Annotated in this window: 101 protein-coding genes and 3 tRNA genes (2 of these 104 cut by a window edge); 43 read left to right on the forward strand and 61 right to left on the reverse strand. The window is 49.6% G+C overall.

What is annotated here, in order from left to right; all coding sequences use genetic code 11:
* The 8 genes from P8J86_03370 to purU all read right to left on the reverse strand — a co-directional run.
* Positions 1-1,850: the 5' portion of a UvrD-helicase domain-containing protein gene (locus P8J86_03370; GenBank protein MDG2053727.1), read on the reverse strand. Its footprint begins 1,393 nt before the window's first position; the window shows 1,850 of its 3,243 coding nt (coding positions 1-1,850); its start codon is at positions 1,848-1,850; its stop codon lies beyond the left edge, outside the window.
* Positions 1,847-4,768, reverse strand: coding sequence for a PD-(D/E)XK nuclease family protein (locus P8J86_03375; protein ID MDG2053728.1), 2,922 nt, complete (start codon positions 4,766-4,768; stop codon positions 1,847-1,849). Before P8J86_03375 ends, P8J86_03370 begins: the two co-directional genes overlap by 4 nt.
* 50 nt (positions 4,769-4,818) lie before the next feature.
* Positions 4,819-5,424 carry a hypothetical protein gene (locus P8J86_03380; protein MDG2053729.1) on the reverse strand — a complete coding sequence of 202 codons (606 nt, stop codon included), beginning with the start codon at positions 5,422-5,424 and terminating at the stop codon, positions 4,819-4,821.
* Positions 5,425-5,622: 198 nt separating this feature from the next.
* The gene (locus tag P8J86_03385) at positions 5,623-6,252 is read right to left on the reverse strand and encodes a hypothetical protein (GenBank protein MDG2053730.1); all 630 of its coding nucleotides are present in this window, start codon (positions 6,250-6,252) and stop codon (positions 5,623-5,625) included.
* A 133-nt stretch (positions 6,253-6,385) separates the two neighbouring features.
* Positions 6,386-6,730 carry a YbjQ family protein gene (locus P8J86_03390; GenBank protein MDG2053731.1) on the reverse strand — a complete coding sequence of 115 codons (345 nt, stop codon included), beginning with the start codon at positions 6,728-6,730 and terminating at the stop codon, positions 6,386-6,388.
* Positions 6,731-6,797: 67 nt separating this feature from the next.
* Positions 6,798-8,135, reverse strand: coding sequence for a tryptophan 7-halogenase (locus P8J86_03395; protein ID MDG2053732.1), 1,338 nt, complete (start codon positions 8,133-8,135; stop codon positions 6,798-6,800).
* Positions 8,136-8,251: 116 nt separating this feature from the next.
* Entirely contained in the window at positions 8,252-9,088 is an 837-nt protein-coding gene (locus P8J86_03400; protein MDG2053733.1) for a VOC family protein, read from the reverse strand.
* 132 nt (positions 9,089-9,220) lie between these two features.
* A complete protein-coding gene (purU, locus tag P8J86_03405; protein MDG2053734.1) occupies positions 9,221-10,090 on the reverse strand; it encodes a formyltetrahydrofolate deformylase in 870 nt (289 codons plus the stop codon).
* 119 nt (positions 10,091-10,209) lie between these two features.
* Between purU and P8J86_03410 the strand changes: the two genes are divergently transcribed.
* Entirely contained in the window at positions 10,210-10,494 is a 285-nt protein-coding gene (locus P8J86_03410) for a nitrile hydratase subunit alpha (GenBank protein ID MDG2053735.1), read from the forward strand.
* 9 nt (positions 10,495-10,503) lie between these two features.
* Here P8J86_03410 and P8J86_03415 read toward each other — a convergent pair whose 3' ends face one another.
* The 3 genes from P8J86_03415 to P8J86_03425 are packed head-to-tail and all read right to left on the reverse strand — an operon-like array spanning position 10,504 to position 13,885.
* Positions 10,504-11,259, reverse strand: coding sequence for a succinate dehydrogenase/fumarate reductase iron-sulfur subunit (locus P8J86_03415; GenBank protein MDG2053736.1), 756 nt, complete (start codon positions 11,257-11,259; stop codon positions 10,504-10,506).
* Positions 11,259-13,067 carry a fumarate reductase/succinate dehydrogenase flavoprotein subunit gene (locus P8J86_03420; GenBank protein ID MDG2053737.1) on the reverse strand — a complete coding sequence of 603 codons (1,809 nt, stop codon included), beginning with the start codon at positions 13,065-13,067 and terminating at the stop codon, positions 11,259-11,261. Before P8J86_03420 ends, P8J86_03415 begins: the two co-directional genes overlap by 1 nt.
* Positions 13,067-13,885 (reverse strand): hypothetical protein, encoded by an 819-nt coding sequence (locus P8J86_03425; GenBank protein MDG2053738.1) that lies wholly within the window; start codon positions 13,883-13,885, stop codon positions 13,067-13,069. The genes P8J86_03420 and P8J86_03425 overlap by 1 nt, the downstream gene beginning before the upstream one ends.
* A 397-nt stretch (positions 13,886-14,282) precedes the next feature.
* Between P8J86_03425 and P8J86_03430 the strand changes: the two genes are divergently transcribed.
* Positions 14,283-14,356: transfer RNA gene (locus P8J86_03430), tRNA-Arg, on the forward strand.
* A gap of 66 nt (positions 14,357-14,422) precedes the next feature.
* On the opposite strand, the gene P8J86_03435 is transcribed toward P8J86_03430, so the two are convergent.
* Together P8J86_03435 and P8J86_03440 are read right to left on the reverse strand one after the other, a co-directional pair.
* Positions 14,423-15,376, reverse strand: coding sequence for a hypothetical protein (locus P8J86_03435; protein ID MDG2053739.1), 954 nt, complete (start codon positions 15,374-15,376; stop codon positions 14,423-14,425).
* A gap of 18 nt (positions 15,377-15,394) precedes the next feature.
* Complete coding sequence (locus P8J86_03440; protein MDG2053740.1) at positions 15,395-15,772, reverse strand: cupin domain-containing protein; 378 nt, start codon at positions 15,770-15,772, stop codon at positions 15,395-15,397.
* 141 nt (positions 15,773-15,913) lie between these two features.
* On the opposite strand from P8J86_03440, the gene P8J86_03445 reads away from it, so the two are divergent.
* The gene (locus tag P8J86_03445; GenBank protein ID MDG2053741.1) at positions 15,914-17,314 is read left to right on the forward strand and encodes an HNH endonuclease; all 1,401 of its coding nucleotides are present in this window, start codon (positions 15,914-15,916) and stop codon (positions 17,312-17,314) included.
* A gap of 51 nt (positions 17,315-17,365) precedes the next feature.
* Here P8J86_03445 and P8J86_03450 read toward each other — a convergent pair whose 3' ends face one another.
* Together P8J86_03450 and P8J86_03455 are read right to left on the reverse strand one after the other, a co-directional pair.
* Positions 17,366-18,328 (reverse strand): hypothetical protein, encoded by a 963-nt coding sequence (locus tag P8J86_03450; protein MDG2053742.1) that lies wholly within the window; start codon positions 18,326-18,328, stop codon positions 17,366-17,368.
* A gap of 92 nt (positions 18,329-18,420) precedes the next feature.
* Positions 18,421-19,260, reverse strand: a complete 840-nt coding sequence (locus P8J86_03455; GenBank protein MDG2053743.1) for a hypothetical protein — start codon at positions 19,258-19,260, stop codon at positions 18,421-18,423.
* A 143-nt stretch (positions 19,261-19,403) separates the two neighbouring features.
* On the opposite strand from P8J86_03455, the gene P8J86_03460 reads away from it, so the two are divergent.
* Positions 19,404-19,476, forward strand: a tRNA-Ile gene (locus tag P8J86_03460).
* 63 nt (positions 19,477-19,539) lie between these two features.
* Here P8J86_03460 and P8J86_03465 read toward each other — a convergent pair.
* The 3 genes from P8J86_03465 to P8J86_03475 are packed head-to-tail and all read right to left on the reverse strand — an operon-like array spanning position 19,540 to position 21,575.
* Positions 19,540-20,385: a hypothetical protein gene (locus tag P8J86_03465; GenBank protein ID MDG2053744.1), complete on the reverse strand. Its 846-nt coding sequence runs from the start codon at positions 20,383-20,385 to the stop codon at positions 19,540-19,542.
* A 3-nt stretch (positions 20,386-20,388) separates the two neighbouring features.
* Positions 20,389-20,973, reverse strand: a complete 585-nt coding sequence (locus tag P8J86_03470) for a hypothetical protein (GenBank protein MDG2053745.1) — start codon at positions 20,971-20,973, stop codon at positions 20,389-20,391.
* A 5-nt stretch (positions 20,974-20,978) separates the two neighbouring features.
* Entirely contained in the window at positions 20,979-21,575 is a 597-nt protein-coding gene (locus P8J86_03475; GenBank protein MDG2053746.1) for a hypothetical protein, read from the reverse strand.
* Positions 21,576-21,754: 179 nt separating this feature from the next.
* Here P8J86_03475 and pheT point away from each other — a divergent pair, with 179 nt between their 5' ends.
* From pheT to P8J86_03490, 3 genes are all read left to right on the forward strand, one after another.
* Positions 21,755-23,803, forward strand: a complete 2,049-nt coding sequence (gene pheT / locus P8J86_03480; protein ID MDG2053747.1) for a phenylalanine--tRNA ligase subunit beta — start codon at positions 21,755-21,757, stop codon at positions 23,801-23,803.
* Between the two features lie 14 nt (positions 23,804-23,817).
* The gene (locus P8J86_03485) at positions 23,818-24,432 is read left to right on the forward strand and encodes a cyclodeaminase/cyclohydrolase family protein (protein ID MDG2053748.1); all 615 of its coding nucleotides are present in this window, start codon (positions 23,818-23,820) and stop codon (positions 24,430-24,432) included.
* 279 nt (positions 24,433-24,711) lie between these two features.
* A complete protein-coding gene (locus P8J86_03490; protein ID MDG2053749.1) occupies positions 24,712-26,118 on the forward strand; it encodes a radical SAM protein in 1,407 nt (468 codons plus the stop codon).
* On the opposite strand, the gene P8J86_03495 is transcribed toward P8J86_03490, so the two are convergent.
* Genes P8J86_03495 through P8J86_03515 form a run of 5 tightly spaced genes read right to left on the reverse strand, consistent with a single transcriptional unit; the run spans position 26,115 to position 31,205 of the window.
* On the reverse strand, positions 26,115-26,969 hold the full coding sequence (locus P8J86_03495; protein MDG2053750.1) for a hypothetical protein: 855 nt from the start codon (positions 26,967-26,969) through the stop codon (positions 26,115-26,117). The genes P8J86_03490 and P8J86_03495 overlap by 4 nt on opposite strands.
* A gap of 33 nt (positions 26,970-27,002) precedes the next feature.
* Positions 27,003-27,962 carry a branched-chain-amino-acid transaminase gene (gene ilvE, locus P8J86_03500; GenBank protein ID MDG2053751.1) on the reverse strand — a complete coding sequence of 320 codons (960 nt, stop codon included), beginning with the start codon at positions 27,960-27,962 and terminating at the stop codon, positions 27,003-27,005.
* The gene (locus P8J86_03505) at positions 27,943-29,754 is read right to left on the reverse strand and encodes a TIGR01777 family oxidoreductase (protein MDG2053752.1); all 1,812 of its coding nucleotides are present in this window, start codon (positions 29,752-29,754) and stop codon (positions 27,943-27,945) included. The genes ilvE and P8J86_03505 overlap by 20 nt, the downstream gene beginning before the upstream one ends.
* 43 nt (positions 29,755-29,797) lie before the next feature.
* Positions 29,798-30,496, reverse strand: a complete 699-nt coding sequence (locus P8J86_03510; protein MDG2053753.1) for a uracil-DNA glycosylase — start codon at positions 30,494-30,496, stop codon at positions 29,798-29,800.
* On the reverse strand, positions 30,489-31,205 hold the full coding sequence (locus tag P8J86_03515; protein MDG2053754.1) for a hypothetical protein: 717 nt from the start codon (positions 31,203-31,205) through the stop codon (positions 30,489-30,491). Before P8J86_03515 ends, P8J86_03510 begins: the two co-directional genes overlap by 8 nt.
* Positions 31,206-31,333: 128 nt before the next feature.
* Between P8J86_03515 and P8J86_03520 the strand changes: the two genes are divergently transcribed.
* Genes P8J86_03520 through P8J86_03545 form a run of 6 tightly spaced genes read left to right on the forward strand, consistent with a single transcriptional unit; the run spans position 31,334 to position 41,276 of the window.
* Positions 31,334-34,060 carry a hypothetical protein gene (locus tag P8J86_03520; GenBank protein ID MDG2053755.1) on the forward strand — a complete coding sequence of 909 codons (2,727 nt, stop codon included), beginning with the start codon at positions 31,334-31,336 and terminating at the stop codon, positions 34,058-34,060.
* A gap of 40 nt (positions 34,061-34,100) precedes the next feature.
* A complete protein-coding gene (locus P8J86_03525) occupies positions 34,101-37,619 on the forward strand; it encodes a DUF115 domain-containing protein (protein ID MDG2053756.1) in 3,519 nt (1,172 codons plus the stop codon).
* Positions 37,620-37,628: 9 nt separating this feature from the next.
* Positions 37,629-38,360, forward strand: coding sequence for an acylneuraminate cytidylyltransferase family protein (locus P8J86_03530; protein MDG2053757.1), 732 nt, complete (start codon positions 37,629-37,631; stop codon positions 38,358-38,360).
* Positions 38,357-39,382: an N-acetylneuraminate synthase family protein gene (locus tag P8J86_03535; GenBank protein ID MDG2053758.1), complete on the forward strand. Its 1,026-nt coding sequence runs from the start codon at positions 38,357-38,359 to the stop codon at positions 39,380-39,382. The genes P8J86_03530 and P8J86_03535 overlap by 4 nt, the downstream gene beginning before the upstream one ends.
* The gene (neuC, locus tag P8J86_03540) at positions 39,379-40,491 is read left to right on the forward strand and encodes a UDP-N-acetylglucosamine 2-epimerase (GenBank protein MDG2053759.1); all 1,113 of its coding nucleotides are present in this window, start codon (positions 39,379-39,381) and stop codon (positions 40,489-40,491) included. Before P8J86_03535 ends, neuC begins: the two co-directional genes overlap by 4 nt.
* A 17-nt stretch (positions 40,492-40,508) precedes the next feature.
* Positions 40,509-41,276 (forward strand): LON peptidase substrate-binding domain-containing protein, encoded by a 768-nt coding sequence (locus P8J86_03545; GenBank protein ID MDG2053760.1) that lies wholly within the window; start codon positions 40,509-40,511, stop codon positions 41,274-41,276.
* 54 nt (positions 41,277-41,330) lie between these two features.
* Here P8J86_03545 and P8J86_03550 read toward each other — a convergent pair whose 3' ends face one another.
* The gene (locus tag P8J86_03550) at positions 41,331-42,056 is read right to left on the reverse strand and encodes a peptidoglycan recognition family protein (GenBank protein ID MDG2053761.1); all 726 of its coding nucleotides are present in this window, start codon (positions 42,054-42,056) and stop codon (positions 41,331-41,333) included.
* A 293-nt stretch (positions 42,057-42,349) separates the two neighbouring features.
* On the opposite strand from P8J86_03550, the gene P8J86_03555 reads away from it, so the two are divergent.
* Positions 42,350-44,902, forward strand: a complete 2,553-nt coding sequence (locus P8J86_03555; protein ID MDG2053762.1) for a DNA gyrase subunit B — start codon at positions 42,350-42,352, stop codon at positions 44,900-44,902.
* Between the two features lie 4 nt (positions 44,903-44,906).
* Here the strand turns inward: P8J86_03555 and queC are convergent, their stop codons facing one another.
* The 3 genes from queC to P8J86_03570 form a co-directional block, all read right to left on the reverse strand.
* Positions 44,907-45,638, reverse strand: coding sequence for a 7-cyano-7-deazaguanine synthase QueC (gene queC, locus P8J86_03560; GenBank protein ID MDG2053763.1), 732 nt, complete (start codon positions 45,636-45,638; stop codon positions 44,907-44,909).
* Positions 45,635-47,083: an undecaprenyl-phosphate glucose phosphotransferase gene (locus tag P8J86_03565; GenBank protein ID MDG2053764.1), complete on the reverse strand. Its 1,449-nt coding sequence runs from the start codon at positions 47,081-47,083 to the stop codon at positions 45,635-45,637. The genes queC and P8J86_03565 overlap by 4 nt, the downstream gene beginning before the upstream one ends.
* Before the next feature lie 100 nt (positions 47,084-47,183).
* Positions 47,184-48,143, reverse strand: coding sequence for a DnaJ C-terminal domain-containing protein (locus P8J86_03570; GenBank protein ID MDG2053765.1), 960 nt, complete (start codon positions 48,141-48,143; stop codon positions 47,184-47,186).
* Positions 48,144-48,259: 116 nt separating this feature from the next.
* Here P8J86_03570 and P8J86_03575 point away from each other — a divergent pair, with 116 nt between their 5' ends.
* Together P8J86_03575 and P8J86_03580 are read left to right on the forward strand one after the other, a co-directional pair.
* Positions 48,260-49,357: a twin-arginine translocase subunit TatC gene (locus tag P8J86_03575; protein ID MDG2053766.1), complete on the forward strand. Its 1,098-nt coding sequence runs from the start codon at positions 48,260-48,262 to the stop codon at positions 49,355-49,357.
* Positions 49,347-49,820, forward strand: a complete 474-nt coding sequence (locus tag P8J86_03580) for a nucleoside deaminase (protein MDG2053767.1) — start codon at positions 49,347-49,349, stop codon at positions 49,818-49,820. Before P8J86_03575 ends, P8J86_03580 begins: the two co-directional genes overlap by 11 nt.
* Here the strand turns inward: P8J86_03580 and P8J86_03585 are convergent.
* Both P8J86_03585 and P8J86_03590 read right to left on the reverse strand, forming a co-directional pair.
* Positions 49,765-50,982, reverse strand: coding sequence for a tRNA pseudouridine(13) synthase TruD (locus P8J86_03585; protein MDG2053768.1), 1,218 nt, complete (start codon positions 50,980-50,982; stop codon positions 49,765-49,767). The two genes, P8J86_03580 and P8J86_03585, sit on opposite strands and share 56 nt — an antisense overlap.
* Before the next feature lie 13 nt (positions 50,983-50,995).
* Positions 50,996-51,448, reverse strand: coding sequence for a bifunctional nuclease family protein (locus P8J86_03590; protein MDG2053769.1), 453 nt, complete (start codon positions 51,446-51,448; stop codon positions 50,996-50,998).
* Between the two features lie 385 nt (positions 51,449-51,833).
* Between P8J86_03590 and metK the strand changes: the two genes are divergently transcribed.
* The 4 genes from metK to P8J86_03610 all read left to right on the forward strand — a co-directional run bounded on the left by metK (position 51,834) and on the right by P8J86_03610 (position 55,955).
* Positions 51,834-53,048, forward strand: coding sequence for a methionine adenosyltransferase (gene metK, locus P8J86_03595; protein MDG2053770.1), 1,215 nt, complete (start codon positions 51,834-51,836; stop codon positions 53,046-53,048).
* Entirely contained in the window at positions 53,035-54,405 is a 1,371-nt protein-coding gene (locus P8J86_03600; GenBank protein MDG2053771.1) for a transcription antitermination factor NusB, read from the forward strand. The genes metK and P8J86_03600 overlap by 14 nt, the downstream gene beginning before the upstream one ends.
* 92 nt (positions 54,406-54,497) lie before the next feature.
* Positions 54,498-54,956 carry a PTS sugar transporter subunit IIA gene (locus P8J86_03605; GenBank protein MDG2053772.1) on the forward strand — a complete coding sequence of 153 codons (459 nt, stop codon included), beginning with the start codon at positions 54,498-54,500 and terminating at the stop codon, positions 54,954-54,956.
* 36 nt (positions 54,957-54,992) lie between these two features.
* Complete coding sequence (locus P8J86_03610; GenBank protein ID MDG2053773.1) at positions 54,993-55,955, forward strand: class I SAM-dependent methyltransferase; 963 nt, start codon at positions 54,993-54,995, stop codon at positions 55,953-55,955.
* A 60-nt stretch (positions 55,956-56,015) separates the two neighbouring features.
* Here P8J86_03610 and P8J86_03615 read toward each other — a convergent pair whose 3' ends face one another.
* The 3 genes from P8J86_03615 to ndk form a co-directional block, all read right to left on the reverse strand.
* The gene (locus tag P8J86_03615; GenBank protein ID MDG2053774.1) at positions 56,016-58,211 is read right to left on the reverse strand and encodes a 4Fe-4S binding protein; all 2,196 of its coding nucleotides are present in this window, start codon (positions 58,209-58,211) and stop codon (positions 56,016-56,018) included.
* A 79-nt stretch (positions 58,212-58,290) separates the two neighbouring features.
* Positions 58,291-59,343, reverse strand: coding sequence for a sigma-70 family RNA polymerase sigma factor (locus tag P8J86_03620; GenBank protein MDG2053775.1), 1,053 nt, complete (start codon positions 59,341-59,343; stop codon positions 58,291-58,293).
* Between the two features lie 481 nt (positions 59,344-59,824).
* Positions 59,825-60,295: a nucleoside-diphosphate kinase gene (ndk, locus tag P8J86_03625; GenBank protein ID MDG2053776.1), complete on the reverse strand. Its 471-nt coding sequence runs from the start codon at positions 60,293-60,295 to the stop codon at positions 59,825-59,827.
* Positions 60,296-60,526: 231 nt separating this feature from the next.
* Here ndk and P8J86_03630 point away from each other — a divergent pair, with 231 nt between their 5' ends.
* Positions 60,527-62,536: a DNA topoisomerase VI subunit B gene (locus tag P8J86_03630; protein ID MDG2053777.1), complete on the forward strand. Its 2,010-nt coding sequence runs from the start codon at positions 60,527-60,529 to the stop codon at positions 62,534-62,536.
* Between the two features lie 27 nt (positions 62,537-62,563).
* Entirely contained in the window at positions 62,564-63,757 is a 1,194-nt protein-coding gene (locus tag P8J86_03635) for a DNA topoisomerase IV subunit A (GenBank protein MDG2053778.1), read from the forward strand.
* A 12-nt stretch (positions 63,758-63,769) separates the two neighbouring features.
* Here the strand turns inward: P8J86_03635 and P8J86_03640 are convergent, their stop codons facing one another.
* The 4 genes from P8J86_03640 to P8J86_03655 all read right to left on the reverse strand — a co-directional run bounded on the left by P8J86_03640 (position 63,770) and on the right by P8J86_03655 (position 68,843).
* Entirely contained in the window at positions 63,770-64,597 is an 828-nt protein-coding gene (locus P8J86_03640) for an ATP-binding protein (GenBank protein ID MDG2053779.1), read from the reverse strand.
* Positions 64,598-64,661: 64 nt separating this feature from the next.
* Entirely contained in the window at positions 64,662-66,818 is a 2,157-nt protein-coding gene (gene pnp, locus P8J86_03645; protein MDG2053780.1) for a polyribonucleotide nucleotidyltransferase, read from the reverse strand.
* A 212-nt stretch (positions 66,819-67,030) separates the two neighbouring features.
* Positions 67,031-67,300 (reverse strand): 30S ribosomal protein S15, encoded by a 270-nt coding sequence (gene rpsO / locus P8J86_03650; protein ID MDG2053781.1) that lies wholly within the window; start codon positions 67,298-67,300, stop codon positions 67,031-67,033.
* 211 nt (positions 67,301-67,511) lie between these two features.
* A complete protein-coding gene (locus P8J86_03655) occupies positions 67,512-68,843 on the reverse strand; it encodes a pyridoxal phosphate-dependent aminotransferase (protein ID MDG2053782.1) in 1,332 nt (443 codons plus the stop codon).
* Positions 68,844-68,936: 93 nt separating this feature from the next.
* On the opposite strand from P8J86_03655, the gene prfB reads away from it, so the two are divergent.
* Positions 68,937-70,019, forward strand: a complete 1,083-nt coding sequence (gene prfB, locus P8J86_03660) for a peptide chain release factor 2 (GenBank protein ID MDG2053783.1) — start codon at positions 68,937-68,939, stop codon at positions 70,017-70,019.
* A gap of 30 nt (positions 70,020-70,049) precedes the next feature.
* Here prfB and P8J86_03665 read toward each other — a convergent pair whose 3' ends face one another.
* From P8J86_03665 to P8J86_03695, 7 genes are all read right to left on the reverse strand, one after another.
* Positions 70,050-71,024, reverse strand: coding sequence for a pyridoxal-phosphate dependent enzyme (locus tag P8J86_03665; GenBank protein MDG2053784.1), 975 nt, complete (start codon positions 71,022-71,024; stop codon positions 70,050-70,052).
* Positions 71,021-72,268: an LL-diaminopimelate aminotransferase gene (locus P8J86_03670; protein MDG2053785.1), complete on the reverse strand. Its 1,248-nt coding sequence runs from the start codon at positions 72,266-72,268 to the stop codon at positions 71,021-71,023. Before P8J86_03670 ends, P8J86_03665 begins: the two co-directional genes overlap by 4 nt.
* Positions 72,269-72,343: 75 nt before the next feature.
* A complete protein-coding gene (locus P8J86_03675) occupies positions 72,344-73,000 on the reverse strand; it encodes a methyltransferase domain-containing protein (protein MDG2053786.1) in 657 nt (218 codons plus the stop codon).
* Between the two features lie 99 nt (positions 73,001-73,099).
* Positions 73,100-73,462, reverse strand: coding sequence for a 50S ribosomal protein L20 (rplT, locus tag P8J86_03680; GenBank protein ID MDG2053787.1), 363 nt, complete (start codon positions 73,460-73,462; stop codon positions 73,100-73,102).
* A 144-nt stretch (positions 73,463-73,606) separates the two neighbouring features.
* Positions 73,607-73,867: a 50S ribosomal protein L35 gene (locus P8J86_03685; protein ID MDG2053788.1), complete on the reverse strand. Its 261-nt coding sequence runs from the start codon at positions 73,865-73,867 to the stop codon at positions 73,607-73,609.
* Positions 73,868-74,008: 141 nt separating this feature from the next.
* Positions 74,009-74,965 carry a hypothetical protein gene (locus P8J86_03690; protein ID MDG2053789.1) on the reverse strand — a complete coding sequence of 319 codons (957 nt, stop codon included), beginning with the start codon at positions 74,963-74,965 and terminating at the stop codon, positions 74,009-74,011.
* The gene (locus P8J86_03695) at positions 74,962-75,597 is read right to left on the reverse strand and encodes an RNA polymerase sigma factor (protein MDG2053790.1); all 636 of its coding nucleotides are present in this window, start codon (positions 75,595-75,597) and stop codon (positions 74,962-74,964) included. The genes P8J86_03690 and P8J86_03695 overlap by 4 nt, the downstream gene beginning before the upstream one ends.
* Positions 75,598-75,865: 268 nt before the next feature.
* Here P8J86_03695 and hpnH point away from each other — a divergent pair, with 268 nt between their 5' ends.
* From hpnH to rplS, 6 genes are all read left to right on the forward strand, one after another.
* Positions 75,866-77,038: an adenosyl-hopene transferase HpnH gene (hpnH, locus tag P8J86_03700; GenBank protein ID MDG2053791.1), complete on the forward strand. Its 1,173-nt coding sequence runs from the start codon at positions 75,866-75,868 to the stop codon at positions 77,036-77,038.
* Positions 77,035-77,469 (forward strand): hypothetical protein, encoded by a 435-nt coding sequence (locus P8J86_03705; protein MDG2053792.1) that lies wholly within the window; start codon positions 77,035-77,037, stop codon positions 77,467-77,469. The genes hpnH and P8J86_03705 overlap by 4 nt, the downstream gene beginning before the upstream one ends.
* An 83-nt stretch (positions 77,470-77,552) precedes the next feature.
* Positions 77,553-78,236: a site-2 protease family protein gene (locus P8J86_03710; GenBank protein MDG2053793.1), complete on the forward strand. Its 684-nt coding sequence runs from the start codon at positions 77,553-77,555 to the stop codon at positions 78,234-78,236.
* 223 nt (positions 78,237-78,459) lie between these two features.
* Positions 78,460-78,744 carry a 30S ribosomal protein S16 gene (gene rpsP / locus P8J86_03715; GenBank protein MDG2053794.1) on the forward strand — a complete coding sequence of 95 codons (285 nt, stop codon included), beginning with the start codon at positions 78,460-78,462 and terminating at the stop codon, positions 78,742-78,744.
* A gap of 32 nt (positions 78,745-78,776) precedes the next feature.
* Positions 78,777-79,505 carry a tRNA (guanosine(37)-N1)-methyltransferase TrmD gene (gene trmD / locus P8J86_03720; GenBank protein MDG2053795.1) on the forward strand — a complete coding sequence of 243 codons (729 nt, stop codon included), beginning with the start codon at positions 78,777-78,779 and terminating at the stop codon, positions 79,503-79,505.
* Positions 79,506-79,558: 53 nt separating this feature from the next.
* Entirely contained in the window at positions 79,559-79,948 is a 390-nt protein-coding gene (gene rplS, locus P8J86_03725; GenBank protein ID MDG2053796.1) for a 50S ribosomal protein L19, read from the forward strand.
* Between the two features lie 54 nt (positions 79,949-80,002).
* Here the strand turns inward: rplS and P8J86_03730 are convergent, their stop codons facing one another.
* From P8J86_03730 to P8J86_03750, 5 genes are all read right to left on the reverse strand, one after another.
* Positions 80,003-80,434 carry a hypothetical protein gene (locus P8J86_03730; protein MDG2053797.1) on the reverse strand — a complete coding sequence of 144 codons (432 nt, stop codon included), beginning with the start codon at positions 80,432-80,434 and terminating at the stop codon, positions 80,003-80,005.
* Positions 80,435-80,489: 55 nt separating this feature from the next.
* On the reverse strand, positions 80,490-80,729 hold the full coding sequence (locus P8J86_03735) for a hypothetical protein (protein MDG2053798.1): 240 nt from the start codon (positions 80,727-80,729) through the stop codon (positions 80,490-80,492).
* A 146-nt stretch (positions 80,730-80,875) separates the two neighbouring features.
* Positions 80,876-81,763: a hypothetical protein gene (locus P8J86_03740; GenBank protein ID MDG2053799.1), complete on the reverse strand. Its 888-nt coding sequence runs from the start codon at positions 81,761-81,763 to the stop codon at positions 80,876-80,878.
* Entirely contained in the window at positions 81,763-84,861 is a 3,099-nt protein-coding gene (locus P8J86_03745; GenBank protein ID MDG2053800.1) for a DEAD/DEAH box helicase, read from the reverse strand. Before P8J86_03745 ends, P8J86_03740 begins: the two co-directional genes overlap by 1 nt.
* Positions 84,862-85,096: 235 nt before the next feature.
* Positions 85,097-85,169: transfer RNA gene (locus P8J86_03750), tRNA-Lys, on the reverse strand.
* Positions 85,170-85,482: 313 nt separating this feature from the next.
* On the opposite strand from P8J86_03750, the gene P8J86_03755 reads away from it, so the two are divergent.
* The 4 genes from P8J86_03755 to P8J86_03770 are packed head-to-tail and all read left to right on the forward strand — an operon-like array spanning position 85,483 to position 88,905.
* Positions 85,483-86,700 (forward strand): DPP IV N-terminal domain-containing protein, encoded by a 1,218-nt coding sequence (locus P8J86_03755; protein MDG2053801.1) that lies wholly within the window; start codon positions 85,483-85,485, stop codon positions 86,698-86,700.
* Positions 86,701-86,760: 60 nt separating this feature from the next.
* On the forward strand, positions 86,761-87,510 hold the full coding sequence (locus tag P8J86_03760) for a hypothetical protein (GenBank protein MDG2053802.1): 750 nt from the start codon (positions 86,761-86,763) through the stop codon (positions 87,508-87,510).
* Positions 87,494-87,820 (forward strand): hypothetical protein, encoded by a 327-nt coding sequence (locus tag P8J86_03765; GenBank protein ID MDG2053803.1) that lies wholly within the window; start codon positions 87,494-87,496, stop codon positions 87,818-87,820. Before P8J86_03760 ends, P8J86_03765 begins: the two co-directional genes overlap by 17 nt.
* A gap of 53 nt (positions 87,821-87,873) precedes the next feature.
* Positions 87,874-88,905 (forward strand): tyrosine recombinase XerC, encoded by a 1,032-nt coding sequence (locus P8J86_03770; GenBank protein ID MDG2053804.1) that lies wholly within the window; start codon positions 87,874-87,876, stop codon positions 88,903-88,905.
* A 96-nt stretch (positions 88,906-89,001) separates the two neighbouring features.
* Here the strand turns inward: P8J86_03770 and P8J86_03775 are convergent, their stop codons facing one another.
* The 11 genes from P8J86_03775 to fliM all read right to left on the reverse strand — a co-directional run bounded on the left by P8J86_03775 (position 89,002) and on the right by fliM (position 103,085).
* Complete coding sequence (locus P8J86_03775; protein ID MDG2053805.1) at positions 89,002-91,146, reverse strand: SpoIIE family protein phosphatase; 2,145 nt, start codon at positions 91,144-91,146, stop codon at positions 89,002-89,004.
* Between the two features lie 73 nt (positions 91,147-91,219).
* Entirely contained in the window at positions 91,220-93,298 is a 2,079-nt protein-coding gene (locus tag P8J86_03780; protein ID MDG2053806.1) for a SpoIIE family protein phosphatase, read from the reverse strand.
* An 87-nt stretch (positions 93,299-93,385) separates the two neighbouring features.
* The gene (locus tag P8J86_03785) at positions 93,386-94,102 is read right to left on the reverse strand and encodes an SDR family oxidoreductase (protein ID MDG2053807.1); all 717 of its coding nucleotides are present in this window, start codon (positions 94,100-94,102) and stop codon (positions 93,386-93,388) included.
* A 53-nt stretch (positions 94,103-94,155) separates the two neighbouring features.
* On the reverse strand, positions 94,156-94,692 hold the full coding sequence (locus P8J86_03790) for a hypothetical protein (protein ID MDG2053808.1): 537 nt from the start codon (positions 94,690-94,692) through the stop codon (positions 94,156-94,158).
* A gap of 16 nt (positions 94,693-94,708) precedes the next feature.
* On the reverse strand, positions 94,709-94,987 hold the full coding sequence (locus tag P8J86_03795; protein MDG2053809.1) for an acylphosphatase: 279 nt from the start codon (positions 94,985-94,987) through the stop codon (positions 94,709-94,711).
* Positions 94,988-95,060: 73 nt separating this feature from the next.
* Entirely contained in the window at positions 95,061-95,810 is a 750-nt protein-coding gene (locus P8J86_03800; protein MDG2053810.1) for a YebC/PmpR family DNA-binding transcriptional regulator, read from the reverse strand.
* A 53-nt stretch (positions 95,811-95,863) separates the two neighbouring features.
* A complete protein-coding gene (locus P8J86_03805) occupies positions 95,864-96,682 on the reverse strand; it encodes a hypothetical protein (GenBank protein ID MDG2053811.1) in 819 nt (272 codons plus the stop codon).
* A complete protein-coding gene (gene rbfA, locus P8J86_03810; GenBank protein MDG2053812.1) occupies positions 96,679-97,071 on the reverse strand; it encodes a 30S ribosome-binding factor RbfA in 393 nt (130 codons plus the stop codon). Before rbfA ends, P8J86_03805 begins: the two co-directional genes overlap by 4 nt.
* 10 nt (positions 97,072-97,081) lie before the next feature.
* The gene (gene infB, locus P8J86_03815; protein ID MDG2053813.1) at positions 97,082-99,937 is read right to left on the reverse strand and encodes a translation initiation factor IF-2; all 2,856 of its coding nucleotides are present in this window, start codon (positions 99,935-99,937) and stop codon (positions 97,082-97,084) included.
* 24 nt (positions 99,938-99,961) lie between these two features.
* Positions 99,962-101,404, reverse strand: a complete 1,443-nt coding sequence (gene nusA / locus P8J86_03820) for a transcription termination factor NusA (GenBank protein MDG2053814.1) — start codon at positions 101,402-101,404, stop codon at positions 99,962-99,964.
* Positions 101,405-102,062: 658 nt separating this feature from the next.
* On the reverse strand, positions 102,063-103,085 hold the full coding sequence (gene fliM / locus P8J86_03825; protein MDG2053815.1) for a flagellar motor switch protein FliM: 1,023 nt from the start codon (positions 103,083-103,085) through the stop codon (positions 102,063-102,065).
* 151 nt (positions 103,086-103,236) lie between these two features.
* Here fliM and P8J86_03830 point away from each other — a divergent pair, with 151 nt between their 5' ends.
* From P8J86_03830 to P8J86_03865, 8 genes are all read left to right on the forward strand, one after another.
* Complete coding sequence (locus tag P8J86_03830) at positions 103,237-105,261, forward strand: cytochrome c biogenesis protein CcdA (protein MDG2053816.1); 2,025 nt, start codon at positions 103,237-103,239, stop codon at positions 105,259-105,261.
* Positions 105,262-105,284: 23 nt separating this feature from the next.
* On the forward strand, positions 105,285-105,884 hold the full coding sequence (locus tag P8J86_03835; protein ID MDG2053817.1) for a TIGR00730 family Rossman fold protein: 600 nt from the start codon (positions 105,285-105,287) through the stop codon (positions 105,882-105,884).
* 35 nt (positions 105,885-105,919) lie between these two features.
* A complete protein-coding gene (gene lpxI / locus P8J86_03840; protein MDG2053818.1) occupies positions 105,920-106,777 on the forward strand; it encodes a UDP-2,3-diacylglucosamine diphosphatase LpxI in 858 nt (285 codons plus the stop codon).
* Complete coding sequence (locus tag P8J86_03845) at positions 106,777-107,409, forward strand: SAM-dependent methyltransferase (GenBank protein ID MDG2053819.1); 633 nt, start codon at positions 106,777-106,779, stop codon at positions 107,407-107,409. Before lpxI ends, P8J86_03845 begins: the two co-directional genes overlap by 1 nt.
* 122 nt (positions 107,410-107,531) lie before the next feature.
* Entirely contained in the window at positions 107,532-110,171 is a 2,640-nt protein-coding gene (gyrA, locus tag P8J86_03850; protein ID MDG2053820.1) for a DNA gyrase subunit A, read from the forward strand.
* 85 nt (positions 110,172-110,256) lie between these two features.
* On the forward strand, positions 110,257-110,598 hold the full coding sequence (locus tag P8J86_03855) for an STAS domain-containing protein (GenBank protein ID MDG2053821.1): 342 nt from the start codon (positions 110,257-110,259) through the stop codon (positions 110,596-110,598).
* A 33-nt stretch (positions 110,599-110,631) separates the two neighbouring features.
* A complete protein-coding gene (locus P8J86_03860; protein MDG2053822.1) occupies positions 110,632-111,066 on the forward strand; it encodes a biopolymer transporter ExbD in 435 nt (144 codons plus the stop codon).
* A complete protein-coding gene (locus P8J86_03865; GenBank protein MDG2053823.1) occupies positions 111,063-112,136 on the forward strand; it encodes a hypothetical protein in 1,074 nt (357 codons plus the stop codon). The genes P8J86_03860 and P8J86_03865 overlap by 4 nt, the downstream gene beginning before the upstream one ends.
* Here P8J86_03865 and surE read toward each other — a convergent pair.
* Both surE and P8J86_03875 read right to left on the reverse strand, forming a co-directional pair.
* Positions 112,133-112,936: a 5'/3'-nucleotidase SurE gene (gene surE, locus P8J86_03870; protein ID MDG2053824.1), complete on the reverse strand. Its 804-nt coding sequence runs from the start codon at positions 112,934-112,936 to the stop codon at positions 112,133-112,135. The two genes, P8J86_03865 and surE, sit on opposite strands and share 4 nt — an antisense overlap.
* Positions 112,937-112,976: 40 nt before the next feature.
* Positions 112,977-114,185 carry a glycosyltransferase family 2 protein gene (locus tag P8J86_03875; protein MDG2053825.1) on the reverse strand — a complete coding sequence of 403 codons (1,209 nt, stop codon included), beginning with the start codon at positions 114,183-114,185 and terminating at the stop codon, positions 112,977-112,979.
* 87 nt (positions 114,186-114,272) lie between these two features.
* Between P8J86_03875 and P8J86_03880 the strand changes: the two genes are divergently transcribed.
* Together P8J86_03880 and P8J86_03885 are read left to right on the forward strand one after the other, a co-directional pair.
* On the forward strand, positions 114,273-115,013 hold the full coding sequence (locus P8J86_03880) for an NAD(P)H-hydrate epimerase (GenBank protein ID MDG2053826.1): 741 nt from the start codon (positions 114,273-114,275) through the stop codon (positions 115,011-115,013).
* Between the two features lie 102 nt (positions 115,014-115,115).
* Positions 115,116-115,343, forward strand: partial view of an ABC transporter permease gene (locus tag P8J86_03885; protein MDG2053827.1) — the 5' portion only. Its footprint extends 1,665 nt past the window's final position; the window shows 228 of its 1,893 coding nt (coding positions 1-228); it begins with the start codon at positions 115,116-115,118; the stop codon falls past the right edge of the window.

Raw genomic sequence — 115,343 nt, forward strand, 5'->3', positions numbered from 1 at the left:
TCTTCAGCGAGTGTCGATCGTGCTTTTGCAATCCAACCAGAAAGCGCCTGCTCCTCATCTGCTACATCGCCAATCACTTCTTTGTGCAATGGTGAATTCAGTACGTGGAAACGCGCTGTGGTCGAACCTGGCTGATCAATCATGCTCAGCAGCGATGTAACAAGTGTCACGGCCACCGAGTCGGTTAAAGGATTGCCGCCCCGCTCACTTGCTGCAATGGGCTGATCTCCAGTCCATAGATCATCGATAAACGAAGCAATTTCGCCCTTGGAATTACTTCGAAAGAGCACACCAATTGTTGCTGATGGCGCCGCTTTTACTGCTTGGCGTACAAGATCTGCCGCTTTTTCTGCTGTTGTTTGCTCTTGGGCAGATGTCACCAACTGAACCAAACCACGCTGATCGCGAAGTGAAGGCGCACTTGTATGTTGCGAGAAATGCTGCTCTTGCCATTTCTTGGCTGCTGCTATTGCAGCATCAACACTCGCGAGCGCTGGATTACGTGCAATATCTTCGAACACTTGGTTCACAACATCAAGTACGACTGGACAGGATCGATAACTAATGTCCATCGATTCCACCGCGTCAGCAAGTGCGGGCAACTCATCTGGAAGTACCTCTAGTAATTCAGAACGCCCACCGCGAAACGAGTACAAGCTCTGCTTCGGATCACCGACACACATAAAGCTTCGATCCGATCCCTGACTTGATGCTGCGACTTCTCTTGCTAAAGGACGCAGCACCAACCACTGCTGCAGTGATGTATCTTGGAACTCATCAATCAGAAGATGATCAATAGCGCCATCTAGTTTGAAATACATCGCCTCGAGTCGCCCTAAGACGTTCGCCACCCGTAAACGAAAGGTAATGTCGTCAAATCCATAGCAAGGATTCGTTAACCGAAGCGCCGCCAGTTGCAGCGCATATCGCTCGGTGAGTTGACGATACTGATGTGTTGATGATGCCGTTTCTAAAAGAATCGTCTGCCCTGCATGCTCTATGAGCGGTGCATAGAGATCAATAATCTCATCGGTAATCAGATTGTTCTTTGAACTATACGTCGGTTCCCCATTAAACACTTTTGTTGCCACGCCCGCTTTTAGAAAAGCACGCCAATCTTGTGATTTCGCTTTTTCGGCGTCTTTAAGTCGAGCCTTGTCGAACGAAGCGGTGCCATGAAACGGTGTTCTTTCAAGCGCTGCAATAGCATCTTGCAGCTGACTGCTGGTGAGCAACCGAGGTCTTGGAAACCAAGTCCACGCCTCCCGATCTGTTTCACGCACCAATCCATACGCTTCTTTCACAACTTCGACGATTGCCTTCGTTAAATCAGAACGATTAGCTCGCCGGTGAAGTTCAAAGAGCATGGTCTTGATATCACTGAGATGCTCTGCATCCCATAAACTTGCTACAGCTCGCTCTGTCAGTTCTTCTAACTCGACTTCATTTGCAATCGACCAATCGAGTGGCATATCAAGATCAAATGAAAAGGCTTGCGCCAATTGAATAAAAAAGCTATCCAGCGTTGACACACGTATACGACCAAGCCTTGCCAAGAGATCGAGCAATACCTGCTCTAAGTGCTTTTGGGTTATATGGTCTGGTAGATCTGACTTGAGAGATTCAAAAGCCTTCTTATCAAGCACTGCTTCTGCCAAGGTCTGCAACAGCCGATCGCGAATCTCTCCTGCTGCTGCGCGTGTAAATGTCATTGCGCAGATTCGCTCGGGATGCTGGGCTAAATCTCCAGTGCAAAGCAGTCGCACAAAGTGGCGCGTCAAACGATACGTTTTTCCGGTACCTGCCGAAGCCCGAATAATGCGATGCGGAGATGCCATTAATGAGCTCATGCCATGTCTCCAATTGGACTGGCATTAAGAACTGCATCCTGACAAATAGCCGAAAATTCACTTGTGTATGGCGGTGCAGGCTCTGTCGGAGGCCAAAAGATGCCCTGATGAATGTCCTTGGCAATCCGAACCGCAACTAAATCTGCTTCACTGAGTGCTTGCTCATCCCATTGTGCGACTACAAAACCAGATTTGTCTGGATCTGGCGGCAGCATTGCGTATCCCAACTCAAGCGTTTTCCAATTCACATCCAAGCGATGAGCTAAATGGCGGTACAACGGAAGCTGAAGATCAATCCATTGTTTTGCGTTCGCTAAACCACGACGATGAGCCGCCTCCGGCAATGTACTGCCGGTCTTGTAGTCAAAGATGCCAAGCGCACCTGTTGCTTCGTGATAGTCAATGCGATCAATTCGACCGTGGATATGGACCACATCACTACCAACTTCCATTGCTACTGGATGGTCTCGGCCACTGACCCGAAATTCTGCGTGTAGAATTCGCCAGCCCGCTTGAAATCGATCAACTTGTTTCTGCGCAAATGTGTGCAAACGTGATCGTGCTTGCTCTATCTGAACGTAAATTGAAGCTTGGGCATGATCACCAAACATATTTATGGCACGTTCGTCGAGCAGCTTATTAAATGCGTCAATAACGAGTTCGGTGTTGTCAAGATCACGCAGCTTGGTATCTGTTCCATAATCTTGTAGCACACCGTGTACTAATGACCCAAAGGAAGCAGCATTCATTTCCTGATCAGAATCGTCTAATTGCTGAATCCCTTGGACATACTGCAACCAATACCGATAAGGACACGCCATATATTTTCGAAATGCGGTCACACTGATACTTTTTTTAGACTGCGGATTACCTTTTGGTTGAACGCGCTCTATACCCGCTCCCACTGACCCCGCAAACGAAGGATGCAGTGCGACACCCTGGGCTAAATGGTCCTTGCCTGCTCCAGTAAGCCAACCAACCCGCCTGGCTGCAAATTTGGCGTCTGAAGTTTGAAACAGAAACCGACTTGGCGAAAGTGGATCGCCATTGGCTGCTCGCCTGGGCACCACAAAACGAACACTTGCTCCGTCTTTTCGAGATTGCAAGAGCGCCTGTATTGCATGCGCATCTCTTGCAGCTCGGCTGGCATTGTGCTCCAGACCAAGAGCGCCTCGAAGTGTATCGGGCAAAAACGGATGAGCCGCTTCGGACCGTGGCACACTTCCTTCATTAAGACCAACAAGTATCAGAGCGGGCGCCTCATCAAGCGAGAGCTCCAACCAATCAGTCAGTTCAATTGCTTCACTATCAGGAACCTCAGGGACTTTGACTTGCTCAATGGCCAGAATGAGTGTTTCAATATGCTTGAATATTGGCATCACACCTAACGCTTCTTGGACGGCATCAGGTGCTTGAAGCAGCAAATCAATGGCGCTATTAAGTTGGTTGAGCATGGAGAGGTGCATACGATCGTTGGGTTTGGCTTGATCAAATGACCGTTCACCATAAACACGACAAAGAAACGCTCGCACACACGTCATGCCCTGAGCGATTGGCAAAGGAGTGTCTGACGAGATATCAACAAGAACCTCAGTCAAGCGAGCGTTCATCTCTGTCAATCGTGATGCTCTTTCTTGCCCACTTCCACAGGGACCACCCCATTCAGTCTCTTCCCAAAGCCAATCACCCACTTCAGAACCAGGTACACGAAGTGGCAGATGATTGGTGTGATAGGCATCTGCTGCGGCTAAATCGAGCTGATCGATTTCAGCAACTTGAGCGATATCGGGGTGTCGAATGAGTGACGCAAATGCATCAAATTCTCTTGATTCGCAATAAGAGCCAGCTCGCTCCAACACGGTGATAACGGCTGACTGTCTGAGTGGCTTTCCCCCTGCATAACGTACTGGAGCACCAGCCGCGGCCAATGTTTCACGCACTGTTCCTAAGAGTGATCCCTCAGCAACACCAACAGTAATTTCACTACCACTATATGCTCCATCCCAATCACTTATGATACGAAGCAGAGATTGACCAACCTCTGCTACATCATCTGCAACTGTGATTACATCGTCGTTGATCTCAAGATCGCATTGAGACCACCACTGCGCATCAACAGCACCTAAATCGTCAAAGCTACCTTGCGCTGCCTGGCTTTCTGGTGCGCAAATCAGTGAGTAAACCTGGTTGTTCTCTGAGACTATTTCGATCATACGACGCAGCAACATAGGCGGATCAGTCACACCAATTAACACGATGTCATTGTCATCTAGATTCAGTGTTCCAGAACGCAGTGCTTGAAGTCGCAACTGAGCAGGATCTACCAGATCGAGCTGAGACAAAGAGGCGTCGTAGGCCACCATTATTTTACGTATAACATCCCATCGCTTTGCTTCTTGGCCTTCAGCTATCAAACGGCGAGCATCATCTGACCACAATTCATGGTCAACATCCCAGCCGCCGCCCGCAAGTTCATCGCGCAGTTGCAACAGTGTTGCTCCAAGCTGTGTCCAGTTGCGAGAAGCATCCAGTTCTGGCACCTGAAGCATTAAATCACGAAGGCTTTCAGGATCTTCCCGCACCATCGAGGCTGCGGCCTGACCAACCAATATTTCACGATGGAGCTGAGGTAGCGCTGTAGCATGTGCTCCACAAGCAAGATCAGCGAAGCCACCTGGGGTAAGAATGCGGGGCTGAATAAGACCTTGGTCCCGATCATCACAGGCAAGCATCAACGCCTCGCGCAGACGCGTTCCAAATCGACGGCCAGGAACAACCAGCAGTAAATTGCTGAAGTCAACTTGGTCTTTGAAAGCAGCTTCAGCTCGTGATCTCAGTTGATATTGATCGAGCAACCACGAAACAGCTGTGGTCAAAAGCGGTTCATCCCAGCCTAAATAGACCGGTAGGACACCCATATTGCCCTCCTTAACATCCTTGTCGGGCATCGCGAGCGAAGGGAAAGACTTTACCTAAGCCAGAGTGTAGAGATCCAGAGTTGCCGACCATTCATCGGACCATCAAGAACTTCAATGCGTGCGAGATCGCCAATGCGTTCTAGCTCTATTGCTCTGGTGAACTTTGGCAACATTACAACACGGTTTGATTCAAGCATGCCCCGAATTTCATGACGGCTACCATCACGAACCGCACTTTTAAAAGCATTGAAGTCTTCTGTTGAAGTAGTCGTTGGCACAGTGCTTCCCTCTGGAAGACCCACAACAATCCGCACAGGTATCTTGACTTCGATCACCTCAACAAGCTCTACTTCTTGAGCAGGATTTTCATCAATGAGTGTGACCTCTGGCTCTGGTTCACTCTTGACTTCGATCACCTCAACAAGCTCTACTTCTTGAGCAGGGTTTTCATCGATGAGTGTGACCTCTGGCTCAGGCTCACCCTTGACTTCCTCACCCATCACTTCAGTGATCGCCAACTGCACGATTTCATCTAATGAACGTGTTGACGCATTCACATCATTACTTTGTTTCGGTTGCGAATGACACCCCGCCACCAGGCTTACAACGCCTACCAGAAGCAACAATCGTGATATCGTCTGAAATCGCTTCGACATGCTCAACTCCCAAAGAGATCCACTATGCGCAGATCATCCTGCCCTGCATACTCCGTCCGCTCAAGAGCTACCAGGACCATCTGCGACATGATAACACCTGACGCAAGAGGCCCAAGCCCAGCATAGTTTTCGGGCCAAATACAAAGAAGACGGGCCAGAGAGCCCGTCTTCTTTGAAATATCATCATTGAGAAGGTAATTATTTTCCGCCGCCTGGTGCCGGACTACGTAGTGGCCCAGAACCGCTGCCACCAGGACTACGCGTCCAGATCTTGCCATCTGACCAGAAGACCGTGTTGGCAGCATTGTTGATATGACCAGTGATATTCTTTGATGGAATTACTAACGAGTGAGCTCCACCAGCATGGCCCTTGATTGTGTTGCCATTTTTTAGTGTCGCCATGAAGTGATAGCCATTGTCATAAACTTTTACTTCGATTGGCTGCTTGCCGTTGTACCAAGTGCCAGAAATGTGGGTTTTTCCATCTGGGTATCGTGTCCACATACCACCGTCACTCCACTTAAGACGACGTCCGCCATCTTGGATTGTGCCGGTTCTTTTTTGACCCTTGACCTTAATCATCCAGGGACCTTGAAATTCTGCATTGTAATTCTTGCCATTCCCATCCTTAAGAATCACATCATTATTACCTTTGACAATGATGTAGACGGGCTTGTCATTCATGTTGTACCACTCACCTTCCATACCGGTGTAGTGATTAAAAGGTGCTGGCGGACGATGCTCTAATTGAGTTGCTGCAAAGAAGACTGCAGCACCTAACGCAATAACGACACCAACAATAAAAGACTTGACGTGAAAATGGCTCATCTACATTCCTTTCGACATTTCGGGAGCAATGTCCTCCCGGCGGTCAACGCATCCCAGCCCCAGAGGAATAAGTCAGTATCGTAACCTGAACCGATTCCTGTGTCACTGATGACTCATAGCAGCATTTTCAAAGTCAGCCTGCTGGTTGCAAAACAACCGCTGTGCCATAACAAAGCACTTCGGTGGCACTTGATTGCCCCATATCCGATGCGTCATAGCGAACCCCAAGAATAGCATTCGCGCCCATCTGCTGAGCATGTTCAATCATATGCTCAAGCGCATCTTGGCGAGCTTCCTCACATACCTTTGTAAAACCGGAAACGCGACCGCCAGTAATTGACTTCAAGCCTGCGACAACGCCTTGAGCAATGTTAGGTGTGCGCACTGTGATACCCCTGACAAGGCCCTTGTACTCAACAATATCATGACCTTCAACATTAAATGTCGTAACAATAATCATCTCTCTTGTTGCTTCCATTCTTGGATCCTTTTTGAGCTGCTAATGCTCGCTTCGTAAAAGTAACAGCATGCTCTTTTAATATTTCTTATGAATCTATGACCAACGCGCTATACTCGATGAGTGGTTTTGTTTTATTCATTTGCAGTAACTGTGGACTCGCCTCAAGAAGCGAACATCTTTCTTGTCGAGGCACAAGAGGCACATGACGATTCAGGTGTACACACAAACGAAAAAGTGCATAACGCCAACGAACATTAAGACTTGGCCGTGGCGATACATATCCAGCAAGAAGTTCAATCAGCGCTCGATGCATTGCCAATGGCCCATGGCCCGCCACAAGCAGTTCTCTAAATGAGTGACTATAGAAGTCCTTGATTAATCGAAACAGCAAGGAAGTGACCTGGTCGTGATGCCGTACAAATTGGCGTCGAACACGGGCTGCACTTTGACCTTGACTCATCGCCGTGACTGCCGCCGCCGCCGCAAGGCCGCCATCCATTCCTAACATGACACCGGTTGAAAACACTGGGTCTACAAATGCCGCAGCATCGCCAATCAGGAAGTAACCAGGCCCAGCCACTGGTTTACACTGGTAAGAAAAATCAGCCACTACTTCATTGTGATCTGGGCCACTCGCACCGATCATTCGCTCCGTCATCAATGGACAACGCTCCAGGGCCCAATTCAGCCTTTGATTTGGTGGCACTGGTAGAGAACGAGCCACCTTGTCACTAAAGACAACACCCACACTGGTACGGTCCTGATCAATCGGAATAATCCAAAACCAACCCTCATCACACATGATTACTGAGGGATCACCAATGCGATCACCACTCAATCGCTGCACACCTTCAAAATGACTGAAGTATGAAACAGATCGAAAGTCCGGATGTATCTTGCGAATGCCCAAGTGCCGACCTAAGACTGTTGCCTGACCACTGGCATCAATTAGAAATTGACCTTCAACCTGCTCACCATTGCCATTAGTCACGATGACATGCTGATCTTCAAGACGCGTGATTTCTTTAACATGAAAATCATTGCGGACATGCACGCCCTCTTTTTTTGCAGCTTCTAAGAGTAGGCCATCCAGTGAACCACGCTCCGTGTTAAACGCACGTGGTACATCTTTGCGGAGTGAGTTTGCAAACGCGACGTCTAATTGCTCACCCAATTGATTACCAAACCCAATCTCGACGCCCCGCTTGGGCACATGCACGACCTCACTCATTAGATCAGTGAGACCAAGCTTCATAAGCATCTCAACAACTTTGGGCACCAGCGACTCCCCAATACGAAAACGGGGAAATTCACTGCGATCAAGCACGGTCACATGATGACCAGCCTGAGCCATGGCAATCGCTGCTGTTGCGCCAGCAGGGCCACCACCAATAATAATTGCGTCGTATTTTTCTTGACCCATCAGCGATGCCCTACCAGCAAGTCTTCGTGCGTTACTGGTCTCTCAAAACAAGAACGATCCATTAGTAGATCATGATAGGCATTTTTGATAAAACCTCCGTCAAGAATTCTGCTCGCTCATTCAAACCGGAGAAACTCACCGAGCTGATGCGCCGCAAGACCAGCTCTGGCCCCGCGAATGGTGATTTCGAGTGGGCCTTCACCATTTTTGAGCAACTGCCGACCAAGCCGAGTCTGTCGCCCCTTAGGTTGAGTAAGCACCAGTGAGCACTCACCCAGTGAGAATTCTACACAGCCTGCATCTTGGAAGACCTCTACATCTCGCCCTCTCTGCTCAAGCAATACTTCATATTGCTTGCGACTTTTCTTCAGATTGGCAACCAGTACAACCAAACGCGAGATTGACTGTGCGCCGTTTTTATGTTCATCCACACTTACCGCCGGAACACGCAAGCAGCGATCAGTTTCATCAATGCATAAAAACGGTAATTCGCTTGCCGTCGGCATGCCGCATTGCCAACGAATGACGTTTCCATCCTTTTGTTTGCGTGTCCCCTTTGCTGGACCCAGATATTTAATATCAGCAGCACGCAAACGTGTCAGAATCGTGATAATTGATTGACCAGACACTGCAAAATCAACCAACCCTGGTTCTTTGAGACCAAGTTTTATGAAATGCTGCTCAAATGGATTCCACTCTTTGATTGCACGTTTCAGCAAACCCAACTTCTGCATGAGTTTCAGCCGCATTCTCCGCGACCTTGAGAGAATCTGAATTAACTCGATATAGGTGCCGTCATGCAAAACAATCAGTGCATTTCGAGAACCAATACGATGTTGCCCACCAGCACGGACCCTGAAACCAGCTGCTTGCCATTTCACAGCAGCTGCCTTCAGATTTGAAACAAGAACCACCAGATGGTCCATGGTCACTGGTTGAGCTTCGGTTGGCATAACGCTATCCCCATCAGTCCTAGACTGACATCGAATTACATCATCGGTTGCTAATGCCGCTAAGAGAAGCGCCAAACCTCAGAATCTGCATGATCCAAACCTGTTAACCAGCTCAACCTGATCTTATCCAGCTTATCCAAGCACCAAGGCCCGATTCCGGTACACCAAAATTCGGTCGTCTAGGTGGTATCGCAGTGCCTGTGCCAGCGCCGCACGCTCTACATCGCGACCCTTCCTGGTGAGATCTTCAACCGAATCGCGGTGAGAACACTGAACAACATCTTGTGCAATGATTGGCCCCGCGTCTAACTCACTGGTCGCGTAATGAGCCGTTGCTCCAATTAACTTTACACCACGATCGTGCGCTTGGTGGTATGGACGCCCCCCACTAAACGCTGGCAAGAACGAGTGATGAATGTTTATAACTCGGTGAAGATAACGATCAATCAATGCCGGCGAGAGTACCTGCATATAACGCGCTAATACAACCACATCTATCTGGTGCTGTTCTAGTAGCGTAAGCAGTTCTTTCTCTTGCTTAGGTTTATTGTTTTCTTGAATTGGCAAATGAAAGAATGGAATCCCAAACTGCTCCGCAACTTGATGCAAGTCTGAGTGATTACTTGCAACAAATGCAATATCACCATTTAGTTCACCTGCACGATGCCGAAGCATCAAGTCAAAAAGGCAGTGATCATATTTGGACACGAGAATCGCCATCCGCTTAACGTCACTTGAAAGAGAGAGCTTCCAAGTCATATCAAAAGTGACCGCAAGCTCTTTAATGGCCGACTCAAGTTTCTTTTTATGGTCGCTCAGTCCGGGCATCTCAAAGAAAATGCGCTGGAAGAACTGACCAGAATCTGTATCACTATGCTGATCAGCATCAAGGATATTGCCATCATGACCCTGCAGGAATACTGCTAAAGCGGCCACAATCCCACGTTGATCTGGGCAAGAGACCAGAAGCGAAGCTGTGTTTTCGGATTTATTTGGTGCCATACTGTTTAGAAGTGTAGGTCACCTTGCTACGCTGGTGAAGGGCTCATCGAGCCACCATTGCTCGCAGTCTCTTCCACAGTGACTTACACTCTCCTTGAGAGCTGTACTGGAGGCACATCATGGACAACTATTCGCTGGCCCAGTCATTTGCCCACCTTTTTTCGCATGTCTGGAAGAACCCGTCTCTTAAGAATCGCCTTGAGGAAAATCCTCGAGAAACATTGCTTGAGTACGGTATTACGGTGCCAAAAGACGTTGAGGTCGAGATCGTAGAAAACACTGCAAAGAAGCTCTATGTCGTTTTGCCCGCACCTGGCGAGCAACCGATACGAGCATCTCGGCGTCAGCCAATCCCTGAAGAAGATGATTCCCACGGACAGCCGTCGGTTCACCTGCTTGAGTAGGCGAGCCTGTTAGCTCTTCTTCTTCGGCTTAAACATCTTAAAGAGCTTTTTGATTGGGTCGTAGTATTCATCCACCACTCTTTCTTTGAGTGGAATGATTGCGTTGTCGGTAATCGTGATGTGCTCCGGACATACCTTTGTACAACACTTCGTGATGTTGCAGTAACCAACCCCTTGCGTCTCCTTGAGATCTTCTAGGCGGTTTTCAACATCAAGTGGATGCATTTCTAATGCTGCCGTATAGATCAGGAATCGCGGACCAATAAACTCATCATGCTTATGGTGATCTCGAAGGACGTGACAGACATCCTGACAAAGAAAACACTCTATGCACTTTCGGAATTCCTGAGGTCGCTCGACATCGATTTGGTCCATACGCCAAGTTCCATCTGCATGGTCTGGCTTGCGTGGCTTGAAAGGCTTGATCTTCTTTTTGACCCGGTAATTCCAAGAGACATCGGTCACTAAATCGCGTATGAGTGGGAACGCTTGCATCGGCTCAATGACGACGTCTTTATCGAGGTCCAAATCACCAACACGCGTCATGCACATTAGTTTCGGTTTACCATTCACTTCTGCAGAGCACGAACCACATTTACCTGCCTTGCAATTCCAGCGGCAAGCAAGATCCGGTGCCTGCTCGGCTTGAATGTCATGCACCACATCCAACACCACCATGCCGTCTTCAACATCGACTTGATAATCGACAAAGGCACCTTTGCTGTTGTCTCCTCGCCAGATCTTGAATGTTGCCTTGGTGGCCATTAGCCCATCTCCTTGACCAGTTGTCCAAGTTCATCTGTCTTGCCAACAACGGCTCTTTGCTCAACTGACATACTGCCGTCACCACTTCGAGAGATAATCGTGTTGACGTTGCCTAGTTGCTCATCTTTATCTGGATGATCGAGCCTTGAATGGGCCCCGCGACTTTCTCTTCGACCATGTGCTGATCGTGCGACCATTTCTGAGACCGTTAGCAGATTTTCTAAATCAAGAGCCGTATGCCAGCCGGGGTTGTATTCACGGTTTCCAGGTGCTGCGACTGTTTCCGCTTGTTTGGTCAGTTGAGCAATCTTTTCAACCGCCTCAGTCATCTCTTGATCCTGGCGTGCAATACCAACGAGATCCTGCATGACATCCTGAAGAGCATGTTGTATTGCATAAGGGTTTTCCCCAGACTGCCGCTCAATAGGCGCTAATGCATGCTTCTCAATATCGGCGCCCTGCTCTTCTCCAACGGTCACTGGCGTTTGAGTTTTTGCAAAATCAGCTGCATGCTGACCGGCAATCTGTCCAAACACCAATAAATCTGAAAGCGAATTGCCTCCCAGACGATTGGCGCCATGCAATCCACCGCCACACTCGCCGCAAGCAAAGAGTCCCGGTACCCGTGACATCTGTGTATCGGCTTCAACTTTAATACCACCCATGACATAGTGCGTCGTTGGCCCAACTTCCATGGGCTCTTTGGTGATATCAACGCCAGCAAGCTCTTTGAACTGATGGTACATGCTGGGCAGTTTCTTTTTGATGTGCTGCTCAGCATTTTTGATGTTCTCTTTGATCCAGGCAATATCAAGGAACGCGCCACCGTGAGGACTACCACGGCCTTCTTTGACTTCCTTGACGATCTTGCGAGCCACATGGTCGCGAGTCAAAAGTTCGGGTGGGCGATGAGCCTCTCTATCACCAATGACAAACCGCCACCCCTCTTCAGCCGTACTTGCTGTTTGTTTGACATAGAGATCAGGAATGTCATCAAACATGAAGCGATGACCTTCACTGTTCTTGAGTACGCCGCCTTCACCACGCACTCCCTCGGTCACAAGAATGCCACGTACGCTTGGCGGCCAGACCATGCCCGTGGGATGAAACTGCACAAACTCCATATCAACAAGTTCAGCGCCTGCTCGATATGCCAAAGCGTGTCCATCACCTGTGTATTCCCAACTGTTACTTGTCACACGATAGGCTCGGCCAATACCGCCTGTTGCCAGTATGACTGCGTTGGCTTTCACCAGATGGAAGCGGCCTCGCTCACGATCGTAAGCAAAAGCACCCGCAATGCGATCACCGTCTTTGAGCAAATCGATCACGGTGGTCTCCATCAAGAAATCAATGCCCTGATGAATGCCGTGGTCTTGGAGTGTGCGAATCATTTCGAGCCCGGTTCGATCTCCAACATGAGCCAGGCGTGGATAGCGATGGCCACCAAAGTTTCGCTGAAGAATGCGACCGTCTTTGGTGCGATCAAACAAGGCGCCCCAAGACTCCAGTTCACGCACACAGTTTGGTGCGTTCTGAGCATGCAGTTGGGCCATTCTCCAGTTATTGAGGTACTGCCCACCGCGCATCGTGTCGGTGAAGTGAACTTTCCAGTTATCTCGCTCATCAACATGGCCCATCGAAGCGGCCATGCCACCTTCAGCCATCACGGTGTGTGCCTTACCGAGTAGTGATTTACTCAGTACCGTCACACGACAGCCACTACCAGATGCTTCGATCGCTGCTCGGAGTCCAGCGCCACCCGCACCGATGACTAGAACGTCACATTCATGTGTCTTCCAGCCCACTAGAGAATCCTCCAGTCAGTCCAGTAGCCGCTTGCGCACATTCGGACATAAAAATCCGTAAAGCCAACCCAGAACAAACTCATCCATGCCCAGAGCATGTGTTTACGATTGAGACAACTCACGCAATCCCACGCCTTACGACGAATTGGCTTGCGAGACAGACGATCAAGGCACCCACCAACGATATGACGCAGTGAGTGGCAACCCAAGGTGTAGCCACCTAAAAAGATCACATTGGCGGTCAGGATCAACGAGCCAAGGCCAATACCAAATTGATTACCACCCGTTTCTGGATTGGTAAACATAAACGCCCATACCGCGTCATAGGCCAGCACCAAAATGAACAGCAGTGCAAAGAACAGAAAGTACCTATGAATATTCTGCAGGATCAGCGGCATCGAGTGTTCACCGCGATAGCACTTGCGCGGCTCACCAACACCACAGTTCAGTGGATCAGCCCAGAAGGATTTGTAATAGGCACCGCGGTAGTAGTAACACGTTAGTCGGAATCCACCTGGTGCCCAGAGAATGAAAAACGCTGGTGACCATGGCAACCACTCGGGATACCAACCCGGCTTGGGTCCAAACCAGGCATGACCCGAGTCGCCGTAAATTTCCGGACTGTAGAAGGGGCTCAGATAGTGAGCGCCTCCACCACCATAGAAGTAGTTAATTCCCTGGAAGGCCGCCCAAGTCGAGTAAACAACAAATGCGCCCAGTCCAAGAAAAACCACCAGTGGTTGCAACCACCACCAATCGGGGCGACTGGTTTGGCCGAAGCGGCGCTGTTGAGGTAGAGACAAGTCCTGGCGGGACATAAGAGGCTTTCTATGACTAAATGGGTCCTCCCAGGATAGCGAACGGCGGGAATCGTGGCTATACAAGTTTTGATCATCAGCAACGTCCAGTCAGTCTTATTTTTCGAGTTTGCCCTGTGACGCGCATCTTGGGCCTGTTCTGGAACACCCAAGCACAATGAGACCCATTCTCAACAGCCAATTACGGCGATACCTCGTGATCTTGGGCCATGGCACTTTCCAATCTACGCCAAGGCTGCACACCCCTATTTCACCGCCCATCACCACCAGTGATGCTGAGGGCTAGACTCAAGAAGCTGTGCAACCGTTGTATGAGGCACTGAACCAATAGAGCGAAACAGCATGATCGACTGATCGGTAGAATGCTGACCATTGTGGTGCGGCCATCGCACCCACAGCCCCGGTAGCTCAGCTGGATAGAGCAGCGGTCTTCTAAACCGCAGGTCGCACGTTCGAGTCGTGCTCGGGGCGCTTTCCAGTGGCCAATCAGAGACGGTTTAACATCAATGCTAGGCGCTACTGCTTAGAAAGCCATTCTTACTTTCGCCATTGGCGGTGGCAGTTGATGCACGACTGTTCAACACGGAGCAGGTGTTGATTGAGATCCATGATCTTTCGATTCTTGTCATTCAGCGCCGTTTCTAAAGTCGAAGCACTTTGCAACGCCTCACGTACTTGGTTCATGAACGACTCTTCTTTTTGAAAAGACGCGTCTTGATCGAACTGCATTGCACGAAATGTTTCTGCAATCATGCCCGCATCAGCGGCAGGCGCGAGGTCGGGATGTGTGTCAGGAACCTCCCAGTTCGATTCCTGAATAAGCAAGAGCCGATCAAGGGCTTCATCAATCTGAACCATCTGAGCGGTCATCCCTTCTGGCCGGACGACTGAAGGAAGGTCTCTGCTTTGGGCCATCAAGGCACTCTGATCAAGTGCCTGTTGCTGCTCAACTGCATCCCACAAACCTGTGTACTGCCGTGACGTCTCAGACACCTGCATTCTTTGTTGCATTGCATCTGCTTCTGATAAGTTCAGTGCAATCAACGCCAGTGCTGCTGCGGCTGCTGAACGATGTCGACCGTGATGACAGTGAATGTAGACATTGCCTCGCTCTCTGTTGATCGCCACTGCGGCTGCAAGATCTGCAATCTGCGCCTGACTTGGCGCGTGATACTTCAGTGGTATGTGAATAGTCTCAATACCAAGTTTGCGTGCTTGTTCGACATCTGGTGCCACACCGTCAACACAGACAATCGTGGTAACCTCTAATTGTGCCAAGGAACGCATTCCTGCGACTCCTTGAGGCCGGGCGCCTGACAGAACACCATCTTGAAAAGCCACAATCTGTTCAAGCCCTGGCAAGCAAACTGGGCTTGTCGATTCTGTCGAAACCACCACGGTGCTATTGCCTTGAACCAAAGCGGAGTGCTCCCTGGCGTGACAACCAGCGATCAAAGACCCCAAGACAAGAAGTGTGCAAAATCGAATCACAGTGGTTCTATTCTATTTTTACGGCTCTTGATTCTCACCGATCCAAGTTCCCGTCGTACTTCGTTCGGTCTTCTCACCGTCACCGGTATTGACGACACCGGCTGGCTCAAACAAAAGCACAGAGCACTCCTGTTCGGCGACTGGTCGATGCTCAACACCGCGCGGCACCACGATCATTTGCCCTTCGTTGAGTTCGACGCTGCGATCACGGAACTCCATCGTAAAAGACCCGCTCAACACCAAGAACATTTCATCTTCATCTGCGTGCTGATGCCACTGAAAGGCGCCAATGAACTTGGCTAGCTTCACTTCTTGCCCATTGAGCTGGGCCACAATCCGCGGTGACCAGTGATCACTGAACAAGGCTAATTTTTCTTGGAGATCAATCTTGTCCATACTCAAACTCACGGAAGGTGAAAAAATGCGGTTTTCAGGCTAACCTCGCGATCGACGGTTATGCTGCTGACTAACAGGCACTTATTATGCCTGTTAGATGAGGCATGGCAACTTACTGTACCAAGAGTAAGGAATAGTCTGATGAAACAGAAGAAACCTGGAGTACTCAAAAACCTAAAACAAACATTTAATAGTCTCGTTGACCTCAAGAGTGATCCGGGAATCAATGCAGGGGCATCAACTATTGAATCTTTTATTCGACAGCAACAACATTCCTTTGACTGGAATGCCGCATGCAAACAGTTAGGGGCCCGCAAGGCAGAACACACCGTACTTGCACATATTGTCTACGAGCGTGCAGTCGATCGAGTTTGGAAAGATGGCGTATTAGCCTCAAATGAAAGAGACTACCTATCATGGCTAGAGTCGCGCATACCAATACCTGCCGAAGATTGTCGATTGATTAGGGAAGAAAAACTAACAAGTTTATTTACATTTGTACTGCGTAAAACACTTGAAGATGGTCAAGTCAGCCTCAAAGAAAGAAACCTTTTAGCTGGCATTTCTTCCGCTATGAATCAAGATCTTGGCGCACTGGTCAAAAAACATCTACAAACAAATGGAGCTGATGTTTTTGAGCACCCACTTGACAAACTAATTCAACAATCATCAAATCGCATTGTTGACTTAGAACAAAGTTGGCGAGAAATAGAGAACACCGCAATCTCGCTCGGAATTGATTCTGCTTCTCTTAGGTCTATTGCAGAGCCTTATGGCGAAAAGTTACTAGAACACATCATTATTGATGCGAAAGCCGACGATAAACTTTCGATGCATGAAGAAGATTGCATCAATTGGGTTCTTGATACATTTTCACTTAGCTCCACCATGCGCGGTTATGCGACTACAGCTATCGATGAGCTAACGACTATATCTCAGATAGTAGATGGAATACTGCCCTCAATACCGCGGGAAGATATAACTGAAGATGAGGATATTGAATTCAATCCTTCGGAAGTCGTTCATGCCCACTTTGAGTGCACGATGCATCACCATAGAAAGCTTAAGTCCGGACCTCGAACCAATGAATACAACGGCTCAGCGTTTGTCACCGACAGGCGTTTGATCTTTTACTCTTGGGAGGACGACATCCAAAAAGTTATTTCGTTGAGAAGCGTTCTGCGATTCTCTAAGCACCAAAATGGTTTCACATTTGGAGAGAATCATGGCTCTAGAAGGTTCTATATTCACGAGCAAATCGAGATATTAAAGCAAGTAGTTCAAATGGCCATCCATCTAGCTAAAGGCCGAGTACCTCAGGCTATTCAAGATGATCTAGTAACGAGACCCACACGCCACATCTCCAATGATGTAAGGCAACGTATATGGACAGACTATGGTGGAAAGTGTGCCGATTGCTCCTCTACACACTACCTGGAATTTGATCACATCATTCCTTTTTCCAAAGGGGGCAGCAGTGAATTGCAGAATATTCAGTTGTTATGCAGAGGATGCAACCTAAAAAAATCTAACAACATCTAATACTTACACTGATATTCTTACCGCCTGCTCTCGGAAAAATTTTCTTGGAGATCAATCTTGTCCATACTCAAACTCACGGAAGGTGATGACCTCTTCCTGCCCAATCTGATTTGAAACATCACTTTTGTCTGTGATCTGTGTCAGTGCTGTTCGCTTGACCCAGTTACCTGCTTCATCCAGTTCGTAGGTATAGGCCGTGTGCGTCGCTTTCTCACCTTCATCTCGATGATACGTCTGAGGTCGCCCCAGCTGATCGTAGGTCCACGTTTCCGAACGGAGCAATTTGTCTGAACCGTCAAGCACCTTAAGCATCAGCATACGTCCATCATCGTCGTACATTGCTTGTGAACGGCCCGTCACTTCTTGCGCCGCGTCATACCAAATTGATGCCAGAGCTTGGCCATCTTGATTCATTCGCTCGACTTTAATCAACACCGGTTCATCTGCATCACTTACAAAAGACATGACCCGCCAGCCACCGTCTTCCTCTGGCATCATTCGTTTTGCGATCGCAACCTCTTCATCACGATTACGCATCAACACCATTTCTGTATCACCGCTTGAGCTGTATTGTGTGCGACGTGTCTGGCGCTGCCCTTCAATATTCGTATAGACCTGACGGACAAGTCGGCCTTCTTTGTCATATTGAAATTCGGCTCTTTGTGGAGGCGTGTCTTCCTGCTCAAAAGACAGGTATTCAATCATTCGTCCTTCATCGTCATAGCCATAGACGTACGAATCATTAACTTTGTTAAAGGTATACGTGGTCACCATTGCAAGCCGCCCCTGATCATCGAAGCGCAAGATGCGCTCCACATGTGGCCTTGCGAATCGAGCAGGCAACGGCAGCGATGAACTGGAGATCGCAACACTCTCACGCATCGTTAAGACTGGGCCCAAAATGTGCAACGCCTCTCTTGTTTGAGCCGTTGGTGACAAATCGAATACAGGAGACACCTGCGCCAAAAGCGGTGCGATGCTGAGGGTCATAATGGCGGCTGTGAGTTGAATCATATTTTGTTCAATCCAAAGTCAATGGTGGCGGTTGGCTAACGCGACAAATCACGAATGCTTGCATCAAACTAAAAAACATGCTGAACAGGTTATCAAAGCACTTCGTCCGTTTTTTCTCTGGCAACCGCTGCTTCAAAGGCCACCTGACAGTGGCGTGTGGGGCCGCGAATCAGACTGATACAACCCAGGAGCCAAATTGCAGCCCACCCCAAACCCAGCAAGAGAGGCGCCCATGTACGGACCTCTCCCTTGACTTTGTATTTGGTAATGCGACCGGGCCAGTCCGCTGTCTGTTCTTTGCCGGCAAGATCCAGATCGATCTGCTTAATAAGTAACTTTATTTCAACAGTGACACCCTTGGTTTTTAGATCGACCCCATGCCCTGACATCCACTTCGAAAGCAAAGCATCAGTTATCTGACCAGTGTGCTTGGTTATTTTTCCATCTGCAGCAAAGGTCTCGTACATCTTATTGTCAGGTCGAATATCCAGGTGCTGTGAAATGCCCTGCTTATTGACCAGCGTCAGACGTACTTTCATTTCACCGTCGTCACGTGAGACAACTGGGTTCAATGTAATTGACTCAAAGGCGCCAGAGTTCGGTACGAACTGCGTTGCAGTCACTTCTAGCTCATCGATGATCCGAACCAAAATTTCCGAGGCCACCGCTGCTGGTAAAGGAAGCAAGCAGGTCCACAACACCACTTTCGACCAAATCGGAAATGGCTTAGGAGATCTCTTATGGATAACAAAATGACGCTCAAGCGTCTTGCCGCATAAAGGGCACTTTTCTGCGAGGTGATCGGGGATGGGACCATTGCAGTGTCGGCACCAATGCCCAGTCGTCCCATCACGTACGATCACTGTGATCATGACCACAATGAGGCCGATCAAGAATAGACCAAGGCAGATGGCAAATATGGTGGGTACCACGCGCGGTTGGCTCGATAAAGACAGCTTTAGGAGTCGGGAATACGACAGGAACACCGGACAATCGGCAGTGTACGTCAGATTCTGCTCCCGCTCCCGCCGGGGCCGCTCGGTACGCACGCAGTCGCTGCTAGAATACTGACACCGGGCTGGTAGCTCAGCGGTTAGAGCTAACGACTCATAATCGTTCGGTCCTCGGTTCGAATCCGAGCCAGCCCATTGCTAGATGTCCAGAAATGCAGCCAAATAGACCTTTTTACGATGCGGCGCGAAAAGCGCTCGCTAGTCGTGCTGAATCTCTAGGTCGTCCTCAGAGATTGACTTGGTGAAGGTCAAAATTGCATCCCCGCCATAGATGCCTTCTTCCATCGCATAGATATTGTCGCTACCCGGCCCGTTCATGCCTGAATAGCCAACACTGGGCGGCGAGAAACTGGAGATGTGTTGAATTGAGCCATCGGCCATCACCACCCAACCAGCCCAAGTGCCATCAGCGCCATACGTATAACTGTCTGGATTAGGCCGACCATCAAGTGGGCCTCGTGTGCCAAACAATGGAAAACGCTGCGCCCGTTTGTTATTCCATCGCTGATCAAATCGATCACCAATCAAAGGCATGTGGGCGTAGGACGTATTTGACTCCCGCGAAAGATCTGCCTTGAAAGCAGTGCTCCAAGGTACGTTTGAGTCACCTCGTTGAGGATTACTGTATTCAGCCATACCGTTATAAAGCTCGACATTTCCGTAGTCATTTGGTGATATGAGATGCTCAGCTGCAATCCATCGCTGGTGTATCAACATTGCGTACAGATTTGCAGTTGTGTTGAGTGACCAATCTCGACTACGAGCAACTTTACTGGGAATCAGATAGTCGCCATCATTACCCAGCGCGGCCATGGTCATACCTTTATGAATCGTGTTGAGATTCATTTGGTCTTGGAATGAGTTGATGGTCCCCTCGCGCGTGTTCCCTTCACCAGTCACACGCTTGTTGATTGAAGAAGCAAGAATCACAAAGAGACCAATGATGCAGGCCATCGTTATTAAGAGGCCCAGCATCGTAAAGCCGTGGCGAACCGCTGAAGTCATCTGCCCCGCTGCTTTTTTATTAACCATGCGCTCTAACACAATCTATGGCTCCGTTTTTGTGGCTCCCTCAGCACCCTGCCGAGCAATCTCTTCCATGTGCTCATCAAGGCTGGGCTTTGGCAATCGATCAACATAACTATCAAAGCGCTTCCGAGAGACTTGGTCAAGAACAACATACACAGGCCTTACATAGGGGCTGTCACCCGTGATTGTCCAAGATGCCGTCTGTTTGGGGCTCTCCAAATCGATGGTGTAGACATATTCATCGCTGTCCGGCATGGATGCAGGCTTCACCTCTAACCAACCAACGCTCTGAATTGTGTCCAACACTTTTCCGATTTCATCATCAGAGAGGTCTCCCGTCCAAGTAACCTGACCGAGGACCATGTCACGACCACCAGAGAAGCTCAGGACGCCCTCTTCTTGTAGTACGTACTGAGCTCGTTCACCATCGGGCCCACGCACTGTCAATTCAAGATTAAGGCCACCTGTTCGCGTTCCACTTGTAGCACCCGACCCTGAACCAGATCCTGCGCAACCAAAAAGTAAGCCAAAAGTTAAAAACAATCCAACCACGGCACCGCTAAGACTACGTCGCTTATCGACTACAAACTCTGTCATTCTCATTGTTATTACTCGCGATACTGAGCGTAAGGATCAGGTCCGTGATCGTACCGCTTGGGTATGGTGATCAATTCATCTTCTGCCAAATCAGAGGCCCAAGAAAGTGCCGCAAGATCTCGCACCAGTTGATAGATCGCAGGATTCAATTCATCAACATTTTTGACTGGCTCAATAAACTGCCACGTTCTTCCATCGGCATTGATTTCGACCATATACAACCAACCTTTTTTAGGTGGTGTCTGAAGATGCATATTCACCGGGGGCGCGCCATTGTCTGGGTTGCCCAGTCCCGTGTTCACAAGGTCATTCCAAATCGCCGCCATTTGAACCCTAGAAAGACGACGCACTAATGGAGGCATCCAACGGACCGGGAAGTCATCATGGCCACCGTATCGAAGTGATCCATCAGGAAAGACGATAAATCGCCCACGCTGTAGATGGGCCTTGGGACTGACGGGCGCATCAGGGCCAGGCACCACGGCAATATTCACTGTGAGATCGCCAGGCACCACGGCAAGTGGGTCATTCGAGATGTCCTGACTTGCGGCGCACCCACAGAGCGTGGCTTTCAGGGTCAGGCAAATCAGTATCCCAAGTACTCTCATGGCCTGAGTGTACGGGATTCTCTGAAATCCAGCGGGCCAGAAGATGCTCATCCACATCGTAAAGTGGCCATCATGGCCCCCAATGCAGGCACTCTTAATGTCCCAAAGCCTCTTGGGACCACTCCTGATCGGCATAAAATTTTGTCTGCATGCCCACTGGCGGTTAGGCTGCGCAACCCATGTACGCAACAACCCATTGGCTCAATGACTATCTCGACCCTGCTGCCACCTCCGAGGAGCAGGCTGATCTCATGACACGGGCGGGCTTTCCTCATGAAGGTTCAGAACCAGTGCTTCATGATGATGTACGCCATGATTTTGAAATGACTTCAAATCGAGGCGACGTGAACTGTCATATTGGTATGGCCCGAGAGATTGCGGCCTTGTCTCAACGCCAGCTGGTTTTACCAAAAGTAGATTTTCAAACCAAGGGCGGTCCCGTCGCCAAAGCGATCTCTATTCGCAATGATCAGCCAGAAGGCTGTCCACTGTACACCGCTCGCGTCATCACCGGCGTCAAGGTTGCCCCATCACCCGATTGGCTTGCCAAGCGATTAGAAGCTCGAGGTGATATTCCACGAAACAATATTGTTGATGCCACAAACTTCGTGCTCTTTGAGTTAGGTCAGCCTACGCATGTCTTCGATCTAAAAAAACTGACCGATTCGAAGATCATCATCAGACAAGCCACTCAGAATGAATCGTTCCTACCAATTGGCGAAGGTGCGATGCCTGTCAAGCTAACGACCGACGATCTTGTCATTGCAGATGCGAAGCGCGCTGTTGCGATGGCTGGTGTCAAAGGCGGCGCAGAGACGGCTGTCACCGAAACCACTACTGATATTCTGATCGAAGCTGCAACATTCGATCCCATTGCTGTTCGTAATACCAGCCGACGGCATAACATCGCCAGCGACTCTAGTTATCGCTTTGAACGCGGTGTTCCAGCGGCCACCATTCAGTTCGCAGCTGATCGCCTCACACAACTCATACTTGAAATCGCTGGCGGCACTTTGCTCAAAGGTGTTGTTGCTGAGGGGCTACCAATTACTGATCAGCCAACAGCCACGATGAACTGCGGTCATTGTCGACATGTTATTGGCGTTGAAATTTCTGATCAGGAGATGTGCGAATCGCTCGATCGCTTAGGTTTCTTGCCCCAACTTCAGGATGGCGTGATCTCTGTCACTGCTCCAAGCCACCGACTTGATGTGAACTGTGAAATTGACTTGATTGAAGAAGTGGCCCGTATGCACGGTTTCGACAAGATCCCAGTCACCGACACCATCGCACTGCGACCAGCGCCACCAGTCAGCCGAGAGTCTGGGCGTACTGCGGTGCATAATGCGCTTGTGGGCATGGACTTTCTCGAAATCATTACGCATACCTTGTTACCTCGCGATGCTGGCACACCGTTTTTGAGTGCCGGTGCAACGCTTATGGAAGTCGAGGACGAAAGAGCCAAGGCAGCCTCAGCATTAAGACCATCAATGCTGCCGAGCCTGCTTCGAGTGCGCGCAACGAATCAAGATGCTGGTGTCAGTGAGTTGCGACTCTTTGAGAGTGGCTCTGTATTTTGGCGTGACAGCGAGCAACACCACGAACGTCAGTGCCTGAGCCTGCTCTTTGACATGACTGATCCCAATCAAAGTCCACGTGAGCTGCGTGGCGTCATTGATCACCTTGCTCACACGCTTCTTGGCGCTGCGGGATGCGTAGAGATTCAAGTGCTTGATCAACCGGCTGCTGAAGTCCCCTACTTAAATCCTGCAAGTAAGGTCCTCATTAATGGACAAGAAATGGGGCACCTCGGCCTCCTTAATCAGCAGTTGACCAAAAGCACGTGGGGTATTGATACACCGCTGCTTGCCGCCGAGTTGGAATTACCCCGTCTGTATGACCAGTTTCCACCTGTTGATCAGGTGATACCACTGCCTCATTTTCCTGCCATTGAACGAGATATCTCTGCGATCGTTGCAGAGAACACACCATGGCTGTCAATTCACAATGCGATCACAAGCCTCGGGCTGGCTGATCTGGAAGTCATTGATTTTGTAGAGGTCTTCCGAGGCAAACCCATTGATCAGGGCATGAAGTCGGTCACGATGAGATTGCGTTTCCGCGCCGCCGACCGAACCCTGACGCACAATGAGATAGAACCGCTTGCCCAGCAGGCTACCGAGACACTCCAATCACAGCTAAACGCTGAGATTAGAGCTGGTTCATAACAAGGCCATTTCCTGTGAATGCAGAAACGCAAACGATCGAATCGCTACTTGACTCCATCGCTGAGCGATCTCCAACACCAGGAGGTGGCGCTGTCGCTGGTTATACCAGTGCGTTGGCGGCCAGCTTGGCATCAATGGTGGTCGCTTATTCAAAGCCTGCTGACTCACCACATGCATCTGATTCAGAGCTTGAACGCTCTCATCACCGATTTATCAGAGCGCGGCGCCGAAGCCTGGACTTGGCGGAAGAAGATCAACGGGCCTACAGCCAGCTCAACGAATTGTGGAAAAAGCCAAAAAATGATCCCAGTCGTATCGAAGGGTGGGACAACGCGGTTGCCGCTGCAATTGAAGCCCCCTGCCAATTAATTGATCTTACTCTGGAAATACTGGTCTCACTCGAAGCATTGCTTCCAGAAGCGAATAGGCACATGATGAGTGATCTCGCAATTGCTGCGGCAATGGCAGAGACGGCCATTCGATCGGCCGCATGGAACGTTCGAATCAATTTGCCACTCATGAGTGACCCTAAGCAAGCACAACAACACACAACGTCGCTCCATTCCAGACTGGAGCAAGCAAGCACACGGTTACTTTTGATCGAAAGCGCCTGTCGAGCGACAAGCTGAAGCTTGTTCTTGGTTTCGTCCGATACAGGAACCATGCCTCCGCTGCCAAATCACAAGGTGCCAAAAGCCAATATGGCTCCACGAGCCCATCTGATGATCCACTTTCGATGTTGCCACGCGTACGCGCGAATCTACCGCAATCATGAACAAAGCGCTTATGTTGGACACTGCCCAAGATGCTGCAGCTCTGTCAGGGTCCCGATTGGCCCCGGTGGCTCTACACAGCGTATCTTCGAGACCAAATAGGTGGCTCGCCGTGGGGTGCTATCATGATACGACATGACTCCGGGAACCTTACCCCAAGCTGATCCTTTCGACACCGGCTTCCTCAATGAGGTAGTGGCAGGTCAAGTGCGTCTAACGCCAGAGCAAGGCCTGACGCTGTTTACACAGATGCCATTGGATGAACTAGGCGCTTGGGCAGATGCTCGCTGTCGGCACCTCCATGGCCCAACGCTGCGATCTTATGTCATCGATCGGAATATCAATTACACCAATGTTTGTACAGCAAAATGTACCTTCTGCGCCTTTCGCCGAGACGGAACAGAAGACGACGCATACACACTCGATCAAGAGGCACTCTTTGCGAAAGTCGATGAGCTTGTCGATATCGGTGGCACACAAGTACTTATGCAAGGTGGGATGAACCCAGATCTGTCACTGAGTTGGTACATCGATCTCTTGCAGCAATTCAAAGAACGCTACCCTCAAGTTCATGTGCACGCTTTTAGCCCACCAGAATTTATCGAATTCGTACACTTTTTTGATCCGCCTGGTGCCACACTCAAAGACAAATTAATGCACGTCATGTCACAGCTTCGTGAAGCCGGACTTGACTCTTTGCCTGGTGGTGGCGGTGAGATCTTTGCAGACCCTGTGCGACGTAAAATTGGTTTAGGCAAATGCGATGCCGAAGCTTGGCTCACCACGATGCGCGTGGCCCACGAACTGGGCATGAATACCTCAGCCACAATGATGTTTGGGCATATCGAAGGCCATGCGGATCGGATCCACCACATGGAACTGGTGCGATCCTGGCAAGACGATGCCATCGGTGATCTGGGACTTTCTGGCGGTGGGCGCTATATGGCTTTCATCTCATGGCCATTCCAACGTGAAAATACCCCACTGGGCCGCTGCAAAGAATGGGGTGATGGTGAGAAAGATGATCTCGATACACCATTTCCCGGCGATATCGTTGCTCGACTCGATGGGAATGGGAATAAAAAAGATCATCCCGAGTTTGGCCGTCGCGTACGTACGGCAGGTTCAACCGCGTATTTACGAACCCAGGCGATCAGCCGCCTCTACCTCGACAACATCTATTCGATCGGCTCCAGCTGGGTCACGATGGGCCCACTGGTTGGTCAAATCGCTCTCAACTTTGGCGCCAACGACATGGGCTCAGTCATGATGGAAGAGAACGTTGTCAGTGCTGCGGGCACAACCTACTGCCTCAATGAACCGCTGTTATGCAGGTTGATTCGTGATTCTGGCTTCACGCCAGTGCAACGCAACAATGCCTACCAACTACTCAAAGTGCATGACGGGGAAAGCTCACCAGATCTCTCTGTGAAAGACTGGTCGAAGTTCCGCGCTCAGAGCCTACACAAACAGTCTAAAAGCACAGACATCCCACAAAATGCAGATGTTGATTTGACGATTGAATCTCAGACTGTTTCTTAAGCCTGTATTTGAGGTGCTATATCGGCCAGATCTGGAAACCAACGGTCTCCTGGCGGTATTGCTCTACCGCACTCTGGGCAGCGATCACTTGCCAGTCGATAAACCGAGTAGCCGCAGCTACAACGTGGCTCTTCAATTTCAACACGAATACGAAGTGAGCATTTGGAACACTTGCCGGTTCCTCTTTTGAGTTTGTTGCTCGTATCACAGCGTGGGCAAACAATTTCCACGATGAATCGTTCTGACATCGTGTCGCGATTTGTTTTCTCCCGAGCCCGAACAACAAATGTCAACACAACCGTCACAATCGTCAGGCCAAATCCCGCAATACCAATAATGCCTAACACACGACTCAATACTTCAAACCACTCAGAACTAAAGCGAGAAAGGCCCAACACATAGAGAATGATAAGTATGCAAGCGAAACTTGATGCCAAACTCAAAGTCACCCTTCGTAATGATCTTAACGATCCAGTGGTGACTGGCAGCCAATACATAAGACCGAAGTAGGTTGACCATGCGGCAAGTGTGTTCACGATCCCAACAACCAGGAGATAGTCACCCACTTCACCACGTGAGAACAGTTGCTCCGCAAACCAGATAAAGAACAGCCATAAGAGAGCGGAAAGCCAACAGGCGCCGATACCGAGCCACATCAAGCTCGACAAAATGCCTCGATCGAGCACTAAAACACAGAGAAAAGCCAGGCTAGCGGCAATGAAGATCGTCACACACGAGCCTATGAGTTGTAGGCCCGCACTAGACCAATCACCCGCAAGAATACCCACAATGCCAATCGCCGCGCCAGCAATAGCGGATCCAACAACAATCCATAACGTCACGTTGCGCATCTCAACACCTAATCTTTTAAGAAGTTGACCGAGCTAATCTTCAGGGGCGTTATTTTCTACACGCTTACGAAACTCGGCTTCGAGTGATTTCGTAATAGGGCCAACTTGACCTGCCCCAATTTCTTGATCATCAAGATGTGTTACCCCAATGATCTCACATGCGGTGCCGGTGAGAAAAACCTCATCGGCTTCAAGAATGTGTTGTGGGTACATCATCCGTTCTTCCACCTCAAAACCGATTGCTGGTGCAAGTTCTTCCATGACATACTGTCGCGTAATGCCATGAAGGATTCCCGCTTCAGTGGATGGCGTAAGAATTGCTTTATCTTTTACAATGAAAATATTATCGCCGGTGCCCTCAGAAATATGCCCATCATTATTGAGCATGATTGCCTCTAAAACACCTTGATCGATTGCCTCCACCTTGGCCATGATATTGTTCAAGTAGTTGAGGCTCTTAATAGATGGATCTAAGCAATTGATTGGAAATCGACGACGCTCCGCCATGACAACTCGCAAGCCGGTCTCATACATCTCAGCTGGATAGAGCTGAATACTGTCAGAAATGATGAAGACGGTCGGCTTATCACAAAGAAATGGATTGAGGCCAAGTCCACCAACGCCACGTGTAAAGACCAGTCGGATATAGCCGTTGGCAATTTCGTTCACCACAACCGATTCACGACAGGCTGCTTCAATTTCATCGATCGTATAAGGCGATTTTAGTCGCAGAAGCTCTGCTGAACGAAACATACGCTCCAGGTGTGTGCGCAGTTTAAAAATTCGACCGTTATAAATCCGAATACCCTCGAAGCAGCCATCGCCATACAGCAGTCCATGATCAAAGACAGAAACCACTGCCTTCTCATGGTCTAAAAACTCGCCATCAAGCCAGATCTTCAAGCTTGACTTTGCGTTGTGCCCTTTTGACAAGGTCGCGGCTGGAGATTCTGAGCCAGCATTGTTCATGGTGTTATCGCTGTGAGAGGACATAGTCGTGGATCGCCTTAACAACTCCGTGGTGTGCTCTAGATGGTACCTCAGCATTCGCAAGAACGCGCACCGCATGTATTCCATCAGCCATAGCGACGCTGAAACCTGCCCAATCCATCATGCCTTGGTCGTTGGCATGACCGCCAATTGCCATCACCTCATCTCGGTGTAAACCCAGCCTGCCAGCGATACGTTGGAGTGCAATTCCCTTATCTGCGAGCGGATGAACCATCTGAATCGTTGTGGGATCATCAAGAAACATACCGACCATTCGAGTCTTCCAAAATCGTTCTGAAATAATCTCTGCTAGATGCTGCATTCGCCCTTCAGCTCCGAGCACCGTGAGCCGTGTAATTGGGCTCTTGAAAATCGTCTCAAAAGAACTGACATGTTCTGGCAGCACCGCTAAACGGCCGGGTGAAAGCATTTCGGCATCAATAAGATCGGCGTAACTGCGATTAAGCACATCCACGCATGCAATTACACCACGATCTTCTTTGCGAACATCTTCGAGAATTTGAGCCGCAATGTGGCCATGGAGTGGTTCATGATATTGCGGCTCATCGCGCTTCATGCTCCAGATGACTGCCCCGTTGCAAGCGATGACAACTGATTGCAGTCCAGCTGACTCAAGCACCCAACGTGCTGCTTGTGGTGATCGCGAGGTGGCTGCTACCACCAGACAACCGGCATATTCCGCTTCTCGCAGTGCTGCGATGGTCTCCTTCGACACCGTTCCATCTTCACCAAGTAGACCCACATTGAGCGGTATAGCCAATAACTTAATAGGCCGTGTGGGCATGGTTGAGCTGGTGGGGTACCCCGAACCATCTGGTGAGGAAACAGAAATTCCTACTCTTTTCTCCTCAGGTAGCTTTCGAGCTGCATTAACCACTGCTTCCTTGAGATGAGGAAAAACAAATTGATACCCACTACGCTCCGCACGTGCTGGAAAAACCCGCTGGCTTTCAAAGACATGATTCGCAACCTCACCCATCAGAACACGAAGAACAATTCGTGGCATTGGGAAGAGCGCGGGGCGGTGAAGCGCCTTCGCCAAGCACTGGGTAAAATACTTATTGGTCGCAGGATTTGGCGCGGTTGCATTAATAGCGCCATACAGTGTGCTATCACTGAGCGCCATATCAAAGAGACCGACAAGATCTTTATGATGAATCCATGACATGAACTGCCTACCAAGGCCGAGTGTTCCGCCCAGGCCAAGTTTAAACGGCAGTAGCATTTTTCCAAGCACGCCACCCTTGCGATCAAGAACAGGTCCAATTCTCAAGAGAACAACACGTGTTGCTGCATCTGTGCGGGTTGCCTCACGCTCCCAACTGGAGGTGAGCTCTGGTAGAAAACCTTTTCCAACAGGCGCACGCTCATCAATAATGGCATCGCCCGTTGGTCCGTAATAACCGATCGCAGATGCGCTCACGAGAACACTGGGGCGAGAAGATGCTGATTCAATCGCATCAACAATTGCTGCTGTGGAATCTATACGCGAACGAAAAAGTTCACTCTTGTATTTCTTTGTCCAACGCCCCGTAATGTTGGCACCAGCAAGATGAATAACGGCATCACAACCTGAAACCAACTCTTTCCAGGCACCACTGTTGGTCACAGACCCTTCAATGAGGGTAAGCGCTGAAGCATTATCGACTTGCAGGGCTTTTCGCGCACGACCCTCATTACGCGTCAGCGCCAAGATCTGATCGCCTCGTTCAAGACGATCACGAATCACACGCTGCCCAATGAGCCCAGTTCCACCAGTAATGAATATTCGCATCACGTTGCATCATACTCCTCTAGACGGAGGAGTCACATAATCTTTATGCAAAGGCAAGGCTCTTGGCCTGCTCCAAGACCTGATCGAGCATGGCAGGGGTTAGCCGGCCTGTAAATGTATTCTGCTGACTTACGTGGTAGCACCCCAGGAGCGTGAGATCCCCCACTGAGACCTCAACGCCATGACCGAATTTGGGCGATGGCTTGGGAACATCAAATTCCTGACTTCGGCACCACCGGAGCATGGTGTTGAATGCAATTCCCCCGAGACAAAGGACCACCCGCGGCGCCAGAATTGAAATCTCTTCTGATAAATAATCTTGACAAGCAACCAGTTGGTTTTTGGTTGGCTTATTGCCCGGCGGCGCACAGCGAAGAGCAACACCAATGTAAACATCCTTAAGAATGAGACCATCATCGATATCAACACTGTGGGCTTGATTGGCTAATCCCACCCGGTGTAGGCCGTCAAAAAGAAAGTCTCCTGATCGATCACCTGTAAAGACGCGTCCAGTTCGGTTGGCGCCATGCGCACCAGGCGCTAGACCAACGATCAGAAGGTTGGCTCTTGGATCTCCAAAACCAGGAACAGGCCGAGACCAATATGAACAATCAGCATATGCTCGACGCTTCGTGTGACCAATCTCTGTGCAGTAAGACCGGAGCTCAGGGCACCGTTTGCATTCAATGATCACATCATTGAGTACTTGAAGCCTTTTGTCGGGTGAGATGCCTTTACTCATCTGCATGAGTCAGTGCCGGCTCGTCAAGCATTGGCACTAAGTTGATGCCACCATCCGCATCAACAGACAACTGGTACTCCTGGCCCGCCCGTACGCGCTTATAAGCAGCCTCGCCTTGAGCAACACGTACCCCCATCGCAGCAGCAATACGAGCATCTGTGGCCAATTGCCAAAAGTGCGACCAAATATCCTGCTGATAGGTGCCCAATTCACTCACTGAATATGCAGGAGGAATACCACCGGGCGTATCAATGCTGAGTCCCTCAATCGGTGCCATCTGGTCCGAGAAAACACGCCGCAGCAAGATCAGGGTGCGCCCCTGTAGAGGATGGCCGGTTGCAACCGCTTCCTCGGCAAATTTGACCGTCCATGTATCGATGTAGATCACATCGCTTGGAACAGTAAATTCCTGCCGAGCCAATTCGCTGCCATCTTCATCAAGCTCGATAAAGCGGAATGTGGTGCTATCGACTTGATCGAACTCGTCATAGGTCTGAGAGAGAATCTGTACCACACCGCACCGCTCATGCCGGCTGAGTCTTTCGATCATTTCGATCCGTAGATCAAGCTCTCTACTCAGCGATTGGTTCTGTTGGTTGAGTGCCTCGATCTGCTTCATCTGAGCGTCATAACGGAACCACCAGATACCGAATCCAATAATGATGCAGGCAATAATAATGGTTGAAGTACATCGAATAAGCGCAGACATGAGTCACCTTCCTGATAATGGGCTGTCCATTGCTGGTTCATAACGCGCCAAAAAGCCAGATTGACTTCTCTGATAGCGTTGCTCCAGCACAGCCCAGCTAAGTCTCATCGGCAAACATGTAGCGAGCTGTGCAATCGACCGATAATCATGGTGTGTATGCCCTTTGCCTCAATTCTCTGCTCGTCGCCCTGGTGGCCACCACAGCCCTGAACCCTGATCTATCAGCCCAGACTGGAATCGGGGTCGATTCAACGGCCCAGCCAGCCATCCGCCGCAGCCGAACCTTTGATTTTGAGGAAGCTGCCCAGCGGCCGGTGGCCTTCCCCGATTTCTTCTTCCGCCCTGGTCCAGACCAAGGCGCTGGCGCTCAGGGGTTCCCTCTCTTTGGAAGTATTGAGATCACTGAACAGACCAGCCACCTCGGGCACCATGCGCTGGCCTTTAGCCCTGATGGTCACTCAATGGCGGCACGACTCATGACTGGTGCCTGCCCGGTATTGCCAGGCACCGACTACCACGTCAGTGCTCACATACGCACAGAAGGTCTCAAACGTTCCAGAGCTCGAGTCGTTGCATGGCTACTTGATGAAAAAGGCACCGCCATCCCTGGCACACACCAAGAGAGTGAGCTGATCATCACCAAGGGAAATTGGGAAATTGCCTCGATCATTGTCCCGACCGATCATCCAGCCGCAATCGACCTGGTTCTAGAATTACAAGTCCTGCAACCTGCTCAATTGCTTCGCGACGACTCAGGCTTTGAAGAACCTGTTCTCGCTGACATTGGTGGGCAGGTTTGGTTTGACGATGTGGTTGTTGAACAGAAACCTCGCGTCTCAATATCAACATTAACACCCACCGGAATCTCGCTCGCCCCTGAGCAGCCACAACTGGTGATCCAAGTCGAAGATATGTCGGCCACACCACTTCATGGCGTGCTTCGTATCGCTGATCATCAAGGCCAGATTTTAGCGGCCATTGAACTAGAGAATCTTGGCAATGCGCCTGCACGCACACTCGCATTGCCGCTCTCTCGGTTTGGGTGGTTTCAGGCAACGCTTGAGCTCCATGAGCATGGCCGGATTCTCACGCAGAAGACTGTTAACCTGGCATGGTTACCTTCGATAAGTGACCACGAAAAGAACAATCGCCTCGGCGTGTCATGGTCTTCAACATTTACAGATACTCAAGAACGGTCGTATCTACAGTCAGCTATTTCGCTTATCAATGAGCTACCGGTTAAGACTGTGCAGATCCCAATTTGGCCATCAATTGCTCCATCTGAACAAGGCTCCATTCTGTTAGTGGACACTTTGATCGAGCGGCAACACACGCTCTTGCTAGTACTCGCTGAATTACCAGACGCATTAGCGCGCTCCCTTCAATTGAAAACAGATCAAGTTTTTGAAGCAATCACCGAGCGGTTTGCAGCATCTGAACCATTTCTCATCGATCTGATGATTAGTGCTGGCATTGAAAGCACTCGTTGGCAGGTCGGGGCATCAGATAGCCCGCGGGCAACAATGGCCTATATCGATAACGGCGCATTGCCAGATATGCCAACAGGACTGGATCGGTTGATACCCAATGCAACGATGTACTTACCATGGCCGGCAACATTGGCCCTACCTGATTTACCAGAGCAGGTCTCTTTAACCTTGACGTTAGATTCAAGTGTCAATCCCAATGACATTGGTAAAATTGCCGCACAGTGGAAAGAAAAAGCACCCGATGCGGTGGTTCTTATTGAAACAACGACACCCGGCGTGCGAGCAAACAATGGAATTCAGCAGCCCGCACAGATTGCACAACTGACCATGAACCTGTGGAGGTTTGGCCCCGCGACAATTCTGCTCGATCAGCCTTGGACAAAAGCAGCACCAAATCTGCGTCAAATGTCTCAACCTGATGCCACGTTCTGTGTTTGGCGCACGCTGGCTACTCAACTTACAAATCGCATCTTCGCCGGTCAGTTAGATCTCGCTGATGGTATTCACGCATGGGTTCTACAGGGACAGACACCAGCCGATGCGTGTTTAGTTTTATGGACAGACACGCATGACCCATGGTCCAGACAGACGGTCTCATTGTTATTAGGCATGGGCGATATGACCAGCACCGATCTCTTTGGCAACCGTTTTTCGGTACCGATGATCGATGGCGCTCATCTTGTAGAGATTGGACCAGAGCCGATCTTTATCGAAGGTATCGATGCATCGTTGCTGGATTTTGTGGCAACGATGGCTCTTACACCGAGTTTTGTGCCGGCAATTCATCGGGCCACTGAGATGGAATTAACCATTCGCAACCCTTGGAAAACAGCACTCATTGCCTCAATTGAATTGGAAGCTCCTGCAGGATGGCGTATCACTCCGAGAACAAGCTTTGTTAACCTGTCTCCAGCACAAGAAATCACGATTCCGATCGAAGCCGTCATCCCTGTCAATGTCACCTCTGGAACACATCTCATAGAGGCGCGTGCCGACCTGACAACCGATCGACATTATGAACTAAAACGATTGCTACCTATCCGAACAGGTCTTCCTGATGTCAGTGTCGCTGCCGCCACGCATACTGTGATTGGCCAAATGAACGATGTGGCTGTGCAGTTATCACTCGACAACCAATCTTCAAGCCTTAGAACTGTTCGAATTTCTACTGCCGGGCCTGGACTAAGACAGATCGCCCCAACGTCTCTCCAACTTGAACCCCACGGCATCACACACCATCGTCTTTTGGTTCCGGGTGGTTTTACTCCTGCAAACGATGGCACACTCTGGCTTATTCTCGAAGATGCTGATTCCAATGCTCGTCTCACAAAACCATTGGACTTGATCACTGCAGTGCAACCGTAACTTATGCGACTCGTTACCTAGACATCAGAAAGTCGTCAAAGTGCCCCCGCCTACGATCAATGACACGCTCGCTGCCAACCTTGCTTGTCTTGGTGACCGGAATGCCGACATCGCCAAGGCTATTGCACAGTCGCCTCCTTGTGAACACCTCGTCTTTGATGAATCTAAACAAGGCGATTTAACGGCCACGCGACAGGGACACCTTCTTGCCAGTCAACATCATCCAGTCAAGGAAGGGACCCAGTTCGTTGAAGATGTTGATTTAGCGGAACACGCCGCCTTCGTCATATGTGGTTTTGGATTGGGATACCATGTCCAAGCGCTCGCAAAACGACTTGGTCGAAAAGGTCTCATTATTGTATTTGAAAATGACCTTTCACTCTTGAGGGATGTCTTCTCTCGAATTGATCATTCTCAATGGCTTAAAGATTCACTCGTACTATTTGCCAACAATGCAAAAGATCGCGGCGAACTAGGCCGCCTTTTACATGGTGCTGATGGCATACTCGGACAAGGCGTGAATTTTATTGAGCACCCCTCAAGTCGTGCCCATCTTGGCACTGACACACTCCACTTCACTTCGATGATGACACAATATATTGGCACTGTTCGAACCACCCTTATGACCACGATGGTTAAAAGTGTTGATACAACCAGAAACCTACTTGGCAACATTGCTTGTTATGCCAATGCAAACAGTATCGAAGATCTTGCTGATGTAGCCAACGGAACCCTGGGCATTGTCGTATCTGCTGGCCCCAGCCTTCGCAAAAATATTGAGCTCTTACAAAACAAAGAGGTGCGCAGCCGTTTGGTCATCACAGCAGTCCAAACAGCGCTCAAGCCGTTACTCACTGCTGGTATCCGACCTGATTTTGTCACTGCACTGGATTACCATGAAATCTCCCGTCGGTTTTACGAAGATCTGCCTGCAGAGGACCTCGAGGATGTCACGCTCATCATTGATCCAAAAGTGCATCCCGGTGTAGCCGAGGCTTATCCAGGTCCAATCACATCACTCAAGAGCAACTTCCTTGAAGCAATCCTTCAAGAAGACGCACCAGGGCACCGCTCTTTGCCAGCAAGTGCGACGGTTGCACATCTGGCTTTTCTTGTAACCAAGTTTCTTGGATGTAATCCAATTGCGATGATTGGGCAGGATTTGGGATTTACGGATGGGCTCTACTACGCACCCGGTACTGCGATACATGATGTGTGGGCACCTGAGCTCAACACGTTCAACACCATTGAAATGATGGAGTGGGAGCGAATTGCCCGTCATCGCCAACACCTCAGCCAGATACCAAGTATCGATGGAGGCTCGCTTTACACAGATGGCCAAATGCTGGCCTACTTACATCAATTTGAACGGCTTTTCGAGGATGCAGAGCGCCAAGGCATTACCGTTATTGATGCAACTGAAGGTGGTGCACTCAAACAACACACAACCATCAAGCCACTGCAACAGGTTTTAGATGAACACGCCAATCTCGATCATCCACCACGACCAAAGCCAACGCCTGTATTGCAGCCCATTGACAACGCCAAAATAGTTGACCGACTCAAGTCACTCAGCGTCGATCTTATAACAATACGAGATACCGCAGATTCAACTCACACACTCGTTGAACAAATGCTTAACGATCAAGATGACTCCGCGCGTATGAAAGTGCATTTCTCACAACTCAACAAACTTCGCAAGACAATTGAGACACAAAAGCATGCTTTCGATCTACTCAGCCACCTTAATCAGTTAGGTGCGATGCAGCGCATGCGCGCAGATCGAAAAATTTCGCTTATGGAACAAAGCTCGCCATTACAATGCCAGCGAGCTCAGCTACTACGAGACCAGGCTAACGTCGCGTTGCTTCGTGAAGCTGCCCAGACACTCTGGACATTTATACAAAATACAATCGCTTGTATTAAGAGTGATCTGCCCTATACAGACAATGCTTGCCCAGCCATGCAGACCAACAATACCGAGGACACTGACCACACTTCTGTGGCAGCGCTAATACCAATCATAGATCAGGCAGATCTTGACCAGGCGATTAACGGCCAACCCGTACTTCAATTGACACTGGAACGCTTGGGACGTTCAAGCGAGCTTGATAAAATTATTGTGATCTCTAATCCCGGCTTGCCTATTCATGAAACCATTTCAACTCAGAACATTGACGTTCCAGTTGTGGTTGAACATGTCACAACCCCAATGCAAATCGATGCGGGCACTAAGTCAGCTCGTGTCTTTGCCAACTGGTGCTGGCGAGGCGGGCTTGGTGGAAATACCATCTACGACGAACTATTGCATGTCGATGCGATGTCCATGACACTGAAGAAACATGCTCTTCATGCTGGCGTTTTGGTGAATTACAGTTGGCCACTTGTAGACGTATCAAAGACATCTGGGATTGATGCTGTCGTGAACCGCTTTCGATCCAATGCTACAGAAAATCCTTTGGTCTTTACACAAGCACCTCCTGGCCTTGGGAATGCGCTTATCACAACTCATTTGTTAGACCAATATGCCAATCGTACGGGGGTTGGAATTGGCTCACTATTAGCGTATCGGCCAGCTGCTCCTCGACATGATCCAATTACTTCAGCAGCAAACGTACAAATAGATCACCGTCTCAGGCGCCCATTGCTTCGCGCTAGTTATGACACGGCACGAGGCAAAGCACTTATTGAACATGCACTATCACAACCGATCGATATTGATGATCCACTTCAAGTCGTAACAGCACTCACTGAGGCAGATCAGATGGTCGTTCACTGTCAGCCACAGCATGTCATTCTTGAGCTCACGACGCGCCGAGCTACTCAGATTCCGCATGATCCTGATACTTCTGCACTTCAACTCCAGCCAGATCTCACACTGGCTCTCGCTGAGCGGATTTTTGCTCAATTGGAGTCACCAGCTGATACTCAACTGACACTTGATGGGCGGGGCGACCCTCTCTTATTCGAAGATCTTGAAGCAGTCATTGCCATGGCTGTTGCGGCCGGTGTTGGTGGCATTCATATATGCACTGATCTACTCGATCCACCAGGCGCATCCAAGCGGCTACTCGCAGCTGATGTCGATGTCATTTCTATCAATCTCAATGCCAACACAAAAGTTGGTTACCGGAAAGCAATGGGTGTTGATCGTTTTGAAGAAGTGCTCGCCAATATTGATGAGCTTCTTTCTGGCCAAACATCGGTGGGACGGTGGCCAACACCTTGGGTCGTACCACGAATACGCCGCGATTCGTTCACTGTAGATCACATTGACGCTTTTTACGATACATGGATGACCCGATGTGGTGCCGCAATCATCGATCCAACCCCAACTCAGGTGAAAGATACTGCTCGAGTTCTTCTCACAACAACCCCCCCGCCATCCGTTCTCACTCATCGCGCTAAGCGAGAGATGACCATTCTCTGCGATGGGAGTGCTTATAAACGCGATGCAGCTGGCCAACTGCACTGCCTCGGATCAATTTTGACGGACTCACTGGCTTGGCTGCACCAACTGAATTCCATCAAGACTGATTCTAAACAGACCGTGTGGTAAAATCTGATCATGGATGAGAAAGATAGTGAGATTCTGGCAGTCATCATCGGGCGATCTGGCAGTAAGGGTGTTGCTTCTAAAAACACTCGCCTTGTCGCCGGCCTCCCCATGATTACACATACCATTGTCGATGCCCAACAAGCGCGACATATTGATCGCGTTATTGTCTCTACGGATGGCCCAGACATTGCAAGTGCTGCCAGAGATATGGGGATTGAAGTTATCACTCGACCCGCTGACCTCGCCACTGATGTGGCGACCGTCGCTGATACTGTTCGGCATGCCGTACAAGCCTCTGGACAAATGAGCCAGATCATCGTCATTTTGTACGCTAATGTGCCAGTGCGTCCAGATGATCTTATAGATCGAGCGGTGCACACACTCATTAACAGCGGCGCCGATTCAGTGCAGTCATACTCCGATGTTGGCAAGCATCATCCTTGGTGGATGGTTCAGCTAGACAGCGAAGGGCGCGTACAGGTCGAGTCCACAAAACCAATTGATAGACGACAAGACCTTCCACCACGTTTTCTACCTGATGGTGGTGTCATCGTTGTTACCAGACACAGCCTAATGACCCCAAAAAACGATCATCCGCATGCCTTTCTTGGGAATGATCGCCGTGGCATTATCTCACCACCTTCTTCGGTCTTAGATGTCGATAATGAAATTGATCTCGCTGTTGCAGAGGCGCTCCTTGCTCGCAAGCCACACAAAGACACTACTGAGGCGCTCTCGTGAAAATAGCTGATCGCACTATTGATCGTGACAGCAAGCCTTACATCATTGCTGAAATAGGCGTCAATCATGATGGCTGTTTGGAAGTTGCCCAAACACTCATAGAGAAAGCCGCACTTGCTGGCGCAGATGCCGTTAAGTTCCAAATCTTCGATGCTCAAACATTACTTTCATCAGCCGCGGGGTTAACAGAGGGGCAGATTCAAAGTGGAGAGCAAAATGCTCAAGAGATGTTACAACGACTCTCGCTTTCTTTTTCTGATCTTGATAAGGCAATTCAAACCGCACATGATCTCAACGTACATGCCATTGCCTCAGTTTTTTCAATGCAACTCGTTGATCTTTCTGCGCAACAAAATTGGGATGCCTTCAAGATTGCATCACCAGATCTCATCAACCACCCGCTGATCACTTCACTGACTCTCACCGGACGTCCTTTGTTTGTCAGCACTGGCGCATCAACGATGAAAGAGGTCCAAGCAGCTGCAAAGTTGATTGATATGCATCCTTACATTTTCATGCACTGCGTGAGCGCCTATCCCACACCTGACGAGCAAGCGCACTTGGGCGGCATCATCGCACTCGCTGAATACAATGATCAAGCCATTGGATATTCTGACCACACCACCAGCGTTGATACTGGTGGGTTAGCAATTGCGGCTGGCGCCTCAGTTCTCGAAAAGCACTTGACGCACGACCGACTCGCTGATGGACCAGATCATGCGATGAGCCTCGATTCATCCGCGTTACAAACGTACGTCTCTTTAGCACACAGAGCATATGACATGCTCGGCAATCGCATTAAAGAACCAGGGACTGTTGAGCTGGAGGTTCGCTCCCTTACTCGGCAATCATTAACATCAACCAGATCACTTTTGCAAGGAACCATCCTTCAAGCCGATGATGTCACACTCAAGCGGCCAGGAACTGGATTGCCACCTTCGGCGCTCAATCAAACAATTGGACGCCAACTCGCTGTCGATCTAAAGGCAGATGTCCCTATACAGGCGAGCGATCTCGCATGAGTACAAAACGATCGATTGTAGTGGTGACAGGCAGTCGAGCTGACTTTGCATTACTTCGTCCAGTCATGCATGCCATCAAAGATCACCAAGACTTATCGCTGCATGTCTTTGTTGTTGGTTCCCATTTGCTTGGGTCAAAACCAACGCTCAAAGAAGTTGAGGCCTGCTTCGATGTAGAACAGACCATCGAGATGCAAAAACCTGGTCCTGCGAACCGATTTCGAGATGCGGAAGCACTCGGCCGCGGCATCACCCAACTTGCCCGCGCCTTCCATCATTCATGCCCAGAGGTCGTCGTGGTGCTTGGCGATCGAATCGAAGCATTCGCAGCTGCCAGCAGTGCGGCCATCGCTGGCATTCGAGTCGCACACCTGCATGGTGGCGACCGTGCTGAGGGCGTTGCAGATGAGTCGATGCGTCATGCCATTTCAAAACTCGCTCATATTCACCTGACCGCTACCAAAAAATCTGCTCAGCGATTACAAGCCATGGGTGAAGATACAGATCGTATTCATGTGATTGGCTCACCGGCTATTGATGATCTACAGCATTTTCCCGCACTTAGTGATGATGACTTTGAACGGATAGGTGCACCAGAATTAATTTTTCTTTATCACCCAACGGGCCAGCCAGATTCGACTGAACGTGCCCGCGCCGCCTCAATACTCCAGACTGCAATGCGACATGGGCGAGTTTTGGCACTAGAGCCAAATTATGATGCCGGCCGTGATGGTGTCATGCAGGCTGCAACAGATTCGGACTGTCGGCTCATTGCCCATCTGCCTCGCCACGAATTCGTAGGGCTACTCAAGCGTGCACGTTGTCTCATCGGAAACTCGAGCGCCGGACTCATTGAATGCGCGGCCCTGGGTGTTTCCTGCATTAACGTAGGCCAACGTCAAAGTGGCCGAGAACGATCAACGAATGTAATCGATCTACCGGAAGCCGATGACGCAATGATGGATGCAGCCTTGCATTCTGTGAAGCAGGGTCCAACAAACAACCCAGAGCACCCTTTCGGGGCTGGCGAGGCTGGTAAACAGGCGGCTTCCATCTTGGCTTCATTTGATCTCATTAAGCACGCAGTCACAAAACGAAACACCTATTGACTCTGCTTTGATGGTTAATGATTGAATTGAAACAATTGCATAAATCAGTGGTTGCCAGGGGCAATAACCGGTCTATTATTCTGATAGTGACTAAGTCCATCAACATTAATTTCTCGCAGGGCTTCCCCGTGTTCCCACTCCCGGGCACGATTTTGCTGCCACATGCGATACAGCATTTGCATGTATCAGAACCCGCCCACTGTGACCTGATTGATTCCTGTTTCGAAACTGATGGGCAACTTGCTATCGCGTGTTTTTCGCCCGATCCCATTTCGATGTATGCAGAGACACCCAACATTCGACCAGCAGTCTGTATTGGGCAGATTATTCAACATCAAACAACAGACGAGGGAACGAGAGATGTTTTGCTTCATGGCATATGTCGCGCTCAGATCAATACCTTAATGGAGCCTAGTGCAAACCGTACCTTCTGCACTGCCGACCTTTCACCACTCGAAGAAATTGACAGCTTCCCCTCTCCGATGAGCGACGTGCGAGATCGGCTTCGCGAACTCCTCACAAGACATGGCCTGAGCCAACTAAAAAGTACGCAAGCTATTGTCGATTGGTTTGATAAAGAAGAGGTTACAACGCATGCGTTGCTTGAGCTGATTGGTTTTTCAATGATTCGTGACTTGGAAGTGCGATACGAGCTACTCGCAGAGGCCTCTCCGAAGCGCCGCGCCAATTTGATTTCAACAGAACTGTTACATCTCGATCAGCTCATCGCCGGCGCCCTTAATCAGCCATGGAAACAGTGGCCTAAGGGAATTTCCTGGAACTAAGGCGACAATACACGACAACGGAATTTACGATTGGGCTTACGAATAAGCTATTTATCAACTGCGCATCGAACTCATACAAGCTTGCAAAGAAGTACCGGGGCAACGTGTTGCAGCCCACTCTTGATGTGTCCGAACCTGCACCATCGACATTCGATAGTTTCTCAATATCTCGCCTAAGAACTGGCTAAGCCTTGCTCTCTGCGCTGAGTTAACCTGCTGTAAGTCATAGTTACCTAAAACAACAATTCCAATATTCCCAGGATTGTGGTTCTTCACATGCGCGCCCTGATAAGAAAGTGGGCGACAAGACCAAACACGACCAGCGGGATCAATGGCAAAGTGATATCCAATATCACCCCAGCCACGGCCTCGGTGGGCACGCCGAATGGTCTCTAGTCTACTTTGTGCACTGGCCGAATCGGAGGCATGAAATGCATCCATGCCATCATGATGAATGGTCACATACCTTGGAGGCGTCATGTTATTCATAAGACCCGGGACCGGATTCCCTTTGGCCCAATGCCCACGATTGATCATGCCATTAACACGGCCACTTGCCAGATTGGATTTGGCAGGCTGCGCCGGGCGTGGTTTATTTAATGCCCAGTCTGGCGAAGGTACTGCTTGAGCCAGTGGTTTACTCTTTGCGCAGCCAGCAAGTGTCGCCAAGCCAAGAAGTGCCACGAATGCGCGTCGAGAGGTCCCTGGTTGGAATCCTGGAAAATGCTCATTTCCCGTCGATGGATCCGAAAGACCCTTTGGCTGATCTGCATGTGGCATGTGGTACTCCGTTACGCTCCACTTCCTGGCCTTAAGGGCTCCTTAGGAGCCCTTTGTCAGAATATCCAGGTGATTGAAATAGCCGCTGCTTACGTCCGATCAACCCGTGTATCGACTTGCGAACAACCAGTACTCCAGTATACCCCTGGCCTGGCTTTTCGCCGGTCAAAAATCACCTCCAAAATAGGTCCTCTTTGATGGTCTCAGAAGACCCTGTTTCACACACTTTCAGCCCCCTCGCACCTATAATGGGAGGTCTCGAAACTTCTATTATTTCGGGCCTGGAATTCTTCATGACGAACGCTGAAAACAAATCATCCAATACAATTACTGAGCTGTCGGGCGAATACACCGCTGATTCGATCCAAGTACTTGAAGGTCTTGAAGCTATTCGCAAAAGACCTGGTATGTATGTGGGTGGATCTGGGTTACCCGCTTTGCATCATCTCGTCTACGAGTGTGTTGACAACGCTATTGACGAAGTGATGGCTGGGCACGCCACTCTTATTAATGTGCGTTTAGGCGTCGATGGTTCGTGCACTGTGATTGATGATGGCCGGGGCATGCCACTTGATCCAATGAAGCACGAGAACCCCACTATTAATGGTCGACCTGCCGTCGAGGTCATCTTGACTGAAGTGCATGCTGGTGGGAAGTTTGATGACAATGCCTACAAGGTATCGGGTGGCCTGCATGGTGTTGGCGTTAAGTGCGTCAATGCTTTATCCGAATGGACCGAAGTTGAGGTCATTAAAGACGGAAAAATTAACCTCATTTCGTTTGCTCGTGGTGACCTTATCAAACCACTTCATGTGGTTGAAAATTCTGATACAGCAATAGTAGAAGATTCGAAGACAACGGGAACACGCATCAGTTTCCTACCCGACTCAACAATTTTTGATGATTCAGTCTTCCGCTACGAGATGTTACAACACCGCCTGCGTGAACTCGCGTTCTTGAATCCTGGTGTGCGCATTGTGCTTACTGACGAACGAGTCGATCAAGACGGTGAAACACGTACAGATGATTTCCACTATGAGAACGGTTTGCTTGGTTATGTTGAGTATCTGAATCGCTCCAAAACAACAGTTGGATCGATTATTCGGATCGCTCGAATCGATGAAAAAAACGGCGTCACCGCAGAAGTTGCGATGCAATACACAGACGCAACCAATGAAGTTTTATTAGCCTTTGGCAACAACATTATCAATCCAGATGGCGGCACACATGTGGCTGGCTTCAAGACATCTTTAACACGCGTCATCAATAATTATGCCAAGCGTAACAATCTACTCAAGAATCTAACTCCAACAGGCGAAGATCTCCGCGAAGGCCTCACCGCTATCGTGTCGGTAAAACTACCTAATCCACAGTTCAACAATCAAACAAAAGAGAAGTTGCTGAATCCAGAGGTCGAAGGATTTGTCAGTGCTGCATTGACAGAACAATTTGGGGCATGGCTAGAAGAGAATCCAACAGAAGCCAGAAAACTATGCAACAAAGCAATTATTGCCGCAGAAGCGAGAGAAGCAGCCCGTCGAGCACGTGAGTTAATTAAGCGTAAAGGCGCACTTGAATCTGGGGGACTTCCACAGAAGCTTGCTGATTGTGTCACGAATGACGTAGACCGCTCTGAGCTGTTCATTGTGGAAGGCGATTCTGCTGGCGGCTCTGCCAAGGGCGGACGAGATCATGACACGCAGGCCATTTTGCCGCTGAAAGGCAAAATTCTTAACGTCGAGAAGGCACGCCTTGACCGTGTTTTAGCCTTTGACGAAATTCGAATACTGATCCAAGCATTACAGTGCGGCATTGGCGAAGACTTCGACATCTCTAAGCTTCGGTATGGACGCGTCATTATCATGACAGATGCTGATGTTGACGGCTCACATATTCGTACGCTTCTTTTGACCTTCTTTTTCCGTCAAATGAACGAACTGATACGGCAAGGCAAGGTTTACATTGCACAGCCACCTCTTTATCAGGTTTCACGAAAAAATAAAGCTGAATACGTTCTCAACGAATCTGAAATGATGCGGTTTGTCACCGAAAAAGCTATTTCTCAAGCCTCTCTTATCATTCGTGATAGCGACGATCTTGATGCACACAAACTTGAGGGCGACGATCTCCGGAAAGTCGTACAGGATATAACACGACTCATCGAACTGGTCACTGTGGCGGAAAGACGCGGCATGCACTTCGCTGACTTGCTCTCGTCGAGAGATGATGACCCTGATAGTCAAAATCGACTACCTCGGTACAGATTGGCTTGGTCAGATGGATCAGCTCTCTGCTGGAATGATGCCCAGGCCAAGGAAATCATGGACCGCTCTAATCTGGTACTTGAAGACTTGTCACAAGAAGCAACAGACGCACCAACCGATAGCAAATTAGCCATCCTTCGGGAACTTCATGAAAACCGAGAACTCGATGTCATCTTCGAGCGACTTGCAGCGTTCAACATTGAAATCTCTGACTACCACCTTGTTCAAGAAGAATCGGTCACTGGCGAACGCTTGCCCACACGCTATGCATGGGCGATCAAAGGCTCTGGCGATGAAGTCGACATGCTCGAGGCGGCCAATATTCCAGACATACTTGAGACACTTCGAAAAGTTGCCAGCCGCGGCGTAGATGTCAAAAGGTTCAAGGGTCTTGGTGAAATGAATCCTGAAGAGCTTTGGGACACCACTATGGATCCAGCATCGCGCACCCTGCTTCGTGTGACATGGGACTCTGCGTCCGAAGCCGAGCAGTTGTTTACCACACTCATGGGCGAACATGTAGAAAGCCGAAGGCAGTACATCGAAGACCATGCGCTAGAAGTCAAGAATCTTGACATTTAGTAAATCATGCATGGAAACGTAGTAGAGCCGGATCATTGATACCGAGCTCTCTAAAACCCTGTGCTCTCAAGAGACAAGCATCACAACTTCCGCAAGGCCGACCGTCTTTTTCTGGATCGTAGCAACTGATGGTGATTCCATAATCAACACCATGCTCAAGCCCCAAAGCGATGATTTCGCTCTTCTTAAGATCAAGTAACGGCGCATGAACTTGAATTGGCTTGCCACCTACGCCAGCTCTCGTTGCCACTGCTGCAAGTTCATTAAAAGCCTTAACAAAGGCTGGACGGCAATCTGGATAGCCCGAAAAGTCAATCGCATTGACACCTATGAATATATCGCTGGCACCCATTGTCTCGGCAAAGGCCATCGCAAGGCTCAGTAGCACTGTATTTCGAGCAGGGACATATGTCACTGGAATCGTGTCATCAATTTCATCTGTTGAATTGTGCTTAGGAACATCGATTGCCGCAGTTAATGCTGAACCACCAAAGCGGTCGAGCTCTACGCCAACACGAACAAGCTCTACAGCGCCCTGCTTATCTACAACGCGTGCCGCGGCTTCAAGTTCGATTTGATGTCGCTGGCCATATTCCACAGATAGCGCGTGGCATACGAACCCCATTTTCATCGCTATTGCAAGCACTGTTGCAGAATCAAGCCCGCCAGAAAGCAGCACAACTGCATGCCGATTATTCGCTATTTCATCTTCACTGCTTGGAATAATATTATTCATATCGCATTGGAATTTATGAAGCCGCGGAAGACGGTCATCCAAAGAATCCGAACATCAAACAGAGGCGTCCAGTTTGCGACGTAGTAGAGGTCATACTGCAGACGTTTACGTAGGCTGGAGTTACCTCGTAGGCCATTGACTTGTGCCCAGCCGGTCATCCCGCTCTTAACATGGTGACGAAGCATGTAGCCCTGCCAGTCATCACGAAATCCGAGTATTAACTCAGGGCGCTCAGGCCGGGGGCCAACAAGCGACATATGTCCGCTAAGAACATTGAATAGCTGGGGAAGCTCGTCGAGACTGGTCTTTCGAAGCAACTTGCCAATCGTCGTAATGCGATCATCATTCGCTCGTGTCCATGCCAATTCTCCGCGCCCAGCATCTCGACTCGACTGACTACTCGCGTCTGTCTCATTCATCGTTCTGAATTTGAGAATATTAAATCGCTTCCCATTCATGCTCATTCGCTCTTGGCGGAAGAAGATTGGGCCGCCCGAAAAGCGGATGCATGCTGCGATAACCAACATTGGCAAAGCAAATATAGCTAATGCTAAAACGCCGCCAACCAGATCAATCACTCGTTTCGTAATAGCACCCCAGCCAGCCAACGGTGACTCTCGCACAGACAGAATCGGCATGCCGTCAAGATCACTAATCGACATATTCAAAGGCATATGCTTTGGATTAACGTCCGGCACCACCCGAACGTCGAAGGAATAGCGGCTCAGGCTGGAAAGCAGCTCAGGAATATCAGCCCCTTGCTTTGCCGGGACCGCGATGAGAATGCCTGAGATTGTGGCATCACCGAGGACCTCATCGAGTGACTTAATCGAACCCATGACAGGCAAACCCATACATTGTGTTCGCAGATTTTCTTCTTGATGACTAATGAAGAACAGTGGCGTAAGTCCGGTCCAAGTGTTTTGTCGAAGATTGTAGCACACAGATTGACCCAAACGTCCTGTGCCAATAATCGCCACATGCCGCAGATTCCAACCCCGCCGGCGTAAGTAACGTAGAGAAACACGAAAGACATAACGCCAGGAAAGCAGTAATAACCAAACAGCCAATCCAAAGATCAACCACTGAACACGGCTGGGATCAATTGACCCAAAGAGCACTTTGCTAAAGAAACTGATGAATGCAATAGAAAGAGCAACGCCAATAACACACGCTCTCGTGACGCTCGCCGCTTCTCGGTAGAATGCCTGGTCGCGGCGTGGGCGGTACAAACCAGCCCAAACCATCGCAATGAACATCATGGGGATAGCGCCTACGACTGGAATCGCGTCGGTGCCGTAGGACCAATTTGCCCCCGTCGGAGGCACAGCGCTCGCGAGTAAGTCAAAACGAATAAAGTAGGTACTCACAGCTGCAACGGCCACGACACAAAGATCAATAGCCATTAAGACATTCCGGAATAACGTATTGTGTCGCTGCAGCATTTTTTATTCGTTGACCAGTTGGTCTTGGCATCCCTGAGGTTTTGGATCACTGCTGAAAAATTGAACAGACTGCCAAACGCTCATAAAAGAGTGCAGCGAACTAAGCAGATTGCCCCCATAGTGTCGATTCCCGCGGATTTTGCAACTCTTTACCAAGCTGCTCAAGCCCTAGACGCGCCTCATCACTAAGTGATTTGGGAGCCACAATCTGTATTACCGCGTAGAAATCCCCTGAAGTACCTTTAGGCGATTTTATGCCTTGTCCCTTCACACGCAACTTCTGACCGCTTGTAGAGCCTGCTGGAACTTTCAAATCAACCGACCCTTGCAATAGTGGCACTGTTACTGAACATCCCAATGCCGCCTCACTAATGCTAATCGGTACATCCAAAAGAATGTCCAGCCCATTACGCCGAAAGTAGGGATGAGCACCAATAGTAATTGCTAGGAGCAAATCTCCTGCATCACCACCAGATTGACCCGGGTTACCGTGCCCCCGCAATCGAAGTTTCCCATTGGATTCAATACCCGCAGGAATCGTGACCGTAATCGTCTGTCGCTGCCCATCGGCTTGCTCCAGTGCAATCTCTTCCTTGCCTCCCAGTACCGCTGTCTGAAAACTAATGTTCATTGGCAGTTTAAGATCACTACCTCTTACTGGCCCTTGTTGCGCCCGGCGACCTTGAGGTGCACCTGCACCAAAACCACCGACACCAGAACCGCCGCCAAACATCTCTGAGAAAATACTCTCTAGATCTTCTGAACTTACATTCGAGGAAACACCTGCACTGCCTGGCCAACCACCTGGCCCACCTGCCCCACGTGGTCCACCGACTCCAACACCGCTACTTCCGAAGCGGTCATAGGCCTTCCGTTTTTCCGCATCAGAAAGTACGTCATACGCCTCCTGAATCTCAGAAAACTTCGTGGCCGCATCATCAGCCTTGTTGACGTCAGGGTGGTACTTCCTCGCCAGCTTGCGATAGGCTTTACGGATCTCATCTGCTGAGGCACCGCTGGTCAGTCCCAGAAGTTGGTAATAGTTGCTTGAATCAGACATGGTTCGTCCCTGTGCTCCAAAAAAGGCATCGCTATGGTATCGCAGGCGGGCCATTTTCGCCGCTGCTTGGCTGATTCGGTACTATCGCCCAAGTTGGCAGTACCCGATGAGAGCTCATGAGCAATATGACCACCGATCCACACCATCCTAAAGCAAAAAAGCCACCGAACGGGGCTGTTGCGGCTGATCCGAATGTGATCCGCATGAGCTTTGGTGATCATCTCGATGAACTTCGTAAACGGTTGCTACTGGCCATAATGGCCCCCATACCCCTGTTCATCATTGTCTTCATTTTCAGCGATGACATCATCGACTGGTTCCTCCTTCCACTCTACGCCGCACTTGAGGAAGCAGATTTACCGAAAGCAGTACAGGTACTGACACCACCTGAGTTCCTGCTCACCCAAATGAAAGTCGGATTCATCGGCGCGCTGATCCTCTCTTGTCCATGGTTATTTTGGCAAGCATGGTTATTCATTCGCCCAGGCTTGTTTCCCCATGAGCGAAGATTTGTTTACCTTTTGCTCCCAGGGAGTTGCATTCTGAGTATTGGTGGCATCGCCCTGATGTATTTCGCAATGTTGCCACTAATGCTGCGTGTCCTCATTCTATTTGGAGCTGCGTTAAACCCAAGCCCTGTTTTAGTTAACGAGGCTGTTGAGTCAGTGACCACGAGCGACTTAACAAAACTGGCTGTGGTTGAGCAAATGCCAGAGGCCGTAACGGTTGGTGATGCATGGGTGAAGATGCCTGAGCGACTTCTTCAGATTGCCCTACCGCAAACTGGGTCAGACGGAAGTACCAACGAGCTATTGATCGTTTCGGTGCCTCTGCCACAAGGATCGACTGCTATTGAGCAGCAGTTCAGACTCGCGGATTACATTAGTTTCGTTCTTGTCCTGATGCTTGGCATCTGTATTGCTTTTCAAATGCCTTTGGTCGTGATGCTTTTAGGTTGGCTCAACATCGCCTCGGCCTCCTGGTTTAAGAAACGCCGAAAGTATGCCCTCTTAGTTTGTGCGATTACCTCTGCAATTCTCACACCAGCAGATGCAATATCAATGTTCCTGATGCTGATACCTCTTTATGGTCTTTATGAATTTGGAATTGTCTTACTACAGATACTGCCTGCTCATCGAGTGATCAGTGGCAAGTTCTTTGGAAGCGTAGCCAATACCACTTCAGACGATGAGGATGAGACCGGTGACAAGTAATGCGGAAAGCATCACGACATTCGATCTAGCCATGATGGAGCGGGCAATTGAACTTGGCCGGCAAGGCAGTCTCAAGGGTGAGATTCCCGTGGGCGCGGTGGTCTACCGCGACCAAGAGATCATTTCTGAAGCTCACAATCTTCGTGAAACAATGCATGATCCAAGTGCTCATGCTGAACGTCTCGCGATCACTGAAGCTGGCCAGAAGCTCAAAACCTGGCGACTCACCGACTGTTCGTTGGCGGTCACGCTTGAGCCGTGCCCCATGTGCGCGGGTCTACTGGTGAATGCTCGACTTCATCGCCTTGTTTATGGTGCCACCGATCCAAAAGCTGGTGCCTGCGACACGCTCTATAACATACCAAGCGATAAAAGGCTTAATCATGCTGTAGAAGTATATGGTGGGATCATGGCTGATCAATGTGCAGATCTTCTGCGTTCTTTTTTCTTGGAGCGCCGGTAATTGCTCGAAGAACAACCGTTGCATAGCTACCTGGCGGTAATTCAAATGACAGCCCAATGAGTTTTCCATGTTCATCTTCAGATGCGTCAGCAGTTGCCCGTCCAACAGCAACCCGAAGTGGACGACGGGCACCAGAAACCGATCGCCCCAATTTGCTAAATTGCTCTGGAATCAGTGCAAATTCTTTTAGGCACCCTCGTTCAATTTCATCAATGAGTTCGCCGCATCTTGTCATCCGACTTCCCCACATAGGTCCACTTGGAGAAATTTCAAAATCAGCAAGTCGTTTCGCAATCTGCGGGTCTTGTAAAGTCTCGCCAGTCACAGCAAAGACACTCCCACCCTCATGCTTCCAAGCGAGATCCCCCTCATAGAGCCTGATAAGCGAATTCTCACAAACACGCCGCTCTAGAACCCGATTAAAAACTGCCGACTGGAGCGAGCTTATCCAGAATTGGCGTGTCTGCTGACCAAGGCGAGCCACAATCTGACCTGCACTTTTTCCTTTCTCGAGCCAGTTTGCTGCAAGCCTCTCAGGACTGTGAATCGGCCACTGTTCAATATCTTCAGATTCTGTAAGCAAACGCACTAACTGAGTTGAGTCCTTTGTAATCAAAGCTCTTCCCAACAAGTGGTTGATTCCACGGGCGCCAAATCGCTGTTCATCAAAATAGTTTGGTAGGCCATTGGCAACCATTGATGCCAAAAGATTTCTTATCTGCGATACGTCTTCAAGTTCTATCCCACGAAGCCGAATATAAAACCGATTGCCCCTGAGATGACCTAGACGAAGCTTATTGACATGCCGGGTTACTTCAAGAAACGCAATGGCCTCATGATGGGGTTCCAGTGTGCTTGGGTCTTTGTGTAGATGAACCGAAACCCACTGTCTCGTAACTGCTTTTTTATCCTTTCGCCCTGCCGTTCCAATTGCCTGACGAGGCACATTAAATTGACGCATAAGCGCCCCCACCATCGCCTCATGGCTCAGATTGGTTTTCTCAACTTGAAGATAGAGATGTTCGCCCTCACCTTTGGCTTCATAGAGCGGCAATTCCTCGACTATAAAGTCACTTGGACGTTGCTTAAAAACACCACCAATAGGCTCACCATCGGACGCAACATCACTTGGCCTATGACTCTGCTTTTTTTGTTGTTCCATCACAACGCCTGCGCTACCAGTCGCCCTCATCTTCATCGATGTCAATCTCGAAGGGAGGCTCTTCACCCTTTTCCGCTTCAATCTGGTCAAGGACATGTTCAGCCACATAGATAGGTACGCCTTCCGAAACACCCAATGCGATTGCATCTGAGGGGCGAGAGTCAATCTCGACAACCTCTCCTTCGTGTTTCAAGCGAATTTGCGCAAAGAACGTTCCATCATTAAGGTCATTAATGTGGATGTCATGCAGCTGGGCACCAAGGAACTTGATGGTGGAGGCCAGAAGATCGTGCGTTTGGGGCCTGGGAATTTTAATGCCCTTGAGCCGCCGCTCAATCGCGAACGCCTCTGGGAGCCCAATAACAATAGGGAACGTACGTTCCCCACCAATCTCACTGAGCTCAATGATCTGTATATCTGCCATCTCACGAATGAGAATGCGAGAAAGTTCCATCTGCACCGGCATTTCTATAACTCCTCACGGGTGAAAGATCATAGTAGCCATGATGCGAGGCGGAAGTGTCTTTCGAGCTAGATTCCTAATAAGACAAAGATCAAAGAGCCGCCCAAGACAGGTGGCAACGCTTTCTAAGCCCCTAAACCCACTCTGGGCATTCCAAAAAAGAGCTCCCTTTGACATCTTGGAACTCAAACAGGACCTGTCGGATCACCCTACAGTTCCGATTCGATAGATTCCTTACGATCCTTGTTCCGTCTAGAATAGAGAGTTACAATTTCGGCTTATCCACTTATCCGGATCATCGCTGGCGAGACGAGGGGTAAGGGCTCGAAAAAGGCCAAAATGAGCAAGTCTTATGCTCGGCCCTTTAGCACTATTGGAACACAGACCTATGGCTACAGACCACACATTTTTCACTTCCGAATCGGTTTCACAGGGACACCCCGACAAAATGGCCGACCAGATCTCCGACGCTATTTTGGATGATCTACTTCAACAGGATCCGAATTCACGCGTCGCCTGCGAGACGTTAGTCACAACTGGGCTTGCAGTGATTGCTGGTGAAATCTCATCACATGGTTACTGCGACATACCAAAGGTCGTCCGTGAAGTCGTTGACTCTATTGGTTATAACGATCCGGAAATTGGATTCGATGCTGGCAGCTGCGCGGTTTTAGTCTCTATTGATCCACAGTCAGACAATATCAGCCAGGGTGTCGACTCTGATCGTGGCTTGCACAAAGAACAGGGAGCAGGCGATCAAGGGCTCATGTTTGGATTTGCTTGTAGTGAAACTGAATCACTCATGCCACTGACAATTGACTTGTCACACCGCTTAGTGGCTAGACAAGAGCAGGTACGAAACGAAGGCATCATTCCACACCTTCGCCCTGATGCGAAGTCTCAGGTCACCGTTGAGTATGACGGCCTCAAACCTGTAAAAGTACAAACCGTTGTGCTTTCTACACAGCATGGGCCACACTGGTCTGAAAATCAGGACGAACTACGTAGTCAAGTCATTGAACACATCATTAAGCCAACACTTGGAGATTGGTGGCACGACGGTATCACGACGCACATCAATCCAACAGGATGCTTTGAAACAGGTGGGCCTCAGGGTGACTGCGGCCTCACTGGCCGTAAGATCATTGTGGACACCTATGGAGGTCGAGGTCGACATGGTGGCGGCGCTTTTTCTGGCAAAGATCCGTCCAAAGTAGATCGCAGTGGCGCCTACATGGCTCGTTATATTGCCAAGAACATTGTTGCAGCGGACCTCGCTGAAAGTTGTGAAGTACAACTGAGCTACGCCATCGGCGTACCTAATCCCACATCGATCAATGTCAATTGCTATGGCACAGGCAAAGTCTCCGACGCCACGCTGGTAAGCTTGATTGAAGACAACTTTGAACTCACGCCGTATGGGATTATTGAATCACTCGACTTACTTAAACCAATCTATCGTGTGACATCTCACCATGGCCACTTTGGTAGAACTCCAGGGGAAGGTGTTAAGCACAGCTTTACCTGGGAACAAACCGACAAAGCTGAGGCCCTTCGAAACGCTGCAGGCACAACAGTAGGTAAGCCTGTTGGCACGTCCTGATGAATCATCACAGATGATCGGCAATACGGCTCCAACACAGCGTGGGCAATGCGCAAGATCTGTTGCTCTGGCACATATTGTTGAACGACTACAGCAGTATCCGAACCTGCACCCGCAAAAATTAGACGCCACTGGACTGAATCCAAAAGAAGCAGGCCTCGCCCGCGCTATTGATGCGGTGGTCGTTCGATACTGGTCTGCCTTAGTGCGCATCATCGATCAGCACCTGTCTCGCCCATGGGATCAGCTGGATACCAAAGTACAGGGCATTCTATTGTTAGGCGCCGGACAGCTTCTTTACCTCGATCGCATTCCTCCACACGCTGCCATCTACGAGAGCGTCGAACTGACCCGCCGTGGCAAGACCTCAAAAGCTGCCCCATTAGTGAATGCTGTGCTGAGAAAAGTAGAGGCTATTCGGGTTGAACTCACCGACACTCCAAGTATCGATTCACCTTTCCACCTTCTTCGGGGGGATGGCAAAGCATGGGTACTCAGTAAAGAACTATTCGATCAAGATCCACTGAAGAGGCTCGCTCAACAGACAAGTCACCCTTACGACCTTGTCAAAAAGTGGTCCTCCATTTATGACGACCAGTCCACGCGAATGCTGTGTTTACATAGTCTCGTTGAATCACCCACTATTCTTACCGGATTCCATGACGTTCCTCCCAAAATGGTTCCACATCAGATTCCCGGTTTTGCGATCGTTGGTGAACAGCAAAACGAACTGCATAAATTATTAGCAAAGAATGCACACTGGCGTATACAAGACCCTGGCTCAGCCACAACGGTCATGATGACTGAGCAACTCAAACCAAAAATTATATTCGATGCTTGTGCAGGCCGCGGCACAAAGACACGGCAGTTAGCAATGACGCATCCAGATGCGCGTATCATTGCAAGTGATATTGCACCACATCGACTCGCTCAACTTCGTAGGTCTGTTTCTCATTTACCATCGGTTACGGTCATTGACTACAACGATCGGCTCAAATTTGCGAGTCAGGTCGATTTATTGATTTTAGATGTTCCATGCTCAAATACAGGCACGCTTGCGAGGCGACTCGAAGCACGACACCGCTATAACCAACATCATCTCAAAGAACTTGTTGATTTACAGCGGCAGATTGTTGCAGACACCTTCGCTCTTCTGCACCCAAATGGCCATTTACTCTACGCAACCTGCAGCCTATGCCCAGAAGAGAATGAGGACCAGGCTGCCTGGATTTCTAAGCAACACGACCTCAAGGTCCAACAGCACAAATTACATCTTCCCAAGGGCCTCCCTGGCGATCGCCCTTTGGGCTATCAAGATGGAGCCTTTGCGGCCCTATTGAATTACCACGGCCGCTGACTTTCCATAGCGACTCAATTGACTTGCTTTGATATAGTGCTTCGCTTGATCCTTGATGGCAGCCCCCAACAACCAAACCACACAGATTACTAATGAATATTGCAGATCTCATTTCGGCAGACACCATAAAAGCTCCCTTGGAAGCAGAAGACCGACAGGGCGTGATCAATGAACTGGTCGACCTTGTTACGAGCGTGCATGTTTCTTTAGATGGCGAAGCAATTAAGGCTGCTGTCTGGGAACGCGAGCAACAGCGCAGCACAGGTATTGGAGAAGGCCTGGCAATTCCACATGGCCGAATCGCCGGAATTGATCGACTCTTTATGGCTATTGGGCGCCCAATCAAACCCGTTGATTTTGAAGCGCCCGACCAACATCCTGTTGAGTTAGTCATTTTGCTGCTATCTCCACCTGACAACACGCATGATCATATTCAAGCGTTGGGCAAAATCAGTCGCAAGATGTCTGACTCCGTGTTTCGCAACCGCGCCTATACCGCTCAAGACAGTGACGAGCTACATGCGTTGTTCTCTGAACCAGCCAATTGCTAATACGCTAAACAACGACCGTGTGAGAGGGAGTCGCCAATGAGTTTTAAAAATATACTCAAAGGCCTGCGCAATACAGTGCAAGATAAAATCACTTCGCTTCACACAGGAAAAGAAGTCAACACGCTCTACGAGCTACTTTACCAAGCTACCCATGATCTTGATCAAGCAATTGCCATAACAGCAACGCAAACTAAAGATAGTTTTGCTCACCAATGGGAACATCTTAAAGAAGGCCAATACCTTCTCAGTGACCCGTGGTTCAAGAACAACGTCAGTCGTATTTTGAGTGAAGAAGAAATACAAATTGATCCCAAGTGGTTCGCTGGCAAAAATGTTCTTGATGTTGGATGTGGTAATGGGCGATGGTCTTATGGGTTTGCGGAGCTCGGCGCCAACATTACCGCCGTCGATGTCAATGAGGTTGCTATAGAAGAAACTCGACAGGCACTGACGCCGTTTGACGTACAAAAATCATTTTACGTCTCAAGCATTGAAGATTTATCTCATGTCCTTCCACAGAAAAAATATGATTTGGTCTTTTGTTGGGGCGTGCTCCATCACTGCCGACAGTTCAATAAAGGACTTGATGAACTCGTTCGCATGTTGACCTCAAATGGCCTTTTGTACCTCTACCTGTACGGCAGAGAAACCGTGAGCTATCGGGATGACCTTAGGCTTTTTAAACAACGGCTGTATTACAATTCTCTTCCTACCGCTGAGTTGAAATACAAATTTCTACTCAAACATGCCAAAAAAGATCCTTCGAAGGTCCACAACTATCACGATATTTACGCGCCATTAATCAACCGTAGATTTTTGTTCGATGATGTGGAGTCAATGCTAAAACTACGTGGCTTTGAAGATATCACGCAAACGATCAATCACAGTGAAGTCTTTGTTCGTGCCATCCGAAGTCACGCAAATGATTACCAACCATGGCAACTGCCCCGCTACCAGCCTCCGTATTGGTTCGAACACCACGACCACAAAAATACTTAAAGATGAGCCCTGCCGTGTTGGGTGCTTCCATAAGTTGGCAAGCAAAACACGCAATCGGAACTACTGGCCGGCGCGTTCCTGCAAAAACTCGACAACAGCTTTCTGGAAAGCAATGACTGAGGCAACATAGCGCCCTTCTCGTGCTTGCCACATTGCTATTTCTACTTGATAGGCTGATTTTGATTGATTTACTGAGGGACCACTCAAAAGCTTTTCAAGTTGGTCCGCTTTACGAAATGATTCCGCACCTGCTCCTGGTTCCCCAAAGTAAATCTCCATTTGCGCCAGGCGACGAAGCGACTCAACTGGTGCTGGATGCAATCGAGTCACGCGTCGCATTGCATCCAGTGCGGCAGCACCTTGTTCTTGACGGGCCCGCACAATTGAGAGCTGCTCCCAGAAGGCTGGATTTGCAGATGAATTCTCTAGTGCGATTTCAAGTCGATCAGCTGCTTCATCCAATTCACCGGAATAGATAAGAAGCTGAATAAGTTGGCCAGTGATCTGCGCCTTGTAGGGTGATGCCTCTACGGTATTCCGCAGTGTCTCAATCGCCAGTTCGTTTTGTCCTCGTGAAATCTGATATTGCGCCAACGCGCTAGCGATTTCAGAAAACTCCGGCCGTTTCTTGAGAATCTGCTCATTGAAGAGCCAAATTTCATCATTCCGACCCTGCTTTGCTAACACGCGGCCATAGAACTTTATGACTGACTCTGTCGCACGACGTGAGCTTGCCATATCTTCGAGTATTGCTTCCGCTTTATCCCATTGTCCTAACAAACTTGAGACACGAGCTCGACGCATTGCAACAACTGGTAATCGAGAATCAATAAAGCCAATACCACCACTGGCCATTCCAGATGACCATGTCAAATATTGATCCGCCGCTTTCAAATGGGCGAACTCTTCGTCACTTAGTGTCGGTGGATTGAACTGTAATAGTGCCTCGACAGGCGTGTCTACGAAAGACTCGTGATAAGTAGCTCTCATGTCAAAGAAGCGAATAAGACCCAACTGTACTGATAAAGCCAACAAGACTACAGACAGCAAGATAAATACCCCGCCCGTAAACTTGAGCTTCCCCTTATACCTAAGCTTGGCGTGCAAAAAGTTGACGCTTTGATTTCGGAACATTCGCCATGTTTTCCAGAATATAAATATGACTATTGATGCGATACCAACAGCAAGCAACATGGAGACTGTTCCATAGGAACCTCTAAAAATCCAGAATAAGGCGACCATCAATACTGCGAGGCCGAATTCCTCCGCAAGCGTCAGATCATAGTTGCGTTTTATTTTTTTGTTCTTGGGCTTACCCTTTGCGAGAGATGGGCGACCCAATCCAAAATAGAGCGCGTCATTTGGGCAAACACTTACACAGTCCAAACACTTCATGCATCCGGGATCAACAACCATCCCGAATTCTCGCACCTCTTCATGAACACGTACATTTGATGTACATACGGCTGTGCAGTGACCGCACTGCTCACACGAATCTGTAACACGAATACGGCCAATGGCGAGTCGATCTAAGGGGGCGAAAGCCCCACCGTAAGGGCATCCATACGTGCAAAAACCTTTCGCTCCCAAAAAGTAGACTGTTGCAAATCCACACACCACCAGCGTCAGCACACCAATAACAATCCCAGGAAAGGTTTCCCAGAAGTGGCTGGTGGTGAGTTCTATAGAAAATCCAGGCCACGGCAACGCTGAATCACCAACCAATGGAATCCATAAGAATCGATAAACCAGTGGCCAGATGTACATGTACAACACCAGCGCGACTGGTGTGTAAATTAAGAATCGCGTACGAAATGCTTTCGGACGAACCCCAAATCTCTTCATGATCCAACCACAAAGATCTTGGAGTAAAACAAGGTGGCATCCCCACCCGCAAAACCATCGACCTAAGATCAGCGTCGAAAGAAGCGCCCCAATAAAAAAGATTGCCCCAGCGTTGATGATCCCATTACGGGTAAGAGCCATACCTTCGGAAGGCTCAACTGGTGAAATCGTCATGCCGCCAAACCAACCGTAGTGCTGACTGAGCAACCACACGCCAATGTGGAGGAATATGAGTAACTGCACAAACGCCAGCACCACAGCGCGCCTTCGACCACTCTTTGATTTTTTGATGCTTGTTGCCCGCCGAGGCTGAACGACCGGCAAGCCGAGGTCGGTCTGCTTTGCAGATCCACCTCGACCACGCCCTTTGCGGGGCTGAGAATCAGATGCTTCGCTTGAGTGGACCGGCATGGTTATGAGTATCGGCCCGGCAGCTAGTCCAGCATTGGCTCTTGAGGTCCCAAAGGCGGGCTTTCCGTTAATAAAGTCGTCAGTTGTTGCCTGGAAGGCTCATTGACTCATCCTCTGCGATCAAGGGGCCCTCAGTACGCTCATGAAGGATACTCTTGATCTTCTCCAATGCCTTGTTCTGGATCTGCCGAACACGCTCTTTGGTGACACCAATGATCTGACCCACTTGTTCAAGCGTCAGTGGCTTTTGTAGTTCCTTACTATCTAATCCAAATCGATGTTCAACGACCGTCTGCTCAACGCTAGAAAGCGATGCGGCATTGGATCCAACAATATCCTTCACCTCTTCCGCAAGTTCCTTCTCACGAACACCACGAGTGATCTCAAGGTGATTCGATTTTTCTAAGGCCGGATCAAAATCGGTTGGAAAACGTTGGCGATACTTACTGAGCTTCATACCCTGACGGGAGAATGCCTTCAGAATAGCGCGGCACGCATAGGTACTAAATTTAAATCCACGACCACAATCAAATTTATCGACAGAACGAAGCAGTGCCATGTTTCCTTCACTGACAAGATCAGCGAAGTCAACCTCGCTCATTCTCGTGCGCTTCGCCATAGCAAGCACGAGTGCAAGATTGGTCTCAGCAATTTGCTCACGAAAAGATCTCGCCCTGCAATACCAATGAAGCAGACTCTTGACCTGGTCTTCACTTGGTCGACTCGGACCAATCTCATGTTGCAGTTGCGCAACACGATGCCTTGCATAGTTGTACTGCAGAAAAATGACGCGTTCTTCGGCTGCCGTAAGCACAACTGATCCACCAGTATTGCGCTTCTTGTTTGCTGCCGAAAGATCGTCCATTAACGGGCGATACCAGCTTACATCTGGGCGTTCAATGTCAGGTGCATCATCTAAAATTGCCTGTTCAGCACCTTTATCGTAAAACTCCTGCGAGTCGATGTAATCCATCGGCTGGTCTAGAAGTCTTTTTAAGATGTCCTCATCGTTGAGGGTGAGGCCTGTTCGATAGTCCATCTCGAACAATGTCTCAAACTGATCTTGCGACCAACGATCAGAGGCTCGCTGACGCTCCCGAATGCGATCAAATGGTGAAGTGTTGCCTATCATCCGTGCCTTTTCATTAGCTTGAGACCACGCCAGTGGTCACCTCATTACGGCCCCCGGTGAGAGCCAATTCGCGACGCCTGCCCCTAAGGTGGGGCGCCCCTCACAAGTGAGACTCGATCATCGAGCCTCAGGTTCCCTAGAACGGTGCATTTGGGCACCAATCCGCAGAAGTTGGACGATCCAGGACGATGCTTCAAAACTAGCGCAGCCATGGCCCTGTCCGTCTTCTATCCATACGCTCCAGAGGGTTAACGGGTTCAGACCGGGTTTCATTCAAATAATTACGAAAAAGACTCCCAGCAACCCCTAGCACTCCTATATCCCGAGAATGGATTTGAATGACCAGACACAAGAAAGAGTCACTCCTAGCCCAAAAATAGGCTTTTTGCCAGGCCATAGCGGCATCAGATCCGCCAATGAGATATAGATCACTTACTGAGTGATCGCGGTAAAAAAAACGTCTTTGAGGACATTTAGTCGATTATTCTGGGCTACCGCCGGTTAAATCATAGATCCAGCCTTCATGAGCACGCTCAAAATCCAGCACTCCCTCAGTACCGAAAAATAGTGAAAGCTCTTTCTTGGCTGCCTCAGGGCTATCTGAGCCGTGGATCAAATTGAAGCTTCTCGAGAGCCCGAAATCACCACGAATCGTACCTGGATCGGCATCCTGGCCAAATGTGGCACCCATCATTTTGCGGCAAACACCGATCGCCCCAAGTCCCCTGAGTGCAAGCACGAGCACTGGCGAGCTCGTCATAAACCGAACCAGTCCATCATAAAAAGGCTTCCCCTGGTGGTCTTGATAGTGTTGAGCTGCCAGTTCTGGTGTGATCAGCATCAGCTTGGCTCCCACCACTTGAAGGCCTTTGTCCTCAAATCGCGAGATGATGCGTCCCATGAGTCCGCGCTGAACAGCGTCGGGTTTAAGAATGATGAGCGTGGTTTCCATGGTGGGTTCCTCTCTAACGGATAGGTCGATTGCCTCTGGGCGTCTGACGGGGCGGAGAGCATACCCTCTCAGCGGCTGAGACTCCAGTGGGACCCGCTTCTGAGGCGTGATATCCAACGGACCAGGCAAAGAAGAGCCGATCAAGTATGCTGGCCGTTGTCTGGAGGCAGGAGCTTCTTATCTCCTCCTCCTTACGCACAGATTTTCGCGGGCAAGCCAGGGACGGCCACCATGACCACGCTAACACCACTATCAAAGTCCTCTAAATCAATGGCCAAGCAGGAAACTGCCTCAAAGAAAAAGTCATCCTCCCGCTCTAACGCGGAGTCGATGGCTAAACAGCAGCGTGAAATATCTGTCAGTGAGTTCTTTGCAAAGAACCGTCACCTGCTGGGCTTCGATAACCCTCGCAAGGCATTGCTCACAACAATTAAGGAAGCAGTGGATAACGCGCTGGACGCTTGTGAGGAAGCAGGATTTCTGCCCGATCTATTCGTTCAGATTCTTCAAGTCAATGATTCACGTTTCAAGGTGACCGTACGTGATAACGGCCCTGGAATCGTACGATCTCAGATTGATAATGTCTTTGGAAAACTGTTGTACGGATCAAAGTTCCACCGGATGAGAATGTCGCGTGGGCAACAGGGAATCGGTATTTCAGCTGCCGGCATGTATGGCCTGATGACGACGGGTAAACCTGTCACCATTATCTCAAAGACGGGAAAGAAGAAACCTGCTCACGAAGTGCTTCTCAAGATTGACACAAGCAAGAACCGCCCAGAAATTGTGAGTGATACCGAGCACCCAGAGGATGATCATCTATTCAAGGATGGCCATGGTACACAAGTCACAATCGAGCTCGATGGCAAGTACCAAAAGGGCAAACAATCTGTTGATGCGTATCTCGAACAAACTGCCATTGCCAATCCACATGCAAATATCACCTATGTCTCACCTTCCAATGAGACTTTTGAATTTCCTCGGGCGGTCAAAGAACTTCCACCTGAACCAAAGGAAATAAAACCCCACCCAAAAGGAATCGAACTCGGCACTCTTATTCAGATGTTAGAACGCACCAAGTCAACGCAACTTGGGGCCTTCCTACAAAAAGACTTTTGCCGAGTTGGACCTGGCAAGGCGAAAGAGCTTTGCTCTAAAGCCGGCATCACGAACCGCACATGGATCAAGCAGGTTGGACATGAGCAGGCGGAATCGTTGTACCAAGCGATTCAGGACACAAAGATCAGTTCGCCACCAGTTGACTGCTTGGTACCAATTGGATCACGTGCGCTTTTGTCCGGATTACTCAAAGAAGTAGAAGCAGAATTTTTCACTGCGGCAACAAGGCCACCAAGCGTCTACCGCGGCAATCCCTTCCAAATCGAAGTGGCCATGGCTTTTGGCGGCTCCTTACCGACCGAAGAATCGGCTCGGGTTCTTCGATTTGCGAATCGAGTACCACTGCTCTATCAGCAAGCCGGCTGCTGCTCGTTTAAGGCGGCCATTGAAACGAGTTGGCGCAACTATGGCATGAGCCAGTCGAAGAACACGCTGCCATCTGGGCCGATCGTGCTCCTCATTCATATGGCCAGCGTCTGGGTTCCATTTACGAGCGAATCAAAAGAAGCAATTGCAGATTACGACGAAATCCGCAAGGAAATGCGTTTAGCGATTCAAGAATGTGGACGTAAACTGGGCACGTACTTGCGCCGACGCAAGCGCATGCAACACCAAGCTGAAAGACGTGGCATCTTTGCTCGCTACATTGGCGAAATTGCTAAGAGCTGCGAGGCAATAACTGGAACGCCCGCTAAAACCGTTTACGACGCACTTAAGAAGATGGCTGATCATAAAACCGCTGAGGCTGACTTCCAACTCGATCAAGATGGCAATTTTATTGCAGATGATGATGGCCTCGCCGGTGACGACAATGTCGTTGTCCTTGATGCTGATCAGAAAGTCACCGCAGATCAGATTGATACTGATCTCTTCGGAGACCCCGTCAAAGGAAAGTCTCGAGGCGGTAAGAAGTCGGGTAAGAAGTCGGGAAAGAAGACACGAAAGAAGACAAAGAAGAAAACCACCGCCAAAAGTGGCACTAGAACCTTGAAGAAGAAGGCTCGACGGGTCCGCCAGGATGACAAACAAGGAATCCTACTTGGCTCCAAAGCAGGCAAGAAGAAGACAAAGAAAAAACGAATTGTGAAGAAGAAAAAGGTGCGGCGTTCTCGTCGCTCATGACTGACCGTGGCATAGGAATTTGATCCGATGGCGAAGAAGGCAACCACAAAAAAACGAGCAGCGAAAAAGTCGGTGACAAAGAAGTCAGTGACGCGCAAAAAGACCGTCAAGCAATCTGCTGTTACCAAAGACCGTGACGCCAAAACGCTCAAGAGTATTGGATCGATGGCGAATTCGGTGGTCAAAGACAGTCTTTCTCAGACTGATCCATCTGTCGCCATCCCAATGCGAACGATCACGAATATGCGATTCAATAAGCGTCGGCGCATTTTAGAAATGGGCGACGCTTCCCAACAGCGAGCACTTTTTAATACGAGCCAGGCTCGTAAATTTATGCAGACCGTGCTCTTAGCCAAGGGATGCAAGGACCTCATCCAGGCTGACAAAACGCTGAGCCTGCGTGGTATGTACTACATGTCACTTCACACTATTGAGGGCAGCAAAGAAAAAACCTTTGATGATCAAGGTGAATCGGATGGCATCCTTGAGGACCTTGAAGTGTCACTTAATGGCTTACGTGAAGAACTTCATGTCTTTGCAAAAAAACGTGGCACCATGGTTGGCAATATCACTGTTATTGACAATGGCGATGAAATTAACTGCCGTCGCATGGGCACCGGCGGCTATGCCATTCCAAGTATTTGCGAACCCGACATCATTAAGTTTGATAAATGCGAAGCAGACTTCGTGCTCCATGTTGAGAAGGACACTGTCTGGAGTCGCTTTAACGAAGATCGTTTCTGGGAAACTCATAACTGCATTCTGACCGAGGGGTCGGGGCAACCACCACGTGGGGTGAGGCGTCTTCTACACCGCCTCAATCACGAACTTGGATTACCAATCTATTGCCTTTTGGATTGTGACCCCTGGGGTCACTACATCTACAGTGTCATCAAGCAAGGCTCAATCAACCTCGCTTTTGAAAGCAAACGAATGGCTGTGCCTGAAGCCAAGTTCATGGGAATTCGTGCATCTGATTTTGAGCGGTATGACCTATCTGATGATGTCAAGATTGCCTTGAACGATCGTGATATTACGCGAGCCAAACAAATCGCAAATTACCCGTGGTTTGAAGATCGAAAAGACTGGCAAAAAGAGATTAAGCAGATGCTACGAAACGACTTCAAAATGGAAGTCGAATCCTTAATCACGAAAGATATTTCGTATGTCTCTGAGGTCTATGTTCCAGAGCGACTGAAGAAAAAAGACTTCCTAGACTGAAGCAAATGCCATCTAGTTTACGCCTCGACTTGGAAGCGTCACCACGAAGTCTGACCCTCGCCCTTCTTCTGACTTGACTTCCAGTCTGCCGCCATGCTCTTCAATTAATCGCCGAGCTGTTGACAGCCCGAGACCGGTACCGCCTGACTTGTGGGAAACATAAGGCCGAAAGATTTCACTCTTCTTCGTCTCAGAAATACCCGGACCATTATCAATGACGTGTATTTCTAATTCTTTCTCAGCCAAAACAAGTCGCAAAGTAATGGTGCCATCTTGCCGACTTTCATCCGTCGTAATAGCCTGTGTCGCATTGATCATTAGATTCAGAAGCGCCTGTTTGATATGCCCTACATCAAGCATCACATCAACTGATTTCTCGGGCAGCTCAGTCGTCAACTGAATGCCCGCTTGATCACACTGTGGGTGATAAAAATCTTCCAGTTCACGAACGAGCTTCACAAGGTCACACCGCTCTGGCGACAGTCGAATGCGACCAGCAAACTGAAGAAAGTCCGTCAAGATACCTCCGAGTCGCTCGACCTCGCTTCCGAGGGCCGCCACCCGACGCAACAGACGTCCACGCGGAACCTCATCCAGATCTAACTCGGTGATCCCCTCTGAAAGCAACTGGGCATTGAGACCAATTGTGGAAAGTGGATTCTTAATTTCGTGGGCAAGGCCACCTGTCATCGAACCAAGTTCAGCAAGTCGCTCGCTCGCCAATGCACGACGCTCCGCTTCCCGCGCCCTGATCTCTGCTCGCTGTAGCAAGTAGTAGACCAGGGGCAGGCTGCAAAGCAGTCCAAAGACAAATCCGATTGCAAGCCAGATGACGCCCATCGGAATGAGTGCCTCCGAAGGATTCTTACCAATAAATCCTTAACACATAGTCAATGATTGTAACTTACTCGGCCGTCGCTTCCTCAAGTGGCGCCATCGCTGCTTTCCGTGAAAGCTTGATGCGACCATTCGAATCAACATCGATAACCTTAACCTTGACCATATCTCCAACCTTCACCTCGTCGCTTACTGACTTAACGAATCCATCAGCAAGTTCTGAGATGTGGCACATACCGTCAGTGCCATCAACAATTTCGATGAATGCACCAAAGTCCTTGGTGGAAACAACTTTGCCCTCATAGATTGTGCCAACCTTAATCTCTGCGGCCAGTGCTTCTACCTCTGCCTTTGCCTGATCGCCTGCTTCTTTATTTACAGCGGCGATGTGTACGGTGCCATCGTTCTCAATGTCGACAGTCGCGCCAGTTCGCTCCTGAATACTACGGATGGTCTTGCCACCAGGCCCAATGACCTTGCCGATTTTTTCAGGATCGATCGTCATGCTCACAATGCGAGGTGCATGCTCTGATAGTTCACTTCTTGGCGTAGGAATAACGGCCTCAATCTGATCGATGAGCTCAATTCGGCCCTTACGTGCCTGGGCAAAGATGACCTCAATCTCATCAACAAGAAGACCACGTGCTTTCAGATCGAGCTGTATGCCCGTGATTCCTTCACGTGTACCAGAAACTTTGAAGTCCATCTCGCCGAAGAAATCTTCTTCGCCAATGATGTCAGTAATGTGCTTTACAGTTCCAGAGCCACTTGTGAATCGACCAACAGAGATTCCTGCACAAGTCGCTTTGATTGGTACACCGGCATCCATGAGCGCTAAGCAACCGCCACAGACAGATGCCATCGAAGATGAGCCATTGGACTCGGTGATATCACACTTAAGTCGCACGGTGTATGGGAAATCTTCGACATCTGGAAGAATGGCCAGTAGAGATCTCTCCGCCAACGAGCCGTGACCGATCTCACGACGACCAGGTCCCATGATACGACCAGCTTCGCCCACACAGAATGGTGGGAACAGGTAATGCAGGTAGAACTTCTTGGCATACTCAGGCATCAGGCCATCTACAACCTGTTCATCCCGCCCACTGCCAAGTGCACAGGTCACCAATGCCTGCGTTTCGCCACGCTGGAAGAATGATGAACCGTGTGTACGGGGGAAAATACCGACTTCCATCTCGAGGGGTCGAATCTCGTCCATCGCACGACCATCTGCTCGGACGTCTTCTTCAGCAATTAAGCGATGGGCTGTCTTCTTTTCTAGTTGACGGAATGCTTCGCCTGCTTGCTGCTTTTGCTTTTCTTTAGCAATGTGCTCAGTGTACAAGAGGCCATCTGGAATGTTGAAGTGATCATGAAGCATCTGTTTCTTAAGAGTTGAGATTGCTTCCTGGCGATCAGCTTTACCATGAATACGACGAGCTTTTTCCATCGCATCGGCAGCCGCAGCTTTGACCTTCGCTATGACCTCATCATCTGGCAACATTAACTCACCAGCACGCTTCTCAGTTGTGCCAGCTTTCTCCATCAGCTCAATTTGCATTTCTAGAATAGGCTTGATCCCATTCTCATAGCCATAGCTGATTGCTGCCAGCACATCAGCCTCGGGTACCTCGGCGGCACCCACTTCAATCATGTTGATCCCATCTTTATGACCTGAGAGAACCAGATCTAGATCGGAGTACTCCATTTGGGTAGCGCTAGGGTTGATGATTAAGGTCTCACCATCATCGGTCATTACACGACCAACGCGAATCGTAGCGACAGGTCCTTCGAATGGAGCATCAGTCAGACACAGCGCTGCAGATGCAGCTGTACAAGCAAGTACATCAGTATCGTTCTGACCATCATGACTCATGACCCAGGCTTGAATTTGAACCTCATCTACAAAGCCATCAGGAAAGAGTGGGCGGATAGGACGGTCAATCATCCGCATCGTGAGGATCTCTTTTTCATTTGGAGCGCCCTCACGCTTTCTGAAACCGCCTGGGAACTTTCCAGAAGCAGTGTAGTACTCTCGGTAATCACACTGGAGTGGGAAAAAGTCTAGCCCAGGTCGTGGATCTGCTCGCATGGCAGTCGCCATCACAGCAGAATCGCCATAAGACGCAATTACAGCGCCACTCGCCAATCTGGCGATCTTTCCAGTTTCAAATCGCAGCGTTCTGCCGGCGATTTCTCGTTCAATAACAACGTGTTTTTTCATCGATCAACCTCTTTAAAAATCATGGCGGCATTAACGCAGCTTGTGCGCCGAAATGCCTACTTAGGTTAAGTCGCCATGACTACGGAGGCAGAAGACAAACAACAGAATACTGGCGTTTGAAGCTGTGGCTTGTCCACTGCCGCTAAGTCGTCAAGGTCGACTCGCTGAACTGTGAAGACCCCGCAGTGGGATCTGCTATTTCAAAAGATGCTCTACTTTCGTAGTCCAAGTCGCTTGATCAGAGCCTGATAGCGAGAACGGTCGGTACGAGCAAGGTAGCGAAGAAGACGATTTCTTTTGCCAACCATGAGCACTAATCCACGCCGCGAGTGGTGATCATGTTTATGGGTTCGCACATGATCAGTGAGTTCGAGAATTCGTGCCGTGAGAATCGCGATCTGTACATCTGGCGAACCAGTGTCGCCATCATGAAGTTGATAGTCGCGAATCAGCTCTGATTTTTCTTCTGTCGCAATGACCATACTGTTGGTCCATCCTAAAACTGGGCTCTTGCATCTGTTAGACGGGAAAGTGTATCAACCCATCCCCAGAAGTCCACTCCTGGGAGGGAGTGGTCGATAAGCAATGCCGTTGAATGATCTGGCGGAGATAGTCATGCTTCACGCCAAAAGACGGCTTTCTGAGTCATCTAGGGGGACTAGAGCAAGATTTTCCATGGCCTAGCGACACCAATCAGGCAGAACCAATCGCTTTCTGGGAAGGAATCTTGGACAACCATTGCTCGACTCTCTGGCAGCCTTCAACAATTTGCTCAAGGGTCGTAGCGAAACTCAGGCGTACATGGCCCCGGGCAATTTCACCAAAGTCCTCACCTGGAACCACCGCGACAAGTGTCTCTTCGAGAAGAGCACTCGCAAAATCAACCGCTGATTCAATGGGCTTGCCGGCTGGTGAAACCCGGCCAAAGTAGGCACTGATATCAGGGAAGGCATAGAAAGCGCCTGTTGGCTTGGGGCATTGGACTTCTGGCCATTGACAGATCTGCTCGTAAATCACTTGTGCTCGCTCTGCGAAGGCCTCTCGCATCATGGCGACATCTGCATCTGCATCTCGCATTGCAGCTTCCACTGCTGCGTAGGTGAAACTGGTAATGCAGGTATTCATCTGACTCTGAAGTCGAGTCATCGCCTTGGCAAGGCCTCCCTTTTCTCCACCAACAGTGCCAGGAGCACATGTATACCCAATGCGCCATCCAGTCATCGCAAAGCTCTTGCTTAGACCATTGATCGTGATCACACGATCCGCAATCTCAGGAATCGATCCAAAGGAGAGGTGATCAAAACCTCCGTAAAGAAGCTTCTCATAGATCTCATCACTGAGAATAAGTGGTTTCGGATGTGATGCGAGCACCTCAGCAAGGGCTCGAATCTCATCAGGCGTATAGGCTGTGCCACAAGGATTCGATGGCGTATTGAAGATCACCATCGTTGTGTTTTCAGTGATCGCCTCATCAAGTTGTTGTGGGGTGATCTTAAAGTCATTTTCAGTCGATCCTGGGACCTCAACGACCGTACCGCCTGAGAGTTCGATCGAAGGTCTATAACCAACCCATGCTGGTGTCGGCAAAACAACTTCTTGACCACGTCCCATGTCGAGAAGTGCCTGACAAACGAGATAAATTGAATGTTTCCCGCCAGCAGAGATGACGATATCCGAGGCCTGACAATTAATACCATTCTCGCTGCGAAGCTTTTCCGCTATCGCTTCACGAGCTGGGTTGGTGCCTGGCACCGGCTGATATCCAGTAACACCCGCCTGAAGTGACGCAATGGCGGCCTGAGAAATCACCTCTGGTGTTGTAAAGTTAGGTTCCCCTGCCCCAAAACCAATGACGTCCTTCCCTTCGGCCTTTAGTTCCCGGATACGGGCTGTCACCTGCAGAGTGACCGAAGAGGGAATACTCTTTACTCGATTAGATAGATCCATCTCCTTAGAATACCCGATTGCGTTCGATCTTGGACCAGCCAAAAAACCGGCATTGTGTCCATATATATGCTTTGGCATAGCGTCCCCACGGCAGCTCGGGCAGATAGAATAATGGCCAACCCTAATTGGTGAAACAAACAATGCACTTCGAAACCCACCAAACTGTTCTAAATGAGATTGAGGCGCGGATCACAACCCTCCGCGACTCTCTTTGACTACGACGAAAAGATAAAACAACAAGGCCTCCTGCAAACAAAGATGGGTGAGGCTGAATTTTGGGACGACCAGGATTCGGCTCGCTTAGTCATTAATAAGTACAAACTCCTTAAGGCCCAAACAGAAGAGCTCACCGAGGTGCTAAGTACGCTGGATGATGCACAAGTTGGCTTCGAATTAAGCCAAGAGGAATCTGATAAAGAACTCCTTGCAGAAGTCGATCAGCAGCTATTTGATCTTGAGAAAAAAATGCATCGCGTTGAACTGCAGTCACTACTGTCAGGTAAACACGATCATCGAAACTGTTTCTTATCGATTCAATCTCGCGATGGTGGAAACGAAGCTGACGACTGGGCCGCCATGTTGTCGCGTATGTATCTTCATTTCTGGCAGGCCAGAGGCTGGAAAATTGATGAGATCGATAACACACCTGGAAGTGAAGTTGGCATCAGCTCTATTACGTTTCACGTCAAAGTCCCAATGGCATATGGCTATATGAGTTGCGAACGAGGCACACACCGCCTTGCTCGCGTCAGCCCCTTTAATGCCCAAGGAAAAAGACAAACCAGCTTCGCAACCGTAGATGTCATCCCAGAGATGGAGGATGCAGATGTCGACATTGATGAGAATGATCTAGAACTCACCGCGTTTGCACGATCATCAGGCCCTGGCGGCCAGAACGTCAATAAAGTGGCGAGTGCTGTTCGATTGGTCCACAAACCTACGGGCATTATGGTTGTGAGTTCGACGTTTCGTGACCAGGGCCAGAACCGCAAGCAGGCAATGAACATTCTGAGAGCCAAGCTAGAACAGCTGGAAGAAGAAAAGCGCGAGGCTGAGCTCAATGCTGCTACAGGTGGCAAAGTCGACCAGGGATGGGGAACGCAAATCCGGAGCTATGTGTTTTATGACAATCGTGTAAAGGATCACCGGACCGGATTTGAAAATGGAAACCCACAGAGTGTGCTCGACGGCAACCTCGATGGTTTCATTGACGCTGAACTCAAGCGACGGCGCAGCGAAGAAGCCCAGGCGTAGTTTTCCATTAACGGTTGAACTGTGCTGGAGCTAGAACGGTAGTTTACCCAAGTCCACATTACCGCCAGTAACAACAGCAATCACCCGCTGCCCCTCAACCTGTGCCTGAAAGACCGGATCAAGTATCGCTGCGATCGATACCGCTGAACTTGGCTCGATAATGATCTTGGCTCGTTCCCAGACAAATCGCATTGCAGCGATGATCGCATCGTCTTTCACTGTCACAACACGTTCGACATGATCCTGAATAATCGGCCAAGTCAGTGAGCCTAGACTTGTCAGTAATCCATCTGCAATTGTATTGGGGCTCGTCTGCTCAATAAGCTCACCCGCTTGCATTGATCTTGCGGCATCATCAGCACCAAGCGGCTCAGCAGCCACCAACTTGGTAGATGGACTTCGTGCTGCTAGTGCCAGAGCAATACCTGACAAAAGGCCTCCACCACCAACTGGTACGACCACGACATCGATTGGTTTGGGTTCAGATTGCTCGATGATCTCCAAGCCACAAGTACCTTGCCCCGCAATGACGCGGGCATCGTTGTAAGGATGGATAAAGGTGCCGCCTGTTTCTTTCAGTACTTGTGCGGCAGTATCTTCACGGGCCTGCAGTGTTGGCTCGCAAAGTGTAATCACCCCGCCATACGACTCAACCGCCTTCTTCTTGATCTCTTTCGCATTTGCCGGCATCACCACATAAGCAGGTATGCCCCGCCCCTGAGCGGCCAGCGCCAGTGCCTGGGCATGGTTTCCTGAGCTATGTGTGACGACACCACGCTGAGCTGTTGCTTCATCCAATTGCATCACCGCATTGGTCGCACCACGAAACTTGAATGCGCCAGCCTTTTGGAAGCACTCCGCTTTGATCAACACATCACGATGAGCAGCATCGCTAATCGCCTGACAAGAAAGAAGGGGTGTGCGATGAGCTCGCCCTTTCAGGCGTTCAGCAGCAACCTGGATATCTTCGATGTCCACTGCATATTTTTTGTGGGTGGGCATCATGCGCTATGACTAGATATCTTGCTCATGCGTTCAACCACCTCGGCAACAACTTCAGCTGATGGGAACGCCGATATACGGATATAGCCTTCACCACAAGAGCCAAAACCTGAACCGGGCATCACGATGATTTGATGATCTTGCAACATCTGATCGAACATCTCCCAACTTGAAACACCATCTGGGCAAGCAGCCCATACATAGGGAGAGTGTTGAGCACCATAAACGGTCAGCCCAAGTGACTCACAACCCTTGCGCAACAATGCACCATGTTGTAGATATTTATCAATGATGGCTTTGGACTGTGCCTTACCATCATCGCTATAGAGTGATTCCGCACCACGCTGAACCACATAGGAGACGCCATTTGACTTCGTACTCCAACGACGGCTCCATAGGTCGTGCAACACAAGTCGAGTTCCGTCGGTTGTCTTGGCCGTCAGCTCCCGGGGGCAGACTGTAAATCCACACCGCACACCAGTAAAACCACCACTCTTTGAAAAGCTATGAAACTCGATAGCGCAGTTGCGAGCACCAGGAATCTCATAGATTGACTTTGGAAGCGTGTCGTCTCGAATGAAATCTTTGTATGCAACGTCGTAAAGAATAATGGCATCATTTGCTCGGGCGTACTCAACCCACGCTTCAAGCTGCGATCGGGTTATTGTCTCTCCGGTTGGATTGTTGGGATAGCAGAGGTAGATCAGATCTAATGGTGTGCTTGGGATATCTGGCACAAAGTTATTTTCTGCCGTAGCTGGCAAATACGTCAGTCCTGCATATTGACCATTGTCTCCCGCAACGCCTGTATGTCCGACCATTACATTGGTGTCGACGTAGACCGGATAGACAGGATCGGTAATCGCAATTCGATTCTCACTACCGAGGATGTCGAGAATACTTGCACAATCACCTTTTGATCCATCGGATACAAATATCTCTTCAGCATTGACATCAATTCCATGATCTTGAAACTCACACCGGGCAATGACCTCTCGTAGAAATGGATAGCCCGTTGGTGGGCCATAGCCATGGAACGTCTCACTACGCCCCAGATCATCAACAGCCGCATGCATGGCTGCCAGAACTGCTGGCACCAGTGGTTCTGTGACATCTCCAATCCCACATCGCAAGAGCCGGTCTTTTTTGTCTGGATTCTGCTCACAAAACGAAGTGACACGATGGTCTACTTCTCGAAACAGATAAGCGCCCGCCAACTTTTGATAATTACCATTTACATATGCCATGAATAATTATGTTGCCGCGTGAGTGCTGTTACAAAGCATAGAACAGTACAACGCTGACGAACACTCTCCCATGAGTTAACTAAGGCTGGCTGAATTTGCAGGCAATGCAGAAAGCGAGCAAGCCCAGGCTGGCGGAAGATTCCGAAGCACCATAGAGCGAGTCGCACCACAGTGACTGTGGATTTGATGCATGAGTTGTCGTCGCTCAAGAAGACTTTGCCGAAGTCGCGGCCGGAATAGGATGAAGGGCCACTTCAGCTTCGTCATTCCCATATAGGCGAAGTAAACAAGGTGCCCCGAGGGCGACAGCTGCTTCAGCATGCACTCAAACAGATCATCGACATCTTTAACCGGAAAAATATTGAATGGAAGACCGCAGATAATGTCGTCATACGGACCCTCAATTTCGGCCTCTAGAATTGATTGATTGTGCAGCCTCACAGTGATATCTGGATTTGTACTACGAAACGGCCCCAGTACATCCTGCTCTAAAATTTCACAGAAGTCATCCTGTAGCTCGACGACATCAAGGCTATCACCAGGCTTTAGATTTTTTAGGATCTCTCGCGTAAAGGGACCTGTGCCAGCTCCAACCTCAAGAACACGACGTGATTGACCATGAGGCTCCAGCGACATCCACTTTGTCATCTTACGAGCGAGCAATGAGCCTGAGGGACAAAATGCGCCAACCTCGTGATGGCTCTGTAGTGCTCTACGCGTAAATCGGAACATAGAGAAGGCTCCTACCTGGTATTTTGCAGTCTGCACTGCTTCGGGGCGACCTAGCGTGCTCGGAGACTTTGAAAAACAGGCAAAGATACAGAGTGATGACTAAGACGCAGTCGTGTTGGCTTCAGAAAGTTCCACCAACTGATCGAATGCTGAAGTATCAGCAATTGCAAGTTCACTGAGCATCTTCCGATTCAAGAGAATGCCTGACTTACTGAGGCCATTCATGAACCGGCTATATCGTGTATTTCGCATCCGACATGCTGCTGTAATTCGTGTGATCCACAGACGCCGGAACGATCGACGGCGATTACGGCGATCGCGGTACGCAAATTGTCCCGCTCGAATGAGTGCGACCTTGGCCTGTTGTTTATGACGACTCTTGGTACCCCAGTATCCACGTGCGTCCCGGAGTACTCGACGGCGGCTTTGGGTTCGTGCCGCACCTTTGCGTATGCGAGGCATATCTCGCTCCTTCTTATTGCGTCAATACGGAGGCCAACTCAGATTGCCTCAGCACGGCCTATGGCCTTCTCTATGCTGAAGCTAAGTCGACGCTTGATCCCGACCAACGTCCTGTAGTTATCAAACCAAAAACCGCCAAACAGATCAGGTGTCCGATGTAGAAGCGCCTGTCTCCTGCGCCGCATCAGATTTTCGATCTGGTTTAGGCGTTGAAAGGCCAAGCAACGAACGCAGTCGTTTCATATCAGCGCTCTGCGCGAAACGCGGTACGCGATAGCTCCGACGTAGCTTTCCTGACTTATGGCTGCGCCTATGTCCAGAATATGCCGCACGGAAGCGCACCTTGCCTGATTTGGTAAGGCGGATTCGTTTGAGCAATCCCTTATGTCGTTTCTGTTTTGGCATTGGACTATCCTCGAAATCGCCTGGACTATCCCAAACGGCGTCATTAGACCCCATGTGGGGCAAGTCGAGAAGGGTAGCAGATCGCCGCCCCGCAGCCAAGCCAATACGATCAAGATGAGAGTTGGATGGGGATTTATGGGCTCAGTGAGCTAGGAAGACGTCGCGGTCATTACTGGGATTCGCCTCCGGCCGAAGCGAGTCTGTGCCAACGCCCTGCGGCAGCCAGATATTGTCATGAAATCCATCATGCTCAATCACCGGCTCGTTCCAGATCTGACGGCATGAGCCATCTGACCAAAGCGTATTCTGACTTCCCTGCTGACGATGGTTGCGGGAGAGTTCCATATGGTCGACAGGACGATTCTCCCGGAGCGCTTCAATCACTGGGTTTTTGTCCGCAAGAATAATAATGGGACGCCCCGCAGCAAGCTGCACCATCTGGCCAGGCTGCTGCATCTGATAGCTATAGCTCGGAGAGTGACTGTGATTGCCAGGACAATCAAAGTGTCCATCAGAGCAATAGTCACTCAGAGGGTCTAAATTTTTTGTGTTTGAAAATTGCCCCCAACCCCCACCGATCCCAGCTTGCATGACATTCGGCATCGTGCCGTTATTGTCCTTGGCAAACAGCGAAAACCCGCTGCCGATGGCTGCAAGGTTATCACCACATGCTGTTGATGCCGACTGCCCTTTCATGCGATTGAGAATCGGAAGTGTGATGCTCGCAACAATAAGAAGTACTGCGGCTAGTGCAACAACATCTGGCAAGCGAACCCACCGCTGACCTCGACCAGAATCTTCGCCGGCATTGGCGATACCTACCTTCATGCGAGATCTCGTTCTCTCTTCATGCTGGTCTATTCGAGCCAAAGCAGCATCTACAAGTGTTCTTTGATCTGCCGCATCGACTTGACCCACAGGGTAAGCCTCTAGGATGTGCATGAGCCCTTCAACACTATCTAAACGCTTTTTATCTTCTTCTGAAAGATCATCGAGTTTGGTTCTATCAAAACCAACCTCGATCAATGCATCGAGAATAATCTGATCCTCAGGCGAAAGGTCCGGCATTCTATCTTCTTGATCCCTATGCGGACTCATTCCTCGCCTCCATCTTTGTCATCTTCATGTAATGCCTTCCATGTACTGGCGAAGGTCGCCACTGCAGTATGTAGTCGACTCTTCACAGTGCCCAGTGGAATCTCCAGAGATTCGGCAATCTGGTTGTAGCTCATACGCTGGAAGTAACTAAGCAGCAGGATCTCCCGCAAATGCGAAGGTAACTCATCTACTGCAGTTTTCACTTGTACTTGTAACTCCTGTGACTCAAGTGGCAGATCAGGAGTTGGTAAATCAGATTCAAGTAGATCAACAAACGGACGCCCCTCATCATCCCGTCCCATCGAAGCGGACAAAGAAACGCCTTTATGCTTCCCATGTTTACGGTGGTGATCGCGCCCTTTATTAGCGGCAATCGTAAAAAGCCATGGCTTGAATCGACGCGTTAAATCAAAGGACTCTGCAGATTGATGCACCTGTAAGAATGCCTCTTGAAAAACATCTTCAGCAGCAGCACGCGATCCCACAAAACGAATGAGGAAGTGCAAGAGCTCCGCTGAGTAGCGGTTCATGAGGGCTTCAAATGCGGCCCGATGACCATCGAGGTATGCCTCGATCAGCTGCTCATCGGTTGATTCAACCCAAGAAGTTGCGGTAATTGTTGGTTCAGACATTGCGGTTTTGGCCAGGGGGCTGGCGGGCATCATAGTAGACAATATGCCTCTGCCTGAGCTAAATAGGCTATTGAGGGCACAACTAGCAGCCTTAGGCCCTCTCACACTGGGTTGTAATGTCATGGCAACCATCTCTCTTGTGCTACGAGATGACTTGCCTTAGAGATCGCCCGCTTTAGGATGTATTTTTATTCTTTGTCTAGATTGGCTAGGCAGAGGGGTTCCTGATACCTAAAACCGGCCATGCACCTATCTCAGAAGGACCTATATGGGCGTTCCTATCTCACAAATGTGGACAGTAGCTAGCTACGTGATCGGACAGAAGTTGCGGCGCCGCAAGCGTTATCCGCTGGTTCTCATGCTTGAGCCACTCTTCCGATGCAACCTTGCCTGTGCTGGCTGTGGCAAAATTCAATACCCCGCTCACATTCTTAAGCAGGATCTTCCGCTCGAAGATGCGCTGGAAGCCGTTGATCAATGTGGCGCACCTATGGTTTCAATTCCTGGCGGGGAACCACTCCTATATCCGTACATTCGCGAGTTAGTTGATGAACTCATCAAACGTCGCAAATATATTTACCTTTGCACCAATGCGATCGTGCTTAAAGAAAAGCTCGAGGCTGGGCTCTTTGAACCAAGTAAGTACTTGAGCTTCTCCGTGCATATGGATGGCGAGCAAGAACATCACGATTTTGCTGTCTGTAGAGAAGGCATCTACGACAAAGCAATCGAAGCAATACGCATGGCTGTGGATCGTGGCTTTCGAGTCACCACGAACACGACACTCTTTGAAGGGGCCGATCCTAATTCAGTGCGCCGCTTCTTTGATGCCATGATGGATGTCGGCGTTGAGGGAATGATGGTCAGTCCTGGCTATGCTTATGACAAGGCACCAGACCAAACTAATTTCCTACCTCGAAAAAATACCCACGAACTCTTCGAAATGATCCTCTCCAACCGTGATAAGCGATGGCACTTTAATCAATCACCGCTTTTCCTAGAATTCTTGATGGGTAAGCGAGACTACGAGTGCACTCCTTGGGGGAACCCAACATACAACATGTTTGGATGGCAAAAACCGTGCTATCTTCTTCAAGAAGGCTACGTCGATTCGTTTGATGAGCTGCTTGAGGACACCGACTGGGATAACTACGGTCGAGCGTCAGGGAACCCCGCATGCGCTAACTGCATGGTGCACTGCGGCTATGAGCCAACAGCTGTAGACCATACTTTTGCCTCTTTTGGAGGTATCTGGGGCAACATAAAAGCAATGGTCTTCAATCGCTATGCAAATCCAAAGGCCAAGAGCCGTCTTAAAGAGGCCCAAAAACAACCCCATGGACCTGTTGCTCACCTTGTGCAACTCGGCTTTGGGGATGATCTAAGGGCTGCGGGCGTCGAGGTCCATGATGAGATACCTGAACATGTAGGCGCCGCATGACACAAAAATTTCAAATTATTGGCTTGGTATTCTTAAGCCTGTTGATCAGCGCATGCGTGCAACAGCCCAATCAAAGAACAAAGCGAGCTTCATTTTCACAGCCGGTAGAGGTGGTCATGATTTCGATGCCTGGCTCTTCCGCATCGATTAAATTGAATGCACTTCTTCAGCGCATCGCTCATGAGTACACAAACTTTAGTTTTGTGACCATTGACGTCCTACTTATTCCAGACGATGACCCGCGATTAGTCTATGGTGCGCCAACTGTGCTCTATGACGGCAAGGACATATTTGGTGAAAAACCTCGCTCTGTTGATGGTCTAACCAGCCGCGTCTACACAAATGTCATCCCATCTAAGAATGAAATAATCAATGGCATTCAGAGGCTTATCCAGAAAGATTCTGGGTCGGGGAAAAATTCCGCTGACTGATTCCAGTGAGCGAACCTGGATCTTGCCCCAATCAGACGAAGGCCTCGTTTTCCTCTCACACGAATAGATTTTGGGTTTGAATAATGATTAGTTGGTGGGCCTATCCACTTATTGATGAGCAGAACTGGATCGTCCTTGTTAGTTGGACCTTCTGGGTTATCTTCGCCATCACCCTGCACGAGCTCGGCCACGCATGGGCCGCCATCTGGCAGGGTGATGAAACGCCACGCGAATACGGACGACTCTCTCTGAATCCCATGGTGCATATGGGCCCCTATTCAATTATTGCTTTTGTACTGATTGGATTAGCCTGGGGACTCACGCCAATTAACCCCAACCGCTTCCGATGGGGGCGTTTGGGCCGAGTCGTTGTGGCATCAGCCGGACCTCTGACCAATCTTCTGTTAGCGCTCGTTTGCTCATTTTTATATGCCGCTATTTTGAGTTGGTCACCTGAGTCAACATCAGACACCAAACTATTAGACAATGTGCTGACCCTTCTTGATGTCGGCATCTACATCAACTTGCTGCTGCTGTTATTTAATCTCTTGCCGATACCACCATTAGATGGATCCAAGATTCTGGCCGCCACTTTCAAACCAATTGATCGCCTCGTCCATCGGCCTGAAGCAGCCTTGTTTGGCTTGGCTGTGGTGATGGTCATTTTCTTGAGTGGATTTGATGTCGTGATTGCCTCTATCGTCGAAGGCCAGAGCAATGGACTCAAGTCCTGGGCATTTTGGCTTTTACCCGGCTCCGGAGGCTAAGAATGGGTCTGAGGCTGACCTTGCGGTCAAGCACCTGATGACACCTTGATCACAGCGGTGTCTCTGCTATCCTGACCAGTTCGCATCCGCTTCTTGAAGCGGTGCCGTACGGAGTTGAACGCCCTGGCTTGATGTCAGGGTTTGCCAGGCCATGTGGCCTGCCTCCCCCGGCATCGTCGTCTGGCATTCGTCAGCGAAAGAAGCGCTTGAAAGGAGCCACGAAATGGTTGTTTTGCGTCTTAAGCGGATGGGCCGCCGCCATCGCCCTTTTTATCGTGTTTGTGCCATGGACAAACGATCGCCTCGAGATGGACGGGTCATCGAGCAACTTGGTTGGTTCGATCCACTTGTTGAAGAAAGCAAGCAGACGGAACTAAAGATCGACCGGATCAACTACTGGTTGAGCGTCGGCGCTCAACCAAGTCCAACCGTTGCAACGCTCCTGCGTCGCGCTGATTGCGATCCAAAATCTGGCAAGAAGATTGCTGCTGCACCCAGCACTCCATAATCAATAAAACGCTCGTCGTTTCTGATTCAATAATGCGCGTAGATATACTCACCATCTTCCCTGAAATGTTTGGCCCAGTGCTGGGCTGTAGCATTCCTGCGCGTGCTGCCGCTGCGGGCCTTGTTGAATATCACATACACGATATTCGCGCATGGGCTGACGGACCCCATCAAAAAGTTGATGACCGACCTTTTGGTGGCGGCCCCGGCATGGTCATGATGTGCCAACCGCTTTACGACGCGGTGAACGCTATTGAAGCACTTGATGAGCGCACTGCTACTCGCATACTGCTTAGCCCACAAGGGGCTCCACTCACCCAGCCGCGTGTGGAAAAACTTGCAACCTGTCCGAGAATTCTCCTCATCGCAGGACGCTATGAGGGCATCGATGAACGGGTTATTGAGGAACTCAATCCAATAGAGATAAGTATTGGCGACTTTGTTGCAAGTGGCGGCGAACTACCTGCCATGCTGCTCACTGATGCCTTGGTTCGTCTCATCCCCGGCGCACTTGGCCACGAAGATTCCGCTGCTGAGGACTCTTTTTCACCTTGTGCTGATGGGCGACGGCTCCTTGATGCTCCCCATTACACGCGACCCCGTATTTGGCGCGATCGACAAACACCTGAGGTGTTGTTGAGTGGCAACCATGAAGCTGTTGCTTCATGGCGAAACCATGCTCGTCAAACACGCACTGTTGACCGACGACCCGATCTTCTCATTTTGGACTCGTCAGCTCATTCACCAAAGGATCACAATTGATCCTAATCTTAAAGATCACCCTTTGAACAACTGCTCAATTTGGAATCGACACCATGAATGCCCAAGAACTTGTTGAATCAATCGTTACAGATCAAATCAAGCCTGAAGCCGATCTCTCTAACATAACTGTTGGTGACACAATCAACGTCCACGTGCGGATTATTGAGGGTGACAAAGAGCGCGTTCAGATTTACCAAGGTGTCCTCATTGCAATTCGTGGCCGAGGCGTCAATCGAATGATTACTGTTCGACGCATTGTTGCCAACGAAGGTGTTGAGAGAGTTTTTCCTCTGCATTCACCAAGACTATCGAAGATCGAAGTCGTACGACGTGGTGATGCACGAAGAGCCAAGCTTTACTACCTTCGAGAACGTGTTGGCAAGAGCCGCCGGCTTCGCGATCAACGTCGCGGGCTCAAGCACTACGATGCCACTAATAAATAAGCGGCGACTCATCTGCTCTCTCCAGTCGTGTTGACACAACCGCTTCAATAGACATCAAGCGGCGCGGCGCAGTCGACCGAGGGACTCGACCGCTGCGAATACATCTCCGCGTATTGATCGCACACGCTTGTTATCAACGAATACAAGCATCTCCTGCAAAGCAGGTGATAGATTCGCAAGCATCACATATCCGCGCGCACCAGCAAGGAGCATGAGATGATCAGCAAATCTAGAATGACACTTCACATCAATAGATTGAACATTGAGAATATCAACGATGTAGTCTTGAGCTGTGCTACGGGATAGACCGCGAAAGAGACCCTCAATTTGTTCGAGATCCGACTCGTTAATGACCTCCGTAATGGTCATTGTGACGATACATCTACTTCCTACGACCTGAACCTTGGCAATCCTGGGCAATGGACTCGATGGCAGACAAGAGTCAGCTGGGCGACGCGAGAAGTGATTAAGTATGGACTTGATCATTTTTGTTTGCTCACTTTTCCACCCTGGCTAAGCACTGTTTATCAACCTCTTTGATTTATCCAATAAGACGGTCCTGCTCACTATCACTGATTGGCCTGAGAAACACCGACGGACGCTTGGCGCGTGCTTTCATATTTGAGTTCATCCCAACTGAACCAATCGTGCCACGATTAGATTGATCTGCGTTTGTACTGAAACCAACTTCTTCGCGGTTATGTCGCAATCGATCAATTGACTTCTCGATGGCTTCTAACACCGGGCGAATTTTTTCGATACTTGTCCTGGATCGTTCCATGAATCTGTACTCCTTCAAGAGTCAGAATCGACGAGAACGTCCGCTAAATTACTTGGATGCCGAGAAACACTCCAAAACTATGGACTCAGTGGCCGCATAATCGGATTGATCCGCTCAACTCAAGTCATGAGCCGATTATCAAGCTCTCAATCAATATGTCGGTCAATCCGGCTCATCCGAGCCTGCTCTGAAACAGCCTCATAAACACTGGCCAGAAGTCCTACAAAGGGGAATTTTCCCTGCATTGGAGATGGTCCCAGGCGACGCAGTAGGCTCTGCGGCGGATATTGCATTGGCGGTCGCCGCTCTAACTCAGCGAGACTGGGACCACATCGCCAATAGTCATCAAGACAGTCCTGAAGACTTGGAACAACAGCACGCGACTCCGGAATCCAAGGATCAACATGTGCGGTGGCGACCCCCTGCGTCTGAATCTCACGATTTTGCGTCAGTCGTTCCAAGATCTGCGCCGCGTTCATACCTCTTATCTCGAAGAGCAAGAGCGGTTCATTGGTCAAATGGTGACAAAAGATTGAACAGAGTGTTGCAACATGTTTGCAAACGCCGCCATACGGACAAGTGCACATGAAGGACACACCCTCGGCATTGGTAGGAATCAACCTCTCGGCCAACTCTTCGCCCTTCACTGGAAGTTCGTTGGAAAGTAGACGTGCTTCATATGCTGCTTCTTTCGCCATGAACGAAATAAGCTCGTTCCAAACATCTTCTCCCAGCGGATCAAGTGTGATGGTCACTTGATAAGGCTTGGAAGAGCGACCCTGTACTTGGCCCTGTAGGGATCCGCGGGACACTTCAAATCGAACCGTCTGCCCGTCACGCGCGTATTCAAGTGCTGCCTCAATCGTGCCTGGTCCAAATTGGCTAGACAAAGACTGCCAAAGACGCATACCGATTCCCTCGGTAGGCGCCACACCGGCCCCTGTGGGTATTGATACACCTTTGCGAACACGCCTCATTGCCTGGCTCGCTGGTCGATCAACGCGGGCAAATTTCTGGCTTGCATCAATTGACATCAGCATGCCTCCATGGCTGAGTCGCGCAGCTGGAAGATATCACGTAATTGATTTGTAGTGAGATCAGCAATCCATTGCTCTCCGCCACCAATAATGCCCTCTGCAAGCTCTTCTTTACGCTCAATCATCTGATCGATTCGCTCTTCGAGTGTTCCAAGACACACAAATTTGTGAACGTGAACGGCACGGGTTTGACCGATTCGATAGGCCCGATCGGTGGCTTGACGCTCTACGGCAGGATTCCACCAACGGTCAAAGTGGAACACATGATTGGCTGCTGTCAGGTTCAAGCCCAAGCCACCTGCTTTCAGTGACAAAATGAAGATTGGAATATCACTTGCTGGATCTTGGAAACGATCAATCATTTGTTGACGTTTCGCCTGTGGCGTTCCGCCGTGAAGAAAGAGTGATTCATAGTCAAGGTCGTGCCGAATCATGGATGCTAGTAATTGGCCCATCTGACGGAATTGAGTGAATATCAATGCTTTCCCGCCGCTTGCAATGGCCTCTTCAAGCAAGCCCAACATCCGTGCCGCCTTTCCAGAACGAGCAGATAGAACCGGCGCATCGCCGTGTTGTTCTGGAGTCAGTCCGGTTATTTTCTTTGCGCTGTCGCTTGCCAAAAACTGAGCTGGATGATTGCAAACCTGTTTCAGTTTCACCAAGGTAGCCAATACCAAACCGCGGCGTTGAATACCCTCTACGCGATCAATGTCGCCAAGCATAAAGTTAACCACACGCTCGTAAAGAGCAACCTGCTCTGGTGTGAGTGTTGCATACTCTTTCGTTTCGAAGCACTCCGGCAGATCATCAGCGACACCCGGATCTGTCTTCAGCCTGCGTAAGATAAAGGGCCTGACAATCATACGAAGTTGTTCTGCTCGATCTGCATCGCGACCTCGCTCAATGGGCACGGCGAAACGGCGGTTGAATTCTGTCAGCCGATCAAGGTAGCCGCTATTACAGAACTCCATGATTGACCAAAGCTCACTGAGTCGATTTTCAACGGGTGTTCCCGTTAGTGCAAGGCGATGTTGAGCGGTTAGCGAGCGAATTGCTTGTGTCTGTTTCGTTGGTGGGTTCTTAATGAACTGCGCTTCATCTAATGCCACGCGGTGCCAATCCACGGAAGACACGGTCTCTTGGTCACGGCTCAGTAGTGCATAGGTCGTGATCGTTACATCATTCTCAAGCACCGTCTTGACGAACTCTTCTCCAGTTGGTCGATTTGGACCATGGTTGACATGAACTGAAAGTGACGGTGCGAATCGAGATAACTCTCTCACCCAGTTTCCAACAACGGAGGTGGGTACGATCAAAAGCGTCGGACCAATTTTGCCTTCTGACGCATTTTGTTTTTGGGTAGATTCACGTTCGTGAACGAGCAACGCAATGAGTTGAATAGTCTTACCCAGGCCCATGTCATCGGCCAAACATGCACCAAGACCAAATTGCCCCATGAATGCTAACCAGCGAAGGCCCATGCGTTGATATGGGCGCAGGGTTCCTATAAAGCCCCGTGGCTGCTCTACATGAGGTATGGGTGTTGAGCCACCGATTCCAAAGAGGTCTGCCACCCAGCCACTTCCATCCATACCAAGAATCGGTAGATCATCATCTTCACCCCAACCATGACTGAGGCGAATCGCCTCTAAGGCCGTCATTTCTAGGTCTTGCTCAGCCTCTGCCAATGCTCGTGCCGCCTTAACGTCTGATTCTCGGATCGAAAGCCAGCGACCATTGCGATGTACAAGTGGTGCACCTTGTTTGACGAGGTCTTCAAATTCTTCTGGTGCGAGAAGTTCATCGCCAATTGCTAAATTCCATCGGCAACGCACCAGCGAACCCAAGCCAAGCATGCCTTGGCTTGACTTAGACTTCTCGCCGAGTCCCACATCGGCACTTGAGTCGAGTGGATCTACTTGTAATCGCAAGCCAAGTCGGCTCTCTGGTGCCCCCCACCAATCAGGACAAAGGACTCCAACGCCTGACTCTTCCAGCACCGCCATGTACTCAGTCAAAAATGTGTAGGCCTCGCTCGTCGTCAGCGTGAGTTGTTCGGGAACTGTGGTTTCCAGTGCTTGCTCTAATTGGGGGTAGATACGACTCGAACGACCAAGCTCCGTCAACAATAATTTTCCGGGATCATCGACCTGGGCGCCAACAGCGCCATCTGTCCAGACCTGTGAAGCCTCAATAACCAGTTCTGGATTGCTCGTGTTTTGCAAAAGAAATCGAAGCGTCCATTCACCTCCAGATTGTTCCATTGCAGTTGGTTCATATAAACGAAGTGCGAGTCGGAATGCTTGGTCGGGACGGGCCTCATCTAATCTTGCTACCCAACGGCCGGCACCTTGTAAAAGTGTTGCATCTGTATCAACCGGTTCTTGAACGATACGTTTTGTACCAAGTAGACCCGCCAACCAGGCGACATGAGGATCTTGTTGGGGATCACGATCCTCAATAGCCTCAAAAAAGGACTGCTCTTCAAGTGTCTTTCGGACACCCGCATCAATAAATGCCTGTAAGGCCTCCGCAAGAATCGGCCAGGGACGACCATCATGACGATCGAGTATGGCCCGAACCATAGGCGGCATACTGGTCAAAAGGGCGCCTGTTCGCCAACGAGCATCTTCATCATGAAGCCACGGCTGCCACCATGCTTCCAATTGACCTTCGCGTCGCTGAACAAGAGTGGCGATGAAACGTTGATCAGCCATCAGATCCATAACAAAACGACTGACAGATGCCCAATAACGAATGGAAGCGCCACACTCAATGGGAAGCGTTGCTCGTGACGAAACATCGAGGTGTAGTAAGTCGGCCATTGCAATCAATATTTCAGGCGCCATCACTGTGTTCACGCGAACGGCTGGCACTGAAAATGCCTGAATCAATGGATCACTCGGTCGGTCAAGATCGCCAACAATCGATGCCATCTGGTCACTTGGCCAAGGGCCCCAGACATCCCCAGGAAGCATGATCGAAAGACTGCCTTCGGGCACAAGATGATCTGCGTACTCCGGAAACACAGACAAGACCGCTGCACGCAAATCAACACTTGATGCAGCAAAACTATGAATGGGTGGAACTGGCATCGTGGTCACTGCAGTAACCGTTGATGCTAAATCCTCCTGCGCGTTTTGCTTCTGATCATCCGAAACTTGCGCATAAGTCTGCGCGCAACCTCGGTATCCGGAATGGGATTCCCCCCAAAACATGAGTCCACCTCGGCTGAAGTTGGCATGAATGACCAACACTAAAGAATCCCTCCGCCTCAACCCGACTCATTAATGCTGCAACAAACACCTCATGCACGGCAGCTCGTACCAGTGATCACGCTGGGACTCGAACCCAGGACCCACCGCTTAAAAGGCGGTTGCTCTACCAACTGAGCTACGCGATCCGAAGCAAACCATTGTAGATGCTCTGGCAGGCCTGCCCAGGCCATCGACAGACCGTCCACATCACCTAAGTGGCGATTTCATGCCGAGAGAGGGCTCTTTTGGCCGATAACTTGGTTATGACCCAATCATCTGGCAAGACATCCTCAAGCCATATACCTGGCCAGTCCGATAAGGGGCAGTGGCATGGGGCCCCGGGTCTGGTGGAACCAACCGGTCTTTCCACAATTCAGCAGCCTTGTTTTGGATGGATAAACCAAGCAAGGTCCGTTTTATGGCCCAAAAAGGGCCTTGTAAGCCCAGGGAGTGCCTGAGATGCCATACGCTCATAAAGCCATCATGCTGGCCTTTTCTTCACTGCTGATCGCTGGTTGCTCCCAGATGAGCGCCAAGACGGCCACCTATGGCCCAACAGCATCAGTCACGCCAGCCACCCGCTCAATCTCATCAAGCAGACCAGATAACACTGACTTACTCGTTGAAGAACAGGCCGTGCCCATTACCCACATGAACAATGGCGATCATGGCCGGGCACCACAGCTGATTGGCCTCTACGGTGAACCTGCCACGCCAGCCTCTGGTCCATCGACCTTAGAAGATGGCAACCGGCATCTCACCCAGGTCAGTTTTGCTTCAGAAGGTGGATGCTTCGACCCAGATATCGACCGAACCGGTGCCTGGATTGCCTTCGCCTCAACCCAGCACAGCCATGCCTCGGATATCTACCTGAAACAGGTAGGTGGCAAAACGATGACGCAACTGACTGCAGATCCTGCCGTTGATCGCATGCCGTGCTTTACACCCAATGGCAAGGCACTCGCATTTGCGTCTAATCGATCAGGCAACTTTGATATCTATATCAAACCAGTCGCCGGTGGCGCGCCTATTCAAGTGACAAGCGATGGCGAAGATGAGTATCACCCAAGTTTTTCACCATCTGGTACGCATCTCTCTTACTGCAAAATAAATACTCAAAATCAACGATCAGAAATATGGATTGTTGAAGTAAAAAATCCCAGTGTTCGTCACTTCGTGCAGTACGGGGTTTTACCTGAATGGAATCCTGATCCAGCTTCACAGATGCTTCTCTTCCAGAAAGCTCGACAACGTGGAAGTCGTTTTTACAGCATCTGGACTGTTGAGTTCGCTCAGGGTGAGGCGCGCAATCCTACTGAAATCGTTTCAGCATCCAATGCTGCTGTGATCAATCCAGGTTGGTCCCCAGACGGTCAACAAATCGTCTTTGCCACCGTGGTTGACCCTACGGATAGCGCCTCATCTCTACCTGAACAAATGGACATCTGGACGATCAATCGAGATGGCACTGAACGACGTGGATTAACCAGTGGGCCGCACGCAAATTATCAACCAGCCTGGGCAACAGATGGCCGCATCTACTTTGTCTCCAATCGTTCTGGCAACCAGAATATTTGGTCCGTCATCGGAGATGAGCGATTTGACAGTCTGGCGCAGACGAATCAACCCTACAGCACTGTACAGGGGACATCACCCGCACCTGGGCTCGATCCCTAACAGGATCAGACCGGATTTAGATGTATCGATGAGCGGAGCTCATTGGGAAGGCAGGACGCCATGACAAGTACAAATTCCATGCGCACGATCATCGGTCGACTGATGACCGTGACGGTGTTTCTATTCGTTTTCTCGTGCACACCGAGAACCAAAGTCGCCACTGCGATACATGCTCCTTATTACCAAGATCAGATCTGGGCAGTGGCTCCGTTCATGAATGAATCAGGCATCTCAACTATTCGAGTAGATGCCATTGCAGATGCATTTGCGGAACAAGCTCAGCATGTCAAGGGTATCAATGTCGTACCCGTCAATCGCGTTATTCTTGCGATGACACAACTCAATATGAAGGTCGTATCCACGGTTTCTGAAGCTGAGCAGCTGCTTAGTGTTCTCAATGTCGATGGACTGATTCTCGGAAGCATTACCGCTTACGACCCCTATCCTCCTCCCACACTTGGGATCGCCATTCAGCTTTATATGGCACCTGATGTGAGGTTCTCCAAGACACAACCAGATGATCTAGTTCGAGCTCCTTCCGATCAATGGCTGGGATCTATGCAAGTAATGCCCCACAACCCCGTCGCTCAAGCAGCGGGTATTTTTGATGCCATTGATAACCGGACGATCCAAGAAGTAAACCAATATGCAGAATCGCGACATGTCAGCACCGGCGCCTACGGCCCCTCGATCTACCTTGTGAGCATGGATTTGTACACGGAATTTGTAGCCCACCGTCTCATCCACGCACTTCTCTCCGATGAGAAAAAGCGTCTGATGGCGGGCCTAGAAGGTGACGAGACGCCCTGACGACCTCACTGGTTGTCGCGGCACTTCCCGTCGACAACCATCCATGACACTCCCCTATCACAACCACTCCAAGCCATCTAATGTAACCCCCACCATCTTCCGTGTTGTATTGGTCAAATGGGACCAATCATGGAGGTTTGAGTGGGATGAAGGTGGCGAAAAACAGCTTTTAGACACCCTGACAAGCCTTGCTTGTGACACTGAGGCCAGTTTTGACTGGTCTGATCTGGCTGTCATGCGCCGCCATATTCAACAGCAATTCGGACAAAGACCACGGAAGGTAGGTCCGAAAAGTGACGATCTAATCTAACGAAGCCGCAGTTTTCTGGGCATAAACATACATAACCCGTGAGGCATGATTCCATGAGCGATCCCAAGCGTAGCACAATTCAATTGGTCGAAGAATTCCTGACCTATCTCTTCGATGAAAGGCATTTCAGTCCATACACAGCTAAATGCTATGGCGTCGATCTACGCCAATTTACAGAATATCTCACTGAAGAGCACAACATCACTGCCACTCTTGAGCAAGAGCAGGCTGCTTTCGAAACACATCGAATGGCGGCCGCGACCTCTCGCAAGAATAGTATTTCAGAATGTCAGACGATTACAGCAATTATTCTTCTTGGTGAAGTCAACACCATTAGGTCGTTTTTAGGCACTCTTGAACCCCACCAGTATGCCGCAGCAACGATGGCTCGAAAGATCGCTACTCTGCGATCCTTCCACCGCTGGATGGAAAAGTGCGGACTGATTGAGTCGAATCCCATGACCTTGGTTCGTTCTCCAAGACAAACAAAACGTTTGCCAAAAGCCATCGGAGTAGAACAGGTCGAGCAATTGCTTGCAGCACCAGATGACACAACCATACTTGGCTCTCGGGATCGATCCATTCTCGAAACACTCTACTCCACTGGTATTCGCGTGAGTGAATTGGTTGGCATCAATATGGGCGATATAGATGCAGCTGGGCAATCTCTTATTGTTCGAGGCAAAGGGCGCAAGGAGCGCCTGGTACCGTTGGGTTCTCATGCCCTAACAGCTCTTCGAAAATACATCACCATGCTCATTGAATTCCGACGAAGTCACAATGATGAATCTGGTGCCCAAACGCCGCTCTTTATTAACAAACATGGAACGCGATTATCGACGCGATCTGTTCGCCGTAAAGTCACGAAGTACCTGATACAAGTTGGTCTTGATCCTGATATCAGCCCACATACCTTGCGACATAGTTTCGCAACGCATCTCCTTGATAATGGCGCCGATCTTCGATCTGTTCAAGAGCTACTGGGCCACCAGTCACTCTCAACAACACAAGTCTATACCCATCTGACTACACAACGCATGCGTCGCAGCTATGACAGTGCTCATCCACGCGCAGAAGCAGGCTGACAATAAGGCGAATGCGATCAATGTAAAAGCACGGCGAAAAGCCGATTTGACCAGGGGCGTCTCTTCCGAGGGCGCCCCTGTCTTATGGCAAGATCACTACATCACCTTGATAACGACAAGCGTGACATCATCTTCTTGATTATGTTGACCTCGGAATTCATCGAGCTGAGTTGTGATGGCGATCGCAATTTGATCTGCCGAAGATTCAACTTGTGATCGAATGACGTCTCGCAGTCGATCTTTGCCAAACATTTCACCATCGCTATTGCGAGATTCCCAGATGCCATCTGTACCAATAACAATAATCTGACCAGGCTTCCAACCAGACTCCGATGCTTCAGTAAATACCCATTCACCATCAATACCCAAAGGGATGTCACTGCCACCGAGCTCATCAAAGCTATCTGTTTCAGGAGAGAAGCGTAGCATTGGATCATGTCCCGCACTCACCCATCTCATTTCGCCAAGTTGTTTATTAATGACAAGAAAGAACAGTGTCATAAATCGACCACTTTGAGTGTCCTGGGCAAGCCGTGTATTAACCTGTCCCATTACTTCGGCAAGACTGCCGGGCGCCGCGAGTCGTACACGCAGAGCGCCGCGAGCCGTTGCCATCAGTAAAGCGGCAGCAATACCATGGCCAGTCACATCACCCACAGCAATGCCCAATATTCCCTCTCCAAGTTCCTTCAATTCAAGAAAATCGTAGTAGTCACCACCCGTCTCATCGCAGTACACACTCCGACCCGCAATATCGAATCCACTCAGTTGCGGAGGCTCGCTAGGCAAGAGGTTCTGTTGAACCTCCATCGCAACCCCAAGCGCTTCACGAATACGCATGCGATCTCGCAACTTTGGCACCATATCGTTAAAGACTGCTGCAAGTTCACCGACTTCGTCCGAAGTAGCAACCGATGCCCGTGCCTCAAGATCACCGACAGCAATCTTTTTTGCCACCGACACAAGATTGCTAATGGGCCGCGTGACTGATCGTGCGCACAAAAATGCCAGAACAACGACAATGATCATCAGAAAAACAAGAAACACAATATTGCGCCAAGCGTGCCTGCTTACCTCATCAACGAGCCAACTCTGGATTTCATTCGCTTTCGACGCGACTATATTTGCTGGCACCTCAAGCAATAAGAAGGGGCCGCTATCAGTCATTGGCGCATACGCCCACAACAATTCCTCGCCACCAATATCTATCTTGCCTTTGCCAGACTGGCTGAGGCGCATCTGCCTAATCACTTCTGGAATGCCTGGTGATTGATCAGGATTGATATATGTCGGCTTCTGGATTTTTATCTCATCATTTATGGATTCAAGAACGGCTGACTTTTTTGCCACGATTTCAAGCCGATCACCTATCACTTTATCTTTCACTGGATTGACAACCATGATTGATGCATATTCTTGCCATTCCGGAGGGATAGACAAACTCGCAAAAAACTCTGTCAGAACGACATCACATGCAACAACACCGAGAATTGTGCCGTCCGTGAGCTTGATTGGATAGGTGAAACTTGACACCAACTTTCCGTTTGATGCATCAATGTATGGATACGTGCGAGAAACACCTTTAGACTTTTTCCCCAGTTGGTACCAAGGGCGTTCTACGGGGTTGTAATCCTTGGGTAGATCAATATGCCCGGGAAAGTTCATGAACAGTCCATTTTCAAGCGACAAGATGTATCGATGCGCTAAATTGACATTGGCAGCCGTAGCAATACGAAGTGTCCAAAATGCATTTTTAAGGCGGCTGACTTCTAGATCAACTTCAGAACGAGCCAGGCCCAGTGGCACGTAAAAGACTGGCGCATCGGTGATCACCACTTGATTTGTTTTTTCACCTGATTCACTGAGTTCGGAGTAACGTGGATCAGCGGCCATATCTTCAGGAACGACAACTCCATTACGAACATCGTCAGCATAGTATGAAGGCAGATCGCTATCTGACTCAACAGTGGAATCACTTTTATCCCATTCTTGTGACACTGCTTCTGACCAAGTCATCAGCGTCATATCAATCATTCCGATGTCAAGATGAACCTCCTGAGCTAATGATGTTGCAAGTTCGGAAAGGTGCTGTTCTGCCGAAGTCGTGAGCTCCTTACGCAACTCCTTGGCAATACCCTGCCCACTTCGGCGCAGATCAAACAGTGTGTACCACATTGCAATGATAAGTGGCACCAAGGTAAGAACCACAAGAAGTGCTAGTAGTTTCCATCGGAGCGACATTTTGAAATCTCACTTCTTTTTTATAAGACAATGACGAGCTTTCATCATTGCAGTAAAGACTTGTGCCTAACCATTAAAGAACCTTAACAACCACAACTGTCACATCATCTTTAAGAGATTCCTCTCCGATGAATTCCTGGACTGCCTCATAGATATTCACACGGATTTCCTCAGCGGTTTTGTGTGCATTACTCTTTATGGATTTTTCAAGACGTTCTCTACCAAAAACATCGCCATCACTGCCAACGGCTTCCCAAACCCCATCTGTAGCCAGCACAATCACTGTACCAGGCTCAGGAAGAGCACGTTTATGCGTTGTAAACGTAGCAGTTCCATCAATACCAATTGGAATGTCACCACCGTCTAGAGTGCCCATCTGATCGCTGACAGGATCGTATATACATGGCGAGTCATGCCCTGCAGACACCCACTTTATTTCCTTCTTCACTTGATCTATTTTGAGCGCATAAAGAGTCATAAACTGCCCAGCGACTTCGTTGGCCGCCAGGTAGCGATTCGTATCTTCAAAAATTTTCTCCATTGATCGATCAAGTCTAAATTGAAGATGTAATGCTGCACGAATTGAGGTCACAATAAGAGCTGCAGAAACACCATGACCTGTTACATCACCAATGATGACGACACAGCCTCCACCGACAATATTGTCCCCCGTGAGGAAGTCATAGTAATCTCCACCTGTTTCATCACAATAAACACTGGTGCCAGCAAGATCTAACCCAGGAACACTGGGCGGCTTTTCTGGCAAGAGGCGAGCTTGCACTTCATGGGCCAACTCTAAAGATTGCTTCATACGCAACTGGTCGCGTAAGCGAGGTACCATGTCATTAAATGCTGCTGCCAATGAACTGAGTTCACCACTACATCTCACATCGGCTCGTGCATCAAAATCACCACCAGCAACCTTGTCAGCAGCCCGTGAAAGCGCAAGTATTGGACGACTTATGGTACGTGATCCGACAACTGCGGCAATAACAAGTGCGATGAGCAATATCACAACAATGACACCCCCGACCAGCAACTGCTCGCTCATTTCACTCTCAATCATCGCAGCCACTTCTTGACCTTCTTTGAAAACCGTTGACTCTGGTACCACGATAAACAAATAGGTTCCAAAACTATCGAGCGAAGTATAGGACCAGAAACTCAGCACGCCGGCGATCGGGACCTTTGCAACACCAGAGGAACTTTCAGCGAGGTGCTTAAAGACGCCTGCCCAAGGCCCCATCTCATTTGTCTCCTCGATAATCTCATTTAATGGAGTTGCCCAGCTGGCGGCGCCCTTTTTTTGCTGAGCAAGCACCTTCAGTTTTTGTAATCCATCGGGATCCATTTGATGGCGTACTAGTGCAATTGTTGCGTCCTCTTTTAAGTGACCAGGTAACCGAACTTCGCCGAGCAACTCTGTTAAGCCCAGCTCAATACCAACCACACCATTAGAAGTCACGTTCGTAGAAGGAAGCTTCTGAGAAAAACTCGCGACAACTTCGGATGAAGCTGCGTCGACATAAGTTCCAACCTCAACCGCCCTATTGGCACTACGACCTTCGATGTACCAAGGCCGTGTAAAGAAATCATAGTTGGCTGGCATATCGCCTCTGTCTGGATAGTAGAACATGATTCCATCCGACAAACCCACATTGAAGGTGTAAACAAAATTGCCAACTTTTTCCGTCAACTCTTGAAGTGGATGAACAAGAGATGCTAGAGATTGAATCTGTGACTGCATTGAGTCACTATCAACACCCTTGCCTAAATAAATAGCACCCTTCAACAACTCTTCATCTTTGCTCAAATCTGGCGTAACAGAAGATGGGTCACTTGCTTTGTAAATAACAACATCATTGAGTGAAGAAATATCACCATTATTATTACTAAGTGATCGGACAACTCCAACACGAAGAATTTCTAAGATAAGTCGTGCCCGATCATATCGATCATGTACAACTTCAGACAGAAATCTCGAAGACTCTGATAGCTGCATACTGGTATCTTCGATCAACCGCTGCCGCACTTTCGCTGCAACATTCGCGCCCACATCTTTAATAGACAGACGCGCTCCCAACGTCAGTACCACGATGGGCACAACAGATAAGCAGAGCAGTATGATCAGTATTTTCCAGGCAATCCGCATCAGGTATTCCAACTCACTATGAGGTTGTCAGACATCCACAGGTTGGAAGTAATCATACCGCTCAGCAGCCAGATTCATGGCGGTATCTCATATTGAGTTCGTTAGCCCACCATCAACTCTGATACTTTGACCCGTCATATATGAAGATTCGTGCCCAAGTAAGAAACAGGCAACTTGAGCAATCTCATCAGCGGTGGCATAACGCGCCATGGGAATCGCATTAATCCTTGATTCTTCCTCTGGATAGGTGTCCACAAACCCCGGCAATAACGAGTTCATTCGAATGCCTGACTTTGCATAACGATCTGCATAGAGCCTTGTATAGGCACCCAATGCCGCTCTTATTGCCGAAGACACGGGAAAATCCAGCGATGGTTCAATCGCGCCATATGCTGAAATATTAACAACAGAGCCCCCACCACTTTCAAGCATATGGGGTGTGATGAGCTTCGCCAGCCGTGTTACCGACAGAAGAACCAGATCCAAACCAGAGCGCCAGTCCTCATCATCGAGTTCAAGCAGTTCACCACTTGGAGGATGGCCCGTACTCACTACAAGTCCATCAATATGCCCCTCTAGTGCCATGGCTGCATCAACAAATCTAGACAGATCTTCTGGCTTGTCGATCGAGCCTCTCACGCCCACTCCGCCAAGCTCTTTACCCAACAACTCTACTTGTTCTGAACGAGCCAATAATACCACCCGATCACCTTGAGCAGCACAGCGCCGGGCGCAGGCAGCTCCGATTCCTCGGCTCGCAGCAGTTATAAGAATAACACGGGGACTATTATCTTTTCTTACCATCAAATTCCTGTGCCTAAAGAGCTTCTATAAATAAGTCTAATGAAATGGGATGTTTACTCTTCTTGCTTCGTCATCACATCTGGCGTTGACGACAGACTCTCATCCTCTATCGCATCAGATTTTTCGACATCCGTATTGATACTACCTTGAAGTGTTACATCTTCGCGGCTCAGCAACTCATGAACGTGATGAAAATAAGCATCCCCCTCAATCTGCACATGCGCAGGAATTGAAAGGCCAACCGATGTGAAGGTCGCTATTGGTGGATCTCCATCGGGATTGAAAGAAATTTCAATATGCCAGGTACGCTCTTCACTCTGTGGAGGCATCCCCTCGTACTTACGCGTCCGCGCAAGCTCACGGTAGATCGCAATCTGATTCATCGATTTCTTGACCGTGACATCGTTGCTACGGACAAACCACTGTTTATCGAGAGGACGATCACTAAATTCGGGAGACTTAGCAACCGCCACCAGTGTCTTAAATACGACATCTGAAGAATGATCAGGAAAAGTTGAATAGACAGACGTGCAACCTGCTGTGATGACACACAATATGAGTGCAGATGCCATTCTTGTAATTCTGAACATGCCTAAAGACTCCTTTTCAGAACTTGATCTTAAAGCCAGAGAGATCACCGCTCCAAGGCTCCTTCATGGTCTGGACATCATGAACATAATCAGCTCTCGAATCACGAACAACCTGATCAAATGCACGAATGTCGGGCAATGCGCCCTCAACCACACACTCAACGCTTCCATCTTCGCAGTTTTTTACCCAGCCATGAATTGCAAAACTTTGAGCAAGCTCATTGACAGTGGCACGAAAACCAACACCCTGAACACGCCCTAAATATTTGTATTTTCTACGTACTTGGTTCTGCAAATCTGACTGCTCCGATGAGAAACAACATTCATGATGATATTCGATAGTCACCGAAAGCAAGATCTCCAGCTTATCAGTCTACATCGGCGCTCATCTCATCTGGGAACTCAGCGTTGGAGTAAACCTTCTGAACGTCGTCGTGATCTTCGAAAGCATCAATCAACTTGATGATACGCTCAGCGGTGGACTTATCGCACGAGACTGTAGTTGTGGGAATCATTGTCACAGAAGCAGACTCAAATACCAGGCTTGCCGCCTCAAGTGCCTCTTTCACTGATAAGAATGACGCTGGCTCGCAAGTCACTTCCCAAATCCCCTCGGTCAATTCCACATCATCGGCACCAGCTTCAAGTGCCAATTCCATAAGCACCTCTTCTTCGGTGCTTGATTCATCGATTAGTATTTGGCCCTTTGTTTCAAAACCAAAGGAAACTGCACCCGGCTTAGCCAAGTTTCCGCCATTGCGTTCGAACAGCTTTCGCAGCTCCGGCGCAGTTCGATTCACATTGTCCGTGAGGCAATCAACAATCACAGCGACACCGGAGGCCCCATAGCCTTCATAACGAACTTCCTCGTATGACTCACCTTCACCTGCAACCCCAGCACCCTTTTTGATTGCCTTTTCAATAGTATCCTTAGGCATATTCGCAGCCTTCGCTTCATCAATGGCATAGCGGAGCGTCAGATTCATAGTGACATCACCGCCACCAGACTTTGCCGCCACAATGATCGCCCTCGAGCACTTTGACCATGCCTTCCCACGAACAGCGTCCTGCCTCGCTTTGCGATGCTTGATATTCGCCCATTTACTGTGGCCAGCCATCGGCAATTCTCCAAGTGCAGCCTGTCATTCCAAATCAATCAGCCCATTGAGCACTAGGCCGTCTTACGAGTCCCTGTCTTCTTGCGCCCAGAGGATACTGTTGAAGTCTTCTTAGTCGCGGCTTTCTTACTTACTGCCTTCTTACCAACTGTTTTCTTGCTGACTGTTTTCTTACTTGCTGTTTTCTTCGCTGTTGTTTTTTTGCTTGTGGTAGTGCTCACTGGTTTCTTCCGCGTCACACGACGAGCTGCATTGCGTCGCTGTCGCTGCGCCTCGTTGTCGCTCCATCGCTGCAATTGCCCAGCAACTTCTAAATCTTGCTCAACTTTAATCTGCCGCGTTATCCAATTCGTGATTTCCACCGGTTTTGCAGATGCATCTACCGCACTCTCTTCGACGAGTAATTCACGCAGCTGTTCATCAACCGGTATACCCCGGCCCTCATAGTGAAGTAACTGAATTCTTGAAGAGACGAATGAGACCATTCCCTCAAGTGTGTCTAAATAGATCTTGGTATCTTTCTTACCGAGACTCGATAATGATCCAAGCGTGACCTCATGCTCCCGCACATAAATGTCTCGCAACATCGCGCGAAGTCGACGAGCCCGCTCATCGGCCTTCGGATAATCTTCGCCAATAATGTCGATCACATCATGCGCCAGCAAGACCCTGAGTTCGTTGTAGTCCACAACCGATTTCACGAGCTTATCGAATGCCGTGGTAGCGTCGCTAACCGTCGCCTCCCAAAGAAGGCTGGAGTAGATTAGGGTGGAAACCGGATCTCCATCAGAAGCTGGCGTTAGATCCTGTCCCTTTTCAAGCTTTTTTAGTAGCGCTCGGAATTTCTGGGCGCACGCTGCCGTGTTCTTCACGGGTTTGACTCCTCAGTCTGATTCGTATTCTCACCATCACCACGATTCATCTCGTCATTAGCTCTTGCAATAGCGGACAGAACTTCTGCCTGTTTTTTTAGTGACTTGTCGATCTTGAAATGCAACTTTGGAATGCGCCGCATTCGAACAAGATTACCGACTTCACTGCGAATATGCTCCCTCGCATGCTGGATGCCATGCAGTGCTAATTCCACATGTTCCTCTGGGAGCACTGAAACAAAGACCGTTGCATTGGAGCCATCTGGAGCAATCTCAACCCGTGTGACAGATAGAATTCCGCGAATTCTTGGGTCATTGAGTCCCCGACTAAAAACGGTCTGGACTGCTTTTCGAATCTCCGAAGAGGCTCTGTTCTTGTGCAAACTCATCCCGAAACACTCATAGGGTCTGACGGACCTCTTGCGTTCGATAACACTCAAGTATGTCACCGACCTTAATGTCGTCATAGCCGTCAATCAGCATGCCACATTCTTGACCCGACTGAACCTCTTTCGCATCGTCCTTGAACCTCTTGAGTTGCTCCAGGCGCCGGTCTTTCTCAACAACGATGTCATCTCTTGTCACACGAATCTGAGCGCTCCGCTCAATTACACCATCTGTAACATAGCATCCTGCAACCATACCGATCTTCGATATTCGGAATACCTCTCGAACCTCAGCGTGGCCCAATACCTCAAGCTTAAGTTCGGGATCAAGTAAGCCTTCTGCTGCCCGCGTCACATCATCAGTAATGTCGTAGATGACATCATAGAAGCGGATATCGACGCCGCGTTCTTCTGCCTGTCGGCGGACCTTTCCAGAAGCGGTCACATTAAATCCAATAATGATCGCCCGTGCTGCTTCAGCAAGCACAATATCTGATTCATTAATGCCACCAACAGCCGCATGCTTAACCGCCACGGTGACCTTTTCACTGGAAATTTTTCCAAGCGTAGCCTTGAGTGTCTCAACAGACCCCTGCACATCTCCCTTGACGATTAATGGCAGCTCTTTTTGTTCAGCAATTGCCAACTTCTCAAAGATGTTATCAAGCGTCACTCGGTCTTTAACCAACGAGGACTCTCGTTCTTCATGAACGCGTTCTGAAGCAGCCCCTTCTGCTTCGCGAAGGCTACTGACAACATAGAACGTGTCGCCGGCATCTGGTACTTCATTGATCCCGGAGAAGGCAACTGGTGTCGATGGGCCTGCATCTGAATTACGCTCACCACGATCATCTACAATGTCACGAACACGTCCATAGGCACGACCGACAACGATAAAGTCGCCTTTCTTAAGAAGGCCTTGCTGAACGAGCACACGCGCCACGGGGCCACGCCCCTCAATCACCTGCGACTCAATCACCGAACCTTGTGCCGGCCCCTTAAAGTCTGCCTTGAGTTCCAGCAACTGCGCCTGGTAGTCAAGCGTTTCCAGTAATTCTGTAATACCCTCGCCGGATGTTGCTGTTGTTCGAACTATTTCGGTTTCACCACCCCACTCAACAGGATTCAGTTTTTGCTCTGCTAACTGCCCGAGTATTCGTTGGATGTTCGAATCTGTTGCCTCTGGTTTGTCCATTTTATTCAGCGCAACAACAATTGGAACACCTGCAGCTTGTGCATGATGTATTGATTCAATCGTCTGCGGCATCACGCCGTCATCAGCAGCCACAACTAAAACCACCAAGTCTGTCACCTTGGCACCACGGGCTCGCATTTCTGTAAAAGCCTCGTGTCCAGGCGTATCAATGAACGTAATGAGATGTTCATCATCACCCACTTGTACAGGCACTCTAAAAGCACTCGTAGCTTGCGTGATACCACCAGCCTCACCATCAGCAACATTGGCGTTGCGAATTTTGTCTAGTAGTGAGGTCTTGCCGTGATCTACGTGTCCTAAAATCGTTACCACTGGAGAGCGTGACTGCTCATCGTGCATCGTACGATCAAGGAACTTCTGCTCAATTTGTGCTTCTGCAGACTTCCGTTCGAGCACTTCAAGCTCTACATCAAAGTGAAGCATTACCTCTATTGCTTTGGGGCCATCGATCACATCATTGATCGTGGTTGGACTACCCTCGATAAACAACTGTTTAAGAATCATGGAAGCCTTGATACCAGTAACAAAAGAAAGTTCCTTGATGGTCACTGGTTCGGTGACTGTAATTGGTCCTTCAGCCTCACCTGCTGATTGCGCACGCTGGCCACCACCTGCACTACGCTTGAGATTATCTCTTCGAGCTGCACGGAAGTAGCCGCCAGCACGATTCAATCGACGTTCTCGCTCAAGAAGATCCTGCTCACGCCAGTTGAAACTTCGTGTATCGGCAGCAGCTCCAAACCGACCCGATCTACCCTCTCTGTTCGTCGGGGTCGTCGTCCGTCGTTTATTACGACGTGAACTACCAGCCTGCCCGCCAGGACCGCCAGGACCTCCGGGGCCTCCGGGACCGCCAGGGTCACCCATTGGTGGTTGGTTCGGTGGCATCTGATTGGGTGGGCCTGCGCGATGACCACCACGTGGTCCATCTCGACGAGGTCCATCATGGCCGGTACGCGGTCTTGGAGCTGACACTGGGTCCGGCTTCTCTACTCGAATCACCTTTGGCCCAGAGAGCTTCATCTTGCTGGGGCTCTCTAACTTGCGCCCCACAGGCGAAATCACATCAGGGCGATGTGGCACATTCATAACGGCCTTTGGTCGACCATCATCAGTATCACCTTCTGGTTCGTCTTCTGGAAGCTCCGCAGCGGGCGCCACTGGCATTGCGGCCGGCTGCTCATTAGGCGGGTCAGAAGCCTCGTCGGCAACGGGTTCCACAGCAGCAGGCGCCTCTTGAATAACAGGTTGTGCTTCTGGCTGTGCAGTGCTCGGCTCTTCAAAAGGAACTGGCTTCTGAATCACTTTGGCCTCAACGGGCTTCGCAGGCACTACCTTTTTGACTTCTGGATCTATCGTTTCGGTAACGACTTCTGCTTCAACGGGTTTCTTCCTCGCCTTTTTCTTTGCGCGAGCCCGGACCTTATCGATATCAACAGGCGCAGCCGTTTCTGTAGCTGTTGAAGCTTCTACACCAGCAGTGGTACTAAACCACTCTTGGATCGTAGCTGCCAAGCCAGCAGACACTGTTGACATGTGATTACTAATGCCAGGTATGGCCTCAGCCTCACACTTACCAATGATGTCCTTAGACGTCACGTCCAAAGACTTGGCTAACTGATGAACCCGCATTGTCGCTGCTCTTTTTGCCACACTGGGCTCCAATTTGCTTACCGATCAGACCTTTGTCTCTGAAGAATCATCTACATCTTCTTTAATATCTGAGGAATCAACTGCATCAGTAGCCTCTATTGCTGGGCCTTCGCCAAGCACCGATGCCGCCACTCTGTCACTGGCATCATCATCACCATCACCAAGAATTGATGCGGCGGCAGCTTCTGCATCGACCATTGACGCCCCATCACCTTGATCACCTTCGAGAACTGTGCCAGCAATGGCAAGCTCATCCTGTGCACGCTGTTTCGCTTCTTTCTGCTCACGTGCTTGCTGATCAGCAACTTCCCTAGATCGTTCTGCGCAGACCTGTATGACACGACCTGCAAGCTCTTTATCCATCTCCAGCTCACCAGTCAAGACACCAGCGCCGACCTCCTCAATGTCAAAGACACTGATCATGCCAAGGGCACCCATTCGATCCAAGTTTGTATCCGTAATACCTTCAATTGGTCGAATGGTCTCTTCCAAGATTTCCAAGCTCTTCGCAAACTCAGCTGGGGTGAGAATATCAATGTCCCAACCCGTTAAGCGTGCCGCCAATCGGACATTCTGCCCGCGACGACCAATTGCCAGTGACAATTGATCTTCTCTCACAATGATCGTTGCTCGACCCAGTTCAAAGCAGAGGCTGACCTCTTCTACCTCAGCTGGCTTTAATGCATTGGCAATTAGAATTTGGCTCGACTCATTCCATCGCACAATGTCTATCTTTTCGCCCCCAAGTTCATCGACAATGTTGCGAATACGACTGCCTCGCACGCCAACGCAAGCGCCAACAGCATCAACTTTGGAATCAATAGATGACACGGCAATCTTGGTACGGAAACCTGCTTCACGAGCCATTGCTTTAATCTCAATGACATGCTCAGAAACTTCGGGAACCTCTGCTTCAAAAAGCCGGCGAATAAAATCAGGGTGGCTACGTGACAAAACAATCTTGACCTGATTACCCTGCTCGCGAACATCAAGAATCAAGCAGCGTACGCGATCGCCAGGATGGAACTGCTCTCCGGGGATCTGCTCAGAGCGAGGCATGAATCCTTCTGCTCGATCAACTTGTACAACCAAGGCGCCGCCTTCATAACGGTGGGCTGTTCCAGTGCTAATCTCGCCTTGACGCTTTGAAAATTCATCAAGCAGGCTATTACGCTCATCTTCACGGAATTTCTGAATCATCACCTGCTTAGCAGTCTGAGCCGGTATCCGCCCCAGTTCTGCTAAAGGAATATATTCGCGCTCCTCACCTTCATGATTACGCCACAACCGCATCTCACCAGTGATTGCGTCAATCTCACACCCAAATTCCTCGGCGTCGAGGCTGTTGAAATGCTTACGCGCTGCGCTAATCATTGCTTGTTCTAAGTCGTTAATCAGTAAATCTCGCTCGATGTTTCGATCGCGAGCGATTGCGTCAATGATGCGAAGTGTCTCTGCTGGATTCATAACTTTTACTTACTCGTACTATGAAGATCATCCATCGTCTCAAGCAATGGACTCACAATGTTTTCCACTGATCTGCATGATGATCGCAGAAGCAGTTTTTCTTATCGTCCCTGTTGTCTGATGCAGTCACAGTGTTGACAGACATCGTTACGGGTCGCTTCTCCTCACGACCAAAAAAGAAATCGGCTCCGGGTGCCTCAAAGCCGGGCCCCGCAGCCTGCGAGAAATGTCCGAGCGGATGCTCGAACGCGACAATGACCGCCTTACAGTCAAGTCACGGCGAACCCCTCCCGCTCATTGGAGCCATCAGTAACACGCCTAGAAAACATGGCGCGATTCCAATGGAAACCAATTGGCTTAGTCATGAGGCGCTCGCAGCTCGCCACATAACGTCGGCCACCATCTTGACCACACTTAGTGATCATGATGGCAAGGTGATTCTTCAAGTGCGTGGCTCATATCCATTAATACTCAGTCCACGTTTATCCAAAAACCCAAAACGAAGCCCAGCCCGGAACCTACATTAGGACCCGTCGGGGCAGATCAAGCTATGTAAGTTAGCTATCTATAGGGGGAAATGTCAAAACACGAAGGGATCTAACTGCCTGTAATCGTATGATGATAGCCCTTAGGGGCTACCCAAGCGGGATCAGAGGCTTCAGCCATTCGGTTTTGCTTGATGACCAGTCGATAGCGGCCGGAGGATCTTTAGAGCGCGACGACCATTATGCTCTCCCACGGTGGCGGCAAACTTAGCACGATCTTGGACCAGCAGTGTTGCAGGCGTCGTCATCGGTGTCCGTGTCGTCAAGACATCTCCGACCTCAAGGTTACTCAGTTCTGACAGCGTCAGGGTGGTCGATGCCAAGACACCCACAAGCTCAACGTCTGTATGAGAGAGCGCTGAACTAATAGCGCCATCCTGTGAATACTCTGCTTGACGCCGAGATTCCCAACGCTTCATGCTGAGGGTTTCAATCAGTGGTTCGATCACAATAAAAGGTAATCCAAGGTACATGCGCCCTGTGTGGCCCAAGAGAGTGAGATCAAAGGAAATTGACACAACGACTTCATTTGGTGGCACCAGTTGTGCCATTTCAGGATTTGATTCAATACTGTCAAGCTGGAAGTCAAGAGGTGCAACCACATGCCACGCTTGACTCAGACTCGACAGCATGCGCTTGGATACAACCGCCATGAGCCTTGACTCGATTTCAGTCATCGCGCGCTTGGGCACTGTTGAGGCTTCGGCAGAGCCTCCCAGAAGACGCTCCAATAACGGAAACGCTGACTCGTTCGTCATTGCAATACAGATTTGGCCTTCGAGGCCCCGCGGCTGAACCACCATTGTGCAGGTAGGGTTTTCAAGCGTGTCTATAAAAGATGCATAGGTCGTTTGTGAAACACGCTCTACTGCGACCTGGACACCGGCTCGAAGCAGACCGGAGAGACTGGCCCCCAGCACCCGAGCGAAGCTCTCATGAAGCTGAGTGAGTGCTCGAATCTGCTCTTGACCAACGCGTTCAGGCCGCGTGAAGTCATATGGTGTAATAAGCAGCTCTTGGCTGCCATGACGCATTCGTGAGAAGATCTGGGGCCCAGATACGGAGGTTTCAACTTCACCAGCCGCAACTGCATCAATGAGAGCATCAACATCAGCATTATTCAGTCCATCAACCATTATGATCTTTCCTACTCATATAGAAGTGGTATCGGACGTTTCCTAGTCAAACCGCCAGTCAGGCCGCCGCATCTGGCCTACCATGTGCCAGGAAAAGTAAGTCCCACGGTTTTTTAGCCAGCTGAGCCTTAGTCGCCAGCCAAGTAACAAGATGAAGCAATCTCAACGACCATTATTGATGGAGATGAAGGCACCACTGACTGTGCTGGCTCTCCTTACCGTGCTCATGTTGCCGGGTCACGAAGTACAGGCACAGTCCACGCCCACATGGCCGACACCCAATAACACCTGGAATCAGCCAGGACGGACACTGCCCCAAAAAGAAGTTGAGATATCAGCCACACCCGACCGAAAAGTCGTGCCACCTGGTGGCGACCTCGTTATTGCCATTGAATTCAAAATGGCGAAAGGCTGGCATATCTGGCCAAACAAGCCAGAAGTGCCAGAAGCGTTGGGCATGTCTGACCCGGACACTTTCGCCACCAAGATCAAAGTCGACCAACAAGACAACGAAGCAGTGACCGCACATGCTGGTTATATCCAGTGGCCGGAGATGCACGCAGTCCAAGTCGACTTCGGCACCGGCCCAGTCTCACTCAACGTCTATGAAGGTAATGCGATTGCGTATCTCCCGATTACGATTGCCGAGACCGCCGAAGATGGTCCCGTCGAACTTTCTTTATTGGTCACCTATCAAGCCTGCGATGATCGAAAATGCCTCATGCTGGAACAAGATGTTCCGCTGCCTGCCATTGAATTCCAAATTGGATTACCGACATCTCGATCAAATCCTGAAAATGCACCAAACGAGATGTTTAGTCAATTCGATCCCTCCGTATGGACGCCCATCCATGCTGGAATCGAGGCACCAGATTCGGTCTCGTTTAAGTTCTTTGGTTTTAATTTCGACATTGCTGCCGGTGGAGCCGCTGGAATAACAATCTTGCTCTTACTGGCATTGATTGGGGGCTTCCTGCTTAATTTCACCCCCTGTGTTCTTCCGGTGATACCGATCAAGATCATGTCTCTAAGCCAAACCAGTAAGACGCGAATGCGGACCTTGCAGCTTGGTATTTTTATGTGTTTAGGTGTCTTTTGTTTCTGGCTGGCGATGGGTATCGCAATTGCCTCGGTCGCTAGTTTCGATGCGATAGGCCAGTTGTTCACCTATCCAATTTTTACGATCCTGGTTGGGGCCTTCATTGTGTTGATGGCCTTTGGTATGTGTGGTTTGTTTTCCGTACGTTTGCCAAACTTCATCTATAGCGTCAATCCCAAACTCGATGGTGGGCTTGGATCTTTTCTCTTCGGCGTGATGACTGCCGTTCTCGCAACACCATGTACAGCACCTTTTATGGGCGCAGCCGCAGCGTGGGCTGTCAAACAACCCGGATTGACGACACTCGCTACGTTCTCCGCCATCGGCGTTGGTATGTCACTGCCCTATCTTTTCTTATCTGCATTCCCACAACTGGTCGAGCGCATGCCAAAGACTGGACCAGCCAGTGAACTTATTAAGCAGATTATGGGGCTGCTTCTTCTTGCTGCGGCGAGCTACTTCATAGGCGCCGGCATTAGCGATCTTGCAGAGAACTCCGGCGACCCGCCTATGATTTGGTATTGGTGGCTCATTGCTGGCTTTGGTATTGCCGCTGGTGTGTGGCTGATATGGCGCACCATCCGCATTACCCGCTCGCCAATACGCTTGTTGGCATTTTCTCTCATCGGCTTGGCGAGTATTGGTATCTTCGTACTGTTAGGTATCACTGAAACACGCAAAGGTCCCATCAACTGGGTCTACTACACCCACGCACGATACGACGCTGTTCGTGCCGAACAGAAGGTGGTGTTGCTGGACTTTACTGCAGACACATGCATTAACTGTAAGGTGCTTGAGCGGACTGTCCTTGAACAAGAGAGCGTCGTCGACCTCTTAAACCAGGCTGATATTGTTCCAATTAAGGTAGATACCGCCCAGGATGAGGGCGGCGAATTGCTCAGTGAGATTGGTGGGGTCTCTATTCCACTGCTTGTTATTCTCAATGGCGAGGGCGATGTCGTTTTTCGTAGCGATTTCTATCTTGTAGATGAGGTTGTAGATGCACTCAACAAAGCTCAGAATCAGACAATGCAGGAATCGAGTTCAATAAGCGAGTTACTGAACACCACTCTTTAGTTCTTAATACTGGTTCTTATCAAATGCGCGCAATTACGGTTTACTGCAGCTCTTCTCCTCAACTCGATCCAGTTTTCCATGAGGTCGCTTCTAGCCTCGGTAAGATGATGGCTGAAAATGGCCTCGAACTTGTGTTTGGTGGTGGCTCAATCGGCCTCATGGGTGAGATTGCCCAATCAGCAAGAGACAATGGCTGCCGGACGGTTGGCATCATCACGGAACGACTCCTTGATCGCGAGATGGGTGACCAGAAATGCGATGAGCTCATTGTGGTTTCAACGATGCGGGAACGGCGACGCCTGCTTATGGATCGTGCGGATGCATTCATCATGCTGCCTGGAGGCATTGGCACTTATGAAGAATTTTTTGAAGCTCTGGTAGGCCGACAATTGGCCGAACACAGAAAGCCAATCGGGGTGGTCAATGTCGATGGTTACTTTGATCCGTTGCTCGAGATGATCCGACACGGTATTGAACATCGTTTTATTCGAGAGGCAACCCATTCATTGATGCACATTGATTCAGATCCTGCTGTTGTTCTTGAAACGCTCTTAACAAGTGATCCTGCCAGCCATGATGATGAATCGTTGCTGCCCGTGTTCACCCCGGGTTCGGGCCATTAACATTGCGGCACTATCTGTGAGGCGACTGCCTATATATGACTAGCCAGACACGTTCAATTGGACTTATCGCTGGACAAGGTGTTTTACCCATCCTTGTTGCACAGGGTATACGCCAAGCTGGCCATCGCGTGTCTTGTGTCGGATTGCGTGGCCAATACCACCAAGAGTTGCCCCAATACTGCGATGATTTTGCAGTGGCCGGTATTGTGAGACTTGGGCGGTGGATTCGCTTGATGCGGCGGTGGCGACTCCACGAGGCCGTTATGGTTGGTCGAGTTGGTAAAGAGCGTATGCATGACCCCTTTCGGGTGCTTCGACAGATCCCCGACTGGCGAGCATTCTGTCTCTGGTATCGTGCCCTGAGACATGATCGACGGACACCTGCGTTGCTGACTGCGGTCGCTGAAGAACTATATAAATGCGGTATTACGCTAATGGATTCAACGAAGTACATCCCTGAACACATGGCAACATCTGGAATCATTGGCCAACATTCATTGTCCAACCAGCAGCAACTTGATCTGGACCTCGGGTGGCCATTACTTGAACAGATTGTTGAGCTCGATATTGGACAGTGTCTCACAATTCGTGATAGCGACGTCATCGCGGTTGAAGCCGTCGAAGGCACCGATGCGGTTATCGATCGAACAGCAATGCTCTGTAAGAGTAAGGGCTGGACGCTCATGAAGTCTACGAAACCATCACATGACATGCGTGCAGATGTTCCCAGTATTGGTCCACAAACTGTTGAACGAGTGGCCGCTGCCGGAGGCCGATGCATTGCTATGGGTGTTGGTCGCGTTATTCTGTTAGACCGTCCAGCAGTCATTGAAACAGCAGATCGGTTAGGTGTCACACTTGTTGGCATTCCTATAGCAGCGAATGCACAGTGATGTCGCCTCGTTCTGATTGTCGTTATGTTTCTCGCGGTGGTCTAAAATTAGCCCATGCGATTGAACACTTTCAGTTTGATGTGACGGGACTTCGATGTGCTGATTTGGGCTGTTCAGTTGGCGGTTTTTCTGACTGCCTTCTCCAAAACGGTGCTGCTCAAGTGCATGCTGTAGATACTGCCTACGGCATACTGGATTACACCATTCGTCGCCGTGAAGAAGTCATGGTCTACGAAAGAACAAATGCCCTACATATCGAACCACCGGCACAGGTTGATCTGGTGGTTATTGATCTTGGCTGGACGAACCAGCGTCGCGCCATCCCAGCGGCATTAGATTGGCTTGGCCCCAACGGACACATCATTACGCTCGTCAAACCTCATTATGAACTTGATGCGTCACAGAAAGAACAGTCCCTCACTGATGGCTGTCTTGACGCGACCATGGCTGAGCAGGTGTTTAATGATGTTCTCGCCCAGTTTGAGGAGCTCAATACATCTGTTCTGAGCTGGACAGAATCGCCAATTCGAGGTCTCAAAAGCGAGCAACGGCGGCCTGGTCACGGCAACCGGGAGTACCTCGTCCTACTCAGTCCTAAGAACACGGATTCAGACCCATCCCAAGAAGCCTGAGTCTGGTTTTTAGGGCAGTGAATCGCCCCAACACAAGCCCCTTATCGGCTAAAATAATCGGTCGCCTCTGGATGGCTTATTTGACCTCGCCGATCGATCTGCGCAGGACCCCGTGACTACTTATGGCTAAGACACCAAAACCAGACAACTCGAACGATCAGCAACCATCAAATAACGGTGGTCGTATGATTGACCAGCGTATCGATCGAGAGCTTCACGAAAGCTATCTCACCTACGCAATGAGCACGATCATGGACCGGGCACTTCCAGATGTCCGTGACGGTCTCAAGCCATCACAGCGACGCATTTTGATCGCCATGGCTGATCTCAACTTATCACCTGGGCGCAAACACAGAAAGTGTGCCAAGATTGCTGGTGATACTTCTGGAAACTATCACCCACACGGCGAAGGCGTCATCTATCCAACACTGGTCAACATGGCTCAGGACTGGAAGATGCGTTACCCACTCATCGATAAACAAGGCAACTTTGGATCGATTGATGGTGATCCGCCTGCAGCAATGCGGTATACAGAGGCTCGACTTCGATCAACTGCTGTTGAGTTACTAGACGATTTAAAATTCGATACCGTCGACTTCAAAGCAAACTATGACGAGACCAGAGAAGAGCCAACAGTATTACCTGGCCGCTTCCCCAACCTTCTCGTCAATGGATCAAGTGGAATTGCTGTTGGTATGGCTTGCTCAATGCCACCGCACAATCTCAACGAGATCTGCGATGGCATTGTCGCACTGATTGATAACCCAGATCTAGAACTTGCCGACTTGATCAGTATCATTCCCGGCCCAGACTTCCCAACTGGCGGTGTCATCGTTGGACGTCGAGGCATTCGCGAATCTTACGCAGATGGTCGCGGGCGACTGATACTCCGTGGACGAGTGCACTATGAGCAAAATGGCTCACGAGAGAGCATCATCATCGATGAGATTCCATACCAGGTCGTCCAAGGCAATCTCATTGAGAAGATGGTGGACGCCGCGAAATCTGGGCGAATTCCAGATATCGCAGACATCAAAAACTTCTCCGGTAAGAAACACAGAACACGGATTGTCGTTTACCTCAAGAGAGGTGCTGATCCAGATGTTGTGCTCAAGCAGATCTATCAATACACACCACTGCAAAGCACTATTTCAGTTATCAACATTGCATTGTCAAACCATCGGCCGTGCACTCTTAACCTGAAACAACTTCTTCGTAGCTTCCTCGACCACCGTCGTGTTGTTCTTCGTCGTAAGACGGCGTTCCAGCTTCGGGAAGCCAAAAAGCAGGCGCACCGCCTTGAAGGCTTGATTTATGCCGTCTGTGATATCGATGAAGTCATCGCGTTAATACGGAGCAGTAAGACTCGTGATGAAGCAATTCAAAAGCTCATGGAACGGGCATTCCGAATTCCAACCAAGCACGCTTATGCCAATCTGATTGATGAGCGATTGATTGAACGGTCACAAACAGAAGATGGCGTTCATCTCACACGTGTACAGGCAGAGGCCATTGGTGCTTTCCGTCTCATTCAACTTGTTGGCCTTGAGATTGAGAAGCTGACCGCTGAATACCGATCGCTGCTGGATGAAATTGAGCGACTCGAAGAACTCCTTGCTGACGAACAACTGATTCTTAACATCATCCGACAAGATTGTGAAGAGCTCAAAGCGAAGTTCGGTGACGAACGGAAGACTGGCTTTGAGGAAGCAGAAGCAGAAGAATTTGAGATCGGCGATCTCATTCCAGAGCACACTGTTGTTGTAACAATCTCTCATCAGGGTTATGTCAAACGACTGCCAATGGACACCTACCGCGAACAACATCGTGGTGGCCGAGGTATCAAAGGCTCGGATTCTCGTGATGGTGACTTCATTGAACACTTGTTCACTTCATCGTCGCATGATGATCTGGCCTGCTTCACGAATACCGGGCGACTGTTCAAAATTAAGGTCTTCCAGATTCCTGAAATGTCACGCACCTCCAAGGGGCGACCTATTGTTAATCTCCTGAAACTTAAGCCTGACGAGAAGGTCGTTGCTTTCTTGCCAATTGAGGCGGCTTCTCTAAAGGACACAACAGATTTCCTTCTCTTTGCAACAGCTCAGGGCCGCGTTAAACGGACCGCACTCAAGGCCTATCGCAATGTCCACCGTGCCGGCATTATCGCCATCAAGCTCAATGCTGGTGATCGACTCATTGGTGTCGAACAAACCTCTGGGAGCGATGACGTGTTACTCGCAACACGAACAGGCATGTCCATTCGTTTCACTGAGACCGATGCGCGAGAGATGGGACGAGATGCTGCTGGTGTCAAAGGCATTTCCCTAAGCCCTGAAGATGAAGTTGTGGGACTCATTCGCGTTGAACCAGATGCAGATCTTTTGACCGTAACTATTAATGGATACGGAAAACGCACTGATCTCGAAGAATACCTTGTGCAATCCGAGGATGGCACCTCTCACGCCCAAAATCGTGGCGGCAAAGGTCGTCGCGACATTCAAAATACCTCACGTAATGGAAACGTTGTTGCTGTTCGATGTGTGCGATCAAGCGATGGCCTGATGTTTGTGAGTGAAGGTGGAATGATTGTTCGGATCGGCGCATCAACTATTCGCCAGATCGGGCGTAATACACAGGGTGTACGCGTCGTCAATCTGAAACCAGAAGACCGACTTATCGCTGCAGCCCGCCTCGCTGAGGATGAAGATGCGGCGTCGAGCGAAAACATGCTTGAAGGATCAGGTACAGAATCCACTTAAGAACGATTTCTATTCAGATACAACTGCCATTTAGCATCAACTTGATTGCATTCACGTTCTCAAGTTGAAACAAGGGAACTCTCAAATGCCCATCAACGACTGGTCCGACAGCATTGCAATCGCCGAGCTTTCGGACGAGCCCAACTTTTCCGAAGACATGGATTCACTGATGCGGCGCATTCAAGACAAAGGTGATGAGTCACCTGATGTCATCTTGAATATGGTTGGTGTGACCCATCTGAACTCTTCGAATCTAGCATCGATTTTAAAGCTGCGAAAAATGCTCATGGCCGCAAATCGTCGCCTTCGGATTTGCTCCATTAATGACCATGTTTGGTCCATCATGTTAATCACAGGTCTTGATCAGCTCTTTGAATTCACAGAAGACATAAGCACTTCACTTGCATCGCTGCAACTCGATCTTTAACAGATTGGCCGGGTTGCTCATTCGGGAGATCCCATGCGAACGATCAGAAGATCGGACTATGACACTCGCATCGAGATCATGCCATTGATCGATGTCATTTTTCTCCTACTTACCTTCTTCATCTACGCATTTGTCCTCATGGTGCGTGTCGATCTTCTACCCGTACCACTGGAAACGTATCTCTCTGGCGATCCTGCTGATCCGGTTCCTGCAGCAACCATCACGCTCGGACTTGATGGGGCATTGAGTTTCAACGATCAAAAAGTTGAGGCTGATCAGATTATTGATCGCATCAACAGTGCCAAACAAGAAGAACCAAACACACGTTTTTATCTTGTGATGGCTGCAGGTGAAGGTGATGTAGATCGGGGTCCAGTTCTCACTGGACTCTGGGATCGCTTACGTGAGGCCGGTGTCGAGATTAACCTCGTAGGCACACCTGTCGTTCCACAGAAAAATAGCCAATGATGGACCAACCCCCGCAACTTGTACCACCCAAATCGGGTCGACTCTTTGGCGGCTTTGGCGCAGCCCTGATCTTCTCAATCGCTTTTCATTTTTTTATACTCATTCCAGTTGTACTTTTAATCCTGTCACCGCAAACATCCGCGCGTGAAGTCGCTGATGACTTAACCGAAGTTCCTGATCAGCGAGAGCCACCTCCACCACTTGGTGGTGAAGAAGGCTCGCCATCATCGCTTGTTTGGATTGGATACGACACTTATCAAGAACACCTTGCTGAGTTAGCGGAGGTTGAGCAAGCAGCATTTACGCCTTCCCCCATGGGCGCGCCCAATGCAACACCAAATACTGTCAATCCTTCAACGCCAGGTGAAGAAAACACGGGCGAAGATCAACAAACCACCCCTGCTATTCAAGAGCCAGTGACAGCGACTGCGCAAGGTAATCCTGACAAACAAGACAATCCAGAGAAGGCACAACAATCAGAAGGGCTTATTAAGGCGCCAATCAGTGAGCAAGGCGCCCAGAAAATACCAATGACCCCAATACTCGGGCCAGGGCCATTGATCTTAATGTCGTTGCCAGAGGCGACAAACGCTGATGCTTCCGAAACTCAAGAACCCACACCAAATCAAGAACCACAGAAACCAGAAACGGCCGCACCAGGTCAAGCTGAAACACCAACATCCAAGGAGGCTGAACCAGGAACGCCTGCTGATCGAGAATCAGATGCAACATCAACTATTAAGGTGCCTATCAATAAATGGAAACTCGGCCGACCACTCCAAGCTGAGGGGTATGAAATTCTCACTTCTAAACCTCAATTAACGCCTTTGCAACAAGTCAGTGGCACACTTGGAATGCGAAAATTCCCCGTGGTAGAGATTGTCTTCCTCAATACTGGTCGGCCCGATGATGTCAGAGTGATTCAGAGTTCTGGTAATAGCCGAGCCGATGAAATTCTTCGGCAAAGTGTTTTTAAATGGCGAGCACAGGGCAAAGCGATCGAAGAGCGTGCGAAGGATGATCCATTAATTGTTCGGATTCAGATTACTTTTACGCGTCGGCGCCGCTAACTTGTTGATGGCTGTGCCTGCAGTCTTTCTCGCCAGGTTTCCATTCGCTGGTGATCAGTCATGCTATAGGTCAATGGCGTCACAGTAATACAGCCTTCAAAAATTGCTTCTACATCGGATCCTGTTGCGGTGTGTGCGAAATCCATGCCGCTACCAGTCGCCCAGTAGTAGTGTTCGCCCATCGGTGTTTCCCGCCGCTCATAATGATCGACGCCCGCGGCAGTGTTCATCGCTACCACCTTGATTTCGGGCATTGGCATATTTTTGGTTTCAGTACGGGGAATATTGATGTTGATGACACTATGAGGATCGATGCCATGCTCGAGCACACGATCGATAGCGGTCCTCGCAAAAGATGCTGCACGTTCATAACACGTCTTTTTAGGATCACCAATGTGCAGACTCACAGCGATTGCAGGGACTCCTAAGAACGCCGACTCTACTGCAGCCGCAACTGTGCCTGAGTAGATAATGTTAATCCCGACGTTTGCACCAGTATTCATCCCACTAATAGTCAAATCTGGGCGTGTGTCTTGACCAAACTGCTCCGGCCACAACGCTTGGAACGCAACCTTGACACAATCGGCAGGGCGCCCTTCGACAGCGATCCCAGTCATTTCCTCATTGACCCTCACCTCTCGTGTGAGAAGAGGTGAATCATAAGTAACACCGTGGCTGGTGGCGGACTGAACAGTCGCTGGAGCCACTGGTACAAGTTCACCAATACCATTCAGCGCAGAAAAAAGTGAATAAATTCCTGGCGCTGAAATACCATCATCGTTCGTTAGGAGAATGCGCATAGCAGATCCTAGCACGCCTAAAGGTCACACGGGGAACTTTCTATCGAGGATCTAAGATGTACTCGCGACCAGCCCACCGAATAGGTTGCCGTGCTAACAAATCTCTGGCGCCTTGCCGCAGTATGCGCGTCACAATCCATGCACCATACGGATACAGCCAGATATATCGCCGCGAGACGCAACCAGCTCGATAGATCATCATCATTGCAGTCAACTGTATGACGGTGCAGGCCAGGATCATCGCCAAGCCAATAATCCCTGCCGTCTGATCGCCTAACAAGAGTGCCGTAATTCCCAATACCAGCAATACCAAGCAGATTGCTGGCAGCACCAAGCCAAGAGCAGCAACACGCACAGCCTGTTTGCGAAGTCTTGAAGGGCGACGATGGCAAGCCTCAATAAATATACGCTTCCACCCTTCTCGAAAGTTTTCTAGTGATGAGTACATCGAGCAGATCAACATCCCATCTGCAAGTAACAATAAACCTCGCCCACCTCTCACATAAACCCGCTCAGCAAAAGCAAGATCTTCCAATAGTGCGTCTTTAACACTGACATGCCCTTGAATGCTCTCGTAGAATTTTCGATCAAAGAGCAAAAACTGGCCGTTTGCAAAAACGCGACCATTCCTCTGGTCATTAACACGATCGAGGGGAAAAAGTTTCAGGAGCGTCATGGAAGCGACTGGTTGTGCGCTTCTCTCAAAATCATGATGTGTCGTCAGCGTGCTTAGAAGGCTCAAAAGTGACGCATCTCGTTCCTTTGCCATTAAGACTGAAGCTCGAATGAGATGTGGGTCAAAGTTTGTATCTGCGTCCGTAAACAGAATCCACTCACCAGTTGCATGCTGAGATCCTTGGTGGGCTGCATGGCATTTACCGGCCCAATCAGATGGACAAGATTGAATCTCGACTAATTTGATCCGATCGTCTTCAGCGGCATGCTTTTTGAGTATTTCTGCCGTCCTATCCGTACAACGATCCAGCGCAAAAATGATCTCAAGATCTTCATACTTCTGACTGCGAATTGACAGAGCGCACGCATCGACGACTCGTTCTTCGTTATGTGCTGGTATGACCACACTCACTTTGGGTAAACCTTCTGGCGGTATCGGTAAATCTAACCCACGCCGGACCGAAGGACGATCACCGAGCGCGCGGAGCATCCGAAATAGGACAAACGCCCAATATGAGCTTGCAACTGCAACACAAGCGAACGAAATCCACAGCAAAATAAGCAGCGTGCTCATCAATACTCCTTGATCAGTAATCAGAAGTGTACCTCCCCAGAACCAAGAACACCCGCAGGGCGCCTCATAAGTCGAGTGATTGATAATATGCCGTCCATGAAATCCTCTGATTTTCCATCTATCCGGATTGCTGGTTTAAACGGCCAATTAAGCTGTACAACGTCGGAGCTTCCAATCCTTGACCGCAAAGCATCAAATCATGCCGATCAGATTGCGATTCAGCACTTTGGCATTCATGGTTCGGTGCTTATGGAAAATGCAGCACGCCATGTTGCCCAAGTGGCATTTGGCTTCGTTGTGCAGCAATCAGACCCATATGTTGTCGTTTTCTGCGGAAGCGGAAATAACGGCGGGGATGGATACGCCGCAGCACGCCATCTACACGAAGAAGGCGTGCGAGTTGATGTATTCCAAACGTCCCTCCCGCGTTCTGGTTCAGATGCAGCCCGCAATCACCATACGTGCCAAGCGATGGGCATACCAGTGCGGCCGATCACTGAATATGACAGCGCTACGAGTTGTGATCTGATCATCGATGCCCTCTTTGGCACGGGGCTGGACCGGGAAGTGACGGGCAATGTTCGCACAATCATTGATGCCATCAACAATTCAAAGTGCCCTGTCATTTCAGTGGATATTCCCTCAGGCATGGAATGTGATACTGGGCAGATACTTGGTGCTTGCGTCAAAGCCTCAAGTACCGTGACATTTGTCGCACTTAAGCCAGCCTTGATGGCACCCCAGGTCAGAGATCTGGTGGGCGAAATTATTATTGCTGACATAGGGGTCTCACGCAGCCTGATTGGCATCATTAACAGCCAAGGCTGATCGACAGTTGTTCCCCTCTATAAGGCTGGTTACTCTCTGCGATGAACGCTCTTACTCTCACTCACCGAAAATTGACCTACTCCGGTTCGATTGATCGCGCCCATGTACCAGGCCCTACTCACTAATCGCTACCTGACTTCTCGAGTCATTCCATTACTCGCGGTAGCCGCAGTTGCATTATGTGTGGCCTTAGTGATTGTTGTTGTATCGGTCATGACTGGATTCCTCGATATGGTCCGAGATTCTGGTCGCAAGCTCATGGGTGATGTCGTCATCAGTCACTCCATCCATGGAATTCCATATTACGAAGAGCTCATTGAGCAGCTTGTT

It is taken from the genome of Phycisphaerales bacterium (assembly GCA_029268515.1).
Classification (GTDB): domain Bacteria; phylum Planctomycetota; class Phycisphaerae; order Phycisphaerales; family SM1A02; genus JAQWNP01.

Excerpts from the sequence above, each read along its gene's own strand:
- P8J86_03375 (MDG2053728.1), bottom strand. The coding sequence starts at position 4,768 with ATGGGTGTCCTACCGGTCTATTTAGGCTGGGATGAACCGCTTTTGACC.
- P8J86_03380 (MDG2053729.1), bottom strand. The coding sequence starts at position 5,424 with ATGTCGAAGCGATTTCAGACGATATCACGATTGTTGCTTCTGGTAGGC.
- P8J86_03385 (MDG2053730.1), bottom strand. The coding sequence starts at position 6,252 with ATGAGCCATTTTCACGTCAAGTCTTTTATTGTTGGTGTCGTTATTGCG.
- P8J86_03390 (MDG2053731.1), bottom strand. The coding sequence starts at position 6,730 with ATGGAAGCAACAAGAGAGATGATTATTGTTACGACATTTAATGTTGAA.
- P8J86_03395 (MDG2053732.1), bottom strand. The coding sequence starts at position 8,135 with ATGGGTCAAGAAAAATACGACGCAATTATTATTGGTGGTGGCCCTGCT.
- P8J86_03400 (MDG2053733.1), bottom strand. The coding sequence starts at position 9,088 with ATGCCAACCGAAGCTCAACCAGTGACCATGGACCATCTGGTGGTTCTT.
- purU (MDG2053734.1), bottom strand. The coding sequence starts at position 10,090 with ATGGCACCAAATAAATCCGAAAACACAGCTTCGCTTCTGGTCTCTTGC.
- P8J86_03410 (MDG2053735.1), top strand. The coding sequence starts at position 10,210 with ATGGACAACTATTCGCTGGCCCAGTCATTTGCCCACCTTTTTTCGCAT.
- P8J86_03415 (MDG2053736.1), bottom strand. The coding sequence starts at position 11,259 with ATGGCCACCAAGGCAACATTCAAGATCTGGCGAGGAGACAACAGCAAA.
- P8J86_03425 (MDG2053738.1), bottom strand. The coding sequence starts at position 13,885 with ATGTCCCGCCAGGACTTGTCTCTACCTCAACAGCGCCGCTTCGGCCAA.
- P8J86_03440 (MDG2053740.1), bottom strand. The coding sequence starts at position 15,772 with ATGGACAAGATTGATCTCCAAGAAAAATTAGCCTTGTTCAGTGATCAC.
- P8J86_03445 (MDG2053741.1), top strand. The coding sequence starts at position 15,914 with ATGAAACAGAAGAAACCTGGAGTACTCAAAAACCTAAAACAAACATTT.
- P8J86_03450 (MDG2053742.1), bottom strand. The coding sequence starts at position 18,328 with ATGATTCAACTCACAGCCGCCATTATGACCCTCAGCATCGCACCGCTT.
- P8J86_03470 (MDG2053745.1), bottom strand. The coding sequence starts at position 20,973 with ATGAGAATGACAGAGTTTGTAGTCGATAAGCGACGTAGTCTTAGCGGT.
- P8J86_03475 (MDG2053746.1), bottom strand. The coding sequence starts at position 21,575 with ATGAGAGTACTTGGGATACTGATTTGCCTGACCCTGAAAGCCACGCTC.
- pheT (MDG2053747.1), top strand. The coding sequence starts at position 21,755 with ATGTACGCAACAACCCATTGGCTCAATGACTATCTCGACCCTGCTGCC.
- P8J86_03490 (MDG2053749.1), top strand. The coding sequence starts at position 24,712 with ATGACTCCGGGAACCTTACCCCAAGCTGATCCTTTCGACACCGGCTTC.
- P8J86_03495 (MDG2053750.1), bottom strand. The coding sequence starts at position 26,969 with ATGCGCAACGTGACGTTATGGATTGTTGTTGGATCCGCTATTGCTGGC.
- ilvE (MDG2053751.1), bottom strand. The coding sequence starts at position 27,962 with ATGTCCTCTCACAGCGATAACACCATGAACAATGCTGGCTCAGAATCT.
- P8J86_03505 (MDG2053752.1), bottom strand. The coding sequence starts at position 29,754 with ATGCGAATATTCATTACTGGTGGAACTGGGCTCATTGGGCAGCGTGTG.
- P8J86_03510 (MDG2053753.1), bottom strand. The coding sequence starts at position 30,496 with ATGAGTAAAGGCATCTCACCCGACAAAAGGCTTCAAGTACTCAATGAT.
- P8J86_03515 (MDG2053754.1), bottom strand. The coding sequence starts at position 31,205 with ATGTCTGCGCTTATTCGATGTACTTCAACCATTATTATTGCCTGCATC.
- P8J86_03530 (MDG2053757.1), top strand. The coding sequence starts at position 37,629 with ATGGATGAGAAAGATAGTGAGATTCTGGCAGTCATCATCGGGCGATCT.
- neuC (MDG2053759.1), top strand. The coding sequence starts at position 39,379 with ATGAGTACAAAACGATCGATTGTAGTGGTGACAGGCAGTCGAGCTGAC.
- P8J86_03545 (MDG2053760.1), top strand. The coding sequence starts at position 40,509 with ATGATTGAATTGAAACAATTGCATAAATCAGTGGTTGCCAGGGGCAAT.
- P8J86_03550 (MDG2053761.1), bottom strand. The coding sequence starts at position 42,056 with ATGCCACATGCAGATCAGCCAAAGGGTCTTTCGGATCCATCGACGGGA.
- P8J86_03555 (MDG2053762.1), top strand. The coding sequence starts at position 42,350 with ATGACGAACGCTGAAAACAAATCATCCAATACAATTACTGAGCTGTCG.
- queC (MDG2053763.1), bottom strand. The coding sequence starts at position 45,638 with ATGAATAATATTATTCCAAGCAGTGAAGATGAAATAGCGAATAATCGG.
- P8J86_03565 (MDG2053764.1), bottom strand. The coding sequence starts at position 47,083 with ATGCTGCAGCGACACAATACGTTATTCCGGAATGTCTTAATGGCTATT.
- P8J86_03570 (MDG2053765.1), bottom strand. The coding sequence starts at position 48,143 with ATGTCTGATTCAAGCAACTATTACCAACTTCTGGGACTGACCAGCGGT.
- P8J86_03575 (MDG2053766.1), top strand. The coding sequence starts at position 48,260 with ATGAGCAATATGACCACCGATCCACACCATCCTAAAGCAAAAAAGCCA.
- P8J86_03585 (MDG2053768.1), bottom strand. The coding sequence starts at position 50,982 with ATGGAACAACAAAAAAAGCAGAGTCATAGGCCAAGTGATGTTGCGTCC.
- P8J86_03590 (MDG2053769.1), bottom strand. The coding sequence starts at position 51,448 with ATGCCGGTGCAGATGGAACTTTCTCGCATTCTCATTCGTGAGATGGCA.
- metK (MDG2053770.1), top strand. The coding sequence starts at position 51,834 with ATGGCTACAGACCACACATTTTTCACTTCCGAATCGGTTTCACAGGGA.
- P8J86_03605 (MDG2053772.1), top strand. The coding sequence starts at position 54,498 with ATGAATATTGCAGATCTCATTTCGGCAGACACCATAAAAGCTCCCTTG.
- P8J86_03610 (MDG2053773.1), top strand. The coding sequence starts at position 54,993 with ATGAGTTTTAAAAATATACTCAAAGGCCTGCGCAATACAGTGCAAGAT.
- P8J86_03615 (MDG2053774.1), bottom strand. The coding sequence starts at position 58,211 with ATGCCGGTCCACTCAAGCGAAGCATCTGATTCTCAGCCCCGCAAAGGG.
- P8J86_03620 (MDG2053775.1), bottom strand. The coding sequence starts at position 59,343 with ATGATAGGCAACACTTCACCATTTGATCGCATTCGGGAGCGTCAGCGA.
- ndk (MDG2053776.1), bottom strand. The coding sequence starts at position 60,295 with ATGGAAACCACGCTCATCATTCTTAAACCCGACGCTGTTCAGCGCGGA.
- P8J86_03630 (MDG2053777.1), top strand. The coding sequence starts at position 60,527 with ATGACCACGCTAACACCACTATCAAAGTCCTCTAAATCAATGGCCAAG.
- P8J86_03635 (MDG2053778.1), top strand. The coding sequence starts at position 62,564 with ATGGCGAAGAAGGCAACCACAAAAAAACGAGCAGCGAAAAAGTCGGTG.
- P8J86_03640 (MDG2053779.1), bottom strand. The coding sequence starts at position 64,597 with ATGGGCGTCATCTGGCTTGCAATCGGATTTGTCTTTGGACTGCTTTGC.
- pnp (MDG2053780.1), bottom strand. The coding sequence starts at position 66,818 with ATGAAAAAACACGTTGTTATTGAACGAGAAATCGCCGGCAGAACGCTG.
- rpsO (MDG2053781.1), bottom strand. The coding sequence starts at position 67,300 with ATGGTCATTGCGACAGAAGAAAAATCAGAGCTGATTCGCGACTATCAA.
- P8J86_03655 (MDG2053782.1), bottom strand. The coding sequence starts at position 68,843 with ATGCCAAAGCATATATATGGACACAATGCCGGTTTTTTGGCTGGTCCA.
- prfB (MDG2053783.1), top strand. The coding sequence starts at position 68,937 with ATGAGATTGAGGCGCGGATCACAACCCTCCGCGACTCTCTTTGACTAC.
- P8J86_03665 (MDG2053784.1), bottom strand. The coding sequence starts at position 71,024 with ATGATGCCCACCCACAAAAAATATGCAGTGGACATCGAAGATATCCAG.
- P8J86_03670 (MDG2053785.1), bottom strand. The coding sequence starts at position 72,268 with ATGGCATATGTAAATGGTAATTATCAAAAGTTGGCGGGCGCTTATCTG.
- P8J86_03675 (MDG2053786.1), bottom strand. The coding sequence starts at position 73,000 with ATGTTCCGATTTACGCGTAGAGCACTACAGAGCCATCACGAGGTTGGC.
- rplT (MDG2053787.1), bottom strand. The coding sequence starts at position 73,462 with ATGCCTCGCATACGCAAAGGTGCGGCACGAACCCAAAGCCGCCGTCGA.
- P8J86_03685 (MDG2053788.1), bottom strand. The coding sequence starts at position 73,867 with ATGCCAAAACAGAAACGACATAAGGGATTGCTCAAACGAATCCGCCTT.
- P8J86_03690 (MDG2053789.1), bottom strand. The coding sequence starts at position 74,965 with ATGAGTCCGCATAGGGATCAAGAAGATAGAATGCCGGACCTTTCGCCT.
- P8J86_03695 (MDG2053790.1), bottom strand. The coding sequence starts at position 75,597 with ATGTCTGAACCAACAATTACCGCAACTTCTTGGGTTGAATCAACCGAT.
- hpnH (MDG2053791.1), top strand. The coding sequence starts at position 75,866 with ATGGGCGTTCCTATCTCACAAATGTGGACAGTAGCTAGCTACGTGATC.
- P8J86_03705 (MDG2053792.1), top strand. The coding sequence starts at position 77,035 with ATGACACAAAAATTTCAAATTATTGGCTTGGTATTCTTAAGCCTGTTG.
- P8J86_03710 (MDG2053793.1), top strand. The coding sequence starts at position 77,553 with ATGATTAGTTGGTGGGCCTATCCACTTATTGATGAGCAGAACTGGATC.
- rpsP (MDG2053794.1), top strand. The coding sequence starts at position 78,460 with ATGGTTGTTTTGCGTCTTAAGCGGATGGGCCGCCGCCATCGCCCTTTT.
- trmD (MDG2053795.1), top strand. The coding sequence starts at position 78,777 with ATGCGCGTAGATATACTCACCATCTTCCCTGAAATGTTTGGCCCAGTG.
- rplS (MDG2053796.1), top strand. The coding sequence starts at position 79,559 with ATGAATGCCCAAGAACTTGTTGAATCAATCGTTACAGATCAAATCAAG.
- P8J86_03730 (MDG2053797.1), bottom strand. The coding sequence starts at position 80,434 with ATGATCAAGTCCATACTTAATCACTTCTCGCGTCGCCCAGCTGACTCT.
- P8J86_03735 (MDG2053798.1), bottom strand. The coding sequence starts at position 80,729 with ATGGAACGATCCAGGACAAGTATCGAAAAAATTCGCCCGGTGTTAGAA.
- P8J86_03740 (MDG2053799.1), bottom strand. The coding sequence starts at position 81,763 with ATGTCAATTGATGCAAGCCAGAAATTTGCCCGCGTTGATCGACCAGCG.
- P8J86_03745 (MDG2053800.1), bottom strand. The coding sequence starts at position 84,861 with ATGCCAGTTCCACCCATTCATAGTTTTGCTGCATCAAGTGTTGATTTG.
- P8J86_03755 (MDG2053801.1), top strand. The coding sequence starts at position 85,483 with ATGCCATACGCTCATAAAGCCATCATGCTGGCCTTTTCTTCACTGCTG.
- P8J86_03760 (MDG2053802.1), top strand. The coding sequence starts at position 86,761 with ATGACAAGTACAAATTCCATGCGCACGATCATCGGTCGACTGATGACC.
- P8J86_03770 (MDG2053804.1), top strand. The coding sequence starts at position 87,874 with ATGAGCGATCCCAAGCGTAGCACAATTCAATTGGTCGAAGAATTCCTG.
- P8J86_03775 (MDG2053805.1), bottom strand. The coding sequence starts at position 91,146 with ATGTCGCTCCGATGGAAACTACTAGCACTTCTTGTGGTTCTTACCTTG.
- P8J86_03780 (MDG2053806.1), bottom strand. The coding sequence starts at position 93,298 with ATGCGGATTGCCTGGAAAATACTGATCATACTGCTCTGCTTATCTGTT.
- P8J86_03785 (MDG2053807.1), bottom strand. The coding sequence starts at position 94,102 with ATGGTAAGAAAAGATAATAGTCCCCGTGTTATTCTTATAACTGCTGCG.
- P8J86_03790 (MDG2053808.1), bottom strand. The coding sequence starts at position 94,692 with ATGTTCAGAATTACAAGAATGGCATCTGCACTCATATTGTGTGTCATC.
- P8J86_03800 (MDG2053810.1), bottom strand. The coding sequence starts at position 95,810 with ATGGCTGGCCACAGTAAATGGGCGAATATCAAGCATCGCAAAGCGAGG.
- rbfA (MDG2053812.1), bottom strand. The coding sequence starts at position 97,071 with ATGAGTTTGCACAAGAACAGAGCCTCTTCGGAGATTCGAAAAGCAGTC.
- nusA (MDG2053814.1), bottom strand. The coding sequence starts at position 101,404 with ATGAATCCAGCAGAGACACTTCGCATCATTGACGCAATCGCTCGCGAT.
- fliM (MDG2053815.1), bottom strand. The coding sequence starts at position 103,085 with ATGGTTGATGGACTGAATAATGCTGATGTTGATGCTCTCATTGATGCA.
- P8J86_03830 (MDG2053816.1), top strand. The coding sequence starts at position 103,237 with ATGAAGCAATCTCAACGACCATTATTGATGGAGATGAAGGCACCACTG.
- P8J86_03835 (MDG2053817.1), top strand. The coding sequence starts at position 105,285 with ATGCGCGCAATTACGGTTTACTGCAGCTCTTCTCCTCAACTCGATCCA.
- lpxI (MDG2053818.1), top strand. The coding sequence starts at position 105,920 with ATGACTAGCCAGACACGTTCAATTGGACTTATCGCTGGACAAGGTGTT.
- P8J86_03845 (MDG2053819.1), top strand. The coding sequence starts at position 106,777 with ATGTCGCCTCGTTCTGATTGTCGTTATGTTTCTCGCGGTGGTCTAAAA.
- gyrA (MDG2053820.1), top strand. The coding sequence starts at position 107,532 with ATGGCTAAGACACCAAAACCAGACAACTCGAACGATCAGCAACCATCA.
- P8J86_03855 (MDG2053821.1), top strand. The coding sequence starts at position 110,257 with ATGCCCATCAACGACTGGTCCGACAGCATTGCAATCGCCGAGCTTTCG.
- P8J86_03860 (MDG2053822.1), top strand. The coding sequence starts at position 110,632 with ATGCGAACGATCAGAAGATCGGACTATGACACTCGCATCGAGATCATG.
- P8J86_03865 (MDG2053823.1), top strand. The coding sequence starts at position 111,063 with ATGATGGACCAACCCCCGCAACTTGTACCACCCAAATCGGGTCGACTC.
- surE (MDG2053824.1), bottom strand. The coding sequence starts at position 112,936 with ATGCGCATTCTCCTAACGAACGATGATGGTATTTCAGCGCCAGGAATT.
- P8J86_03875 (MDG2053825.1), bottom strand. The coding sequence starts at position 114,185 with ATGAGCACGCTGCTTATTTTGCTGTGGATTTCGTTCGCTTGTGTTGCA.
- P8J86_03880 (MDG2053826.1), top strand. The coding sequence starts at position 114,273 with ATGCCGTCCATGAAATCCTCTGATTTTCCATCTATCCGGATTGCTGGT.